This is a genomic window from Polyangium sp. 15x6, from assembly GCF_029960785.1.
Classification (GTDB): domain Bacteria; phylum Myxococcota_A; class Polyangia; order Polyangiales; family Polyangiaceae; genus Polyangium.
The window spans coordinates 1-108,601 of sequence record NZ_JASBQE010000038.1 but is presented as its reverse complement, the minus strand read 5'-3'; the positions used below and the strand labels follow the sequence as shown (position 1 = coordinate 108,601).

The 108,601-nt window shown below is 68.8% G+C and carries 74 protein-coding genes; 33 read left to right on the top strand and 41 right to left on the bottom strand.

Features of this window, described 5'->3' with window-relative positions:
* The coding region (locus tag QHF83_RS26555) for a serine/threonine-protein kinase (RefSeq protein WP_282420742.1) at window positions 1-1,023 on the bottom strand (1,023 nt) is incomplete at its 3' end.
* Window positions 1,024-1,179: 156 nt separating this feature from the next.
* Between QHF83_RS26555 and QHF83_RS26550 the strand changes: the two genes are divergently transcribed.
* Complete coding sequence (locus tag QHF83_RS26550; protein WP_282420741.1) at window positions 1,180-2,598, top strand: YkgJ family cysteine cluster protein; 1,419 nt, start codon at window positions 1,180-1,182, stop codon at window positions 2,596-2,598.
* Between the two features lie 64 nt (window positions 2,599-2,662).
* Complete coding sequence (locus QHF83_RS26545) at window positions 2,663-3,403, top strand: iron-containing redox enzyme family protein (protein WP_282420740.1); 741 nt, start codon at window positions 2,663-2,665, stop codon at window positions 3,401-3,403.
* 303 nt (window positions 3,404-3,706) lie between these two features.
* Here QHF83_RS26545 and QHF83_RS26540 read toward each other — a convergent pair whose 3' ends face one another.
* From QHF83_RS26540 to QHF83_RS26530, 3 genes are all read right to left on the bottom strand, one after another.
* Window positions 3,707-4,852, bottom strand: coding sequence for a serine/threonine-protein kinase (locus QHF83_RS26540; RefSeq protein ID WP_282420739.1), 1,146 nt, complete (start codon window positions 4,850-4,852; stop codon window positions 3,707-3,709).
* 70 nt (window positions 4,853-4,922) lie between these two features.
* Window positions 4,923-6,137 (bottom strand): GDSL-type esterase/lipase family protein, encoded by a 1,215-nt coding sequence (locus tag QHF83_RS26535; RefSeq protein ID WP_282420738.1) that lies wholly within the window; start codon window positions 6,135-6,137, stop codon window positions 4,923-4,925.
* 112 nt (window positions 6,138-6,249) lie between these two features.
* Entirely contained in the window at window positions 6,250-7,383 is a 1,134-nt protein-coding gene (locus QHF83_RS26530; RefSeq protein WP_282420737.1) for an SDR family oxidoreductase, read from the bottom strand.
* Window positions 7,384-7,557: 174 nt separating this feature from the next.
* Between QHF83_RS26530 and QHF83_RS26525 the strand changes: the two genes are divergently transcribed.
* Window positions 7,558-9,282, top strand: coding sequence for a hypothetical protein (locus QHF83_RS26525; RefSeq protein ID WP_282420736.1), 1,725 nt, complete (start codon window positions 7,558-7,560; stop codon window positions 9,280-9,282).
* Between the two features lie 337 nt (window positions 9,283-9,619).
* On the opposite strand, the gene QHF83_RS26520 is transcribed toward QHF83_RS26525, so the two are convergent.
* From QHF83_RS26520 to QHF83_RS26505, 4 genes are all read right to left on the bottom strand, one after another.
* A complete protein-coding gene (locus QHF83_RS26520; protein WP_282420735.1) occupies window positions 9,620-10,732 on the bottom strand; it encodes a formylglycine-generating enzyme family protein in 1,113 nt (370 codons plus the stop codon).
* Window positions 10,733-11,027: 295 nt separating this feature from the next.
* A complete protein-coding gene (locus QHF83_RS26515) occupies window positions 11,028-13,643 on the bottom strand; it encodes a putative metal-binding motif-containing protein (RefSeq protein ID WP_282420734.1) in 2,616 nt (871 codons plus the stop codon).
* Window positions 13,644-13,792: 149 nt separating this feature from the next.
* Entirely contained in the window at window positions 13,793-14,431 is a 639-nt protein-coding gene (gene nth, locus QHF83_RS26510) for an endonuclease III (RefSeq protein ID WP_282420733.1), read from the bottom strand.
* Window positions 14,432-14,519: 88 nt separating this feature from the next.
* Window positions 14,520-15,722, bottom strand: coding sequence for an exonuclease domain-containing protein (locus tag QHF83_RS26505; protein WP_282420732.1), 1,203 nt, complete (start codon window positions 15,720-15,722; stop codon window positions 14,520-14,522).
* Between the two features lie 161 nt (window positions 15,723-15,883).
* On the opposite strand from QHF83_RS26505, the gene QHF83_RS26500 reads away from it, so the two are divergent.
* The 4 genes from QHF83_RS26500 to QHF83_RS26485 are packed head-to-tail and all read left to right on the top strand — an operon-like array spanning window position 15,884 to window position 20,095.
* Window positions 15,884-17,932, top strand: a complete 2,049-nt coding sequence (locus QHF83_RS26500) for a c-type cytochrome (protein WP_282420731.1) — start codon at window positions 15,884-15,886, stop codon at window positions 17,930-17,932.
* Window positions 17,929-18,513, top strand: a complete 585-nt coding sequence (locus tag QHF83_RS26495) for a hypothetical protein (RefSeq protein ID WP_282420730.1) — start codon at window positions 17,929-17,931, stop codon at window positions 18,511-18,513. The genes QHF83_RS26500 and QHF83_RS26495 overlap by 4 nt, the downstream gene beginning before the upstream one ends.
* An 8-nt stretch (window positions 18,514-18,521) precedes the next feature.
* Window positions 18,522-19,760 carry a serine hydrolase gene (locus QHF83_RS26490; RefSeq protein ID WP_282420729.1) on the top strand — a complete coding sequence of 413 codons (1,239 nt, stop codon included), beginning with the start codon at window positions 18,522-18,524 and terminating at the stop codon, window positions 19,758-19,760.
* Window positions 19,757-20,095, top strand: a complete 339-nt coding sequence (locus QHF83_RS26485; RefSeq protein WP_282420728.1) for a hypothetical protein — start codon at window positions 19,757-19,759, stop codon at window positions 20,093-20,095. Before QHF83_RS26490 ends, QHF83_RS26485 begins: the two co-directional genes overlap by 4 nt.
* Window positions 20,096-20,107: 12 nt before the next feature.
* Here the strand turns inward: QHF83_RS26485 and QHF83_RS26480 are convergent, their stop codons facing one another.
* Together QHF83_RS26480 and QHF83_RS26475 are read right to left on the bottom strand one after the other, a co-directional pair.
* Complete coding sequence (locus QHF83_RS26480; RefSeq protein ID WP_282420727.1) at window positions 20,108-21,460, bottom strand: hypothetical protein; 1,353 nt, start codon at window positions 21,458-21,460, stop codon at window positions 20,108-20,110.
* An 11-nt stretch (window positions 21,461-21,471) separates the two neighbouring features.
* Window positions 21,472-22,785 carry a M1 family aminopeptidase gene (locus tag QHF83_RS26475; protein WP_282420726.1) on the bottom strand — a complete coding sequence of 438 codons (1,314 nt, stop codon included), beginning with the start codon at window positions 22,783-22,785 and terminating at the stop codon, window positions 21,472-21,474.
* 204 nt (window positions 22,786-22,989) lie between these two features.
* On the opposite strand from QHF83_RS26475, the gene tssI reads away from it, so the two are divergent.
* Genes tssI through QHF83_RS26440 form a run of 7 tightly spaced genes read left to right on the top strand, consistent with a single transcriptional unit; the run spans window position 22,990 to window position 33,391 of the window.
* Complete coding sequence (tssI, locus tag QHF83_RS26470; protein WP_282420725.1) at window positions 22,990-25,356, top strand: type VI secretion system tip protein TssI/VgrG; 2,367 nt, start codon at window positions 22,990-22,992, stop codon at window positions 25,354-25,356.
* 28 nt (window positions 25,357-25,384) lie between these two features.
* Complete coding sequence (locus QHF83_RS26465) at window positions 25,385-28,033, top strand: DUF2169 domain-containing protein (RefSeq protein WP_282420724.1); 2,649 nt, start codon at window positions 25,385-25,387, stop codon at window positions 28,031-28,033.
* Window positions 28,030-29,082 (top strand): pentapeptide repeat-containing protein, encoded by a 1,053-nt coding sequence (locus tag QHF83_RS26460; protein ID WP_282420723.1) that lies wholly within the window; start codon window positions 28,030-28,032, stop codon window positions 29,080-29,082. The genes QHF83_RS26465 and QHF83_RS26460 overlap by 4 nt, the downstream gene beginning before the upstream one ends.
* A gap of 53 nt (window positions 29,083-29,135) precedes the next feature.
* Entirely contained in the window at window positions 29,136-29,789 is a 654-nt protein-coding gene (locus QHF83_RS26455) for a DUF3540 domain-containing protein (RefSeq protein WP_272428129.1), read from the top strand.
* A gap of 30 nt (window positions 29,790-29,819) precedes the next feature.
* Window positions 29,820-30,212, top strand: coding sequence for a DUF4150 domain-containing protein (locus QHF83_RS26450; protein WP_282420722.1), 393 nt, complete (start codon window positions 29,820-29,822; stop codon window positions 30,210-30,212).
* A 30-nt stretch (window positions 30,213-30,242) separates the two neighbouring features.
* Window positions 30,243-32,510 (top strand): DUF2169 domain-containing protein, encoded by a 2,268-nt coding sequence (locus tag QHF83_RS26445; RefSeq protein WP_282420721.1) that lies wholly within the window; start codon window positions 30,243-30,245, stop codon window positions 32,508-32,510.
* On the top strand, window positions 32,507-33,391 hold the full coding sequence (locus tag QHF83_RS26440) for a hypothetical protein (protein WP_282420720.1): 885 nt from the start codon (window positions 32,507-32,509) through the stop codon (window positions 33,389-33,391). The genes QHF83_RS26445 and QHF83_RS26440 overlap by 4 nt, the downstream gene beginning before the upstream one ends.
* 7 nt (window positions 33,392-33,398) lie before the next feature.
* On the opposite strand, the gene QHF83_RS26435 is transcribed toward QHF83_RS26440, so the two are convergent.
* Window positions 33,399-34,286, bottom strand: a complete 888-nt coding sequence (locus QHF83_RS26435) for a hypothetical protein (protein ID WP_282420719.1) — start codon at window positions 34,284-34,286, stop codon at window positions 33,399-33,401.
* Window positions 34,287-34,598: 312 nt separating this feature from the next.
* Entirely contained in the window at window positions 34,599-35,615 is a 1,017-nt protein-coding gene (locus QHF83_RS26430; protein WP_282420718.1) for a hypothetical protein, read from the bottom strand.
* Window positions 35,616-35,717: 102 nt separating this feature from the next.
* On the opposite strand from QHF83_RS26430, the gene QHF83_RS26425 reads away from it, so the two are divergent.
* Together QHF83_RS26425 and QHF83_RS26420 are read left to right on the top strand one after the other, a co-directional pair.
* Window positions 35,718-36,773: a hypothetical protein gene (locus QHF83_RS26425; protein WP_282420717.1), complete on the top strand. Its 1,056-nt coding sequence runs from the start codon at window positions 35,718-35,720 to the stop codon at window positions 36,771-36,773.
* 2 nt (window positions 36,774-36,775) lie between these two features.
* The gene (locus QHF83_RS26420; protein ID WP_282420716.1) at window positions 36,776-38,314 is read left to right on the top strand and encodes an FGGY family carbohydrate kinase; all 1,539 of its coding nucleotides are present in this window, start codon (window positions 36,776-36,778) and stop codon (window positions 38,312-38,314) included.
* A gap of 1 nt (window position 38,315) precedes the next feature.
* Here QHF83_RS26420 and QHF83_RS26415 read toward each other — a convergent pair whose 3' ends face one another.
* From QHF83_RS26415 to QHF83_RS26400, 4 genes are all read right to left on the bottom strand, one after another.
* Window positions 38,316-39,599 (bottom strand): SUMF1/EgtB/PvdO family nonheme iron enzyme, encoded by a 1,284-nt coding sequence (locus tag QHF83_RS26415; protein WP_282420715.1) that lies wholly within the window; start codon window positions 39,597-39,599, stop codon window positions 38,316-38,318.
* Window positions 39,596-40,591 carry an L-histidine N(alpha)-methyltransferase gene (gene egtD, locus QHF83_RS26410; protein ID WP_282420714.1) on the bottom strand — a complete coding sequence of 332 codons (996 nt, stop codon included), beginning with the start codon at window positions 40,589-40,591 and terminating at the stop codon, window positions 39,596-39,598. Before egtD ends, QHF83_RS26415 begins: the two co-directional genes overlap by 4 nt.
* 63 nt (window positions 40,592-40,654) lie before the next feature.
* Complete coding sequence (locus tag QHF83_RS26405; protein ID WP_282420713.1) at window positions 40,655-44,581, bottom strand: serine/threonine-protein kinase; 3,927 nt, start codon at window positions 44,579-44,581, stop codon at window positions 40,655-40,657.
* The gene (locus QHF83_RS26400; protein WP_282420712.1) at window positions 44,578-47,022 is read right to left on the bottom strand and encodes a serine/threonine-protein kinase; all 2,445 of its coding nucleotides are present in this window, start codon (window positions 47,020-47,022) and stop codon (window positions 44,578-44,580) included. The genes QHF83_RS26405 and QHF83_RS26400 overlap by 4 nt, the downstream gene beginning before the upstream one ends.
* Window positions 47,023-47,360: 338 nt before the next feature.
* Between QHF83_RS26400 and QHF83_RS26395 the strand changes: the two genes are divergently transcribed.
* Both QHF83_RS26395 and QHF83_RS26390 read left to right on the top strand, forming a co-directional pair.
* Window positions 47,361-48,908 (top strand): CocE/NonD family hydrolase, encoded by a 1,548-nt coding sequence (locus QHF83_RS26395; protein WP_282420711.1) that lies wholly within the window; start codon window positions 47,361-47,363, stop codon window positions 48,906-48,908.
* Between the two features lie 434 nt (window positions 48,909-49,342).
* Window positions 49,343-51,700, top strand: coding sequence for a M4 family metallopeptidase (locus QHF83_RS26390; RefSeq protein WP_282420710.1), 2,358 nt, complete (start codon window positions 49,343-49,345; stop codon window positions 51,698-51,700).
* A 231-nt stretch (window positions 51,701-51,931) separates the two neighbouring features.
* Here the strand turns inward: QHF83_RS26390 and QHF83_RS26385 are convergent, their stop codons facing one another.
* Window positions 51,932-53,413, bottom strand: coding sequence for a serine hydrolase (locus tag QHF83_RS26385; protein WP_282420709.1), 1,482 nt, complete (start codon window positions 53,411-53,413; stop codon window positions 51,932-51,934).
* Window positions 53,414-54,221: 808 nt separating this feature from the next.
* Window positions 54,222-54,617, bottom strand: a complete 396-nt coding sequence (locus QHF83_RS26380; protein WP_282420708.1) for a GFA family protein — start codon at window positions 54,615-54,617, stop codon at window positions 54,222-54,224.
* A gap of 35 nt (window positions 54,618-54,652) precedes the next feature.
* On the opposite strand from QHF83_RS26380, the gene QHF83_RS26375 reads away from it, so the two are divergent.
* From QHF83_RS26375 to QHF83_RS26365, 3 genes are all read left to right on the top strand, one after another.
* Entirely contained in the window at window positions 54,653-55,357 is a 705-nt protein-coding gene (locus QHF83_RS26375) for a lysoplasmalogenase (RefSeq protein WP_282420707.1), read from the top strand.
* A 527-nt stretch (window positions 55,358-55,884) separates the two neighbouring features.
* The gene (locus QHF83_RS26370; RefSeq protein WP_282420706.1) at window positions 55,885-56,226 is read left to right on the top strand and encodes a YciI family protein; all 342 of its coding nucleotides are present in this window, start codon (window positions 55,885-55,887) and stop codon (window positions 56,224-56,226) included.
* A gap of 286 nt (window positions 56,227-56,512) precedes the next feature.
* On the top strand, window positions 56,513-57,166 hold the full coding sequence (locus QHF83_RS26365; RefSeq protein ID WP_282420705.1) for a DNA alkylation repair protein: 654 nt from the start codon (window positions 56,513-56,515) through the stop codon (window positions 57,164-57,166).
* Between the two features lie 2,323 nt (window positions 57,167-59,489).
* Here the strand turns inward: QHF83_RS26365 and QHF83_RS26360 are convergent.
* Entirely contained in the window at window positions 59,490-60,368 is an 879-nt protein-coding gene (locus QHF83_RS26360) for a hypothetical protein (protein WP_282420704.1), read from the bottom strand.
* A 911-nt stretch (window positions 60,369-61,279) separates the two neighbouring features.
* On the opposite strand from QHF83_RS26360, the gene QHF83_RS26355 reads away from it, so the two are divergent.
* Window positions 61,280-61,819, top strand: coding sequence for a GNAT family N-acetyltransferase (locus tag QHF83_RS26355; protein ID WP_282420703.1), 540 nt, complete (start codon window positions 61,280-61,282; stop codon window positions 61,817-61,819).
* Window positions 61,820-61,845: 26 nt separating this feature from the next.
* On the opposite strand, the gene QHF83_RS26350 is transcribed toward QHF83_RS26355, so the two are convergent.
* A complete protein-coding gene (locus QHF83_RS26350) occupies window positions 61,846-62,283 on the bottom strand; it encodes an STAS/SEC14 domain-containing protein (protein ID WP_282420702.1) in 438 nt (145 codons plus the stop codon).
* Window positions 62,284-62,346: 63 nt separating this feature from the next.
* Here QHF83_RS26350 and QHF83_RS26345 point away from each other — a divergent pair, with 63 nt between their 5' ends.
* On the top strand, window positions 62,347-63,255 hold the full coding sequence (locus tag QHF83_RS26345) for a hypothetical protein (RefSeq protein ID WP_282420701.1): 909 nt from the start codon (window positions 62,347-62,349) through the stop codon (window positions 63,253-63,255).
* A gap of 18 nt (window positions 63,256-63,273) precedes the next feature.
* On the opposite strand, the gene QHF83_RS26340 is transcribed toward QHF83_RS26345, so the two are convergent.
* On the bottom strand, window positions 63,274-64,161 hold the full coding sequence (locus QHF83_RS26340; protein ID WP_282420700.1) for an archaemetzincin: 888 nt from the start codon (window positions 64,159-64,161) through the stop codon (window positions 63,274-63,276).
* A 103-nt stretch (window positions 64,162-64,264) separates the two neighbouring features.
* Between QHF83_RS26340 and QHF83_RS26335 the strand changes: the two genes are divergently transcribed.
* From QHF83_RS26335 to QHF83_RS26325, 3 genes are read left to right on the top strand one after another with little or no spacing between them, the layout of a single operon-like run.
* Window positions 64,265-65,983 carry a hypothetical protein gene (locus QHF83_RS26335; RefSeq protein WP_282420699.1) on the top strand — a complete coding sequence of 573 codons (1,719 nt, stop codon included), beginning with the start codon at window positions 64,265-64,267 and terminating at the stop codon, window positions 65,981-65,983.
* A 22-nt stretch (window positions 65,984-66,005) separates the two neighbouring features.
* On the top strand, window positions 66,006-66,488 hold the full coding sequence (locus QHF83_RS26330) for a YciI family protein (protein ID WP_282420698.1): 483 nt from the start codon (window positions 66,006-66,008) through the stop codon (window positions 66,486-66,488).
* A gap of 1 nt (window position 66,489) precedes the next feature.
* Window positions 66,490-67,197 carry a hypothetical protein gene (locus QHF83_RS26325; protein ID WP_282420697.1) on the top strand — a complete coding sequence of 236 codons (708 nt, stop codon included), beginning with the start codon at window positions 66,490-66,492 and terminating at the stop codon, window positions 67,195-67,197.
* Here QHF83_RS26325 and QHF83_RS26320 read toward each other — a convergent pair whose 3' ends face one another.
* From QHF83_RS26320 to QHF83_RS26310, 3 genes are read right to left on the bottom strand one after another with little or no spacing between them, the layout of a single operon-like run.
* Window positions 67,198-67,884, bottom strand: coding sequence for a DUF3750 domain-containing protein (locus tag QHF83_RS26320; RefSeq protein WP_282420696.1), 687 nt, complete (start codon window positions 67,882-67,884; stop codon window positions 67,198-67,200). It lies immediately after the preceding gene.
* Window positions 67,881-68,678: a hydroxyethylthiazole kinase gene (thiM, locus tag QHF83_RS26315; RefSeq protein ID WP_282420695.1), complete on the bottom strand. Its 798-nt coding sequence runs from the start codon at window positions 68,676-68,678 to the stop codon at window positions 67,881-67,883. Before thiM ends, QHF83_RS26320 begins: the two co-directional genes overlap by 4 nt.
* Before the next feature lie 56 nt (window positions 68,679-68,734).
* The gene (locus tag QHF83_RS26310) at window positions 68,735-70,159 is read right to left on the bottom strand and encodes an L-serine ammonia-lyase (protein ID WP_282420694.1); all 1,425 of its coding nucleotides are present in this window, start codon (window positions 70,157-70,159) and stop codon (window positions 68,735-68,737) included.
* Window positions 70,160-70,599: 440 nt separating this feature from the next.
* Here QHF83_RS26310 and QHF83_RS26305 point away from each other — a divergent pair, with 440 nt between their 5' ends.
* Window positions 70,600-74,412: an ATP-binding protein gene (locus QHF83_RS26305; protein ID WP_282420693.1), complete on the top strand. Its 3,813-nt coding sequence runs from the start codon at window positions 70,600-70,602 to the stop codon at window positions 74,410-74,412.
* A gap of 11 nt (window positions 74,413-74,423) precedes the next feature.
* Here the strand turns inward: QHF83_RS26305 and QHF83_RS26300 are convergent, their stop codons facing one another.
* The 4 genes from QHF83_RS26300 to QHF83_RS26285 all read right to left on the bottom strand — a co-directional run bounded on the left by QHF83_RS26300 (window position 74,424) and on the right by QHF83_RS26285 (window position 80,999).
* On the bottom strand, window positions 74,424-75,047 hold the full coding sequence (locus tag QHF83_RS26300; protein ID WP_282420692.1) for a hypothetical protein: 624 nt from the start codon (window positions 75,045-75,047) through the stop codon (window positions 74,424-74,426).
* Window positions 75,048-75,230: 183 nt separating this feature from the next.
* The gene (locus QHF83_RS26295; protein ID WP_282420691.1) at window positions 75,231-76,385 is read right to left on the bottom strand and encodes a histidine kinase; all 1,155 of its coding nucleotides are present in this window, start codon (window positions 76,383-76,385) and stop codon (window positions 75,231-75,233) included.
* 64 nt (window positions 76,386-76,449) lie between these two features.
* Window positions 76,450-79,554, bottom strand: coding sequence for a PAS domain S-box protein (locus QHF83_RS26290; RefSeq protein WP_282420690.1), 3,105 nt, complete (start codon window positions 79,552-79,554; stop codon window positions 76,450-76,452).
* 473 nt (window positions 79,555-80,027) lie between these two features.
* Complete coding sequence (locus tag QHF83_RS26285; RefSeq protein WP_282420689.1) at window positions 80,028-80,999, bottom strand: ThuA domain-containing protein; 972 nt, start codon at window positions 80,997-80,999, stop codon at window positions 80,028-80,030.
* 114 nt (window positions 81,000-81,113) lie between these two features.
* Between QHF83_RS26285 and QHF83_RS26280 the strand changes: the two genes are divergently transcribed.
* Entirely contained in the window at window positions 81,114-83,318 is a 2,205-nt protein-coding gene (locus QHF83_RS26280) for a multiheme c-type cytochrome (protein WP_282420688.1), read from the top strand.
* Here QHF83_RS26280 and QHF83_RS26275 read toward each other — a convergent pair.
* From QHF83_RS26275 to QHF83_RS26265, 3 genes are all read right to left on the bottom strand, one after another.
* Window positions 83,315-87,184 carry a protein kinase gene (locus QHF83_RS26275; protein ID WP_282420687.1) on the bottom strand — a complete coding sequence of 1,290 codons (3,870 nt, stop codon included), beginning with the start codon at window positions 87,182-87,184 and terminating at the stop codon, window positions 83,315-83,317. The genes QHF83_RS26280 and QHF83_RS26275 overlap by 4 nt on opposite strands.
* 93 nt (window positions 87,185-87,277) lie before the next feature.
* Entirely contained in the window at window positions 87,278-88,987 is a 1,710-nt protein-coding gene (locus QHF83_RS26270; RefSeq protein WP_282420686.1) for an ATP-binding protein, read from the bottom strand.
* Between the two features lie 184 nt (window positions 88,988-89,171).
* Window positions 89,172-90,779 carry a hypothetical protein gene (locus tag QHF83_RS26265; protein ID WP_282420685.1) on the bottom strand — a complete coding sequence of 536 codons (1,608 nt, stop codon included), beginning with the start codon at window positions 90,777-90,779 and terminating at the stop codon, window positions 89,172-89,174.
* Between the two features lie 56 nt (window positions 90,780-90,835).
* Here QHF83_RS26265 and QHF83_RS26260 point away from each other — a divergent pair, with 56 nt between their 5' ends.
* Entirely contained in the window at window positions 90,836-93,094 is a 2,259-nt protein-coding gene (locus QHF83_RS26260) for a glycosyltransferase family 39 protein (protein ID WP_282420684.1), read from the top strand.
* 3 nt (window positions 93,095-93,097) lie between these two features.
* Here the strand turns inward: QHF83_RS26260 and QHF83_RS26255 are convergent, their stop codons facing one another.
* Window positions 93,098-93,382 (bottom strand): hypothetical protein, encoded by a 285-nt coding sequence (locus QHF83_RS26255; protein ID WP_282420683.1) that lies wholly within the window; start codon window positions 93,380-93,382, stop codon window positions 93,098-93,100.
* 5 nt (window positions 93,383-93,387) lie between these two features.
* A complete protein-coding gene (locus tag QHF83_RS26250; RefSeq protein WP_282420682.1) occupies window positions 93,388-93,771 on the bottom strand; it encodes a hypothetical protein in 384 nt (127 codons plus the stop codon).
* Window positions 93,772-94,114: 343 nt separating this feature from the next.
* Between QHF83_RS26250 and QHF83_RS26245 the strand changes: the two genes are divergently transcribed.
* Window positions 94,115-94,504, top strand: coding sequence for a hypothetical protein (locus QHF83_RS26245; protein ID WP_282420681.1), 390 nt, complete (start codon window positions 94,115-94,117; stop codon window positions 94,502-94,504).
* A 191-nt stretch (window positions 94,505-94,695) separates the two neighbouring features.
* On the opposite strand, the gene QHF83_RS26240 is transcribed toward QHF83_RS26245, so the two are convergent.
* From QHF83_RS26240 to QHF83_RS26230, 3 genes are all read right to left on the bottom strand, one after another.
* Window positions 94,696-96,372, bottom strand: coding sequence for a sensor histidine kinase (locus QHF83_RS26240; protein WP_282420680.1), 1,677 nt, complete (start codon window positions 96,370-96,372; stop codon window positions 94,696-94,698).
* Between the two features lie 86 nt (window positions 96,373-96,458).
* Window positions 96,459-97,694, bottom strand: coding sequence for a hypothetical protein (locus QHF83_RS26235; protein ID WP_282420679.1), 1,236 nt, complete (start codon window positions 97,692-97,694; stop codon window positions 96,459-96,461).
* A gap of 650 nt (window positions 97,695-98,344) precedes the next feature.
* Window positions 98,345-98,548, bottom strand: coding sequence for a hypothetical protein (locus QHF83_RS26230; RefSeq protein WP_282420678.1), 204 nt, complete (start codon window positions 98,546-98,548; stop codon window positions 98,345-98,347).
* Window positions 98,549-98,680: 132 nt separating this feature from the next.
* Between QHF83_RS26230 and QHF83_RS26225 the strand changes: the two genes are divergently transcribed.
* Both QHF83_RS26225 and QHF83_RS26220 read left to right on the top strand, forming a co-directional pair.
* Entirely contained in the window at window positions 98,681-98,938 is a 258-nt protein-coding gene (locus QHF83_RS26225; protein ID WP_282420677.1) for a hypothetical protein, read from the top strand.
* Complete coding sequence (locus QHF83_RS26220) at window positions 98,935-99,156, top strand: hypothetical protein (RefSeq protein ID WP_282420676.1); 222 nt, start codon at window positions 98,935-98,937, stop codon at window positions 99,154-99,156. The genes QHF83_RS26225 and QHF83_RS26220 overlap by 4 nt, the downstream gene beginning before the upstream one ends.
* Before the next feature lie 93 nt (window positions 99,157-99,249).
* On the opposite strand, the gene QHF83_RS26215 is transcribed toward QHF83_RS26220, so the two are convergent.
* From QHF83_RS26215 to QHF83_RS26200, 4 genes are all read right to left on the bottom strand, one after another.
* Entirely contained in the window at window positions 99,250-99,771 is a 522-nt protein-coding gene (locus QHF83_RS26215; protein ID WP_282420675.1) for a sigma-70 family RNA polymerase sigma factor, read from the bottom strand.
* Window positions 99,772-99,967: 196 nt separating this feature from the next.
* Window positions 99,968-100,168, bottom strand: a complete 201-nt coding sequence (locus QHF83_RS26210; protein WP_282420743.1) for a hypothetical protein — start codon at window positions 100,166-100,168, stop codon at window positions 99,968-99,970.
* 424 nt (window positions 100,169-100,592) lie between these two features.
* A complete protein-coding gene (locus QHF83_RS26205) occupies window positions 100,593-105,077 on the bottom strand; it encodes a hypothetical protein (RefSeq protein ID WP_282420674.1) in 4,485 nt (1,494 codons plus the stop codon).
* Window positions 105,078-105,415: 338 nt separating this feature from the next.
* Window positions 105,416-105,664, bottom strand: a complete 249-nt coding sequence (locus QHF83_RS26200; protein WP_282420673.1) for a hypothetical protein — start codon at window positions 105,662-105,664, stop codon at window positions 105,416-105,418.
* A 458-nt stretch (window positions 105,665-106,122) separates the two neighbouring features.
* Here QHF83_RS26200 and QHF83_RS26195 point away from each other — a divergent pair, with 458 nt between their 5' ends.
* Window positions 106,123-107,949 (top strand): recombinase family protein, encoded by a 1,827-nt coding sequence (locus QHF83_RS26195; RefSeq protein ID WP_282420672.1) that lies wholly within the window; start codon window positions 106,123-106,125, stop codon window positions 107,947-107,949.
* 178 nt (window positions 107,950-108,127) lie between these two features.
* Here QHF83_RS26195 and QHF83_RS26190 read toward each other — a convergent pair.
* A partial coding sequence (locus tag QHF83_RS26190; RefSeq protein ID WP_282420671.1) for a transposase occupies window positions 108,128-108,601 on the bottom strand: 474 nt, incomplete at its 5' end.

The window sequence follows — 108,601 nt, the reverse complement described above, 5'->3', positions numbered from 1 at the left end:
GGCGGGCGCCACGGCGGGCGACGCGGCCGGCGCCACAGCGGGCGCCACGGCCGGCGACGCAGCCGGCGCCACGGCCGGCGCGGCTGCGGGCTTCGAGGCGAGCTTCTCCACGAAAGCGCCCACTTCCTCGGGCTTGGCGAGCTCGTCGGCCGGGACGCTGCGGAGCGCCTGGAGCAGGCTGTCGAGCGACGCGCGCTTCGCGGGATCCCGCTCGAGCGCCTTCGGGAGCGCGTCCTCCACCGAGGACGGCAGGCCCTCGATCATCACGGACGACAGCTCCTGGATCGGCCCCGAGAGGACCTTCTGCACGACGGCCGCCTCCATCTTCGAGGCGAAGAGGCGCTGCTTCGCGAGGAGCTCCCACAGGATCACGGCGGCGGCGAACACGTCGCCTTTTGGATCGATCGTGCCCGTCGGCCCGCCGGGCGTCGCGGCGCTCATGGCCTTCACGCGCTCGGGCGGCGCGTAGGCGAGCCGATCTTGCTTCATGATCCCGTGCGGACCGAGCTTCGCGAGGGCCCGCGCCCAGCCGAACCCGCCGACGCGCGTCACGCCGTCCTTGCCCACGAGCACGTGGAACGGGCTCAGCTCGCCGTGCGCGATGGGCTCGCCCTGCGCGTGCGCCGCGGACAGACCTTCGAGCATTTCGAGGCTGATACGCAGCGCGATCGGCAGCGGGATGCCGGCCGTCTTCGCGTTCGCGACCAGCGAGGAGAGCGTCTCGCCTTCGAAGTGCTCCGAGACCACGAAGATCTCGCCGTCGCCGACGCCCGTCTCCACCATCGGCACCACGTTCGCGTGCGTGAGGAGCTTGCCGTTCTTCGCGTCGCGCAGGAACGCCTCGGCGACCTCCGGCTTCTTCGTCACGTGCTTGTGCAGGCGAAGCACGACGTAGCTCTTCGTGCTTCCGTCCGTTCGGGCGAGCCAGGTGGACGCCACGCCACTGCCGGCCATCTCCCGCGTCAACTCGTATTTCCCGAGCTTCGAAGCCGATCCAGTGGCAGTCTGAGTATCGAGCGCCATTGCCGCCGCATGCTATCAGGTTCGTAGAAGCCGGATCCAGCAAGCTTTTCAGGTTGCACGGCCGGCGCCTCTCGCGAGGAGCCTCGCACGCGAAGCGCGTGGCGCGCCGAATCCAGGTAGCGAGGCACACGTTCAGCACTGGGCTCGCAACTGACCATGTCGCCAGCGCCGTTCCCCTCGCGTCCTCGCCTCGCCGATCACGCCGTCGTCCGGCGCCACCGCGTGGGTGACGAGGACTTCTGGGTCCTGCACGATCAGCGCTCGGGCCTCGCATATCGCCTCGGCGCGCGCGAGTGGGGATTGCTCTCGCAGGCCGACGGATCGCGTGATCTCGAAGGGATCGTGGCCGCGGCCTCGCGCGTCGGGACCTTCGCGAAAGTCGAGACCCTGCGCGCGTTCCTCGCCGCTCTGCACGAGGCTGGCCTGCTCGCCGAAGGCGTCGCGCCGCTGCCCGAGTCGAAGGCCCGCGGCGCATCACGACGGCTCGATCCGGTGCCAGGATTTTCCCTCGCGTGTGACGGCCGCGGGAGCTGCTGCCGTCTTTATGCCTCCGTCATTTTCCGGCCCGTCGAGGAAGCCTACGCCCGCGCGCTCTTGCCGCGCGTGCTCGACGCCGGTGATCACCCCGAGCGCGCGTTCACGCCTTTGCAAGGCTCCTCCCCCTGCGGCGCGAGCTCGGTGCCGCTCGTCGACGGCCGCTGCGCGTACCTCGATGGCAGCGGGCTCTGCCGCCTGCACGCGGCGCAGGGCGCGCACGTAAAACCGCTCGGGTGCCAGACGTTTCCTGCGCTCTTCATCGACGATGGGGAGGCGGTGCGCGTCGCGCCCGCGGTGGAGTGCGCATGCGTGCTCGCGAGCGCGCTCGAGCCGCCGCCGAATGGCGCTTCGCTCGTCCCCGAAGGCGCGCGAAGCTCCGCGGATCTCGACGAGGGCATCCTGATCGTCGAGCTCCCGGAGACGCTGCTGCTCGCCCCGGGCAGGCACGGTACGCGCGCCGATCTCGTTCGCTTCATGCATGCCGTCGCGGAGGCTCCCGCGCCGATCGACACGGCGGATGCGCTCGCAGCGCTCGCATCGTCCGTGGAGACATCGGGCCTCGATCCCGCGGCCGCGACACGCGCCCTCGCCGAGCCCGCGCCCCTCGATGCCGAGCTCTTCCGCCCCTTCTTCGCCGCGCTCGCGTCGCGCGCATCCCGTCGCGCACGCATCGACGCGACCTTCCGCGCCGAGCACGACCTCGCGCGCCGCGCCGTCCGCTGGATCGAGGCCGCCTCCCGCGCGCTCGCCGAGGATCCGACCCTCGCCGCGCCCGCTCCTGCCACGCGCGCCCGCGCCGAGGCCTTTTACCTTCGCGCAGGCGCACACGCCTATCAGCTCGTCTCCAGCGACCTCCCCCTCGCGCACGCGCTTCGCGATCGCGCCGCGCGAATCCTCCTCGCGCGCGCCTTGCCGCTCGTGTTCACGCGAGGCGATGCGCAGAGCGAGCCCGCGCTCGCGCATCCGCTCGCCCTCGTGGAGGCGACGCTCCGGGGCCACGGCCTCGACGCGTACGCCCACGACGTGCCAGGCGCGTAGGAACGCGGCGATCGCGTGCACGCGGACGCTTCGACGTCATAACGATCCAAGGAGGATCGAGCCCATGACGATCGCGAGGGGGGACCGCGGGCTGCTCGTCGAGCGCCTGCTTTCCATCATGGATCAGAAGAACCACTGGGCCTGGCCGAAGCTCACGCAGCCAGGCCTCTCGCGCGCCGCGCTCGCCGCGCATTTCCGCCACGAATACCGCACCTACGTGCGCGACTTCCCGGTGCTGCTCGCGCGTGTCCTCGGCCAGGGCCCGCCCGACGACGTGCGCATCGCGCTCGCCGAGAACCTCTACGAAGAGCAGACCGGAAAGCTGAGCCTCGGCGTCCCGCACCCAGCCTTGTTCCTGGAAATGATCGACGGCCTCGGCATCGATCGCGCCTCGATCGAAGCCCCCTCGATCCCCCTCGAACCCGAGGCCCTCACCTACCGCGCGATGCTCGACCGCGTGAGCGCAAGCCCGCCCTGGCAAATCGGCGCCGCAATCCTGACCATCTTCGTCGAAGGCAGCGTGCACGAGCGCGCCGAGCTCGAAGGCAAACGAAAACTCCCGCCCATCGACGAGGTGATCCGCACGCACCCGATGGTCCTCCACTACGGCTGTCCCCCCGAGCGCATGCGCCTCGCCCGCGCCCACCGCGCCGTCGAGGGAGGGCATCGTCGCGACGCATGGAACATGCTCCTCGCCCACGTCCCACCCGAGAGCGACCTCGCAGCCTCCCTCATCGACGCGATGACCGAAGCTCTCACGCTCTGGCAAGCGTATCGCTCGGCCGTGGCGCGCCATCTCGTCTGAGAGCGTGGCTTTGCCCCGCACCCCAGCAGGGGGCTGTCCGCCCCCTGCACCCCGGACCAGCGCAAGCGCTGGACTCGGGGTCGATGAACTGCGCGATGCGCAGTTCATCGAACAGGCCCTGGCAAGACCGCGAGGCCTCGCCCATCGAGACAGCAGCGCTGCCCTCGTTGCTAGCGACGTTTCCCCTGTCGACAGCGCGCATCGCGCGCTGTCGCCCTGGGTCCAGCGCTTGCGCTGGTCCGGGTCCAGGGGTGGACAACCCCTGGTCGGGGTCCGGGGTGAAACCCCGGCGCGACGCGCGCGTCACCGTGGTTCGGCGGGCCTCGCCTCGTACAGCACTGCCTCGCGCGAGCGGCTTGCGGCGGCCTTCACCGCATCTCCGACCGTCGCGCGCAGCAGGTGCGCTGCTGCCCGCCGCGCGACTTCCAAGGAGGGGAGCGAGCCCGCGGCGAAGAGCACGAGCGCCGTTGCGATCGTGAACCCTGCCGTGCGCCCGCGACCTCGCGCGGGCGGCCTCATCGATGAACCCCGGCTCCGCGTGAAGCCCGTCGAGGACGCGCCCATGAAATCGGCGAGCGCCTCCTCCAGCGCGAACCGCAGCGCCCGCGCGCCTGGATACCGTCTGCGTCGATCCTTCTCGAGACACTTCGCCACGAGCCGCCGCGCGCCCTCTGGCACCCAGCCCGGCAGCGGACCCGGCTCCTCCGCGAGCACGGCCTCGATCACCGCGTCCACGTCCGTCCCGTCGAACGGCGCCCGCCCCGCCAGCGCCTCGTACAGCACCGCCCCGAGCGCCCAGAGATCCGCGCGCCCGTCCACGTCCTCATCACCGCTCGCTTGCTCTGGACTCATGTACTGCGGGGTCCCCACGACCCGCGGCGTCCCCTCCGGCGAACACTCGCTCGGCTCGCCGGCCCGGAGCGGCGCCGGGACGAACCCGCTCGGCACAGCGGGCGCACCCATCGGCGCGCTGCACCCGAAATCGAGCAGCTTCGGCACGCGCCCCTCGCCTGGTACGTCCGCGAGGAAGATGTTCTCCGGCTTCACGTCCCGATGCACGATCCCGTGCGCGTGGATCGCCTCGAGCCCTCGACAAACCTCGATCGCGATCGACAACGCCTCCGCCACGGGCAGCGGCTCGCGCGAGCGCAACCTCTCGGCCAGCGTCTCGCCTCGGAGCAGCTCCATCACCAGGAAACGACGCTCGGGCGCGGCCTCTCCGGCGTCGAGCACACCCACGACGTTCGGATGAGAGATCTGCGCGGCGATGTGCGTCTCGCGCACGAAACAGGGAGCTCCGGTGACGTCGCCCTCGGGGGGTGAGAGCTTCAGCGCCACGTCACGCCCGATCCGTTCGTCGCGGGCCCACCACACGGTCCCCATCCCGCCAGCGCCGATCGCCCGGATCAGCCGGTATCGGTCCCCCAACAGCTCGCCCGCTCGGGCCATGCTCCCCCTCCGAAGGGGGCGGGTGAGTGCAGGAAACGCGCCTCCGTTTTTCCGGGGACGAGGACGGGTCTCACGGGGGCAAACCGCGGAGGACGTGCGTCGCGAGCGCCTCGCCGAGATCCCGGTAGCCCCGCTGCGTCAGGTGCACGCCGTCGCCCGCCGCGCGCGCCGGCGACTCCGCCGCCCACGCCCGGATCGAGCCCTCGCCGCCCATGACGGCGTACGTATCCCAGAAGCTGCACCCCGCCTGCCGCGCGCCCTCGCGGATCGCGTCACGAACGAGCGGCGTGCGTGCGCGCGTGTCCGCGCGATCCGTCGGCGCGAGCGCGAGGCAGTCCGTGTCGGGCGCGAAGCGGCGGATCCGCTCCACGAGCCGCACGAGCCTCTGCGTGTACTTCACCGGATCCACCGCCACGTCGCCCGCCTCGTTCGTCCCGTACTCCAGCACCACGAGCGAGGGCTTCCGCCGGGCGAGCTCGGCCCCGAAGCTCGCTTCATCCCACGCGAGCGGCGTCCCGAACCGCGCCCCGTTGATCCCCAGCGTGTCGAGCACCACCCCTGGCCGCTCGGCCGGATCCGTCTCGATCACCACCCCGCAGAGCTCGGGATTGCCGCGCGTGGGCGTCACCTGCAGCGTCTCGCGCCCCTCGCTCACCAGCAAGAGATGCCGCAGCTCGCCCGGCGGCTCGGTCGCGGTCGTGCGGATCTTCGTCTTCGGCCCGCTGCCGAGCGACACCTCGAACTCGTCGTCGGCCGAGCGCAGCCGGTAGCACACGTCCCACGACAGCCGGCTCGCGAGCCCTTCGTCCGTCACGTTCACCCGCGCGCGACCGCTGCCGGCCGGACCCGTCGTCACGAGACCGCCGAGCCCGAACACCCCGTCGCCCGTTCGTGACGACGCGGCCGGCACCTTCGGCCGGATCGTCCACTTGTCTTCGGTCGACAGCCGCACGCCGTCGTGCCTGTACTGCTTCCAGCCGACGTGCACGAACCCCGGCCCCGCCTTGCCGAACCGCTTCTGCAAGACGTCGCGCATCGCCCCCGTCCAGAAGTCCGCCTGCCCGTGCGAATCGCCGAGCCAGAGGATCCGCACGTGCGCCTTCCGACCGCCCCGGCCGAGCTCTCGCAGCGCCCCGTGAAACCGCGAAAGCTCGGGCTCGCCTGTCGGCAGCGCGGGCGTCGGGGCCGCGGATGCCGCTTCGTCCGGGATCGCCGTCTCGATCGGCGCGGCGGCGCTCGCCGAGGCCGCAGGCGCGGGCACGTTGGCCGACGCGGACGCAGACACGGACGCGGACGCGACGGGACGCGACGGAACCGGCCCTGCGTCCGCCGGCTGCCGATGTTCCCCGCCGCAGGCCGCGACGACGAGCGCGAGCAACGCTCCCGCCCAGAAAACCTCACGAGAACGGATCGTACACCTCTGCTTCTCCCCCTGGAGACGACGACGGCGGCCGCGGCGCGCGTCGCGCGCTGACATGTTCTTCCACCTCGCGCACGAGCTCCTCGGCGTAGGCCTCGAACGGCGCGCACGTGATCCCGGTCCCCGCGAGCGCGCTCGTCGCGGCGCGCGCGTCGTACCGCACGCCGCGCGCGATCTGCTCCAGGAACGCCTTGGGGCTGCGCACGAACCGCTCGATCCCCGGCGTACGCAGGAGCATCGCCGCCGCGCTCGCCGGCACCTGCCGGAGGTTGCACCCGCGCGCGGCGCGCCCGAGCACCTCGAAGAAACGCCGCGCCGCGATCGGATGCGGATCCACGAGGTGAAACGTCTTGCCGCGCGCCTCCCGCATCCGCCCGAGCGCGCACGACGCGCGGACCACGTACTCCATCGGCACCACGTGCACCGGCGCCTCGCCTCGTTGCGGCAACGGCAGCGGGATCTCCGCTGGCGTCGTCAGCGCGAGCAGCGCCGCGAGGTGCAGCGCGTCGAGCCGATCCCCCGGCCCCGACGCCCCGACCACCGCCCCGGGCCGCACGATCACGATCGGCAACGTCTTGCTCGCGCGCCGGGCCACCGCCTCGGCTCGCATCCGCGCCCGCGCGGCCTCGTCGTGGAACTCTTGCCCGGCTTCCAGCTCCTCCTCGTACACCACGCCCGTCCGGTCGCCCGACACGGCCGCCGTCGAGTGCACGACCAGCGCTTCGAGCGAGCTCGACGCCCGCGCGAGCTCCAGGATCTCCGCCGTCGTCGCCACGTTCGCCCGCGCCGCGGTCGCCTCGTCCATCCCCACCCACGCCGCGTGCGCCGCGTGGTGGATCCGATCGACCTCCGACGCGAGCTGCCGGTACTCCGCGCCCGAGAGCCCGAGATCCATCGCTGCGGGATCTCCTTCGAGCACGCTCGCTCGCGCCGCGGCGGCCTCCCCGAGCGCGACGAGCGCCCGATCGGCCTCGACCTTCTCCTCGGCCCGCACGACCACGTACACGAACGCGCGGGGGTTCGTGGACAGCACGTGCTCGGTGATCCGCTGCGCGTAGAGCGAAGGGAACCCGTTGATCAGCACGACCTCGTCGTGACCGGGGCGGGGCACGTACCGAGCTTACCGCATGCGAACCCCACAGACCGGGGTGAAACGGGCCCGCGATTCGTACTAGCCTTCCGACGTACGATGAGCGCCCACGCCCCGCCCCTCCGAGCCCGTCCGCGACGTGCCATCACCCGTCTCGCCCGCGGGCTCCTCTTCGCCTTCGCCCTCGCGCTCCCCGTGACCCTCACGGGTTGCAAGGACGAACAGCCCCCGCCGCCGCAGAAAGTCGCGCCCCTCGAGCCGATCCCGGCGCCGGCGGGCCTGCTCGCCGAGGTCTTCGTCCCGAACCCCGACGAAGCCTGGGCCAAGGCGCGCGCGGCCGTCGGCGGACCTGCGCTCTTCCTCCCCTCGAACGCGGGCAACCTCGCGGTCACGCTCCTCGGCTTGCCGCTCGCCGTCTCCGCCGAGATCGACGGCAACCTCCCGCTCGTCGGCGCGCTCGTCGAGCGCACCGGCGGCGGCCGCCCGCGCTCGGCGATGGGCATCCACGTGCGCGACGCCGGCAAGGTCGAGGGCTTGCTCGTGAAGGGCGAGAACGCGCGCTTCCAGATCCGCGTCGACGAGAAGACCTCCATCACCCTCCTCGAACCCAAGGACGGCGGCGCTCGCGCGATGGCGATCGGCCTGCTCGGCAACTACCTCCTCTTCGCGCAGGACGCCGCGGACCTGCTCGACGTCGGCCCGTACGTCGTGCGCACCTTGCCCTCGGCGAAGATGCCGAAGGCCGACGTCTCCTTCGAGCTGCCGCGCGAGGCGCTCGGCGGCCCGATCGAAAAAGGCCTGCGCTCGAGCTGGGAGAGCCTCCGTCCCCGCCCCCGCCCCGGCGCGACCGCCGAGGGCGGCAAAGCGCCCACGCCCGTCCCGAGCCCGCTGAATGGACTCGTGGACGCCTTGCTCGGCATCCTCGTCGAGCTCGACCACGCGCGCATCACCCTCGATTTCGACGACCGCGCGGCGCACCTGCGCCTCCTCGGCACGCCGCGCGAGGGTTCGGTCGGCGCCTCGAACATCGCCGCGATGACCGTCGGCGATCCGCGCCGCCTGCTCGAATTGCCGGCCGACACCGACCTCGCGATCTATCTGCAAGACAGCGCGAAATCACGCACGGCCGACGCCAAGAAATACGCCGACGCCCTCATCGCAGCGATGGGCAAGGACGTCCCCGAGGAAGACCGCGCCGCCCTTTCGGCTGCGCTCGTCGCCCTCGCCGAGGGCCGAGGCGACTCCTTCACGGCCGGCGCCTCGCTCCTCTCCACGGGCCCGGCCATCTACGCGCGCAGCGAAGTCGCCAACGAAGGCAAGCTCGACGAGGCCCTCGGAAACCTCCTCGGTCTCGCCAAACGAAAGAGCTTCTCCTCGTGGCTCGGTCAAAACGAGATCGAAGTCAGCACCGGAAAGACCGTCCTCGAAAACCTTCCAGGCGACATTCGCCGCATCCGCCTCGCGCGCGTCGAGGGCAAGGACGACAAGGGCAAAGCGAGCAAGGACCGGAAAGACAAATCCGGCAAGGACACCCCCGCTCCTTCGCTGGAGGGCGTGCCGAGCACGATTGACGTCCTCTACATGCTCGGCAAGGAAGGCCTCGTCCTCGCAGCCGGCTACGACGCCAAGGCCGCGTTCCGGACCGTCCTCGAGTCGCCCGGCAAGGAAAACCTCTCGGGCCGCGCCGAGGCAAAATCGGCCGTCGCGGCCGTCGGCGACAAGACCGCATTCGTCGCCTTCGTGGATCCCTTGCGCCTCCTGAATCGCCGCGCCGGCAAAGCCGACCTCGGCCCGAGCGCGCCCGTCGTGTTCGCCCTTGGAAAGGGTGGGGAAGGGGTCGGGGCGAACGATCCATGGATGCGCCTCGACGTCGCGAACCTCGCCATTCAAGAGCTCGTCAAGCGCCGCGGCGCACTCTAGGCTGGGGCCGCCGCGCCGGGGCGCCGCCCCGGACCCCGCGGGGGCTATCCGCCCCTCGACCCGGACCAGGGCAAGCCCTGGACCTCAGGGGGAAGAACTGCGCGATGCGCAGTTCTTCCCACAGGCCGGTGAGACGGCGTTGCCGATCGAAATGGCAGCGCCGCTGTCTTGGCTGGCAGGGTCGTCGCTGGTCTTGCCGCGGCTGTTCGATGAACTGCGCGAAGCGCAGTTCATCGACCCCGGGTCCAGCGCTTGCGCTGGTCCGGGTCCAGGGGCGGATAGCCCCTGGTGGGGCCTGGGGCAACGCCCCAGCACAGCGGCTTCGAGAGAGACAAACTCAACGCGTCGCCGCCCGCTCCTTCGCGTTCCGCACGCACCGGAAGCCCAGCCCTGGCACCTTGTACGACACGATGGCCCCGCCGCGGAAGGCTGCGAGGCATCCGCGGCCGCTCCGGTTCCAGCCGCCGCCGCGCACCACGTAGTTCCCGATGTTCGACCGCACGTGCACCGGATCGACCTCGTCCTTGCCCGAATATGGCACGTAGCTGTCGAGCACCCATTCCCACACGTTCCCGGCCAGATCGTGAATGGGCCCGTCGGGCCAGATTTTATCCCCTTTGCGGTGCGTCCCCACCTTCGAGGGCCCGCCTCCGTGGCAACCGCTGTCGCCGCCTGGTGAGATCAGGATCGCCTGCGTGAAATCGGTGTGCTCGCACGTCGGCTCCTCCTCGCCCCAGGGCCATGACCGGCCGTCGCCGCCCGTCGCTGCCCACTCCCATTGCGCCTCGGTCGGCAGGCTCTTCTCGTACTGCTCGCAGTAGTACTTCGACATCGGATAGTCGACCAGGTTCACCGGGTAATCTGGTTTGTCGGGGTATGTCACCCACCGATCGGTCCGCTGCGGCGCCTTGCAGCCCTTCTCCTCGACGCATTTCTTCATCGCGCCGGCCGTCACCTCGGTCTGGTCCATGCAGAACGGCTTCGTCAGCACCACCTTGTGCGGCAGGTCCGCGCGCCCCTTGCCGGTATTGCCCGATTTGCGGTTGCCGAATCCGAACGCCGACAGGTTCTTGCCCATCTTGAACCCCGCGGGCCCCGTCGCCGGCACGTACACCTCCCCCTCGGGACACGCCGGCGCGCACGCGCCTGCCTCGCAACGCTCGATGTCGAGGCACGTCTTCACCGCCTCCGGCGCGCGCCCCGCCCCGACGCAACGCACCACGCTCTCCCCCTCACAGGCGAGCGCGCCCTCCGCTTTCCCCGCGCAAGGCCCCTTCTCCTCGGGCGCGGCCGTCGCCGTCGCCGTCGCCGCTGCGTCCGGCACGTCACCCCCGTCGATGGGCGGGGTCGTACCTGCGTCCTCTGGACCGCTTCCGCCGCTCGGCTGCTTGGCGCAACCGGCGAGGGCGGCGAGGGCAGGGAGCAAAACGAGGACGCGGGGACCTGGCACGCGGCGGAACTTACCAACTCGCCCCGCGAGATCGCAAACCTTCCGCGCCCAAGGTCACTCCCCCGGTCCCGAGGGTGATTCCCCCCCTCCGGAAGGTCGATCCCCGTGTCCGACTTCACATTCCCCCCCTCCCCGGAGGTGATCCCCCTGCTCCGGGAAGTGATCCCCCTGCTCCGGAAGGTGATCCCCCGTGTCCGAGCCTACAGTCCCCTGCTCCGGACGGTGATCCCCCGCGGGGGATCGGCTCTCGGGGCAGGGGACCTCGGTTCGGGGGCCGGGGGCTGCGCGATCGTCGCTACTGGCAGGTGACGCTCGTCATGAACACCTGCTGCGTCCCGGCCACGTTCGCGAGCCAGAAGGCCACGAAGCGCTGACCGTCCCAGAGGAGCGTGCCGTCGGTCGGGGTGTTCCCGCCGCCGATCAGCCCGACGGGCAGCGCCGGCGAGCCGTCGCCGCTACGCGAGAAGAAATAGAAATTCGCGCCGTCCGTCGCGAGCACACCCACGAGCGCGGGCTTCATCCCCACGGCCGGCGCGACGGCCACCTTCACCGGCGAGAGCGACTTCGTCCCCACGGCCGTCGACGACACGACGAGGCCGTTCGACGCGATGCGCTCGTATTGCACCGCGTTCGGCGCCTTCGACACGGCGACGAGCATCTGCCCGTCCCAGGCCGTGTGCGACGACGACTGCTTGTTGACGTACGTCGATTGCGCGGTGACGTAGCCGGGCGAGGTATTGTCGGCCTTGAGGTAGAGCAGCGTGCCGCTCTCGTGCAGGACGACGAACGTATCGCCGTTCACGGCGAGATCGAGCGGCAGCGGCGCGAGCTGTCCGGCGCCCACGGTCGACGCGGCGACCAGGGCGGGATCGGCCTCCGTGACGCCGGACGCCTCCGACACCATGAGGCCCGTGTTCGACGTATAGCAGCCGCCGAAGGGGCACGAGGAATTGCCCGTCTTGATGACGAGATAACTCCCCGCCGTCCACCCGAACGACAAGCCCGTGGGGACCGTGCCGAGCGGGATGCGCGCCGCCGAGAGCGTGCCCGCGGCATGGATCCACGACATCGTGGCGTTCTGCCCGTTCTTCCACGCCACGCCCCACGACGGCTTCTGGTTGCTGTACACGGTGCGGACGAGATCCGCGGGCTCCGACGTCGTCTGGATCGTCCCGCTCCCCATCCCGTCGACGACGAGGTATTGCAGCACGTACGACGCGATCGGCTGCCCCGCGTACGCGACGAGGTACTTCGAGCCGTCGTACGTGACGGCGAGCGACTTCTTGAACGCGAAATCGCTCGTCACCTGGACCGCCGGGGCCAGCGTCGGCTGGTTCTTCCCGTCGCAGTTCCGGTCCACGCCGTCGCATTGTTCGAGTGCGCCCGGGTGGATGCTCGGATCCCCGTCGTTGCAATCGCTCCCGCCGCAGGTGGCCGCCGCGTACCCGTCGCCGTCGATGTCCGAGCAGCAGCCGCTCGGATCGGTCGACGCCGCGCCGAGGCATTTTCCGGAGGCGCCGCAGGCCGCGTTGTTCGGCGGATACGTGCAGACGCCCGCGCTGCACACGTTCGTCGTGCAGGCGATCATGTCGTTGCAATCGGCGTTCGTCGCGCAGGTGAGCACCGTGCAGTCCTGCGGACAGCTCACCTTCGGCGCCGGCGGGTTCGACGACGGCGACTCGAACCCGTCCTGGCACACGAGATCCCCGCAGTAGCCGCAGTCCTTCGGGCAGCTCTGCCGCGTCTCGGCGCCGTCGCAGGTCCCGTCGCCGCAGGTGTTCGGGCAGTCCGCCGCGCACGTCATGGGCGTCTCGGCCCCGTTGCAGGCCCCATCGCCGCATTGCGCCGGGCAATCGGCCGAGCACGTATCGAAGCTCTCGCCCGCGCCGCAGGTCCCGTCCCCGCATTGCGCCATGCAATCGAGGGTGCAAGCGGGCACCTCGCCGGACTCGCACAGGAAGTTGCCGCACACGTCCTTGGGCCGACACTGCCCGCCCCCGCAGACCTGGCCGCTCTGCGAGCAATCGACGGTCGAGAACCCCATCCCGTTCGGCGCGCACACCTTCAGCACGTTGCCGGTGCACGACTTCGATCCCGGCACGCACGAGGGGCAGTCCTGCGGACACGCCACGGGCTCGTTCGGGCCGCAGACCCCGTCGCCGCACGTCGCGCTCGGGCAGTCCATGGGGCAGGACATGGGCGTCTCGCCCCCATTACACGCCCCGTCGCCGCAGCCGCCGCCCACCACGCACGTCCCGCCGCTGCAGACGAGGACCACGGTCGTGCAATCGAACGTCATCCACGACCCGCCGTCGGCCGCGCAGACCTTCGCCACGTTCCCCTCGCACGTCTTCGTGTTCGGCTGGCAGAACGGCTCGCAATCCTGGGGGCAGGACGCGAACGTCTCGCCGCCGCTGCACGTCCCATCCCCGCACGTGCTCGCCGGCGCGCACGCCCCCTCATTGCAGACGAGGCCTACGGTCGCGCAATCGAATCCCTCCTCCGAGCCCCCGTCGGCCGCGCAGACCTTCGCCACGTTCCCGTCGCACCGCTTGCTGCCCGGCTGGCAGAACGGCTCGCAATCCTGGGGGCAGGACGCGAACGTCTCGCCGCCGCTGCATGTCCCATCGCCGCACGTGCTCGCCGGCGCGCACGCCCCCTCATTGCAGACGAGGCCTACGGTCGCGCAGTCGAAGTTCTCTCGCGATTGCCCATCCGCCGAGCACGTCTCCACGACCGTGCCATTGCAGGTCTTGCTGCTCGGCGTGCAGATCGCCGGGCAGTTCGGCGCACACCCCTCCGGCCCGTTGCCCTCGTCGTTGTCGCAGCCGGCGCCGACGAGCGAGAGTGTCGCAAGTACGACCGCACCGAGGCGGCCAGCCCAATGGTTCAAAGATTGGACATTTTGCATGATCGCTGATCATCGGCGGATTTTCTGCCGAGATCAAGCGGATGGAGACGAGCTGGGCCCCCTACCTCGGGGCCCCACGCCGGGCGGCTACCCCGATATGGACACGTGCGCCGGATCGCCGTCCGCGCGAGACATGCGCGGCACCGGGCTCACACGTTTCTCTTCGGGCACACGTCGGAGAACATGCAATCGCCGCATTGGGGTGCCTTCGCCGTGCACGTGTACCTCCCGTGCAGCACCATCGCGGGGCCGAACTTCGTCCAGCGCTCCTCGGGCACCATGTTCATCAGATCCCGCTCGATGGCCTCGGGCTTTTCCTGCGTGGTCAGCCCCATCCGCTGGCTCACGCGCGCCACGTGCGTGTCCACGATGATGCCCGAGGGGATGTCCCACGCATTGTTCAGCACCACGTTCGCCGTCTTTCGCGCGACCCCGCGCAGCGCCGTGAGCTCCTCCATCGTCCGCGGCACCTCGCCCCCGTGCCGCGCCACGAGCGCCCGGCACGTCTCCTGAACGGCCTTCGCCTTCTGCCGATAAGCGCCCGTCGGCTGCAGGATCTGCTCGAGCTCCTCGGTGTTCGCCTCGGCGTACTCCTTGGCCGTGCGGTATTTCGGGAAGAGCGTCTTCGTCACCTTGTTGACCCGCACGTCGGTGCATTGCGCGGCGAGGATGGTGGCGATCAAGAGCTCGAGCGGCGTCGTCCAGTCGAGTTCGTAACGAGCGTCCGGATACTTCCCCTGGAGCCGCTCGAGCACCGTCGACATCGCGACTTCGCCAGACCTTGCCATGCGAATGACCTCCTCCGTCCCCCGCGAGGACGAACCCGACCCTACCCCAATCGAACGACGCTGGCGAGCCCCGAACCTCGCGGCCCGGTCATTGTTTGTCAGGCGATCGCGCGAGCGCCAGAAACACCGGCACCGTCATCACGCGGATCCCGTACGCCCGCGCTTTCTGGCTCTTCGCCGTGAGCGAATGCGGGTCGTCGATCACCAGCACCTCGAGCTTCTTCGTCACGGAGGTCTGGACCTTGAGCCCCGCCGCCACCGCGCGCGCTTCGAGCGCGGCCTTCGAGGGCTCGCCGTCCCCGGAAAAACATATCGACGTCCCCGGCCGGAGCGGCCGCGTCGACCCGGGCCAAGGCGCCGCCGCCCCGGACCGCGCCGCCGCGAGCGCCTGCTCGACCGAATCCGCGGGCAAACCGAGGAGCCGCGAGACCCGCCCGAGATCCGACGCGCCGAGGCCCCCGCCGAGATCTCCCGCGAGCGCCGCCCGCGCCACGCCCGTCAGATAGGCCCGATGCGCCGCGACGATATCCCCGCGCAAAAGCCCCGCGCCCTCCACGTGCCTGCGCGCGGCCTCCGCCTTTTCCTCGGTGACGCGCCGATCTTCGAGGATCTCGTCGAGCACCGTGAAGTACCCCTCCACGCTCCCGCTCGACGTCCCCTCGGGCAAACCCTCCACCATCACGCCGAGCGGCGACGGCTCCGCCGCGGCCTGCGCCTCGCCCCGCGCGGCGATGCGCGACGGCCCTTCGATCACCGGCCACACGACGCTCGCCGCCTCCGCGAGCTCCCTTTCGTACGACGTGCGCCAAAAACCCGTCTTGCTGAGCCGCGCGAACACCCCGGCGGCCGCGCGCGCGTCGTCGAGCGCCCGGTGCTCGTTCCCGCTCTCGACGCCGAGCGCCTTGCAGCACGACGCGAGCCGATAATCCCCGAGCGCCGGCAAGACCCGCATCGCGAGCTCGCGCGTGCACACCCGCGGCGCGTCCGGCAGCACGTGCCCGAGCCGTCCGAGCTCCTCGGCGAGGAACGCGAGATCGAATTTCACGTTGTGCCCGACGAGCACCGCGCCTTCGAGGTACCGCACGAGCTCCGCGAGCACCTCCGGGAACCGCGGCGCGCCCGCGAGATCCTCCGCGCCGAGCCCGTGGATGTGCGTCGCGCCCGGATTCCTCTCGGGGTTCACCAGCGTCGTGAGCTCCGCGAGCACACGACCTTCCGCGTCCGTGCGCACGACGGCGAGCTCCACGACCCGGTCCGTCTTCCATCGCAGCCCGGTCGTCTCGATGTCCACCACCGCGAATCCATGGGGAAACGAGGCTCGTCGTTCGGCGCTTTCCATCGCGATCGGCGCCACCCTAGCACCTCCGGGCGGGCGAGGACAACGCTTGGAATGGCTCCCTTTCCGGGTTCCGTCCCGCGGACCTCCATGATATTCGCTCTCCAATCAGGGACATGCGGACCTCGCGCCTCCTCGCCCTTGCCCTCCTCGCCGCGCCCCTCGCCGCCACCGGGTGCTCTTCCTGCGGGAAAAGCTCCTCCGGCCCCGCGCCCGAGGCCGCGTCCTCCGCGGCGCCCGGCGCGAGCGAATCCGCCGCCGCGCCGCCCCCGAAAGCGAAGACGCCCGCGCCGAGCCGCCAGGGCAACGTCGTCGCGCGGAGCCCCGCCGAGGACCTGCTTTACGTCGTCGACGAGGATGGAAGCGCCCTCCACCTCGTGCAGCTCCCGTTCGACAAGGAAAAACCCGCGTGGACCGTCGCGCTCCCCGGCCGGCCCGCGCAGGTCCTGCCGCTCGACGGCGAGGTCCTCGTCACGATCCGCGATCCGGGCCTCGTCCTCGTGATGAAGCCCGACGGCGCGAAGGGCCTCGTCGAATCCGCGCGGATCGCCCTGCCCGCCGACGCCTGGGGCCTCGCGATCACGAAGGACGAGAAGACCGCGCTCGTCTCGTCCGCGTGGACGCACGAGGTCTCCGCCGTCGACCTCGAAACGAAAAAGGTCCGCTTCACCGTCGACGTCGCCCGCGAGCCGCGCGGCATCGCCATTCTCGGCGACGGCTCGCGCGCGTACGTGAGCCACCTCGTCGGCGCTTCCCTCACGCGCATCGACGGAATCGGCACGGGCAATCCGACGGTCAAGCGCGTGAGCCTCCCGGCCGCGCCGCTCCGGCTGCCGTACGAAACCACGAGCGAAGGCGACGCCTCGCTCGGTTATGCCCTCACGTTCTCACCCGACGAACGCAGGCTTTTCGTCGCGCGCCACGCCTTCGGTGCCGTGGGCGTCGAGGCCTGGTATGGCATGCCCATCGTCGACGTCTTGCTCCCGCGCGACGATTCTCCGCTCGCGCCCCGGCGCAAGCAGCCCGCGGTCTTCGGGGCGCACATCAACGCGATTCCACCCGAGGACCCGACCCTCGACCTTCGCCCCGGCGACATGGTCCAGCCGCGCGCCATGGTTTATCGCGGGACCACGCGCACCTTGCTCGTCCTCGGCGAGGGCAGCCTCATCGTGTCCGAGCTCGACGCGACTTCGATCGACCCCGCGGCGATGGTCCGGACAAAGCACCCCTTGCACGACGAGGGGGCGACCGGCGGTGGCCCCGCGTGCGCCGCGCCGAGTGGCCTTGCGCTCTCCTCCGACGAAGGCAAGGCCTACGTCTTTTGCCGCGCCACGAATGCGCTCGCCGTCCTCACGTTGCCCGACCCCAAGAGCGGCGCGAAATCCAGCGTCGTCCGCATTCCGCTCGGCAAGGGCCCCGACGACGCCCTCGCCGCCGAAGGACGCCGCCTCTTCTACGACGCCCAGGATACCCTCGTGAGCGGCGGCCTCGGTTGCGCGGCTTGCCACCCCGAGGGCCGCGACGACGGTTTTACCTGGACCGAGTTCGCCCCGGTGGAAGACGGCGGGAATGTCACGTTCAGTTCGCATGGCAGCACCATCGTCCCCGGTGCGGCCCGCCAAACGCCCATGCTCGCCGGCCGCGTCGCCGCGCAAGGCCCGTATGGCTGGCATGGCGAGAGCGAGACCCTCGTCGATCGGATCCTCGCGGGCTTCGCCCTTCACCGCTGGGACGAGCGACACGTCGTGGACAAGCAAACGGCCCGCCCGCGGGCGCTCGCGATCGCCGCCTTCCTTCGGGCCGGCCTCGTCCCTCCGCCGCGCGAAAAGGCCGAGCTCTCCGACGTCGCGAAGCGCGGCAAGGCCGTCTTCGAGAGCGCCGAGACCGCCTGCAAAACGTGCCATGCCGGGGCCGAGTACACCGATCGTGTCCCCATGCCGCTGCCCCGCATGACGATCCGCGCGGGCTACGCCGACGAGAAGGAAAACAACAAATACAAGACCCCATCGCTGCTCTTCGTCGGCGGCACGGCACCGTATTTCCACGACGGCAGCTATGCCACGCTCGAAGAGCTCATCGACAAGAACGATGACCGCATGGGCAAGACGAACCAGCTCTCCGCCGAGGACAAGGCCGCCCTCGTCGCCTACCTGAGGACGTTATGAAGCTCCGCTCGCTCCTCCCCGCCTTCGCCGCGATCTCGCTCCTCTCGAGCGTCGCGTCGCCCGAGGACGTGCCCGACGCCTCCCCCGGCGACGCGGGCGCGGATGCGGCGGCGGCCGCGGCGCCCACGGAATCCCTCCCGTTCCTCGGCCCCGTCCCCACCGAGAAGTCGAAGCCTCCGACGTTCGCCGAGTGGACCGCCGCCAAGGACCTCGCCGCGCCGGTGAGCTCCACGTCCTGCGGCGTCCGCCGGGTCCGGGAATGGCTTCGTTTTCGCTGCGAGGTCATGAATTCGAACAGCATCGACCTCGTCACGGGCCATTCGAACGATGTCTTCTTCTCCGTGAAGCAGGGCGGCGGCGAATGCCACGACGAGCCCGGCGAGGGTCAGATTTGCTGGGATGCCGTCGAGGTCGTCTTCCCGCTGCGCCGCGGCGATCGGCGCTTCTTCCAGATCACGCAGCGGACCGGGGGGTATTACATGCCGGGCAGCAGCGGGCCGATGGTCCGGTCGAGCCTCGGCCTCTCCGAGATGTGGGTCGAGGACGAACCCGGCCCGATCGTGACGGTCGTCGCCTGGTGAACACCTTCATGCCCACCCGCCGTGCCGCGCTCTTCGCCGCGCTTTTTGCCCTCGCCGGCTGCTCGTCCCCGGGCCCCGGCGATGCAACCCCCGTCGAGCTGAAGGGCCCGCCCCCGTTCGCGGGAAAACCCCGGACCGAATGGCCCACGCGCGCCTGGTCCACGGCGGATCCCGCGTCCGTGGGCATCGATCCGGCCGCGCTGAAGAAGCTCGACGACTATCTCTTCGCGCGAAACGGCGACGACGTCGATCGCAAGGGACAACGCACGAATGCGTTCGTGCTGGTGAAAGACGGAAAGCTCGTCTTCGAGCATTACGCGCGCGGCACCACGGCCGAGACCTCGCTGCTCACGTGGTCGGTGTCGAAGAGCTTCGTGAACACCCTGATCGGCATCGCGGTAGGGGAGGGGCGCTTCAAGGTCGACGACCCCGCGGGGAAGTATTACGCGGCGCTCGGCCCGGACAAACAGAACGTCCGGCTCACCGATCTGCTCCGCATGAGCTCCGGGATCGACTGGAACGAGACGTACGAGGCGTCGCCGGTCTTCTCCTCGGTCATGGCCATGCTTTACACGCGCGGAACGGACGACATGCCGCGGTTCGTCGCCGGGCACGGCCTCGCCCATGCCCCGGGCACGCACTGGAGTTATTCGAGCGGCGACACGAACCTCCTCCTCGCGTCGCTGCGCGACACGATGTCGGACGCCGAGTACGCCTCGTATCCCTGGAGAGCGCTCTTCGAGCCGCTCGGCATGACGAGCGCACGCTTCGAGCGCGACGGCGCCGGCAATTTCGTCGGCTCCTCGTACCTCTACGCGACCGCGCGCGACCTCGCGAAATGGGGCCTGCTCTACCTCTCCGACGGCGTCTGGGACGGCCAGCGCCTCCTGCCGGAGGGATGGGTCGCCTACACGCTCACGATGGCGCCGGCCTACTTCACGACCGACGTCCCGCCTCCGTTATGGGAGGACAACCCCGGCGCCCAGGTCTACCTGAACGTCGGCGACCCGAAGCGCAACATCCCGCGCCCCTGGCCGGCCGCGCCGCCCGACACCTTCGCGGCCCTCGGCCACTGGGGCAAATCGATCTTCGTGATCCCGTCGCTCGACCTCATCGCCGTGCGCCTGGGCGACGACCGCGAATACGGCTGCTCCGCCCACGTGCAGAAAAACTGCGTGCCCGACCGCGAAAAGGCCTTCACGAAGGGGTATTACTTGGAGCTTCTGTCCGGGCTGGTGAAGCGATGAAGCGGGCCAAGCGCGTCCTGAAAATCATCGGCATCGTCCTCGGCGTGATCCTCGGCCTCGTCGGGATCTTCATCGCGTGGAACTGGAAGGCTCTCTCGGCGTTCCCGTTGCTCCCGTCGGGCTACGAGGCCAAAGAGCTTTGCTCCTGTCTCTTCGTCGAGGGCCGCCCGCAGCCGGATTGCGAGGCCTTCATTCGCCAGAGCGTCGTCCCGATCGACGGCCGCTCCTTCGACATGGAGGGCAAGGCGGTCACCGTCACGGCGCTCTGGAACACGCGCCGCGCGCATTTCGTCTCGGAGCGGTTCGGCTGCGTGATCGACGGCTCCGGCAAGTGATCGCTCACTTCTTCATTTGCCCTTCGGCGCGGCCGGAGCCGTGGCCTTCACCCCGCACCCGAGCCGCATGGCGAACGATTTCGTCCCCGCCGTGTACACCACCCAGATCGTATTCGCGTCCGCCGCCGCCGCGTGCAGCTCCAGCACCTGCCCCGGATACGCCGCCACCTCCTGCGCCTCTATCGCCCCGCTCCCGCCGAGCGTCGCGATCTCCAGCACCTGCGGCGAGCCCGGCTCCTTCGCCTCCGGCCGCGCGTAGACCACGATCGTCTCCCCGCACGCGGACGCCGCCGCCACGGGCGCCGTATCCATCCCGTTCGGGTAATCGAGCGTCTTGATCTTCGCCTTCCCGTTCCAGTCGACGAGAATGTCATGGAGGGCGAAACCCTTGTCCGTGGCGAGCGGCAAGAGCCCCGCCGCGGAGTTGCCCGCGCGTACGCCCACGAGCTCCGGATACCCCTCGGGCGGGCCGCCCACGAACACCACGTCGTCGGCCGCGAGCGCCGTCGTCTTTTCGCGGATCTCGAAGCGCCGCGCGTGCACCGGCGTCATCGCCGAACGCGCGTCGAGCCACATCGCGATCACCTGCCCCTCGCCGACGGACACGAGCGAAATCGACGTCGCCCCCGATCCCTCGGGCGACATGTCCAGCACGCCGCCCCCCTCGACCCACAATCGCCCGTGTCGCTCCGCGTTCCGCGCATTCGGCGCCGCCAGATACGCCACCGCGTCGCGCCCGCCCGTGCGCAGCGCCGAAGGGCTCGTCCCCGGCACCGCGTCGTTCGCCACGACCTCCGGCGCGCCGAGCTTTCCCGCCGCGTCGAGCGCGCTCCGCACGAGCCCCGATCCTTCGACCCAGTACGTGTGCATCACGCCCGAGGCGTCCTCGGCGACCGCGACCCTCCCGCGTGGCCATTTCCGCGCGCGCTCCGGCTCGCTCGGCCCGGCCGCTGGACCGTCGGGCCCGAACGGGCTCACCTGCGCTGCATTGCCCGAGAGCCGCCAGATCACGCCTTTCGAATAAACCGTCGCCGCCCCGCCGATCGCGATCGGCTGCTCCGGCCCGTCGATGAGGAACCGCGCGCCGGTCCTCGGCTTGCGCTTCTTCGTGCTGCCACCGCCCGCGCCCGCGAGCGCGGCCGAACCCGCGGGCGCGGTCGAACCCGCGGGCGCGGCCGAACCCGCGGGCGCCCCGTCCTCGTCCGGCTCCGCGCTCGGCGTCGCCAGGGGCTCGGCGCTCGCCGTGGGCGGCGCCTGTGGCAACGGTTTGTCCTTCTTCGGCGCCGGGCGCCGGCACGCCGCGCCCGAGAGCACGAGCGCCGCGGCCATGCATCCCACGAGCGCTCTCTCTGCGAAAGGCGTCACGACCGCGCGCATCAAGGACAAACCTGCTCCGCCGGCACCGCCTCGCTGCGGAGCCACGCCGCCGCGCAGGCCGAGGGATCGTACCCGGCCACCGATTTCACGATGTCGAGCAGATCCTGGAAATGGGCGGCCTTCCCCTTGTGTTTCAGGAAAAACGCCTTCAGCGACGGGTCGAGCTTCGCCTTGCCCACCTTCGCCTCGAGCGCGCGGAAGAAGAACGCGCCTTTCATGTAGGCGATGTCCCCGAAGAGGTCCTTCAGGATGTCGACCTCGCCGCAGCCTTCGGGCCACGCGATCTTCGACGCCGCCTCCGCCATCGCCTTGTTCAGGCGGGTCTGGTAATGGGACCAGACCTTCGTGCCCTCGTCCGCGCCGAGGACCTCCGTGATCGCCCGCGCTTCGAGGTAACTCACGGTGCCCTCGGAGAGCACGAAATCCTCCCAGCAGGCCGGGCGCACGCCGTCGCCGAACCAGGCGTGCGCCGCCTCGTGCGCCTGGATCCAAGGATCTCCCATGGCGAGCGTCGAGACGTGCCACAGCGGGTGGTGCTCCATGCCTCCGTACGCGGTGGCGCCCCAGTCCACCGCAATGGCGCCCGCCTCGCCGCCGAACGGATACCCGGCGAGCATCGTCTCGTAGAAATTCATGATGTCGACGAGCTTCGCAGTCCCGTTTTGCGCGTCCGTCCCGCCGCCCGGCAGGTAATAGGCCACGAGGTGCGTCCCCTGGAACGTCGTCCCGATGTCGAGCTTCGTGTAACTCCCCGTCGCCCAGGCGATCTGGTAGGACGGCACGTCGATCCCGATCGCGGGCGGGTAGAGCGTCATCATGCCCGCGGGCGTGCCCGTGACGGTGAGCTCGAACGTCGTCCCGTCCGCGGGATCCGAATGGCACGGGAAGAGATTGCCGCAGAAGGTCGGCCAGACGAGCGTCGAGCCCTTCGCCATGAGGCCTTCGAACTGCGCCTGCTCCTTGAACTTGTAATCGATCGTGATCTGCGCGGAGCCCTGCGACTTCGGCACGCCGACGTCGAGCTGCCCCTGCGCGAGCGACCATTTCAGCGGACCTTCGGCGCGCGACACGCCCTGGATCTCGAGCCCCGCCGCCTCGAACGACGCGCCCGTGCCGGTCAGCGAGCCTGCGAGGTCGATCACCGCGGTCCCGGTCATCGTCGAAAGGTCGATGGTGAGACCCGTTTTCTGGATGTTCCGGCTGAGGTCGGCCGACGGTTCGGGCGGCGGCTCGACCGGCGTCCCCGTGGTGCTGGGCTTCTCGTTGCCCTCGTCCTGGGCGCAGCCGAGGGCCGCGAGGATTACAATTCCCATCCCGACGAGCCTCGCGTGTCGACCGATCCGCATGTGTTTCCTCCGTGCGAGCACGTGATCATCCACGCCGCGACGAGAGCCTGTCAAGGCCGCGCTCGTCAGGAATTTTCCGCTGCCTCTGCGAGCGTTCTTTCCGGGCGGTGCCCCTTTACGACCGGCACGGGCCCGTGCTCTACTCTCGCACCACGTGCCGGAGCGTGAGCGATGAGCGAGATCTTCACCTTCTTGTCCACCGCCTTCCCCCCGACGGCGCAGGTCACGGCTTTCAAGGGGCGGGAGGCCATTTCGCGGACCTATGAATTCGACATCGCGTTGAAGCTCACGGGGCTCGACGTCGACGTCGCCGCCGCGGTCGGAGCCCGCGGCACGCTGAACATCGATCGCGGCCTCGGCGCGCCGCCGTTCGTCTTTCACGGAATCCTCGCGTCCGTCGAGCTCGTGAACGATTACGGCGCGTACGGCCTCTACCTCGCGCGTCTCGTGCCGACGTACTGGCAGCTCACGCTCACGCGCCACAGCCGCATCTTCACGGACGCGAGCATCCCCGACATCATCGAGGCCATCCTGAAAGAGGGCGGGCTCGGGTCGAACGATTACCGGATCTCGCTCTGGAACGACTATCCGAAGCTCGAGCACGTCTGCCAGTATCGCGAGAGCAACTACGATTTCATTGCGCGCCTCGCCGAGCGTGAGGGCATCTACTTCTACTTCGAGCAGGGCGAGGATCGCGAGGTCCTGGTGTTCACGGACACGCGCTCGGCGCACAAGAAGCTCGCGCCGAAGCCGGTGAAGTATTTCCCTGCGCCGCCCGGCGACGTCTCCGCGGGCGAGTCGATCCGCTCGTTCCGGTGCCGCTCGAACGCGCTGCCCGGCCGCGTGAAGGTCACGGACTACAACTACCTGAAGCCGAGCCTGGAGGTCAAAGGCACCGCCGAGCTCTCGGGCAAGGGCGACATCGTGCTCTACGGCGAGAACGCGATGACGCCCGGCGAGGGCAAGCGGTACGCCTCGATCCGCGCCGAGGAGATCGCGGCGCGGCAGACGGTGTACACGGGTGTCGGCCCGCAGTTCTACCTCCGGCCGGGCTACGTGTTCCTGCTCGAGGAGCACCCGCGGCTCGCGTTCAACAGCGATTACCTCACGATCGAGATCGATCACCTCGGCAATCAATCGGCGAGCGCCGAGGACATGGAGATGCTCTTCGGCGAGGATGCGCCCACGAAGGAGACGTACCTCGCCACGGTGCACGCGATCCCGCACGCGACGCAGTTCCGCGCCGAGCGCAAGACGCCCTGGCCGCGCATCGACGGCGTGGTCGACGGCGTGGTCGACGGCGTGGCGGCGAGCCCGTACGCGCAGATCGACGGGCACGGCCGCTACAAGGTGAACATCTTCTTCGACGAGGGCGACGCGATCGACGGCTCGCGCTCGACGTGGGTGCGCATGCTCCAGCCGCACGGAGGCACCGTCGAGGGCCAACATTTCCCGCTGCGCAAGGGCACCGAGGTGCACCTCGTCTTCCTCGGCGGCGACCCGGATCGCCCCGTGATCGTGGGCGCCGCGCACAACGCCGAGACGCCGAGCGTGGTGACGCAGAACAATTACACGAAGAACCTGATCCGCACGGGGTCGAACAACTTCATCGAGATGGAGGATCTCCTCGGCTCGACGTACGTGCACATCTACGCGCCGAAGTTCAATTCCTCGCTCCACCTCGGCAACGGTCCCTACAACTTCGACCTCCGCACGGACGGAAGCGGCCACGTTTACACGGGGGTGAACCTCGACGTCGACGTGATGGCGAACAAGACCGAGGACGTCCACGGGACCATCACCGAGACGTACGTGGGGCCGTTCTCGACGACGGTCACGAATCCCGTCACGCAGACGTACAATGCGACGTTCGAAGAGACGGTCGAAGGCGCGGTCACCGTTCGATACAATAGCTCCCTCGATCTGCAAGTCACGGCGTGCGCGATCCAGGTCTACAAGAGCGTCGTCAACCTCCACGTGGTCGGCCCGAATACCGAGCGGTTCGACAGCACGTACACCGAGACCGTGACCGGGAAGATGACCGGCATCTATCTCGCGTCGCGCGAGGACACCGTGACCGGCGAGGACAAACTCACCGTCAACGGCACGCAGGACATCCACGTCACTGGCAATTCGACCGAGAAGATCGACGGCATCTATGACCTCACGGTCAAGGGCAACATGAAGACGTCGATCAACGGCAACCAGAAGATCGAGACGAAGGGGCCGGTCGAGTGGTTCAAGGCGGCGGAGTTCCAGGGCTTCACGGGCGGGGCCAAGTTCGACGGCCACGCCGGCTTCGCCCTCGACTGGTTCGCGGGCATCAAGCTCTCGCTCTTCGGCGGCCTGAAGATCGACATCACCGGAGGCGTCTCGCTCGCGGTCACGGCGGGGCCGACCATCACGATCGCGCCCGCCGAGGTCAAGCTGGAGGGCACGGAGTTGAACGCGCTCGGCCTCAAGCTCCAGGCGCTCGGCAACAAGCTCGAGGCCAAGGGCATGCACCTCAGCGTCGCCGGCCTGCACGTCAAGACCTGAGCACAACGTTTTCGGCGAGAGCCTGCGCGTGAAGATCCTGAAGCCTCTCCGGCTCTCCTTCGTGCACCGCACCTTCGAGCACAAGCGGCGTTGCCTCTTCGTGCCCACGGTGATGGCGCTCTTTCCGTTCGACTCGCCGAAATCGATCGGGACCGAGGTCGACCTCTGGAAGATGGCGGGCAAGGAGCTCGGCCGGTTCGGCGTGCTCGACCATTGCATGTGGAAGCCCCGGGGCGAGCTGCTCGTCACGGGGCATTGCTACCCGCCGGGCCAAAAAGAAGCCCCCTACGCGCACGTAAAGGTGTCGCTCGGGACGATCGACAAGACGCTCTATGTGATCGGCGATCGCACCTGGGGCCTCATGGGTCCGAGTGATCCCGTCCCGTTCGCGCGGATGCCCATCGACTGGCACCACGCGTTCGGCGGCGAGAAGTACCCGCAGAACCCCGTGGGCAAGGGCCTTGCGCCGATCAAGACCGAATCGGGACAAACCATTCATCCGCTGCCGAACGTCGAGGATCCGCGGCACGTCGTGAAATCGAAGGGCGACCGGCCGGAGCCCGCGGGCCTCGGGCCCATCGATCTCACCTGGCCGCACCAGTTCGCGAAGATGGGGACGTACGACAAGAAATGGCAGGAGGAGCAGTTCCCCGGCTTCGCGCTCGACATCGATTTCAGCGTCTTCAACGTCGCGCCGCCGGATCAGCGCGTCGAAGGGTATTTCCGCGGCGACGAGACGTTCCGGATCGAGAACATGCATCCGGACGAGAGCGTGATCGAGTCGCACCTGCCCTCGGTCGTCGCCCGCTGCTTCTTGCAGTTCAAGCCCGATCGAGGCGACGATCTCGTCGAGGTCCCCTTGCACCTCGAGACGGTGCAGCTCTTCCCGCACCTCGGGCGGGGAATCGTGTTCTTCCGCGGCCTCCACGAGATCGAGGAGCCCGACGCCTCCGACATTCGCGTGGCCATGGCGGCGCTCGAAGACCTCGGCGACGAGCCGAAGCCGCGCGCCCATTACGAGGAGGTCTTCGCGCAGCGGATGGACCGCAAGAAGTCGTACCTCTACATGCTGCGCGACTTCGACCTCATGCCGCGAAGCCTCGCCACGGCCCCGAAGGCCGCGCCGGTCCTCGCGGACGAGTACGACCAGGCCATCGAGCAGGAGCAGCTCGCCCTGAAGAACGCGCGTCGAAAGGCCCAGGCCGAGCTCGACCGCGCGCGTGATCGTGCAATCGAGATGGGCGCGCAGCCGGACACGTTGCCGAAGCAAACCCTCCCGCCCGAGGAGAAGGTGCCGGACCTCGACGACCTGCCGGCCTACGTCGATCGGATGAACACCGAGGCGGAGAAGCAAAAGGCCGAGGCCGAGAAGCAGCAGCAGGAGGCCGAGCAGAAGGTGCGCGCCATGTGCGCGGCCAATGGCCTCGATTACGACGAGATCATCACGAAAGCGCGGCGCGAGAAGACGGGCCCGCCCAAGTTCAGCGCCGAGAAGGAAATCGAAAAGCTGCGCGACATGGCGGAGCTTTCGAAGAACGCCGGCGTCCCGCTGCCGGGCGTGACCGAGAAGCTCGCGGATCCCGAGCTTCTGGACAAACTGCGCAAGGCCGAGGAGCAGGTCCACACGGCCTATCGAATCGCGGCGCACCAGGCCGAGGCGCCGGCGCCGATGGAGCCGGAGGAGAGCGAGCGGGCGCGGGCCGACATCCGGCGCGCGTACGCGACGGGCGAGAAACTCGCGCGGCGTGATTTCTCGGGCGCGGATCTTTCGGGGATCGATCTCTCGGGCGCGGATCTCGAAGAGGCCTATCTCGAAGGCGCGAACCTGACGGGCGCGAACCTGACGGGCGCGAAGCTCGATCGCGCGGTGCTCGCGCGGGCGAACCTGACGAATGCGCGCCTCGCGCTCTCCTCGTTGCGGGAGGCGAACCTCGGGCGCGCGCGGCTCGAAGGCGCGGATTTCGAGGGCGCGGACCTCTCCGGCGCGACGCTCCACGAGACCGACGCGGCGGGCGCGAAGCTCCTCGGTGTCTTGCTCGACGGCGCGCTCCTGATCGAGCTGCGGCTCGAAAACGCGGATCTCTCGGGCGCGCGCGGCGAAAAACTGTTTTTCGTCAAGTGCAATCTCCACGGCGTCCGCTGGGCGGGCACGAAGCTCTCGAAATCGAGCTTCATCGAGTCGAATCTGGTCGACGCCGATTTCACGGGCGCCGATCTCAAGTCGTGTACGTTCGTCGGCGTCACGGCCGATGGCGCGCGGTTCGACGGCGCCGACCTCGAGAACATCCGCGTCGTGCACGACTCGACGATGGAGCGGACGAGCTTCAAGGGGGCCAAGCTCCTCGGCTCGAACCTGCGTGGGACGAGGCTGCAATCGTCCGATTTCACGGAGGCCACGATCTCGAAGAGCGACCTCTCCGAGGCGGATCTGCGCGGCGCGAGCCTCGCGCGTGTGATCGCGGTGGACGCGCGGTTCGTCGGGACGGACCTCCGCAATGCGCAGTGCGTTTCGGCGAACCTCATGCTCGGCATCATGCACAAGGCGCGCCTCGCGGGCGCCGATTTCACGGGCGCGAACCTCTTCGCGGCGGATCTGCTCCGCGCCGTCGGCGACGACGAGACGCGCTTCGATCACGCGAACCTGAAGCGCGTCGTGCACCAGAGGTCGGCCCGATGAACCGCGAAGAGCTCGTCGCGCTCGTGAAGAACGGGGAGATCATCACCGAGATCGATCTCTCGGGACTCGATCTCTCTGGCGCGGACCTCTCGGGCGGCATCTTCGAGAAGGTCGTGCTCAAGGGCGCGAACCTTTCGGGGGCGCGGCTCAAGGAGAGCGTGCTTTGCGGCTGTGATCTCTCCGAGGCGAACCTCGAAGGGGCGAACCTGCATCACGCTTCCGTGCTCGAAACGAAGCTCCCCGGCGCGAATTTGAAGAAGCTCTACGCGCCCATCGCCAGGTTTGTCGAGTCGAACCTCGCGGGCGCGGACCTCTCGGGCTCGAACCTGCTCACGGTCTTCTTCGTCGAGTGTGATCTCTCGGGCGCCTCGCTCGCCGAGGTCACGTTCGATCGCGGCGCGCTCGTCGAGGCGAAGGTCGACGGGCTCGATCTGCGGGGGAGCCTGATCAAGCAATCGGTCATCGCGAAGACCGACCTGCGAAAGACCCTGATCACGAAGACCCGCTTCGAGATCGCGGTGCTGCACGAATCGGTGCTCGCGGGGATGGATCTCGCGGGGATGGATCTCGGCTGCTCGCAGTTCGTGGACGCGGACCTCTCCGGCGCGGATCTCTCGGAGGCGAACCTCGAGCAATGCAATTTCAAGGGCGCGGACCTCCGCGGCGCGAAGCTCGAAAAGGCGCGGGCGCCGAAGGCGATGTTCGCCGCGGCGAAGCTCGAAGGGGCGATCCTCTCGGGCGCGGTGCTGCGCGAGACGCTCTTCGTGGAGGCGCTGGCCACGGGCGCGAATTTCGAGAAGGCCGACCTCGAGCTCTCGGTGTTCGCCCGCGCCTCGTGCGTGGGCGCGCGATTCGGCGGGGCGACGCTCTCGTATGCGGATTTCTCGAATGCGGACATCTCGCGCGCCGATTTCGCGGGCGCGAACATGCTGCGGACGCGGCTCCACCGCGTGAAGGACGAGGACGCGACGTTCGGGCTCGCCCGGAAGATCGCGCTCGGCGACGACGCGGAGCTCGCCGAGGCGGAAGGGTTTGTACCAGCCTCCTGAGGGGGCGGGTTTTTCGAGGCGCGGAGCTTTACTGAGAGGGCACGGAGAACGACATGAACGGCAATCTCGCGAGGAAGCTCGATGAGCTCGAGGCATACCAGGTCATGGGCACGGTCGTGCACGCCGAGCCCGGGCTCTTCATCGTCCGCACGGGCCGCGGCGACATGCGGGCGCGGCGCGCGACGAGCTGCCTCGTCGAGCCGCGCCTCGACGATTTCGTCCTCGTCGCGGGCGCCCCGAGCGGCGCGGCGTGGGTCCTCGCCGTGCTCGAGCGCGAAGAGGGCGCGGGCGCGTCGCTCGCTTGCGACGGCGACCTCGAAATCAAGGTGCCCGAGGGCCGCGTGCGCGTGGCCTCGAAGGAGGGCATCGATCTCGTCTCGCAGAAGGACGTCTCGGTCCTCGCCGACGGCGTGCGCGTGCACGCGGCGACGGGCAGCGTGGTGATGGACAGCCTCTCGTACCTCGGCGGGCTCGTGCGGAGCGAGATCGGCAAACTGCGTCACGAGGGCGGCATCGTCGAGCGCGTGGTCGAGCGCGTGAGCGAGCGCGTGAAGCGCTCGTTCCGCAAAGTGGAAGAGGTCGATCAGGTCAAGGCCGAGCGGATCGATTATTCTGCGAAGCAGGTCATGAGCCTTCGCGCGGAGAACGCCATCGTCACGGCGGAGGAGCTCGTGAAGATGGACGGCGAGCAGATTCATCTCGGCTGAGCGAAAACCGGGGCAGGGAGGAGGCGCGTCATGTTCGGGAATTCGCAATTGGGCGGTGTGAACCTCGGGTTTCCGGACGTGTGCCTCACGCCGACGCCCGTTCCGGTGCCGATTCCGTATCCGAACGTCTCCTTCGGTCCGGTCGGCTTCCCGCCCTCGTTCAATGTCCTCTGGATGTGCACGCCGGCGCATCACCTCCTGACGACGCCGCTCATTTCGATCGGAGATACGCCGGGCATCGCGATGGGCGTGGCCTCGGGCATGATCATGGCGCCGACGCGGCCCGTCACCGGGGCGTTCACCGTGCTCGTCAATGGGATCCCCGCGACCCGCATGACGAGCTTCAACATCCAGAACAACACGAACTGTCCGGGCCTCGCGATCGTGCCCGCGCAGGTCAAGGTGCTCCTGCTCGCTCCCTGAGGCCGCGAGCCTCTCATCACCTGGTTCGTCTTGGAGATCCGGTCGTTTTGTCCATTCCCCGCGGCGGCCTTCGTCTGGGAGGCCGCAAAGGGAGTGCATTCGCTCACGATCCTCGTCAAAGCCACGTTCCTGCTCGTGCACGGGGCCGAGGCGACGGTCGCGCCGGCGCAGGACGAGCCCTCGGGCGACGTTCCGTGGGACAACGAGCCGGGCGCGTCGCTCCGCTTTGCCACCGATTTCGCGCCGCTCAAGCCGCGCACGGACGTGCTCGTCGCCGGGCACGCATTCGCCCCGAAAGGCGCGCCGGTCACGGAGCTCTCGTGCCGCATCGAAATGGGCGATTTCGCGAAGGAGCTCCGCCTCGTCGGGGATCGGCGGTACACGCCCGGACCCGACGGGCTTTCGGCGGGACCGCCGGCTGCATTCACGCGGATGCCGCTGCGGTACGAGCGCGCGGCGCGCGGGGAGGGGAATCCGGTCGGAATCGATCTCGCGGCGGCGCCGGTGCGCGACGCGATGGCCGTGCCGAACATCGTGGTATCGACCGGACAAACCCCGGGGCTCGGCCCGCTCGCGCCGGGATGGCCGCAGCGTCGAAAGCTCGTGACCGAAGACGGGCACAGGTGGGCGACGGCCGCGCGTGGCGAGGAGCCGGGCCCGGCGCCCGAAGGGTTCGATTTCGGGTTTTTTCAGGCCGCACCGTCGGATCAGCAGATTCCGCTCCTTCGCCCCGGCGCGACGCTCGTGCTCGAACATCTGCATCCGACGCTGGAGCGGCTCGAAACACGTTTGCCCGCGGCGCGGCCGCAGGCGTTCCGGATCGATCCGAAGACCGGCCGGGTCAGCGAGATCGCGCTGCGTTGTGATACCCTCACGATCGACACGGATCGGGGGCGTATGTCGCTCGTGTTCCGCGGCCTCACGGACGTGCCCGCGAAGGCGCCGATCGCGGTGGGGACGCTCGTCGTGGCGAGCCATCCGCAGGGAAAGCGGGTAAGGCCCGCCGATATCGAGAAGGTCGTGCGGCAAGGGGGCTCGCTGGAGGACGTCGCGGGCGCGCCGGAGCTACATCCCCTCGAAATGAGGCATGATACGCGGCCGATCGGGCAGGCGCGATCGGGCGGCACCACGAGCGGCTCCACGTCCGCGAAGGCCCCGGCCTTGCCATTTCGACCCGCGGCGCCCGGCGCGCCCGCGCCCGCCGCGCCTCCCGCGCCGCCACGCCCGAGCTCTGCGCTACCGTTCGGCAGCGGTACGGTGCACGTGGGCGCGCCCGCGGTGGTCATTCGTCCAGCCACACCCTTCGAACGGACGTCCGTGCCGCCCCCGCCGCCGGCGCCCGTCGCTGCAAAACCCGCGGAGGAGCTCGACATCGAGCCGGATCCGCCGACGCCGGCGCGTCCTTCCGCGCCGCCGCCGTCCGGGCGGGTCCTGCCGTTCGGCAGCATCACCCTCGGGCCTTCGGCCACGCCGCCGAAGGTTTCTCCGGCCACACCATTTCAACCACCGGCGGCGCCGCCGCGCCCGCAGGCCGAGGAGGCGCCGCGGGTCTTGCCGAGCGCGGGATTGCCCTTCGTGCCGGCGGAGGCCGCGCCGCCGTCCTCGCCTGCGCCTGCGTCCGTGCCCGCGCCTGCGTCCGTGCCTGCGCCTGCGTCCGTGCCTCTGCCTCCGCCTGCGCCAGTGCCCGCGGGCGCGGTGCCCATTCCTTTCTCGCCGAAGGATGCCGTCAAGCCCGCGCTCGTCACGCTGCCGACGATTCCGCTCGAACCGAAGCCGCCGGAGCCCGAGCAAGGCGAGCCCGCATTGCCTGGGGCCGCGCTGCTCTTGCCGCTTCCGCTCGAGAAGTACGCCTCGATTGCGGCGGAAATCGCGGGGCCCACGGTGGACGTGGGCATGACGCTCCGCCGGCACGGGCTCGACGAGGAGAAATGGGCGCCCATCGTGGCCGAGAGCACGGCCATCATCGCGGAAGATGCCGGGCGTGGCGAGGGGGCGTTGCTCGAAGCATTCGATAGGATTTACGTCGCGCGAATGGAAGCGCTCGGCCGGACGGTCGACGTGCGGGGGTATGCGCGGCTCTCGGTCGCGGCGGCGCACGGAAAGCTGTCGCGTTGCCTCGAAGAACTCGGCCTCGGGCGGGCGGATCTGCTGCCGCTGCGGCGCTCGCTCGGGCGCAAGGCGACGAAGGATCCGGCTTTCGCGGCGGAGCTACGCGCCGCGATGGAGGCCGAGCGCGCCGCCTCGCCGCCGCCCGAGGTGGGGCTCTTCAAGCCGCCGCGGCGGGCGCGGAATTCGTGAGCGACGACGGCCCGCGGACCTCCGCGCCGCTCTTCTGGTGCGAGGCCGGGCTCGTCGCGCGGATCGCGCCGGATCGCGTGCTCGTGCGCGAGCCCGGCGGGAGGCTCCACGAGCACGGCATTGCGTCGTCGTGGATCGCGGCCGCGCTGGATGCCGCGGGGGATCTCGTGCTCGCGGACGCGGAGCGCGTGCTCCACGGGGATGGGCGAATGGCCGTGCTCGACGAGCGCGCGCATCTCGGAGCGCCGGACGTGCTCGTCTTCGATCGCCGCGCGACGCGCCTCGCGGCCGCTTTCGACGACGTGATCGCCTTCGCGGCGTGGGAGACGCTCCGGGGCAAGCGGATCCGCGACGATCTGTGGTTGCCGGAGGAGCACCTCTACCATACCGCCGCGCTCGCCGACGCGGCGTACGCCGTCGCGTATCGTACGCGGCCTTATGCGTCGGAGTATGGCTCCGCCGGTTGGCATCAGCGCGGGTTCGAGATTCGACCGTTCGACGAGGCAAACAAAGAGCTGGCCCGAGGCGAGTGCTGGTCGACCGATTTCGACGATCGGGGGACCGTGTCGATTGCGATCGACGGCGCCGCGGCGTTTTACGTGGTCGTCCGGCCGGACGGCGAGGGGGATTGCCTCGCGACCGCCACGGACACGTATCGTGGCTTCAGCGGCGGGTGTTGCCTCGGGCCCGGGAGCGTGGACGTGGCGCGCGACGGGACGTTCGCCTGGCTCACGGACGAGGCCGTCGTGGTGCGGTGGGACGAGGAGGAGCGGGAAGAGTTCGACGCGACGAACCCGCAGGCCGTCGCGTTATCGCCCGACGGGGTGGAGGTCGCGTGGCTCGACGCGGCGGGAGAGCTTCAGGTGCGGCGGGTGCGGTAGGCGCGCATCACGGATTGAACACGTAATACGCACCCTCGTTGTCGTCCGTGAAGGAGCCGAGGCTCGATTCCACCACGAAATAGTAGCTGACCTTCGACGTGATATCCGGGAGCGAGAACGTGTGGACCGTCGTGCCGTCGATGGCAGGGTTCGTGCCGTAACGATAGCTTGGGCCGCCCACGAAGCCCGTGCCGCTCACGACGGCGGGATGCTCCGTCGCCGTGGTCCAATCGTCCTTCGAATACACGACGGTGACCGTTGCGTCCGGCGGGAGGCTCTCCAGCACGGCCGCGCCCTGCAGCGTGGTGCCAGAAACGCGGGGGACGCCGTGGTGGAACACCCCGCCCGCGGGCATCGTGGGGCCCGCGGCGTACGAAACGGCGTGGCCGAGCCCGCCGTTGTCGTCCCACAACGTCTGTCCCCAGTTGTCGTCGTGGCGAATCGACACCTTGGCGCTGTTCGGACCGGGATAACAGTACGCATTGTACAATGCGCGCCCGTCACCGCGGACGGTCGCGTATTTCGCAGCGCAACTGGAGATCCCGCTCGGGATCTGGATCTTCACGGCCACGGTTCCCGCGTAGACCGGGTTCGAGACGGCGATCTCGAAGTAATGTCTGTACATGGGGACCGAGATCCCGAGCGGCTCGCCCATGGCGTCGAACGTGAATGCGTCGAGGTCGAGCTCCGCGAGCATGGGAGCGGCGTCGAGCTCGACGGCGTCGGCGAACCCGAACGCGGATCCGAGTGCGGCGATCGGGGTCGTCGGCGGCGGCCTCCAGGTGGTGACCTCCGCATACACGAGCTCCACCTCGCTGACGGCGAGCGCGGGCTCCGCGCCGAGGACGATCATCGAAGCGGCCGCGAGAACGAGGAACGATTTGTTTTTCGACATGAGGACCCCTCCGGCCGGGACGCGGGCGAATGACGCACGAGACCCCGGGGGCAGGAACGAATCTCCGGCGCGCGCGATTCGAACCAGCTCGAAACGCGAAGTGCCCCATCAGGGAATCTCGCCGGAGGACGAAACGGGCCTGAGCAACATGCGGACCAGCGATCGACGCCGGACCGACGGGGCGCAAAATGGGGCTACGGCGGTCGGCGCGAGCCTGCACCTGCAGGCCCGAGCCTGCAGGTCCGAGCCTGCACTGCAGGCCCGAGCCTGCAGTCGGGAGCCAGCGCTGCAGGCCCGAGCCTGCAGCAGGCGTCAGGGTTTTGTCGGCGTGGTCTTCGTGTCGACCCGGCTCCGCACGATGCGCGGGGGCGTGCTGTCGATGTCGAGCCGCGAGACGACGAGGTTCCGCAACGACGGGCGTCCGACGCGCGCGAGGAGGAGTTTTCCGAGGAAGTCACGCAGGGCGGGCTTGCCGCCGAGATCCGCAGTCTCGACGGTCTTCCACGCCGTGGTCGCGCCCTTCACGCACGACTCCTTCGCGCCCGCGGCGTCCGGCTCGCAGACGAGCAGGATGCAGTTCATCGCGAGCCCGAGGCACGTCCGGTGGATCGTGGCGTCGTCGGTCGTGGCGCCGCTCGGCGAGACGAGCGAAATCGTGGTCTTCGTGTCGACCTTTTCGCGTGACGCGTAAAGCAGCCCGACGGGGTTGTGCGCGTCCTGGGTCTCCAGCCAGGCGTATGGATCCGTCTCGGTCGCGGCCGTCTTCGTCGCCCCGGAGGCGAGGGGGAGCAGCGTCGGGCTCGATACGATGTTACGCGCTCGTAGCAAATCGGCCGGGTTGCCCTTTTTGCTGGTCGCGCTCGGCGGAGGCGGAATGTGCACGCCGCCCGTGACGGGCGTTTCGCCTTCGTGGTCGTCGTCTCCGTCGCTCGGGCCCACGTTCGACAGGATTTCCAGGGAGACGTCGACGCCGAGCTCCGCGACGTCGCCCGCGTGGCCTTCGGCCTTGGCACCGGCGTTCATCGCCTCTTCGACGAGGACGCCGCCGCCCTCGGGCTTCGGTCCGTGGAGCCCGGGCAGCGGGCTCTTCGCGCCGGCCCGCATGCCGTCGTCGGCGAGCGAGCCGATCTTTCCGCCGCCGCGCATGCCGTCGTCGGCGAGGGATCCCGCGCGTCCGAGGCCTCGCGCGGCGTCGTCGCCGAGCATCGCGCCTTTCGCGCCGACCCTCGCGCAATCGTCGCCGGCCCGGGCCATGAACATCCCGATCGCCGCGATCACCGCTGCGATGGGCCCCAACTTCTTGCCGTTGCCCTCGTCTTCTCCGCTCACGAAGACCTCCGGGCCGCGATGATACCGAGGGGTCCGCCGCAGACAATCCCCTCGGGCAACTCCTTGCAAATGCGACGGTTCTGGCTACCCTCCGCCGCCACCATGGCCGTCATCACCGTCCTCGGCGCCGGCATGATGGGCAGCGCGTTTTGCGTGCCGCTCGTCGATCGCGGGCACGACGTGCGCCTCGTCGGCACGCACCTCGACGTCGCGATCATCGAGAGCCTGAAAGCACGCGGGTTTCACCCGACGCTCAAGCTCGATTTGCCCCCTTCCATCCGGCCGTTTTTCGTGTCCGAGCTCGAAGAGGCCGCCCGAGGCGCGGACATCCTCGCGTTCGGCGTGAGCTCGGCGGGCATTCGCTGGGCCACGGAGACGATCGCGAAATACGCGCGGCCCGGCGTGCCGCTCGTGATGATCACGAAGGGGCTCGAGCTCGACGGCGAGGCCGGTCGGCTCCTCGTGCTGCCGGACGTCGTGCGGCGAGGTTTGCCCGAGGAGGTGCGCGCGAGCGTATCGCCGGCGGCCGTCGCGGGGCCGTGCATCGCGGGGGAGCTCGCGCGGCGTGTGCCGACGTCGGTCGTGGTGACGGGCAGGGACGGCGAGGCGCTCGACAAACTCGCGTATGCGCTCCGCGGTCCGTATTATCACGTTTTCCGGTGCGCCGACGTCATCGGCGCCGAGGTGTGCGCGGCGCTCAAGAATGCGTACGCGATGGGTGTCGCGCTCGGCGCAGGCCTGCACGAGAAGAATGGCGGCGCGCCCGGGAGCGTGGCGATGCACAACTGGGAAAGCGCCGTGTTCGCGCAGGCCATTCGCGAGATGATGCGGGTCATCGGGATGCTGGGTGGGGATCCGATGACGGCGACGGGTTTGCCCGGCGTGGGGGATCTCGACGTCACCATGAACGGCGGCCGCACGGGGCGCTTCGGGCGGCTGCTCGGGCTCGGAATCGGCGCGCGCGAGGCCGTGGCCCGGATGGAAGGCGCGACGCTCGAATGCCTGGAGATCCTCGACGTGATGCGTCGGGCCCTCCCTGCGTACGAGGCCCGGGGCGAGCTCGGTCCCGGGGAGTTGCCGCTCCTGCGGAAGCTGATTGCCGTCGCGCTCGAGGACGCGCCGGTCGAGATGCCGTTCGATTCGTTTTTCGGGGGCTGACGATGCAAGCGGGGGACGACGCGCTTTTCCTGGGGATCGATTGCAGCACGACGGCGTGCAAGGCCATCGCGTGGGACCGGGAGGGGCGCGCCGTCGCGGAGGGGCGCGCGCCGATCCCGCTCTCGAACCCGGCGCCGGACGCGTGGGAGCAGGACGCGCGGACGTGGTGGGAGGCCCTCGGCACGGCGACACGCGAGGCGGCCCGCGCGCTCGGAGACGTGGGCGCGCGGCGCATCCGGGCGATCACGATCACGCACCAGCGGGAGACGTTCGTCCTGACAGACGAGCAAGGGGAGCCATTGCATCCGGCGCTCGTGTGGATGGACGCGCGCTGCCGGGCGGAGGTCGCGGCGCTCGCGGCGAGGGTGGGGGAGGCGCGCTTGCACGAGATCTCGGGCAAGTTCCCCTGCACCACACCCTCGCTCTACAAGCTGCTCCACCTGCGCAATCGGATCGCGCCGCACCTCGCCGCGCGTCCGGTGCGGATGCTCGATGTGCACGCCTTTCTCGCCCACAGGCTCACGGGCCGCCTCGTCACGTCCGTGGCGAGCGCGGATCCGACGGGCCTCGTCGACATGGCGGCGCGGGGTTTTTCCGCGGAAATCCTCGAATGGGCAGGTTTGTCCGCGTCGGAGGTGCCCGCGCTGGCCGAGCCAGGCGAGCGGATCGGCGAGGTGGGGCGCGAGGCCGCCGCGGCGCTGGGGATCGAGGCGGGGATCCCGGTGTTCGCGGGGGCCGGCGATGGGCAGGCCGCCGCGCTCGGGGCGGGCGTCGTGGGGCCGGGCGTGATGTATCTGAACCTCGGCACGGCCATCGTGTCGGGGGTCATTTCGCGGGAGTACCGCACGGATCGCGCTTTTCGCACGATGATGGCGGCGACCCCGGGCGCGTTTTTGTACGAGACCGATCTGAAAGGCGGGACGTTCACGCTCACGTGGCTCGCGCGCTTGCTCGGCGCGGAGACCGAGGCGTCGTCGGCGACGCTGGCCGCGCTCGAACGGGAAGCGGAGGGCATCACGCCGGGCGCGGACGGGCTCGTGCTCGTGCCGTATTTCCACGGGGTGATGAATCCGTACTGGGACGACGCGGCCACGGGGATCCTGCTCGGGCTGTCCGGTGGGCAGGGGCCGGCGCACGTGTACCGAGCCATCCTCGAAGGAATCGCGCTCGAACAGCGGCTCCACACGGACGGCGTGGAGCGGGCGTCGGGGCCGATCGCGGAGCTGCGGGTGATGGGAGGCGGCTCGCGGAGCGCGCTGTGGTGCCAGATCCTGGCGGATGTCCTCGACAAACCCATCGTGCGGGCGGGGACGAGCGAGGCGACGTCGCTCGGCGCGGGGATCCTGGCGGCGGCCGGGGTGGGGGCGTTTTCGGGGATCGAGGAGGCGGCCGCGGCAATGACCTCGCGGGGCGAGGTGTTCGTCCCGGGGGAGCGGCGTGGGTTTTACGAGCGGCTTTACCGCGAGGTGTACGTGGGGCTGTATCCGGCGCTGGCGGGGGCGATGGGGCAGCTCGCGCGGCTGCGGGAGAGCGCGCGGTAGGTCAATCGTCCCACGCCACGCGGAAGCTCGTGAACGCGTACGGATACGTGCGCCGGTACCAGTTGCGGAAGCTCGGGCGGAGGAGCTTCCGGTCGGTGGCCCACGAGGCGCCGAAGACGACGTCGTGCTCGCCGTCGAAAAAATCCGCCGAATAGCCCGGGTAGGTCCGGGCGTACGGGACGAACCCGGGGAGGGGTGAGAACGGCGTGCTCGTCCATTCCCACCCATTGCCGACGAGCTCTTCCACGCCCCACGCGTTCGCCCCGGCCGGATGCGCGCCCGTGGGGGAGGGGAAAAACCGGGCGAAATCGAAATTGCCGTGGGACGGCGCGGGTTCGGCGTCGCCCCAGGGATAGGGCCGACATGCGCTGCCGTCCGGCGTCCCGTAGGCGGCGCGGCTGAGCTCGGCCTCCGTCGGCAATCGCCCGCCGCGATGAGCGCAATAGGCCCGCGCCTGCTCGCCCGAGACCTGCACGGGCCAGCCCTCCGCGACCTCGAAGGGCACGGGGCCGAACACCGTCTTGACGAACAGGCGAGCGCCTCTATGAATCCAGGAGCGGGGCAGGAGCGACGGGGGATCGCCGTTCGCTCGGAGGAACGTGCGCCAATCGAGGTTTCGGACAGGGAGCGAATCCAGGGAGAAGGCCCCGACGGAGACGGTGGCCCGGCCAAACTCGTTGTCCCAGCCGAACGGGATCTCGTCCCAGGCGGCGCCGATGACGGCGTCGCCCGCGGAAATGCGGATGCGCTCGGCAGCGCGGCCCTGGCCGGAGCCGGGCGGGGCGATGCGCGCGGGGCGCTGGATCAAGCCCGGGCGGCACTCCGCGAACATGTAGAGCAGCGTCTCCTGGTGCATGAGCTCGTGTTCGAGCACGAGGTGCAGGATGCGCGCGTTCTCGCAGAGCGGGTCGTCCGCGCGGCCGAGGACCTCGCCGAGCCGCGCGCAGACGGCGCGGCGCGCCTCGTCGCGATAGGCGCGCACGGCGGAGACGGAGGGCCAGCTCGCAAGGGTCGACCGGCGCGCGCTCTGCTCGTCCTTCGGATCGATGCCCCGTTCGAAGAGGACGTCGTACGCCTCGTCGAGGTGCCCCGCCCCGAGCACGCCCCGGCCTATCTGGTTCCAGGCGAACGCGGGGAGGTGGCCGAGGTAAAACAGGAACGGGTGGCGCAGGCCGATCGGCCGTTCGAGCATGGCATCCCGAGGGAGCAGGCTGAACAGGAGGTCCGTGCGCTGGTAGGCTGTGTCGAGTTTTTCTTTCCAGAACGATTCGAGGGGCCGGGTCACGAACGACGCCTCCGGAGCAGGGCGAGGGCAAAGAGGTCGGCCGGGTCGGTGTACCAGCGGTCGATCGTGAGGCCGGCTTCGGCCGCAGACGCCTCGAGCGAGGCGCGCGTGAATTTGCAGGAGAGCTCGGTGCGGATCTCGGCGCCCGCGTCGAGGTCGAGCCGGAGGTCGAGCGCGCCGAGGCGGACCGTGTTCTTGCGCTTCGCGACGAGGCGCATCTCGATCCAGGCGTTTTCCCGGTCGTAAAAAGCGCGGTGCCGGAAGGCCGTCGGATCGAAATTGCCGGCGAACTTCCGGTTGAGGACGGAGAGGATGTTCAGGTTGAAGGCCGCCGTGACGCCCTCGGGATCGTCGTACGCGGCTTCGAGCCGGGCCGGATCCTTGACGAGATCGACGCCGAGGAGCAGCGCGTCCGAGTCATCCATGCGCTGCGCGAGCTCGCCGAGGAACGAGCGGCGTTCGTCCGGATGGAGGTTGCCCACGGTGCCCGCGAAAAACACGATGAGGCGCCCGCCCGCGGGGCCGAGGCGACCGAGGTCGGTCATGAAATTGCCGACGACGCCGCGGAACACGAATTCCGGATAATCGGCGGAGAGGCGGTCGATCGACTGGAGCAAGAAGAGCTCGTTGATGTCGAGCATGGTGCAGGTGATGTCCTGCCCCTCCGCCCGCAGGGCATCGAGGAGGAGCCGGATTTTCCGGCCCGCGCCGCTGCCGAGCTCGACCAGGTGGTGAGGACGGGCGTGCGCGACGATATCGCTCGCCGCGCGCTCCAGGATCGTGATCTCCGTGCGGGTCTGGTAATAGACGGAGAGCTGGGTGATGCGCTCGAAGAGCTCGCTTCCGGTGTCGTCGTAGAGGTAACGAGCCGGGATCTCCGGGAGCTCCTGGAGGAGGCTCGCGCGGAGCGCCGCGCCCTCGTCGATCGGGCGCGTGGAGGAGCGGGGCGCGAGGTCCTGGGGCGCGTCCTTCCTGAGAGGCGATCCGTCCATTCGCGAAACCCTCCGGCGCCCGCGGGCTCGGAGCCCGAGCGTGGGGCGCGATGCGCCGTTTGCTCAGGACACCAGCGTCGAAGCGGGCGCAGCGGGGGGATGCGAAAGCCATTCCTCGGCCCGCGCGAGGAGGGCCGCGTGGGTCGGGATTCGTTCGAGGAAGGTTTGGCGAAGGAGCGAATCCGGGATTCGAGACGCCCGCAGGAAAAGATCGGAGCGCGCCGAAAGGACGGCCGCGCGCGCCTCCTCGGCCCGGCCGAGGGCGCGGAGGGCATCGACGCGCGAGAGGACGAGGTGCTCGTGGCCAAAATGGTACATGCCACGCCGCGCGCTCTCGGCGAGCGCAGGCTCGGCGAGCGCGAGGGCCTCGGCGGGGCGGCCCTCGGCGAGCGCGATTCCAGCGCGGATGCCCGCGAGGGCCACGCGCGCGAAGGGTAAACTTTGCACGAGCGGCTCGAGGGCGGCGGCGCGTGTCCGGGCCGCTTCGAGGAAGCCCGCGGCGAGCGCCGCCTCGGCGAGCAGGAGCGCGGTGTTGACGGCGACCGTGCGTTCGCCGCGCGCCTCGGCCTCCCGGTAGACGGCCGTGCAGGCCTCGATGGCGTCGGTCGGGCGGCCCCGGAGCACGAGGACGCGGCCGAGGTAGGTGCGCGACGTGAGCGCCATCATGCTGCCCGGCTCGGCGCTTTGCATGGCGCGCGCGAGGGCGGCCTCGGCCTGCTCGAAGGCGCCGAGGTGGGACCAGTCGAGGCCGACGTGCATCTGCACGTACGGGCCATAGCGACGATCGCCCGCGGCCTCGAAATGGGCGAGGGCCTCGCGGTCGAGGGCGAGCGCGGCCGCGAAATCGCGGGGGACGTAGCGCTGCCAGAAGGCGCGGGTCATTTTCACCCAGCCGGCGGCGGAGGGCTCGCGGTCGAGGAAGGGGGCCGTGACCTCTTCGAGGCGCGCGAGGTGCGCCTCGGCGAGCTCGCGCTGGGCGCCGAGGAGGTACGGCATGATCGCCACGCTGTAGGCCCAGGCGAACGCGGGGATCGCAAAAGGCTCGGGGTGCACGCGGGCGAGGTCGCGCACGAAGGCGGCGCGGACGTCGGGTTTGTCCGCAATGACGGGGCTCGTGATGGCGCTGCCGAGCGCGCGGCAATGGCTCGTCGTGCCCGGCGTCGCGAGGGACAACGTGGCCTCGGCCGAGGCGAAGGCGCGGGCCCAGTCGCCATTCCAGGCCCAGGCGTCGGTCTGGATGGCCCGCAATGCGGCTGCCCGATCGCCCGTGGCGCCGAGGGCGAGGCCACGCTCGGCGAGGGCGAGCGCGGCCTCGTCGTCGCCCGCGCCGAGCGCATGCTGCGCGGCGCGCTCGTAATGGCGGATCGCCCGCGCCGCGTCGCTGCCGCGATCGAAATGCGCGGCGAGGATCCTGGGATCCCATTCGCCGTGCGCTTCGAGCCATTCGCCGGCGAGCCGGTGGCCGAGGGCGCGATCCCGATCGGTGAGCATCGCATAGGCGCCCTCGCGGAGGAGCATGTGCCGGAACGCGAGCTGCTCCTCGCCGGCAAGCCGGCTTTCCCGCCGAGCCACGAGGATCTCGCGCTCGACGAGCGAGGCGAGCACGGCCGAGAGCTCCTCCTCGTCCGGCGCGTCGTCGCCGAGCAAGGCCGGGATGCCGCCGCGGAAGAAGGACTCGCCGAAGACGCTCGCCGCGCGGAGGACACGGCGCGCCGGCGGATCGAGGGCGGCGAGGCGAGCCTCGATCATGCCGAGCACGGTCTCGGGCAGCGCGCCGCCGCGGCCCTCGGCGACGGCGCGCACGAGCTCTTCGAGATAAAATGGATTGCCCGCGGCGCGCTCGACGAGGGCGTCGACGAGCTCGGCAGGCGCGGCGTCGCCGAGGGCGTAGCGGGTGAGGCGCGCGCTCGCCTTGCGCGGAAGCTCGGCGAGACGCACCTCGTTCGAGCGGTCCCCGAAGAGGCGCGGGAACAGGGTGAGTGCCTCGGGGCGCGCGGCGGCGAGGACGATGAAGCGGCGATCGCCGAGCTCCCGCATGGCCGCGTCGAGGAGGCGCAAGGAGACGGCGTCCCCCCATTGCACGTCCTCGAGCGCGAGGAGGACGGGGTGGCGACGGGTCATCGCGGCGAGGAGATCCACGACGGCTCCGCGTACGTGGTCCTTCATGAGCGCGGGGCTCTGACGCGCGGCGCGCAGGCGCGGGCTTGCCTCATCGGAGAAGGGCAGGCCGATGAGCTCGGCGACGAGCTCGGAGACGCGCTCGGCCTCCGACGCGGGGAGGTATTCGCGGACGAACGCGGCGAGACGCGCGCGGCCCTCGAAGGGCGCGTCCACGAGCGCGCCGAGGAGCGTGGAGCCGAGGAGCGAGAAGGGTGAGCCCTGGCCGAGCAGATCGCCGTGCCCGCGGGCCACGAGGACGTCGGGGCGATCCTGTCGGATGCGCGTGACGAGCTCGGAGAGGAGGCGCGATTTGCCTGCGCCCGCCGCGCCGATGAGCAGCACGGCGGAGGGGCGCTCTTCCTCGATCGAGGCGTCGACGAGGTCGCGCACCACGCGGAGCTCGCGGTCGCGGCCGACGAAGGGGCTCGGCCTTCCGAGGAGCGTGCGCGCGGCTTCGCCGGAGGCGCGCTCCGCGACGAGGCGGTGGTCGGAAGGCGTGCTCGTGACATCGAAGCGCGCGTCGAGCAGGGCGCGGGTGACCTCGTCGATGCGGATGCCGACGGGAGGTCTGGGGGGTGAGACGTCCTCCCGTTCGAGCAGGGCCGCGACGCGATCGACGACCTCGCCGACGGGCAGGCGCGCGGAGGCCTCGGCGCGGCCCGTGGCGAGCGCGATCGCGGCGTCGGGGAGGATCGCGCGGAGCCGCAAGGCCGCGCGGGCCGCGCGTGCGGCGCGATCCGTGGGCTCGCCCGCGCCGAGGAGCGTGACCACGAGCGCGCCGTTGCGGAGCTCGTCGACACGCGCGCCGAGCGGCGCGACTTCGTGCCGGACGGCCGCGACGACGTCGGCCTGCGAGCGCTCCGTGGAGCCCTTCGGGTCGAGCATGTTGCTCACGGGCTCGCGGTGGAGGGCCAGGATCGAGACGAACCGCGCCTCGACGTCGGTCAGGCCCATCGCCGCGGGTTCGTCCGCGAGCGTCGGGACCTCGTCCGTCTCCTCGATGCCGAGCGCGTCGAGCGCGGCGAGCTCCGCCTCGAGCGCGGGTCCGTTCGCTGGGCGCGACGCGGGGTCCTTCGCGAGCAGGCGCGCCATGAGCACGTCGAGCCGCGGGGGAAGGTCGGGCCGCGCTTCGGCGAGGCGCGGGGCCTCTTCGAGCAGGAGCTTGGCGAAGAGGGCCATGAGGTTGTCGGCCTGGAACGGCGGGCGGCCCGTGAGGCACTCGTAGAGCACGGCGCCGAGCGAGAAGACGTCCGCGCGCGCGTCGAGCGGCGCGCCGTCGCCGCTCGCCTGCTCGGGGGCCATGTACCCCGGCGTGCCGAGGATCACGCCCGACCGCGTGAGCTTGCGCGACGTGACCCCGAGCTGCGCGAGGCCGAAATCCACGAGCTTGACGCCCTCGATCGCGCGGCCCACGAGCACGAGGTTCGTGGGCTTGACGTCCCGGTGCACGATGCCCCGCGCGTGCGCCGCGCCGAGGCCCGCGGCCACGCGGCGCGCGAGGAGCAGGCACTCCTCGAGCGTGAGCGGCCCGCGCGTGAGCCGCGCGGCGAGGTCTTCGCCTTCGAGCCACTCCATCACGAGGTAGGGAAAACCCGCCTCGGAGAGGCCGTGCGTCACGTAGCGGACGACGTGCGGATGCGAGAGCTCGGCGAGCGCGCGGGCCTCGACGTCGAAGCGGCGCGTCGCGTCCGAGGCAGGCTGGTGGATGACCTTGAGTGCGACGGGCGAGCCGGTCGCGCGGTCGTGCGCGCGGTAGACGGCGCCCATGCCGCCGGCGCCCGCGCGAAGCTCGATCTCGAAGCGGCCGGCGATGACGTCGCCGCGCTTCATGTCCTCGTGCCGCCTTGCTTCAGCGCGAGGGCCAGGGCGGCGTCGGCCTCGCCCGCGAGCGCCGTGGCGCGCACGCCCGAGCCCGCGAGCCAACGCTCGGCGAGCGCTTGACCTCGACGGATGTCCGCCTCCGTCGACGTCGCCAGGAACGCCTCGCGCAGCATGGGCTGGCTGAACGCGTACTCGGTGTCGTTCGGGGCGCTGCTCGCGCGCCGCTTCGTGATGATCTCGCGCTTCGCGAGCTCCCCGAGCTGCGTCCGCACCTGCGTGATGTCCGCTTCGCCGCCGAGCAGCGTGACGACCGCGCCCTCCCAGAACGTGACGCCGACGAGGGCCGCCGCGCGGAGGAGCCTGCGCGCGGCGGGCGCGAGCTCGGCGATCGCGGGGCCGTGCACGGCGAGCAGCGCCTCCGGCGTCACGGCCGTCGCGCCACGCGCGAGCTCCTGCAGGAAGAGCGGATGCCCGTCGGCCCGCTGCGCGAGCGCCGCGAGATCCTCGTCCGACATCTCGGGCCCGAGCGCGCGTCGCAAGAGCTCGCGCGAGGCCCGCTGCGAGAGCGTCCCCAGGCGGATCTCCTGCACGCTCCGGCGCGCGAAGAGCCCCGGCGCGCGATCACGCACCTCGGGTCGGGCGAGCGCGAGCACGCCGATCGGGCGATCCGCGAGCTCCCCGAGCGCCTGATCCACGAGCGCGAGCGAAGCCGCGTCCGCCCACTGCACGTCGTCGAGCACGAGCAAGAGCGGCCCCGCCTCCGCGCGCGCGCGGAGGACGCCCTGCGCGCGCTCCTCGAAGGGAGCCGTGTCGTTCGCGGAAGGCGAGGGCGAGAGGGCGCGGATCACGGGCTCGATCACCCCGAAATCGGCGGCGCCGATGCCGGGTCGTCCGTAGCCGACGACGAGATCCGGGCGGCTCGACCGGAGCGCGCGGACCACCTCCTGCGCGAGGCGCGTCTTTCCGAGCCCGGCCGGCGCGACCACGAGCGCGGCCGCCGCGCGCGGCTCGTCGAGGCCTTCTTCGAGCAGATCGAGGATCACCGCGAGCTCGCCCTTGCGGCCCATGAGCGTGCACGGCCGCCCGAGCAGGGGACACGGCTCGCCGAGATCGCTTCGTTCGCTGCGGAGACGCGCGTCGTCGGGCGAGCCTTCGATCTCGAACCGCGCGGGCAGGAGCGCTTGCGTTCGATCGTCGATCCGAACCCCGAAGGCCGGCGTGCGGCACCCGCGCTTGAGCAGGCCGAGCGCGCGCTCGACGACGTCGGGGGCCGGCAGATCACGCCTCGCGTCGGACCGACCCGTGACGAGCGCGACCCGGAAGCCGAGGAGGAGCTCGGCCATCTCCAGGGCGCAACGCGCGGCGCGCACCGGGCCGTCCGCGGCGCCGTCGAGCGAGAGCAAGAGCGTGCCCGAAGCGAGCTCCGTGGGCGAGGCGCCGTGCCGCCGCGCGATGACCCGCACGTCGTCCCAGGACGAACGGGGGAGCTGCGTGCGGAGCGTGGGGCTCGAAGGCCGCACGGCCGCCTCCACGGCGGGCGCGGCGACGACCGCGAAGACGAGGCGATGCTCGCGATCGCTGATCCCCTCGGGCAAGGCCGGGACGACGGAGATCCTTTCACCTCCAACGGTGTCGATGCCCTCGAGGGCGCGCAGCACCTCGGCGCCGTCCGCAGGTCGAGCCTCGGCGACGCGCGAGAGCATGCGCGCGACGAGCGTGTCGAGCGCGCGGGGGACGTCGGGGCGGATCGAACGCACGCGCGGGGCATCTTCGAGGAGGAGGCGCGCGAGGATGGCCATGACGCCTTCGCCCTCGAACGCGGGTTTGCCCGTCAAGCACTCGAAGAGGAGCGCGCCGAGGGAAAACACGTCCGCCCGCGGATTGACGCGAACACGCGAGCCTTGGGCCTGTTCGGGGGCCATGTACCCGGGCGTGCCGAGGACGCTTCCGGTGCGCGTGAGGCGCGCGCCGCCCGCGGCGGCCTGCGCGAGGCCGAAATCCAGGACTTTTGCCGCCTCCGGTGAGCCGCCGACGAGGAAGACGTTGCTCGGCTTGACGTCGCGGTGGACGATGCCGCGCGCGTGCGCCGCCGCGAGGGCGGAGGCGATGCGGATGGCGAGGAGGACGGCCTCGGCCTGCGTGAGGTGGCCTTCGACGAGGCGCGACGCGAGGCTCCTGCCTTCCAGCCATTCCATGACGAGCCACGGCGCGCCGGAGGGCGCGGTGCCGTGCGCGACGTAACGGACGATATGGGGATGGCCGAGCTCGGCGAGGATCTTGGCCTCGTGATCGAAGCGGCGGATGGCCTCGGGGTCGTGCTGCCCGAGGACCTTGATGGCCACGGGCTGCTGCGTGACGTGGTCGAGCCCGCGGAAGACCGAGCCCATGCCCCCCGTGCCGGCGATACGCTCGAGGACGAACCGACCGCCGACGACGTCTCCAGGCTGCACGGCGAGAGGATGCCGATACAGCGCAGGATAGGCAAGCGGGACGGAGAGGGGGCGGGCCGAGGCGGGAAAAGATGCGGAAGCGGTAGCGGAAGCGGAGGCGGAAGCGGGAACGGGAGCGATTCGAGACGCCCAGGAGGCGCTGGCGCGATACGGTCGGCTGCCGGGCGCCTCGTCCAGCTTCTTCCAGCGTGGTCCGCTGGGTAGGACATGGAGTTCTTCCTCGTCTACCCCGAACAGCAGCATCTCGCGGGCCGGCTGCGTGCCCTGCTCCGCGCGAGCCACGTGGGCGCAAGGCGACTTGGCGCAGCCGGTCGATCTCCGCAGGTTTGACCCAAACCATGTCGCCATCCTGGCTGCGTGCAATCGTCGTCTTTGCCACGGTCCTCTCGCTCGGCATGGGGGCCGGCGCTGCACAGGCCGACACGTCCTTGCGCGGCGTCAATATCAGCGCGCGCGACGGAGCGGCCCTCGTTGCAAGCGTCTTCGTGCCGGATACACCGGGACCACGGCCGGGGGTCATTTTCATCACGAGCTGGGCATTTCCAAACATCGAGTATCTGCTGCAAGCCCAAGAGTTCGCCGAAGCCGGGTACGTGGTGCTCCTGTATACCCCGCGCGGTTTTTACGGCTCGGGGGGCACGATCGACATGGGCGGGCCCAAGGACATCAGCGACGTGAGCGTCGTCATCGACTGGCTGCTCACGAACACCCCCACCGACCCGGCGCGTATTGGCGTGGGGGGAATCTCGTACGGCGCGGGCCTCAGCCTGCTCGGCGCGGCGTTCGATGCGCGGATCCGCGCGGTCGCCAGCATGAGCGGCTGGACCGACCTCCCCTCCTCGATGCTCGGGAACCAGACCCGCCACGTACGTGGGGGGGTGCTTGCGTTCACGGCCGCCCTCACAGGGCGGCCGTCGCCGGAGATGCAGGAAATGCTCCGTCATTTCTTCAACAACGAAGACATCCCTGCGGTCGTCTCCTTCATGGAGGCGCGCAGCCCCGCAAGGTATCTCGACCGCATCAACACGAACCGCCCCGCGATCTTCATGGCGAATGCATACAACGATCGCGTGTTCGCGCCGAACCCGATCGCCGACTTCTTCACGCAATTGCGGGGGCCCAAGCGGCTCGAGCTCCGCCCGGGCGGGCACGGCACGGCGGAGACGCCCGGCTTGATCGGCCAGCCCGAGGACCTCTGGCGCAACGTGCACCGCTGGTTCGACCATTTCTTGCAGGGCATGAACACCAGCATCACCGCGGAGGATCCGGTCCAGATCCAGCCCCGGAACCAGGGCGGTTACGAGACGTATCCCACGTGGAGCGCGATTGCGACGGGCTCCACACATTACTTCCTGGGCCAGGTAGAGCGGCCGAGCGGCGAGGGCGCTCTGGTCTCGAGCGCGTGGACAGGCTGGCGCTGGCCGATCGTCACGGGCGTGGACACGGTCGCGAGCGAGGTGTTCATGGGCGAGGCGCAGCCGGTGTCGATCGCCGCCGTGAACCGCAGGAACGCGGGCGTCTGGCAGTCGGATGTGCTGGAGAGCGCGCTGCGCCTGCGCGGGGCCGCGCATCTGCACGTGACGATCGCGCCGGGGAGCTCCGGGCCGACGACGGTGATCGCATACCTCTACGATACGGACACGCTGGGGATGGGGCACCTCGTGACGCACGTGCCCTTCACGATTCCCGAGGCGGTGGCCGGCTGGATTTATCCCGTGGACACGGACTTCTTCGTCACGGCCTACGACGTGCCGAAAGGCAATCGCCTCACGCTCGTCCTCGACACCGTCGACCCGCTCTACGTCGATATGGAGGACCGATCCACCGAGCTGACGTTCGTCTCGCCGCCGGGCGACCCGTCCTATGTGTCGTTGCCGCGGAGGTGATGCGCCGATGTTCCAACCATGGAGAAATCGGCGCGCGTGCCGGCAGCGCCGTGGAGATCATCGTCGACGACCGCCACGCCAAGAACAGCCGACTGGCGGCTGAGCGGGTGGTGCCCCGCACAGGCGGGGCCTCTGACACCTTGGCGCGCCCGTAAGGCTTGCCGCCTTCGCGTGCGTGTGACGTAACCGCTCGTAACCGGCGGCGCTCCTCTCCTCGACGCATACTGCCTCCGCCAGCTCGATGCGCTCGTGGGACAGCGCTCGAGACCCGGCCCAGTGCATGACTGCGCGGAGGCCACGGCAATCATGTGTCAATCGAGCGCGGCTCGACGGATACAAAGGAGACGGCATTGCTTCGCAATAAACTCATTCGGGGTCTTGGTGTGGCTACGGTGATCCTTGCCGCGGCGGCATGCCAAGGTACGGACGCGGGGGTGGACGATTTGCGCGACAGGCACGGCTCGGACATCCCAGCGCATCTGGCAGCGCTGCCAGATGCGGAGGTGGTGCAGCTCGACGACGACGCGATCCCGCGGTTCGTCACAGGGAACCTGGGCCTACTCGCGACGGCGGATCACGTCGAAAAGACAGATTTCGGCGCGGTTCTCTCGGACATCGCCCCGGTGTTCCGCGCGGACGCGAGCGAGCTCTCGCTCCGGCGTGCCCGGACCGACGAGCAGGGGGACCACCACTTCCGCTTCTCGCAGACCAAGAACGGCTTGCCCGTCATCGGCGCGGAGCTCGTGCTTCATGTGCGGGACGGGGTGATCATCGCGGCAAACGGCGGCGCGCGGAGCGACCTACCGGCGGACGAGGTGCCCACCATCGAGCTTTCGGACGCGCTCGGCGCGGCCCGGGACGGTACCGAGGCGGCGGACGTCTCCGTGGAGGGCGAGGCGCCGCTCGCCTATTACGCTGCCGGAAAGCGGCTCGCGCTCGTGTATCGAGTCGACGTCCGCGGCCGGCTCGAGGACGGGACTCCGGTGCGGGACACCGTGCTCGTGGACGCGGCGGACGGCTCGATCGCGCTCCGGATACCGCACATCCACACCGCCAAGAATCGGCAGGTGTATACGGCCGGCAATTTACCCGAGCTCCCGGGTTTCCCCGTCCTCCCGGGCACGCTGGTGCGGAGCGAGGGTCAGGCAGCGAGCAGCGACACCACCGTCAACGTCAACTATGACTGGCTCGGCAAGACGTACGATTGCTACAAGAATTTGTTCGGCCGCGACTCCTACAACAACGCGGGCGCTGCGCTCGTCAGCTCCGTTCATTACAGCATCGACTACGTCAACGCGTTCTGGGACGGGACGCAGATGGTGTATGGCGACGGGGACGGCGTGACCTCCTCGAGCCTGGCTCACTCCATGGATGTGACGGCCCACGAGCTCACCCACGCTGTCACTGGCAGCGAATCGAACCTCACCTACTCGGGCGAGTCCGGCGGCCTGAACGAGGCGATGAGCGACATCTTCGGCGCGGTCTGCGAATGGTACCGCGATGGCCAGGTGGTGAATGGCAAGACGTGGATCGTGGGCGATGAGGTATGGACGCCGGCGATCCCGGGCGACGGCCTGCGCTACATGGCCAACCCCGCCCAGGACGGCGAATCCCTCGATTTCTACAACAGTAGCGCCGGCTCCGCCGACGTCCACCTCAGCTCGGGCATCGCCAATCTGGCGTTTTACCTCCTCTCGCAGGGCGGCACCCACCCGCAGGGCAAGTCCTCCGTCAACGTGACTGGGATCGGCATCCTCAAGGCCGCCCGCGTCTTCTACAAGGCGAACGTCGACATCCTGACCTCGAGCTCCAGCTTCCTCGACGCCAAGAACGCGACGGTGCAGGCGGCGACGCAGCTCGGGTTCACCCAGGCGGAGATCGACTCGGTCACCAAGGCCTGGGACGCCGTCGGCGTCGTCCCGCCGCCTCCGCCCCCTGCAACGCCGCTCCAGAACAACGTGCCGCTCAGCAACCTCAGCGGCGGCATTGGCGAGACGAAGTATTATTCGCTCGACGTCCCGGCGGGCGCCACGAACCTGGCCTTCCAGATCAGCGGCGGCGCCAGCAACGGCTACTTGATGTCCGTCTTTTTCGGCTCGTCGGCGTCGCCCAATGATTGCTTCCTGATCGGCAACGGAAGCGCGCAGAGCTGCACGGTCTCGAACATCCAGGCTGGGACCTATTATGTAGAGCTCAACACCTTCTTCCTCCCCTACTCGGGCGTCACCCTGAAAGGCTCGTTCACCGCGCCGCTGGCCACCACCGCCGACCTCGTGATCAACGAGATCGACTATGACACCGTCGGCACGGATAGCGCCGAATACGTCGAGATCTACAACCCGGCCGGCGGCGCCGTCAGCCTCTCCGGGTGCTCGCTGCTCCTCGTCAACGGCTCGAATGGCGCTGCCTATGGCACGTTCGATCTGAGCCCGGCCGGCTCCCTCGCCGCCGGGCAATACCTCGTGGTCGGGTCGAGCGCGGTGGCGGTGCCCGCCGGCGCGAAGAGAATCAATTTCGCGACGTCGGCGAATGTCATTCAGAACGATACGGAGGGCGTGGCGCTGGTGTGCGGCTCGAGCGTCGTCGACAAGCTCTCCTACGAGGGCAACGTCACCGCGGCGAGCATTCCGGGCGTGGGCACCGTGAGCCTGGTGGAGGGGACGGCGTTCGCCACCGCGGATAGCAACACCGTGACCCGCTCGCTTTGCCGCTTGCCGAACGGCGCCGATACGGACAACGCCTCGGTCGACTGGAGCACCTGCTCGAACCTCACCCCGGGCGCTCCCAACTGAAGCCTCGAGCGCCGGTCCTTTCTACCTCCTGTCCCAATCATCGACCCCGCCCAGGTTGGTCATCTGCGTAGAGCCCGCCGAGGTGAGAATGCCTTGGGCCCGGGATGCGCGATCGGGTTCCCAGAAGAAGGCCAACACCAGCGTCGGGCTGGTCCGCGAGCGGCGTGACGAGCGCCATCCGCGAGCAGGAGGCGGCCGCTTCACCTCGAGCGCGCCGCCCCCGTCCGCTTGCTACGGCTTCCTCGTCGCCTCGACGACCATCCCCCCCCCGTCCACGGTCATCCCGGTCGCCTTGCCGCCTGCCTCGCGCTTGAACGTCACGCGCCAGCCCATCGTCCCCATCACGAACTCGGTCTCCGACAGCGGGATGAGCTCCTCCTTGGGGAGCCTCGGCGCGTGCAGCACGAGGCGCCCGCCCTCTTGCTTCACCTCCGCCGTTTCGCCCAGACCGAACGGCAGCGCGTAGCTGCCCGCGACGCCGGCCGCCGACGCCGTACTGAGCTCGATGGCCGTCACGCGCATCGGCTCGCTATCCGGCCAGCCGTACTCCGCGGCCAGCGCGAGCTGGATCTCGGGGAGCAGGGCCTGCCCGCCTTCTTCGTTGTTCGTCATCACCACCGCGCCCACGCCGATCTCCGGGTACATCGTGAAGCTGCAGAGGAACCCCGTGGTGGTGCCGCCGTGCCCGAACTGCAGCGAGCGACCGCTCCCGCTGATATAGGGCCCGAGCCCGATGCCGTCCTTCACCGGCGTGAGCATCTGCTCGGCCGTCGCCTGCGAGAGCAGCGCCTTGGACCGCCCGGCGTGCGCGTCGGCGATCGCGATCGCCAACCGGGCGAGATCGCTCGCCGTCGTCCAGAGCCCGGCCGGGGCCATCTCCGGATACACGTGCCACCCGCCGGGGATCGTCTCGCCCTCGCCGAGGTGGGCGCTGGCCGCCTCGCCCGCGCGCGCGGCGGGCAGAGGCTGCTCGAAGGTGCTGTGGGTCATCCCGGCCGGCCCGAACACGAGCTCCTGCATGAGGGCAGGGAAGGGCTTGCCGATGACGTCCATCATGAGGAGCTGCATCACGAGCGTCCCGCCGCCGGAGTAGCGCGAGATCGAGCCCGGGACGGCGTCGACGCGCACCGACCCGGTGTTCGCCGGAGCCGTCCCGTTCAGGATCTGCACGAGCGTCGGGATCGGCTGGTTCCGCTCGTAGCCCGGGAAGCCGTGGTTGGTGAGCCCGGCGGTGTGGCTGGCGAGCCGGCGGAGGGTGACCTTCTCCTTCTCGGTGTGCTCGTTGTCGGGCACCTTCCACGTGGTGAGGTAGCGGTTGACGTCGGTGTCGAGCTCGAGCGTCCCGCGCTCGACGAGGCGGAGCATCGCCGTGGCGGTGACGGGTTTGCTGATGGACCCGGCCTGGAAGAGCGTGTCGGGCGTGACCGCGTCCTTCGGGTCGGCCGAGCCGGCCGTCTTCACGCCGAAGCCGCGGGCCCACGCGATGCGCCCGCCCTCGATGACGGCGATGCTGACGCCGGGCACGTGGTGGTGGGCCATGCGCTCTTCGAGGGTCCAGCGGACGGGCGGCCGGCCGGCGATCTCGACGTGCGGGCGCAGGCCGCGGAGCACGTTTGCGACGTGCGGCTCCTCGGCGGCGCTCGTCGGGCCGGTGGCGGAGCTTGCGGTCGACGTGGTTGCGGGCGGAGCGGTGTGCGTGACAACGGGCCGCACGCAGGCAGAAAACGTGACCGCTGTGCAGCACAAAAGGGAGAGAGAACGCAGCAAGGGGCCCATCGTACGGCGAACGACACCGCGCACGGCGCGTCGGTTCCTGCGCGGAGATTTTTTCCCGTGCAGCACGCCTTCGAAAGAGTTTCGGGGTCGTGGTGGTAGGTGCACGACGCGCTCGAACGCAGTACGTCAAGAACCGTGCCCAAGCCCGGTCGACCCTGCACCTCGATGGTGCCGAAGTCCTGCGCGAGCTTCGGGCGAGTCTTCGGTGAATCGGTTCTTTTTCCACCCGGCGGCCCGCAAAGAGCTGCGAGATGCAATCCGCTTTCATGCGTCGCGAGCCGAGGGTCGGGCGAGGAATTCCTCGACGAGGTCGAGACGACCATCTCGCGTATTTGCGATATGCCGGCAGCATGGCCAAAACGCTCGGAGCGTGTGCGCTGCTCTGTCAGACCCGGCGTTTTCCTTATGGCATCCTTTACCATGAAACCCGTGGTAGAATAGAAATCATCGCGGTCATGCCCATGCGGCGTCATCCGGACACGTGGAAGATCCGCTGAACAGCGTGACCCTCATGCGATAGGAGCGCAAGCGGGGGCGGAAACGGGTTTGGAGGCGGAAGCGGCAAGCGGGATTTGTTCGTATACCGCTGTTGAGGAAGGTGGGTAGGTCGAGTGCCGAATAGACCATGGACCTTGCCAGGTTCGCGCATTCCTTTCCCTATCCCGAGTGCCACCGACATCGCGACGGGGCGTCCGGGCGCATGCGCCCACGCACGCGCTCGGGCGTGCTCGTAGCGGCGACTCGATCAAGCCATGTGCTCGGCGCCTTCGGGCACGACGACCCACGCGTGCTTTCGATCTTCGTACACGGAAAAGACGGGCGCGGGAAACGTCGAATCGGCGAATGCTCCGACGGTGACCGCGGTGAGCTCCGGAGCGCTTTCGAACCGGTAGTAGACCGTCGAGCCGCAGTCCGGACAGAAGTGGAAGTGGATGCGATTGCCTTCATCGCCGATGCGAAGGTAGTCGGTGGACCGTCCTTCGACGGTGACCTCCTCCGTCTTGAAGCGGGCCTGGGCACCGAAGACGCTTCCCGTGCGCTTCTGGCAGGCGAAGCAGTGGCACATCGAAACGCGAACGGGATCACCTTTGCAGGTGACGACGAGCTGACCACAGCAGCAAGAAGCGCGACGGATGTTCATGCCGCGCATTCTAGGATCAGTGGTAGGCTCGCGCCATGGATCGGGCTTTGTCACGGCGCCGCGAGGCGCTCTTTTTCGCGGCGTTCCTCGCGAGCGCGGTGGCTGCGTGTCTGCTCGCCGCGCTCGCGCCGGGCGCGATCGCGACGCGCCTCGTGAAGCTCGTACCCCTTGTTCTGCTTTGCGCCGCTCGTCTGCGCGAGCGGCAGGGGCGGCTCGCGGGGCTCGTCGGGCTTGGGCTCTTCGCGTCGCTCATCGCGGACGCCCTCATCGATAGCGTATTCGTGGCCGGGCTCGGGGCGTTCTTCGTCGCGCACCTCTTTTATCTTGCCGGGATGGGTTTGCCTAAGCGCGCGGCAGGCGCCGGGCTCCCCATGCTCCCGGCCCTCGTCTTCGGCGGGTTCATGTGGTGGATCCTCGTCGGATCTGGCCGCGCGCCGGAGGCCCTGCACGTGCCGATCACGGCTTATGCGATCGCCATCTCGTCCATGCTCGGCCGGGCGAGCGAGCGCGCCTTCGTCGAGCCGAAGGACCACGCTTCGCGCGTCCTCTGTGCCGGCGCGCTCTTCTTCGTGATATCGGACTCGCTTATCGGCGTGAATCGCTGGGTCTGCCCCGTGCCCCTTGGGCGGGTCTGGATTCTTTCGACGTACTACGTGGGACAATACCTGATTTTTCGAGGCTCCGCGCCGCCCCAGAGCGAGGCAGAGGCGCCGAAGGCCGCGCAAGTGTGCCGAGCGTAGGCTGAGCGGAGGCGGAAGCGGAAGCGGCAAGAGGGATCTGATTGTGTACCGCTCGGGCGGCTAGAAGCAGGATCAAACGAGCGATCTTACAGGATATATTTGCATGGGGTCCTCCAAGAGGGGGCGCAGCCTTCGGGGCCCCCTGCGTCAACATCCCTGTTGACGTGCGTCCCAGCACAGTCTTTGATGTCCCCGACCGGACCCCAAGGACTAAGCATGACCGTCACCAAACGCGATCTCCTCCCAACGCTGATGGGTGATCGTAAGCTCGTCAGCATCGGCCGTCGCTGGGAGCCCGTGGTGACCGTCCTTGAAGATGACTACGGACGACCAGCTCGATGTCGTCGTAGCCGTGGAACTCGCGAGGATCCTAACGGGCGTCACATGCGAATCGCTGAAGGCAGCGCCCGTTCCGTGGTTAGGCCGCGACGGCCTAACCAGCGCACTGAAAGGTTCTGCAGCGGCGGCCTAATTACACAGTTGGGCCTCACACCCAATTCCGAAACTCACACCCGGAGGACCGAACGATGACGAAGTACCTTATCTCCTTCCCCGGATCGGCGATGGACGTCTCCGACGAAGACATGGCTGCCGTCGGCGAAGCGGCACACGCGGTCATACGCGAGGCGAAGGATGCCGGCGTCTATGTGTTCGGCGGTGGTATCAACGAGGACGTCGCGCCGCTGATGGTCGCCGCCGACGGCACCGTCACGAACGAGACCTACCCGCAGACCAAGGAGTTCGACGGCGGCTTCTGTGTCCTGGAACTCCCGTCGCGCGAAGCCGCCGTCCAATGGGCCGCGAAGATCGCCAAAGCCTGCCGCTGCTCGCAGGAACTCCGCGAGTTCGGGTACGACCCCGAGAGCTGACCGGCGAGGTCGCAGCCCGATGCGAACGAGGAGGTCCTTTCTGCATCTACTTTCTTCATTGCCATGAACTTCGGACAGGCAACACGCCCAAGCGCCTCGCTACATCCGTGAGGCCTAACCCTTCGTTGCACCCGACTCGCGGAAGCGGGCGAAGCCCGCTTCCGCGAGCGGGTGAACTCAAACGTTCGGCGGCGGAGGCGTGGGGCGGGTGAACCTGTAAGGGACTGTCGAGGAACGGTGCAGGGGGCCAGCTACTGCGCTGAGTCGTCATCTGGCAAGCAGAGGGGTGACAGATAAAATGGCTTTATCGGCTAGAGCAAAGAAACTTGTCGCTGAGATCACTAACGGAAACCTGAAGCTGGGCGACCTAAAAAAGCGTGGCAACGAGATCAAGAAGGACCACGGTCTGGCAATGGAGCTTTGGTCAACGGGCCAATACTACCCTCGACTTCTCTCGACCCTCATCTTCGATAAGAAGCTCCTCGCAGAAAATGTCATCGATCAGCTTGCATCTGATGTGCTTCGGCATGACGCGGAAGAACGCAACCAATTGGCGGACTGGCTGTTGGCAAACCAGCTAGCCAAAGACAAGAAACTTGTCTCCCTTATCGCGACATGGGAGAAGAATCCTTCCCCTATTCTGCGTCGCTTGTTCTGGTATCACCAAGCTCGCTTGCGCTGGACAGGGCAAGTTCCTCCCGACAATAGTGCAGACCTGCTTGATTCCCTGGAAAACGATATGGCTCATGCTGAACCCGAAGTTCAGTGGGCAATGAATTTCTGCGCTGGCCAAATTGGTGTTCACGAGCCGCGATTTCGATCCAGATGTATCAAACTTGGGGAAGCATTAGGGCTCTACAAGGACGAGCGTGTCGCCAAAAACTGTACACCGTCGTACCTTCCAGAATTTATCAGGATCGAAGTAGCCAAGCGTGAATGACACCGAATGGGACAAATCTGTTCGTGGGCCGCCGAACGCACCGGCCGCATGTAGGTTTTCCCAGATACATCGCTCACCGAGCGGCCGGTGCAGGTGAGCTTGGGTCGTTGGGCGGGCTGATAGGAGCAGCCCACCGAGCTCGGACACCAACCGCTGCGGGCGGTGCCGTATGTGGCCCACGACGGAAAGTGGGCGGAGCGAATGCGGGGCGCCTTTCCGCATTTTGCACATTTCCCCACGGAGAAGAGACCGAGCGTCATGAACCCGGCGGCGCCCGTGGACGACAGGGCCAAGGTGGAGCCGCAGCAAGAGTGCAACCGGGCGTTCGGGGAGTGCCGCGCCTCGTGCGTGAACACCGAAGGGGCTCGCGTTGCTGGGAGAATGCAGAAACAGGCGGGATCAGTGCCGGAGAGCCAATCCCGATTCGTCGCACCTTACCGGCGGCTGGTCCGCGCGCCCTCGAAGGTTGGCGTTCGTCGTGGCCACCGTCAGGTTCAGCATGCGGGTCAAGATTGACCGTTCGGGGATCAGCAACATGTCCGCCAGCGGAAGCGAAAGCGGAAGCGGAGGCGGAAGCGGAAGCGGCAAGCGAAATCCGATTGTGTACCGCTCTCGAGAGAGGGGGGCTCATCCACCTGGATGTTCTCATCCCCGGTTTTTCTCTGGCATTATGCCATCTATGGCAGAGACCGCAGAGACCGTTGTCCCCTCGCGAGCGCGAGCGTCACGAACGTGGCCCGGCAGTCATGCAGCCGTATCGGAAGCCTCACGCTCGTGCGCGTGAACAACTCCGGCCGATCGATGCCGGCCACTCCAGGTGTCGCCGAAACCGGGTAGCCGATTCCCGGTCCGTGAGGCGCTTTCCCTTGCGCGCTCCCTCATCATCCACGAATGCGGGCGCATTCCCCGTCACGCGCAAGCCTCTCTCCGCGCAGTGATCGCGCCACGCAATGAAAGCAGCCGCGACCCCCGGCGATAGCACCCATGCCCGAGGTTCGTCCGTCTTGTTTTCATCGAGGATGACCTTGCCAAGATCGAGGTTGAACTAGGCCCACGTGAGGTTGAGGGCTTCCGAGCGCCGCATCCCTTCGCGGTGCAGGAACCCATGAAGGAGCCGGCAAACCAAGGGCACCTTCTGGCACGCGGACCGCATCGCGTCTTCTCGAGGGTAAAGCCATCCTTTCGCTTTCCCCATCTCGAAGCGCGGCACGAATCCAGGCGGCATTGGATTGACCGCGATATGGTCGAGCGTGAATGCATCGACGGCGATGAACCAATTTTGTACGAGGCGTAACGACAAGCTTGTACGACCCTGCTTTAGCCGTGGCTCCTGGCACCCATCAGATGGCGACAAGAAAAAAACATGGCAAGGTCGCCCTCCCGACTGGGCGACGAATCGCGACAGTCCGCTTTTTCGAGGATATGTGCTCGACGGTCTTCGCGGGAGAGAACCATGAATATGATGAAGCGCCGCTGTCCTGGATGGCCCTCGGCGACGCACGGTTGCGTTGCTGCGCTGCTCGTCGCCGTCGCGGGGGGATGCATCGGAGTGCCGGAAGACTCCACGACCCCGGAAGACGACACCGAGCACTCGGCGATGAGCCGCGAAGCTCTCCAGACACTCGGCCCCGCCGGTCCCAGCGGCAATGCGAAACCCGTCGGTGCTACGGGCCCCACCGGTCCTACAGGCCCTACCGGTCCTACCGGTCCTACGGGCCCCACCGGTCCCACGGGGCCGACCGGCGCGACGGGTGCGACAGGCGCAGTCGGTCCCACGGGTGCGACCGGCGCGACGGGTGCGACAGGCGCGCTCGGCGCCGTAGGCCATGTCTCGCCGCCCCTTCGCCGCTCCCCAAGGACGTCGTCGACACATTCGCCCACATGACCGCTGATTGCGAGGTCTCCGGCCCGGCGCGCCCGCCGCCGCCCGCGCGCTGCCCTGGGCCGGGAACTCGCAATCCGCCGATGCGCGCTCGCCGCGAGTTTGTCGTTACCTTGGCGGACCTGCGCTTACTTGGGTCGCCTGCGCCGACGGGGGCTACCTCGGCGCGTGGCCACCATCATCGCGTCGAGGAGCTTCCCTACCGCGCTATGGGCCGCGCGCGGGGCGTCGATCGATGGGTCGCCCACGGGGTGCATCGTGAGGATGCTTGCCTGCGGCGTCGTGCGAAATGGCTACGAGCTCGACATCCCCCGCCGCAGCGGCCGTGATCTCGCTCTGGATGAGCACCGCGAGCAGCGCCGTACGCGTCGGGTCACGACGGGTGAGGGTCTCCGGAATCCGAAGCGGAAGCGGCAGCGGCAGCGGAAGCGCCCCTGCCCTCTACCGCTTCAGCTTGGCCTTGATCTCCGCCGTCTTCTTCTCCAGCTCGGCGCGCGCCTGCTCGGCGGCAGCAAGCTCCGCCTCCAGCCCTTTCCGCGCCTGCTCGGCCTCCTCCGCGCCCTTGGCCTTCGCCTCCAGCGCTGCCAGTGCGGCCGTCTCCTTCTCCAGCTCGGCCATCAGCGCTGCGATCCTCGCGCGCACGGCCTCGACCGTTTGCTTCTTGTTCCGTCGCGGCTCGTGGCGGAAAAACTGATCCGCGAAATCCGCAGGCAGCCCCTTTCCTTCGGGCTGATGCCGCAGCTTTCCGAGCTCGGCGTACACCGTTTTCCGGCCTGTGTTCACGGCGTCGATGAATTGGCTGTATCCACCCGTGAGACGGAACGTCCGAAACTCCTGCTGCGCGAGCCCGAGCGCGGTGACCGCTTGATCCGCATTCGCCACCAAAACTTCCCCTCGTGCGCCGAGCTCCACGAGCAGCGGCTTCGGCGAATTCTTCAGCGCCGAGATCCACGCGCGCACGGTTTCCAGCTCTTCGCCCAGGATGGGCCGCTTGATCTCGTGGGGTTGCTTCGAGCCGAAGAAGGACCGGAACTCGGCCGACGTGCGATCGTTGTTGCCGTACAGCAGCGCGTCCGCGACGTCGTCCACGAACACGTCGAGCGTGTCGTCACAGGCATCGATGCGGGCCTCCGCCCGGGAGATCTTGTCCTGCAGCGCCAAGAATTGCGCGAACGTGGCCTGCCAATGGTCGAGCAGCGTCGAGAACACGACGACGTGTTGCTTTGCGAGAACGTGGTTCTCGCACATCCCCAGCGAGTAAATGAGGTGCTCCCGAACGGGGAGCGGCGCGATGTCGGTATCGAATGTCCTGAGCCGCATGGTGGGACGCTACACGAAGCGGCGGCACGGATGCAAGATCCTATGTTGACGTACAAAACCGCAGCGCAGCGCTTCACCCGCGCAGCGGCACGTACAGGCGCGTCAACGCGCCGCCGAGGAGGCTTCGTGTACGCGCGCATCGCGGAGAAGGGCGGCCGCGCCACGGAGTTGTACGGCGGGGAGACGGACGCCGGCCGGTCATGCGTCGATCGGTACGGGCCTTTGCGGCTCCTCGGCCGCCGCCGTCCCCTTTTGTACGGCCCGAGCGCCGCGCATGCCGCTGGCGAGCTTTCTTGTACGCGAGCGTAACGCGCGACGGCGGCTGACGCGGCGACCTGTACGCGGCTCGTTTCGCCGCGCCGGGTGGCGCGTGGTTCGGTACGGGGCACCAGCCTTCGTGAGCCGCTGACGCGCGCGGAACGGCTGGCTTTGGCGTGGACGACGTGGGTCCGAGTGTCCCGGCGACGCTCTCGCCAGCTCGTCGGCCTCCGTGGCACGAGGCGCCCCAGGGAAGAACGCAGGGCCGCTCACCGCCGCGGGAGTGGTGTGGCGTGACCTGAGACCACCGAGGGGCTGCCGATGCTTCGTCGTGTCTTCGCCTGGTGCTTGCCGTTGCACACTCTTGCGCTCCACTCCGACCGAGTGCCGGTCCCTTGCTCTCCTCCATGCGTGACGGTGATTTGAACCCCCGCATCAACGTCACGGAAACGTGGTGCGGAGAGCATCCGTTCCATCGGCCCCGTCGCGTTGCGGCTCATCAGGCTCAACGGGCCAAAGCCGCCGATCTCGAACGCGTTCAACCTCCACGTTCTACACGACACCTCGCCCGCGGCCCGCTCCCGAGCCACCGGCCCCCCGCCCCGGCACGTCCAGGCCGCTCGACGCCCCTGGCTGGGGTAAACTCCCCGCCCATGCCTCCGCCCATCACCTTCCGCCCCCTCACCGAGGCCGAGCTCCCCTTGATGCACGCCTGGCTCACGCGCCCGCACGTCGCGGAATGGTGGCAACCCACGCCGACCCTCGACGAGCTGCGCGACGAGTACCTCCCGTGCCTCGCGGAGGCCGGTACCTTGCCGCTCGACGCTCCGGGCGGCGCCATTCCGTACCTCGCGTGCGAGGACGGAAAGCCTTTCGCGTACATCCAGGCGTATCGGGTCATGGCGAGCCAGGCCGACGGCTGGTGGCTCGACGAGACGGACCCGTGCGCGCTCGGCATCGACCAGTTCATCGCCGACGCCGAGCGTATCGGCAAAGGCCTCGGCACCCGCATGGTCCGCGCGTTTCTCGATTTTCTGTTCGCCGATCCGCGCGTGACCAAGATCCAGACCGATCCGGATCCGACGAATGGCCGCGCGGTGGCTTGTTATCGCAAGGCGGGCTTTCGCGACGTTTCGGTGGTCGAGACGCCGGATGGTCGGTTGCTCTTGATGATCATTCACCGCGGCGCCTGATTTGGCCCCTCTCGATGGGTCGCCGATCAGGGGTTCGATGGGGCTCTCGCGCGGGCGCCGGTGTGAGCGCGCCGTTCCGCCTCGATCCACGCGCGCGCCTCGCGCTCGTCCGCGAGGAAGACGAACGGCACGTGGGTCTTGTGGCGCCAGAAGAGCCGCACGGCCTTGATGGCCAGCGTGGCGAGGACGCGCTGCGAGAATCCGCCGCCGATGAGCACGATCCCACGCAGGAACGCGCGGGCGTCGCGCTCCGAGAGCAGCCGCCGGGCCTCCGGCGCGATGCCGTCGAGGTGCGTGAGGTCGACGAGCCAGAAGATCGGGCCCTGCTTTGCGTGGTGCTCGATCACGTCGAGCGCGGTCGCGAACTCGTCACGGGAGATGGGGCCGATGGCACGCGTGTGGAGCAGATCGGGCGGCTCGAAACGGTTCCAGTGCGTTCCGACGCGCTCCCAGGTATCGTCCATGCGGCCCCACGTCCATCCATCGTTCCCGGCACGACGCAAGTCCATCCGGGATGAGCACCAAAAATGGCACGATTTGCCTTCGTTTTCGCGCGCCACCTCGTCCCGGTCGCTGCCGCACTCGCCTCCGTGCCCCCGACGCGAGCCTCGTGGCTCCTCGCCGGCGCGGCGCTCGTGAGCGCCTGGATTCCCGGCAACGCGGGCCAGGTCGTGAGCGCCGTTTCGGGAAACAAGCCCGTCGATCGTGGCGCCCTCTACCGCTTGCTCGGCGCCTCCGCCGTGACGCTCGCGCTCGGCGCCGCGGGCTTTTTCAAGGTGCCCGATGCTTCGGCCGTGGCCGTTCCCACGGCGCTCTTGGGGCTCGTCGCCCTCGGCGCCTCCGTGCTCGGGTTGAGCGGCGGACCGTCGCTCGCCGAGACGGCCGCGGAGGCGTCGGCCACGCCGGAAGAGCAGGCGATCCTGTACCCGCACGGCGGCGTCCCCATCGGCGAGCCGACGAACCTCAGCGGGCACCAGCAATGGGAGCGGGACCGGGTCGTCGAGCAGGTGAATACACGCGGCCAGATGGCCGCCGCCGGGTACGTCGTAGGGCTCGTGATCGAGTCGTCCGCGGCGCTCTTCGCGGCGATGGTGTTCGCCGCGATCATGGTCGCCTCCGAGGCGCCGTCTTTTTGGGCCTGGGAAGGGGCCGGCGCGTTTGCGCTCGCGTTCGGCGCTGCGGGCGCCGCCGTCGCGCGGATTTCTTCTCCCGACGAGGGGGAGCCTTTCACAGCGTTCGGCGGCGTGCTGCTCATCGCCTTCGTGGCGATCGCAATCGCGGTGGCGAACGGGTGGACCGTCATGCTCGCGGGCGCCCCGATGGTCGTGCTCTCGATGCTCGTCACCATCATCCGGCCCGCGCGCCATCGCCGCGCCGTGGACGTGATCCTCTGCCTCGTCGCGATTGCGACGGGCGTGGGGGTCGCCTTTTTCTGAGGCATCCCTCCGCTTGCGTCAGGCCCGGATTTCCCCGAGCCGTTCGGCGATCCAGGCCGCCTCGTCGTCGAGGCCCGCGCCCTCGTAAAACCGCTCGAGCGCTTCGTACCGCGATATCACGTCGAACCCGATCGCGCGCTGGAGCTTCCGCAGGCACACCGGGCAGATGTGTTGCGGGCGCGCGTCGGCCTCCTCGATGTGGTTCGACCCATTCATGAGGCACGAGAAATAAATGCAGTGACGCAGGCCGAACATGTGCCCGACCTCGTGGACGAGCACCTTGATCATGCGGCGCAGCACGAGCTTTTCGTCGCCGGGGCGGAGGGGCTCCTCGTGGAAGGCCGGGTCGTACCGCGCGAAGCTGAAGACGCCGACGCGGTGGCGCAGTGTGGCGATGCCGAACACGAAGTTCCAGGACTCGTCGGGATAGAGATCCTCGCCGGTGATGGCCGCGAGCGCAAACACGTCCGGGGGCAATCGCTGCTTCAGGAAGGCGAGGATGTGCGGCGTGTAGAGCTGGACCTTCCCCGTGTGCGCGTTGATGCGCGTCCGCATGCCGACCTCCGCGAGCGGGACGCGCGGGAGCAGGCGCGCCGGCAGAGCATAAAAAGCCTCGAGGGCGTCGCGGAGGAGCCCAGGCCGCGGAATGCCCGGTCGCGCCGGCACGCCGAGCGGGAGGAGCGCGAGCGTGCGGCGAGCTTCGTCGGGGACGAGCCGCTTTTCCGCGACGAATTCGGCATACTTCTGGCCGCGCTCGGGGTGGCACGCGAGCCAGTCGCCCTCGGCCGGCTGCGGCATGGGCTCGAAGCCCGCCCCCGAGAGCGCGCGGCGAAGCTCGGGCGAGACGCGTCCGAGGGGGCCGAGCGCGACGATCTGGGCGGGCAGGAGGCGAGGAGGTGCGGTCATCGAGCGCCGACAGGATGCTACACGAGGCACGTCTATCGACAACCCTCGGGTCGCGCGCTGCTTCGGGCTTGCTTCGAACTCGAAGGTTCAGGAACATGTCTCCATGCGCATCCTCGCTTTCACGGGATTGCTCTTCGTCTCGTCCTCGCTCCTCGCCTGCGGCGGGGGCGGCTCCTCCGGCAGCGGCGCGGGCCCCGGAGATCCGCCGACGGATCCCGCGCTCGACGCGGTGATCCAGGAAGGCCTGAAGGCGTTCCGCAAGCCGGGCGTGCGAGGTCCTTGCGCCGGTTGCCATGCTCCGGACGGAATCGATATCGCGGCGATCGACTACGACGAGGCCACGATTCGCCGCAGGGCCGAGGCGGATCAGGTCGGCGCCGAGGAGACGGACGCCATCGTGGCCATGATCGAGGCGCTGCGGAAGAAGCACGCGATCGTCCCGGTCTCCTCGACGGCGTTTCGGCCGTACCAGCCGGGCGGCGAGGTCCTCGGCGAATTGCCGCCCGAGGGGGTCATGGATTCGTACGAGCGCCGCGAGGCGCGGGATCGGGTGTTTCTCGCGTCCCTCGAGGAGCAGAAGCTAAAGGTCCTCGACGGCACCGTCGACAGCATCGAAAAAGCCGAGGCCGTGGCGGACGAGCTCGACGCGATCGACCTCCGCGAGCTCCGCGTGGGCATTCCGTTCGATCGCTGGTCGGAGGATCCGTTCAACACGCCGGCCGGCCTTCCGCCCTTCGAAAGCGTGGCCGAGTGGATCCCCTGGCACGCGCAGCGGCCGATCATGGGGCTCGAGGAGGACTGGTACGCGATCGTCGACGAATACCTCGCCGATCCGGGCGACGAGGCGAAGTTCTGGCGGTTCTACGACGCCATCGACGAGATGACCGCGCCCGATCCCTGGAACGGCGGCGCCGACGAGCCCGGCATCGCCTGGATGCGCGAGAAATGGAAGAGCGTGCAGATCGCGCAGCACATGCTCTTCCGCATGAAGACGGACGAATACCCGGATGTCTGGCACGGGGCCGAGCCGCCGAGCGCGACCACGGGGCCCACGGAGGCGGCGCGCAATCGCGCGATCGATCGCAACCCGATCTGGCACGTGGGCGACATCATCCGGGTGAACCCTTTGCATTGCACGGGCGCGAGCACCTGCATCGAGATGCCCGATTTCGCCGACGTGCCCGAGGACGAGGACATCCGCGAGCTGCAGACCGACGTGATCCAGCAATCGTGGTTCTGGACCGCGTGGGAATACGACGCGCCCCTGCTCATCGCTGGCAACGGCATCCCCTCGATCGACGGCGATTATTTCCTCTCGACGCTGATGAACCGGTACGCGATCCATCACGGCTTCTTGATGGCGAAGGGGATGGTCGCGAAGGCGCGCGCGCCGCTCGGATGGCTGAACGCGAAGGCGCCGGATCGTGATCGGAACAAGGAGGACTACAACGCCGCCGGCCACGGCAAATGGGCAAGCCCGCGGCCGTTCTTGCTGACGCGCCAGCTCGAAGGGACGCGGCACGTCGTGGCCGATCCGGCGCGGCAGCCGGCGCATACACGGATGGTGACGAACGCGATCCGGATGGGGCTCTACCTGATGAAGAAGGAGCTCGACGCGCCGAACCCGACGGTCTTCGACAAGGAGAGCACGATCAAGAAGCTCGAGATCCTGAAGAGCTGGTTCCACGACGGCGAGTGGGACGATCCGCTCTACAACACCGGCATCGATCCGCTCATCGACGAGCTCGTGGGCAAGGTCGCGGCCGCGACGGAAATCAAGGACCCGAGCATTCAGTTCCCCGACGCGAGTGACATCCGGTAGGCCGTCCCGTATCCTGCCCAGGATGCCTCCGCGCCAAACCCTCTCCTCGCTCGTCGTCGCGCTCCTCCTCGCAGGATGCGCCGCTTCCGGTCCCTCCTCGCCGGCCGAGCGTTGCCCCGAGGCACCCGTACAGCCCGCGCCCGCGGCGCCCGCGGCCGATGGGCCCATGGAATTCGAGAAGTATCAGCTCGTCCTGCTTCGCCGGGGGCCGCGGGCGAACGAGATTCCGGAGGCCGAGCTCGCGGCGATCCAGAAGGCCCACATCGCGCACCTCGACAAGATGGCCGAGGAGGGCGCGATCGTCGCGGCCGGGCCGTTCGATGATCAATCCGACGACTCGCTTCGCGGCCTCGCCCTCTATCGCGTGGGCTCCGTGGAGGAGGCGCGGGCGCTCGCCGAGCAGGATCCGGCGGTGAAGGCCGGTCGATTGCGCGTCGAGGTCATGACCTGGATGACGGCGAAGGGATACGTGACGTTCCCCAAGGCGAAGCCGCGGAAACCCTGAAATGAGCGCTGGACGAGCAAGAAAGACGGCCCTCGTCGGGTGCGCGGCGGCCATCACGCTGGTGAGCGCTTCGGTCTCGGCGCAGGAGGAAGAGCTCCCCGGTGTCGAAGAGCGCCGGTACGGCCTCGGCAGCGTGAACATGTTCCTGCGGTACGCGCAGGTCCGCGACCCCGAGGCGATGCGCCATCTGTCGAGCCTCTTCATGGGCGGGCTCTCCGCGCGTGCCCTGTACGGGAAGCGGTTCGCTTATGCGTTTGGCCTGGGGCTCGAATTCGGCGCCGGCGAGGCGCCGGGGTTCGGGTTCGGGTTCGAGCTGTATCCGGCCGGCGTCGCGGTCGCGATCGGGCCGTCGGGATACTTCGGCATCTTCGGCGGGATCGGCGTGAATGGCGTGACGGCGCGCGTGCCGATGACGCTCGTGATCCCGGCCGAGGTGCGGCTGGAGCTCGACGTGACGAAGCGCGCGCGGGTCGGAGCGCTCTTCGCGGTGGGCTGGACGCCGGCGGACGACGTGCGGCAGACCCGCGCGGGGATGATCCCGTTCGTCGACGAGAACACGATGGCCCTCACGGCGCGGTTCGGGAAAACGTTCGAGAAATACGGCAACTTGATGGGCCGCGGCTATTTCTTTCGCCTCGAGCGGCGCGAGCAGATGCGGACGGTCTCTCTCGGGCTCGTGTTCGGCTGGGAGCTCGAGGCGGCGAATTGATCATCGATCGTCGAAGCCGAGCCGGCCGGGGTTGACGGGCAGGATGAGCGCCGGCGGCCACCAATCCACGCCGATCGTCAAGCCGAGGACGTGCAGCTCCACGCCCTCCGTGAGGCCGAGCTTCACGCCCGCGATCCACGTGTCGAATTGCACGCCCGTGCCGCCGCTCGTGAGCGATGCGCCGATCGGCCCGCGATAATCCTTGCCGATGGCCGTCGACGGCAGATCGACCGGGATGTCGCAGCGCCGGAGCATCTGATCGACGTAGGTATTGCTGTTCGGGCCGGGTATCGGCCAGTAATCGGGGTGCTCCTCGTTGTACCGCGGCGTCTCCTCGTCGAGGCATTCGACGATCTTCTGGATCGAGCCTCGATCCTTCTCGACGATGCCATGGAGCGCCACGTCCCCCTCGCCGAAATAGTCGAGCGGGCGCGTCGTCGGCTCCTTGAATGCGCGCGAGAGGAGCTCGTACCGGAGCAGCGGGCCCCGGTCCGCGACGTTCGCCACGATCCAGGCGTGCCGCGCCACCATCGTGATGGGCTCGGGCATCTCGCCGCTGAGCACGGCGACGTAAGGTTTGTCCGCAGGCGGCAAGGTGGTCGGGCGTCGCAGGACGACACAACCGGCGCTCGACGTGAGCGCGGCCGCGGCGAGCGCGATGTGGGCGAGGAGGCGGGCTTGGTTCACACGAACCTCACGCGCGCGAGGGCGGCTTCGTCGAGCTGGTAGAGGGCGTCGAGCAGGTTCATTTGCAGGCTGCCGGGGCCTTGGCTGCGCGTCGCGGCGATCTCGCCCGCGACGCCGAGCACGGCCATGGCGTGCGCGGAGGCGACGAGCGGATCGGGCTCCACCGCGAGGAAGGCTCCGACGAGCGCGCTCGCCGTGCATCCGAGGCCCGTCACCCGTGTCATCATGGGGTGGCCGTTGCGTACGCCGAGCAGCCGGTCGCCGTCGGTCACGTAATCGACGGCGCCGCTCACCACGACCACGCATTTGTAGGTCTGCGCGATCTGCCGCGCTGGCTCGATCGCGGTTTGCGAAGGCTCGGTGCTGTCGACGCCGCGCGTGACCTTGGAGCTCACGGCCGCGAGGGCGAGGACCTCGGAGGCGTTCGCCCGGATGACCGTGGGCCCGATCTGGGCGAGCTGATCCGAGACGCGCGTGCGGAGCGGCGTGGCGCCGACCCCGACGGGATCGAGCACCCAGGGTTTGTCGAGCTCGTTCGCGCGTGTGGCGCAGAGCCGCATCGCCGTGATCCACGGCGACGAGAGCGTTCCGATGTTGATCACGAGCGACGAGGCGATGGCCACGAATTCCTCGACCTCCTCGGCGGCGTGCACCATCGCGGGCGCGGCGCCGAGCGCCAGGAGGGCGTTCGCCGTGGTGTTCATCACGACGTAATTGGTGATGTTGTGCACGAGCGGTTTGCCCGCCCGGACCTTCTGCACCGATTCCCAGACTGCGCGCGCCTCATTCCCCATGGCCTGCTCTCTGCTCGAAGGGCCGATATTCTGGACAACCCGGGACGTCTGTCAACCTAGCATTCGGGAATGCCGACGCTCACGTCGCCGCTCGTGTCGATGGGCGCTTCGAGGACGTGCACGGCGAGGCCGCCACGCGCGGTCTCCTTGTACTTCTCCTTCATGTCGGCGCCCGTGTCCCGCATCGTCTTGATGACCTTGTCGAGGGCCACGAAATGGCGGCCGTCGCCGCGGAGCGAGAGGCGCGCGGCCTGGATGGCCTTGATCGCGGCCATCGCATTGCGCTCGATGCACGGCACCTGCACGAGGCCGCCGATCGGATCGCAGGTGAGGCCGAGGTTGTGCTCCATCGCGATCTCGGCCGCATTCTCCACGTGCGCAGGGCTGCCGCCGAGGACCTCGCAGAGCGCGCCCGCCGCCATCGAGCAGGCCGAGCCCACCTCGCCCTGACAACCGACGTCCGCGCCGCTGATCGAGGCGTTCTCCTTGTAAAGCACCCCGATCGCCCCCGCCGTGAGCAAGAACCTGACGACGCCGTCGTCCGTCGAGTGGGGGATGAACCGCCGATAATAATGGAGCACGGCCGGGATGATGCCCGCGGCGCCGTTCGTCGGGGCCGTGACGACGCGCCCGCCGGCGGCGTTCTCCTCGCTCACGGCGAGCGCGTAGAGGCTCACCCAATCCATCGCCGTCAAGGGATCACGCAGGCCCGCCTCGGGGTTTTCGAGCAGGTTCCGGTAAAGCCCCGGCGCGCGCCTTTGCACGTGCAGGCCCCCGGGGAGCGTGCCCTCCGTGCGCAGGCCGCGCTGCACGCAGGCCTGCATGACCTGCCAGATTCGCAAGAGCCCCGCCCGCGTCTCGGCCTCGGGCCGGAAGATCGACTCGTTCGCGAGCATCAAGTCGCTGATCGAGAGTCCGCGCGCGGCGCACGCGGCGAGCAGGTCCGCGGCCGTGCGGAACGGGTAGGGAAAAACGGCTTTCGGGGCCTCTTTCGGCGCGTCCGCGCCCGTCTCGGGGTCGTCGACCACGAAGCCGCCGCCGACCGAATAATAGACGCGCGTGTCGAGGATCTCGCCTTCCGCGTTCGTCGCGGTGAATCGCATGCCGTTCGGATGGAACGGCAAGGTTTTCCGAGAGAAGAGGATCTGGGAGGGCAGCGCGAATTCGATGTCCTTGCGGCCGAGCAGGGCGAGCCGGCCCGCTCCCCGCACGGCGCCCACGTACGCCTCGACGCGCTCGACGTCGACGCCGTCCGGCGTCTCGCCAAGGAGGCCGAGGATCACGGCCTTGTCGCTGCCGTGGCCCTTGCCCGTCGCGCCGAGCGAGCCGAAGAGCTCGGCCTTCACCTTGGCCGTTCGTTCGAACAACCCTCGCTGCTCGAGGCCCAGGGCAAACGTGCGCGCGGCCCGCATCGGCCCCACGGTGTGCGAGCTCGACGGTCCGATGCCGATCTTGAACAGATCGAAGGTGCTGATGGTCATCGCGGGCGGAGTGTACTCCGTGCGAGGGCGCGTGGTGTGCCGAAGCGCGGGGAGGCGAGACCTTCGCCGCCGCCGCGCGCGGGCAGGCTGTTCGTCCGGGCCCCTGCCGTGGCGCTCCCGTCCGAGGAGCGCCGGCAGGAGGACCCCGTCGCGGCGCCGTATATCCGCGCCAAACCCTTGCACGCGGACGCGGCGCGCGTGTCCCCAAAAACGAGGGCGGCAAACAGCGCCGAGAACGTGAACATCAAGGCATGCGAGATCGACCCGGACGGGACCGTACGAATTCTCGGGAAAACTCGATAAATCGTCCAGAACAGTTCGTTTTTCCGCCCTAGCATCGTGTGTGTACGTCCATTAAAGCTGGATTGATGGCTCCCGGTGGTGTCCAGGACTCAGCGGTCGAGCGCTGCCTCGCCGGTGGCGGGGAGATGGGCGCCCTGATGCGCTCGTTCGATTGGTCGCGGACGTCGCTCGGTCCGGTCTCGGGCTGGCCGACGAGCCTGAGGACGATGGCCGGCGTCGTGCTCAACACGCGCTTTCCGATGGTGGTCTGGTGGGGGCCGGAGCTCATCCAGGCGGTCTATAACGACGCCTTCCGGCCTATCCTGGGCAACAAGCACCCCGCGCTGGGGGCCCCCGGGTCCGAGGTCTGGGCCGAGGTCTGGGACGTCGCGGGTCCGATGGCGCAAAGCGTGCTCACGGGCGGGCCCGCGACCTGGCACAGACATCTTCTGCTCTGGATGCAGCGGCGCGGGTTCGTCGAGGAGACGTACTTCACGTTCTCCTACAGCCCCGTCCCCGACGACGACGGGCGCGTGGGCGGCGTGCTCAACACGGTGCAGGAGACGACCGAGCAGATCCAGGACAACCGGCAGCTCCGCATGCTGCGCGATCTCGCGGCGCGCGCCGCGGACGCGAAATCGGCCGAGGTGGCATGCCGCACGGCCGCCGAGATCTTCGCGACGAACGAGGCGGATCTGCCGTTCACGTTGCTCTACCTGGCCGACGGGCGCGAAGGCGAAGCGCGGCTCGTCGGCGAGAGCGGGCTCGCCCGATACGAGGGCCCGGGCAAACCCGCGAGCGTGCCGATCCGGGGCGATACTTCGCGAGCCGCGTGGCCGCTCGCCGAAGCGGCGCGCGCGGGGCGCGAGGTCGTCGTGGACGACCTCGCCGGAAGGTTCGGCGCGCTTCCCGGCAGCCGCTGGGGCAGCCCGCCGGCGCGCGCGATCGTTCTGCCTCTCGTGCGCACCGGGCAACCCGAGCCGTATGGCTTTCTCGTGGCGGGCGTGAGCCCGCATCGCCTGCTCGACGATCGGTACTGCGGTCTCTTCCGGCTCTCGGCCGATCAGGTCGTCACGACGATCGGCAACGCCCGCGCCCACGAGGAGGCGCGCGCGCACGCCGAGGCGCTCGCCGCGATCGATCGCGCGAAGACGACCTTTTTCAGCAACGCGAGCCACGAGCTGCGCACGCCGCTCACGTTGATCCTCGGGCCGGTCGAGGACGCGCTCGCCTCGGGCGCGGGGACGCTCGGCGGCGAGGCCCTGCGGTGGGTGCATCGGAGCACGATGCGGCTCGCGAAGCTCGTGAACGCGCTGCTCGATTTCTCGCGGATCGAGGCCGGTCGCGTGCACGCCGCCTACGAGCCGACCGATCTCGCGGCGCTGACGATCGATCTCACGAGCGCGTTTCGTTCGGCCTTCGAACGCGCAGAGCTCGCGTTCGAGGTCGATTGTCCGGCGCTCTCCGAGCCGGTCTTCGTCGACCGCGACATGTGGGAGAAGATCGTGCTGAATCTGCTCTCGAACGCGCTCAAGTTCACGTTCGAGGGGAAGGTGCGCGTGGCGCTGCGGGCGGCGACGAGCCACGTGGAGCTCACGGTCGAGGACACGGGCACGGGCATCGCCGAGGAGGAGCTGCCGCGCCTCTTCGATCGGTTCCACCGCATCCAGGGCGCGCGAGCGCGCACGCACGAGGGCTCGGGTATCGGGCTCGCGCTGGTGCAGGAGCTCGTGCGGCTGCACGGAGGGCGCATCCAGGTCGCGAGCGAGCTCGGCAAGGGTACGAGGTTTTTGGTGGTGATCCCGCTCGGCGCGGCGCACCTGCCCGCCGATCGCGTGCGCGCCGAGCCCGCGCCGGCCTCGAGCCGGTCCGGCGCGGTGGCGCCGTACGTGGAAGAGGCGCTGCGGTGGCTGCCGGGCGCGGACGCGGGAGGTGTCGACGAGGCGCCGAGCTCGCAGTGTTTCCTGCCGGAGCCTTCGATCGGCGCGCTCGCTCCGAAACCGAATGCGCGCATTCTGCTCGTGGACGACAACGCGGACATGCGCGCGTACGTCGGGCGCATCCTCGGCGAGCACTGGAAGGTGGAGGCGGTCGCGGACGGCGCGGCGGCGCTCGAGGCCGCGCGCGCGTCGCGGCCGGACCTCGTGCTCACGGACGTGATGATGCCGAACCTCGACGGCTTCGGGCTGTTGCGCGCGCTGCGCGACGACGCGGCGCTCTGCGACGTGCCGGTGATCATGCTCTCGGCGCGCGCGGGCGAAGAATCACGCGTCGAGGGGCTCCAGGCGGGCGCGGACGATTACCTGCCGAAGCCGTTCTCGGCGCGCGAGCTCGTGGCGCGGGTCGCGGTCCATCTGCAGCTCGCGGAGCTGCGGATGAGCGCGGTGCGCGAGCGGGCGAAGATGCAAGCGCTCTTCATGCAAGCGCCGGTGGCGATCGCGTCGCTGCGCGGGCCGCGGTACGTCTTCGAGCTGGCGAATCCGCGCTACGAGGCGATGGTGGGCAAGGAGCACCTGGTGGGTCGGGCGTACGTCGAGGTGTTTCCCGAGCTCGCGGATCACGAGATCATGGACACCATCGCTCGGGTCTACACGACCGGTACGCCGTACGTGACGGACGAGCAACGGCTCGACATCAATCGCGGCAGCGGCCACGTGGAGGAGTCGTACTTCAGCTTCAACCTGTGCCCGGTGCGCGGCGCGTTCGGGGAGCCGGACGGGCTCTTGTGCGTGGCCGTCGACGTGACGGAGCGAGTGCGAGCCCGCAAGCGCCTGGAAGAGGCGATGAAGGAGCGGGGAGAGCTGCTCGTGCGAGAGCAGGAGGCGCGGCGGCAGGCGGAGTCGGCGAACCGTTCGAAGGACGAGTTTTTGGCGATGCTGGGGCACGAGCTGCGCAATCCGCTCGCGCCGATCACGACGGCGCTGCACTTGATGCGGATGCGCGCCGGCGACGCGGCCGCGCGGGAGCGAGCGGTGATCGAGCGGCAGGTGAAGCACCTGGCGCAGCTCGTGGACGATCTCCTGGACGTCTCGCGCATCACGCGGGGCAAGGTGGAGCTGAAGATGGAGCGGATCGAGATCGCGGAGGTGGTGGCGAAGGCGATCGAGATGGCGAGCCCGCTCCTCGAGCAGAGGCGGCACCACCTGACGGTCGAGGTGCCGTCGCGGGGTCTCGTGGTGGACGGGGATGGGACGCGCCTCGCGCAGGTGATGTCGAATCTGCTGACGAATGCCGCGAAGTACACGGAGTCGGGCGGGCAGATCGCGGTGGAAGCAGAGCGGTGGGGGCGCGACGTGGAGATCCGGGTGCGCGACAATGGAATCGGGATCGACCCGGACGTGCTGCCGACGGTGTTCGATTTCTTCGTGCAGGACAGGCAGGCGCTCGATCGGGCGCAGGGGGGACTCGGGCTCGGTCTGGCAATCGTGCGGAATCTGGTGACGATGCACGGGGGGACGGTGTCGGCGCGGAGCGAAGGGAAGGGGAGGGGGAGCGAATTCACGGTGCGGCTACCGGGGGCGGCGGGGCTCGCGGAGGTGGAGGCGACGAGCGCGCGGGTGAGGGCGCCGATGAAGGCCGGAGCCGGGGACGGGCATCGAATTCTGGTGGTGGACGACAACGAGGATGCGGCGGCGCTATTGGCGGAGTCGCTGGGGAGCTTGGGGCATCAGACGCGGGTGGCGTCGGATGGGCCGTCGGCCTTGCGGGTGGCGGAGAAGTTTCGGCCGGACATTGCGCTGCTCGATATCGGGTTGCCGGTGATGGATGGGTACGAGCTGGCGCATCGATTGCGGGAGCGGCCGGAGCTCACGAGGTTGCGGTTGATCGCGGTGACGGGATATGGGCAGGAGTCGGATCGGTCGCTCTCGCGCGAGGCAGGGTTCGACGCGCATCTGGTGAAGCCGGTGCAGTTCGACCGGCTGGCGAGGCTTTTCGAGGAGCTGTTCGGGCAGGAGGGGGAGGCGGAGTAGCCAAAAAGCGGCTAGAATGCCGTCCAGAACCGGCTTCGCTTCGTCTGCGCGCTCCCTCGCGCGTCCTGTCCTTCCTTCTTGTCCGGCCCGAACGCGACGCCGAGGACGAACGAGCCGCGGAAGAAGTATTCGTCTTCTTCCAGCCGCTTTCCCGTCGAGGTCTGCTCCCAGGTGACCCCGTGGGGCGTGAAATCGAACTGGAGGCCAATCACGAAGAAGTCGAGGATGAACGCCGTGCGGAGCCCGGTGGTGAACGCGACGTCGTGGTTGTCGACGATCTTGTAATCGGGCACGTTCACCGTCTGGAGATCGAGCGGGAAACGCGCGCCGAAGAAGGGCCGGAGCTCGAAGATGTCCGCGAACTTGATGGACCAGCTCCCGTGCACGGCCGGCCCGAGGTACCGATACGTGCCGTAGGTGCCCGCATAATTGACGCCATAATCGAACGTGCCGCCCAGGCAGATGGCGTCGAGGAGCCGGAGCTCCAGCGTGCCGCCGACCCCGGCCTCGGTCCCGGCGCCGCCGTGGACCGTCGCGACGAACCGATGGCCCTTGTCACGGGCCGAAGCCGCAGGCAAGAGCGCGAAGAAGCCGAGCAGCGCGGACGCGATTTGCGCAAATCGAAGTCGAGTCATGGGAACACCTCCATCGGGCCGTTCGTTCCGGGATGCGGAAAGGAAGCTCGTCCCAAGAATGGAGGTGAGCGCGACCCCAGCGACGCTCATCCGACGAGCCGTGGAATCCCGCCGACGAGAGGCGCCCTGGGGGCGACGAGGCGCGGCGGCCCGGAGGCCAGCCGGAGAGGTCATTTCATCACGTCACCTCGAGGTGGGTCTCGGGCCGGGCTGCTTTTCCGCCGGAATGCACGGGAGCTCGACGATGGATCGGGTTCCATCGGGGGAGGATTCGAGCCGCAAGGCGGCGCCCTCGTATTTGAGCGCGAGGCGCCTCCGGACCGCGTGCAGGCCGAACGCGCCGGAGCGCGGGGGCGCCTCGGGGACGCCGGGGCCGTTGTCCTCGATCGTGCAGACGAGGCGTGCGGCGGCCTGGTTTTCGGCGGGAGTCACGGAGGCGCGGACGAGCACGGTGCCGCCGCCGCCGCGTCTCCGCAGGGCCCCGTGCTTGACGGCATTTTCGACGAGCGGCTGGAGGAGGAGTCGCGGGAGGAGGACGTCCTCGGCGGGGCTCTCGATGTTCCACTGGAAGCGGAGGGAGCCGGCGTGGCGCGATTCGAGGATGTCGGCATAACGGCGGAGCCACGCGATCTCCTCGTCGAGCGTTTGCATTTCGTCGACGTCGTGGAGGGCGTCGCGGAGGAGATCCCCGAGGCAAGCGAGGAGGCGGCGGGCTTCGCGGGGATCCTGCGTGACGAGGCCGGCGATGGCGTTGAGGGTGTTCAGGAGGAAATGGGGCTCGAGCTGGGCGCGGAGATGCGCGAGCTCGGCCGCCGCGCGGAGCTGTTCGGCCTCGAGCTTGAGCTTTTCGGTTTCGAGGGCGCGGAGGCGCGCGTCCTCGGCCGCGAAAGGATACACGAACGCGAGGGCCCAGACGGCGCACATGATGAGGCCATAGATAACACCGAAGGCCGCGAGGATGCTGTAGGGGGCCCTGCGCTCGGGCTGCATGCCGAGGCTCGGGAAGCTCAGGGCCACGCAGACGATGGCCAAGGTGGACGTCGCGCCGACGACGGCGGCGACGAGGAGGCTGACGAGGAGGGTTCGCCCCGAGGCGAGTCGTCTCCGCGTGGCCCAATGGAAGCTGGCGGAGAGGGCAAACATGAGGAGAGGGACGGTGACGAGGAGGAAGGTAATGCGGAGGGCGATGTCGCTGGCGGGCTGGCGGCTGACGGCGGAGGGGAGGATCTGGAGGACCATGACGCCGAAGACGACGGCGGTGCCGACGGCCCAGCGTCTCCAGCCGAAGAATTGGGTGTAGAGCGGGGAGGTGCTCACCACGTTGTCGGGCTCGCGCATGACGGGAGAGTAGACGGATGCCCGCGCGCCCGGAAGGCGAAAGACCGAGGCCCAGCGAAACGGCTCAAGCGCTGGCGCTCAATCTTGCAGACTCGGCCGTCGGCACGGTGAAATGGAACGCGCTGCCATGTCCAGGCTCGCTCTCGACCCAGATCCTCCCGCCATGCGCCTCGACGATGCCCTTGGCGATCGCCAGGCCCAACCCTGACCCGAGCCTCGCGGTCTCCTTGGCCTGCCAGTAACGCTCGAAGAGGTGGGGCATCTGCGCTTCGGGGATGCCAGGGCCGGTATCCGAGACGCAGACCTCGATGTAGCGCCCCGAATGACGGGCGTGGACCGTGACGATCCCCCCCTCCGGCGTGAACTTGATCGCATTGCCCAGGAGATTCGAGAAGACCTGCAAGATCCGATCGTGATCCGCGAGGATTCGCGGGAGGTCGGGCTCGAGCTCCTGCACGACGTGAATCGATCTCGCCGCGCTGAGGGCTTCGATGGACTCGCAGCAGATGTCGATGATCGCCCGAACATCGTGGACGTCGGGCTCGACGGTGAAGGTCCCCGACTGGATCTTGGCGAAGTCCAGGATGCTCATGATCAACCGTTGCATGACCATGGCCGAGCGGTCGACGCTGTCCGCTATCTTCGGTAGCCGTGCCTTCACGTCCGGATCGATGGTGCGTAGTTTCTTCAGCAAACGCGCGTTCATGAGGATGGCCGAGAGCGGATTCTTCAGATCGTGCGACACGATGGCGACGACGTCCTCCCGCGTTCGAATCGCTTCGCGGAGCTGCATTTCGATGTTCTTTCGCGCCGTGACGTCGCGGATGATCGCGGTGACCTGCAGCTCGCCGTCGACGATCACCGGGCTCAGGGAAACGTCGATGGGAAACTCGCTGCCGTCTCTTCGTGCCGCGTAAAGATCGAGGCCCGCGCCCATCGGACGAGCGTGAGGGGACGCGACGTATTCGGTCCTGTGACCGACGTGCCGTTCCCGGTACCGCTCGGGGAGCAACATCTCCACCGGCCGATCGATCATCTCTCCGGGCTCGTAACCGAACAGGGACTCGATCTGCTTGTTCACGAGCTTGATGCGCCCCCGAGCGTCGACCACCACGATCGCGTCGTGCGCGCTCTCCACGAGGCTTCGATAGCGCCTCTCGGCGACCTCACGCGCGCGCTCCGCCCGTTTTCGTCCGCTGATGTCGCGAACGAAGCTCAAGAGCCTCCCGTCGGGAGAGAATTTCGCGCTGACCTCGACCGGCAGGTAACTGCCGTCTTTCTTCCGCAGCTCCCATTCGGCGACGTCGACGGTTCCAGGCTCCGAGAGGCGCTGCGTGGCTGCCTCGAAACGCGACGTGGCGTCGGGCGGAATCATGTCGAGGAGCGCCGTCCCGACGAGCTCGTCCCTGGAGAAACCGAGCATCCCGCACCCTGCGCCATTCACGTCGATGCAGCGCCCCGCCGTGTCGGCGACGAAGATCCCGTCGGCGGCGAGCTCGACGAGATCACGATACCTCTGCTCGCTGCGTCGAAGAGCCTCCTCGCTCGTTCTCTTTGCGGTGATATCCTCGTGCACCGCGACGAGGACGAGCCCGTGCTCGGGGTGGTGGAACTGCGACGCCGTGGCCCGACACCAGAACGGCGTTCCGTCCTTCCGAACATTCTGGATTTCGTAGGTCACGACGGTTTGCGCGAGAATGATCGACACGAGCCGGCGCGCGGCCTCCTGCGAGTCTCCGGGGACGTCCTCGAAATTCAGGATCGAGACGTGCCTCCCGATGAGCTCTCCGTGAGCATATCCGAACATGGCTTCGAATTTCGGATTGGTGTGGACGATCGATCCATCGGAGGCCTTCACGAGGCACGTTCCTTCGGCCATGTTGTGCAGGATCTCCGCTTGAAGAGCCACCTGCTGCGTGCGCTGCTCGACCCGCCTCTCGAGCTCGGCGTTGGCCTCTTTCAGCGCCTCTTCCGCGAGCTTCCTCTGCGTGATGTCCTCGACGAACATCAGAATTCCGCCGATCACGTCGCCGTCCTCGTGCCAGGGGCGAACCTCCCACCGGATCCACGTGATGGTGCCATTGGCTCGCTCGAAACGATCCTCTTCGCAGCGCTCGACCGCGCCGGCGAGACAGCGACGGTGCACCTCTTTCCAGTGGTCTGGTATCTCGGGGAAGACCTCGTAATGAGTCTTGCCGACGCATTCCACCTTCTCCAGGCGAAAGTCGGAGATCCATCGACGGCTCACCCAGAGGTACCTCATGTCCCGATCGAACATCGCGACGGCCCCGGAGGCGTGGTCGATCATGAGCTTCAGGTGATAGGCGGCCTTCTCCCGCGCGTCGTCCAGTCGATTGAGCTTCTCCGAGGTCCGCCATATGATGGCGGACAGGATCGTCGTTCCGAACGCGACGACGACCGCGAGCGAGAAGCTCAGATCGAAGATCTCCCGGGTACCCCCGAATTGAACGAGGAGGCCGAGCATCACCAGCGTCAGGATGGACGCTGGCAGGAGTCGTTTTGCCAGGAGGCCCCCGGACTTGCCGCTCACGAAAACGGACATGACGCCGACGCGCGGTCGGGCGAAGAGCAGGCCAAGCGAGAGCAGCGTGAACGCGAATTCGGTGTGAATGGCCACGGAGGAGTGGCGAAAAAAACTGGCCATTGCGCGGGCGTCATAGAGATATATCAGCAGGCCCAGCATGGAGAGGAACAGGCACGGGAGCACGGGGATTTGCCACAGCCAGCTCCAGCGCTTGGAGACCTGCATGGCGATGAGCGCCAGGCCCAGCAAAACGAATCGCAGCGCCGTGATCGGGGCCATTCGCCCCGGCGGGTTCGGGAAATGGGTGGAGTCCCGATCGACGACGAGCGCCTCGTCGATACGAAGATCGACCGCCCACAGGTACTGTGCGAGCGTCGCGCCGGCCAAGCAGAGCACGAAGCCCCCGCAGAACAAGAGGAGGATGGTTTTCTCTTTCGAGCGAACGCCGGCCCTTTCTTTGGCATGGAGCAGGAGGAGGGCGAGCCCCATCGACGCGAACGAAGCCGCCGTGTTCACCTTCATCGACGGGTAGCGCATGACGATGCGCTTCAGCACCTCCACGTCGAAGACCCAGCCCACGATCACGGACACCGCGATCACGAGCACGGCCCCCCCGAATGCCATCGACGCTTTCTGGTACGAAGCGATGAGCCGTCTGCGAGATTCGGTGTCGTCCTTCGTGCACATCGCCTCCCCCCAATGAACTGCGGCTCCAGCTAGTCTGGAACACGGCTGTCGTCCGCGGGGCAGCGATGCGACGATCGCTGCCGCCCGAACGACACGCAGAACTCGCCTGTCTCCTCAGCGTGACCGATCCGGACCCCTGGAGACCGGCGCTCGAGCACCGCAGGCCGCTCGTGTCTCGTACGGAGGTTCTGGGGTCGCTTCGACATGACCGGTACGGTATGTCGTAGCACGTCGGTCGTTGTCGTATCGTCGATTTGCCCGCTTCTCGGGCGCAGATTCGCTCGCGGGCGACGGCGCGACGGTTCAGGTCGCTCTGGAATTCGACGCTGGGGAGGACGATCCCGCTCGCTTGGCAGGCAACGGAGCAGGCGAGGCGGCTCGGGGAGGAGCGATGACGCCCAGGACCGACGTCATTTCGGCGTTGGAATGGTCACCTGACAGTTTTTCGCGGGCGTCAACCACTTGATCGCATTCAGCCAGAACAGCTCGAGCTGGTATTCCGGGTGCTCCGTCCACTCACTGTCGTACGTGATCCACTCGTCGCCCCACATGAGCACGTGACCGCTACCCACTTCCTGGGCCTTGAGCAAGTCGTGCCCTTGCTCCGTGGCGAGCGTCTGCCCCGTCCCCTCGACCGGATACCCATTGTCGACGCCGATCCTCGTCACGCCGTTCGTCACGGGATGGGTCACCCAGTTCGTGACGGGGATGGTCGCTCCGCCGTTCTTCGGGAGAATTTGCTGCGCGCCATAGCTCATGCCGAAGGCTCCGAGCAACGTATTCACGTTCGTCCGCTCGGCGGGGTCGGCATACCCGATGAGCGTCATGAAGCCGCCTCCTGCCTTGACCCACTCGCTCAAGGCCTCGACCTCGGCGGTCGAATACGTCCGGCCGAGCTCGCTCAAATTCTGCGCCACGATGACCTGATATTTGTCGAGCAGGTCCTTCGTGAGCACCTGATCGTTCAGGGAGACGGCCCCGTTGTCGCTCCGGGTGTCGAGCCACGTGGCGAACACGTCGCCATTGCCCCAGACGCCGGCCAGCCCGAGCGTCGCGATGCGCAGACAATCGCAGATGCCGTCGTTGCCCACGTCGACGTTGTCGATCGTCCCGTCGTTGTCGTTGTCGATGCCGTCGCAAACCTCGGGCCCGCCGGCACCACCACCCCCCGTGCCATTCCCCGCGCCGCCACTTCCGACGAAAGCTCCCCCGACGTTCTCGCCGCCTTGTCCTGCGCCGCCTTGTCCCGCGCCGCCTTGTCCCGAACCGGTCGAGCTCGAGCCGGCGCCGGATCCGCCGGTCGAAGTACCGCTGCCTTGTCCGCAGCCAGAGGCGAGCACGAAAATGACGGTGGCGAGCTGGAGAGCATAAGAACGTTGCATTCCGCCAGTATAATCGGTGATAGGTACGGCGCGCAATCCCGATACGTGGGGGGCTCGCACCTTCCGCCCCCTGCTCTCTTGCCCCCGCGCGAAAACTCGGCGAGCATGCCTCCCATGCGCAGGAAGAGCGCCGTCCTCGGCACCGTCCTCCTCTCGTCGCTCGCCCTGGCGATTTCCTGCGCTCCTTCCAGCGGCACCCCCGATCCGCCCCCGAAGACCGCCGCCCCCGCGGACGATCCCGCCCGCGACCGCACCTTCGCCACCTTGCCTCAATCCAAGCTCGACCTCGCTCCGGCCGAGACCGTCCTGAAAGGAAAACACCGCGGCAAGGAGCTCGCGGATGGCAGCGAGTGCGAGGGGTGCCACGCCGACGTCGCCGCGGCCTTCCGCGGCAGCGCGCATGCGTTCGCCTCGTTCAACAACCCGGTTTACCGGGCCGCCGTCGATCGGTTCCGCGCCGACGTCGACCACGCGAAGAGCAAGTTCTGCGGCGGTTGTCACGACATCTCCCTCCTCGTCGACGGCGCCATGGACAAGGCCGTCGAGCCCTCGGATACCCGCGCCCACGCCGGGATCGGGTGCCGCACGTGCCACGGCATCGAGGAGGCGCGCATCGACGGAAACGGGAGTTATACGCTCACCGCCGAGCCGTTCCCCATGCCCACGCAGAGCGATCCGAGGAGCATCGCGGCGCATAAAGCCCGCGCCGCGAGCCCCGCGCTTCGGACGACAGCGCTCTGCGCGAGCTGCCATCGGGCCTTCTTGAACGAGGGGACTGGAAACGCGCATCACCTCATCGGGCAGGACGACATGACGCCGTGGCAACAATCGGTGTTCGCCGGCTCGCGCGTGCACGTGCTCGACGAGGAGGTGCCCGAGCAGGATTGCCGGGGCTGCCACATGCCGCGGATCCGCGCCGACAGGGGCGATCCTGTGGCGAAGGACGGGAAGATCGCGTCGCACGCATTTCTCGGCGGGCATACGTGGCTCGCGGCGATGCGAAGGGATCCGGACGTCCTCGCGAAGACGCGCGCTTTCCTCGAAGGATCCGTCTCCATCGATATCGCCGCCGTCATCGGCGCGGATGGGCATCGGACGTTGCCCGCCGACGGGGCGCCCCTCGCGGCGGGCGAGCGGGTCGTGCTCGCGGTGACGCTGCGCAATGAGCGTGTGGGGCACAGGTTCCCGGGCGGGACGATGGACGCGGCGGATGCGTGGGTCGAGGTCGAGGTGCGCGACGCGAGCGGCGCGCTCGTGGCCGAAGCGGGGCTCGACCACGAGGCGACGGGCGACGATCCGACGGCGCATCGGCTGCGCGCATTGCAGGTCGGCGACGATGGAAAACCGCGGCTCGAACGGCAGACGGAGCAATTTCGGGCGCCGGTCTTCAATCACACGATCCCGCCGCGGGGCGCGCAGGTCGTCGAATACGGGCTCGAGACACCCGCCGGCGTGGCGTTCCCGCTCCGGGTGATCGCGCGATTGCGGCACCGGACGCGCAGCTTGCCGGTGTTTCACGCGGCGTGCGAGGCGTCGAAGAGCCAGCGCGGGAAGGCGTTTCGCGGCGCGGGATTCGATCTCGACGGCTGCACGCCCGAGCCCGTGACGAAGGTGGCCGAGACCGAAGCATGGATCGGGCCGGGATCGGCCGGGCGGAAGCCGGAGAAGGCGGGCAAGCCGACGTGGCGGAGGCTTCACGATCACGGGCTCGGGATGATCGGGGCGCTCCAGGAGCGGCGTGACGAGGCCGGGCCGAGCCTGGTCGCGGCGCTCGCGGAGGCAGAGGCCGCGGGCGAGGCGAGGCCGAAGGCGGTGGTGATGGCGGCGCTCGCCTTGCTCGCGAGCCGGCAAGGGCGCGTGGACGAGGCGATGGTTTGGCTCGACAAGCTCACGCCGCTCGCGCCGGATCACCCGGCGATTCCGTATCTGCGCGGCGAGGCGCTCTCGCAGGTGTGGCGATTCGAGAAGGCGGCGCCGCCGCTCGCCGAGGCGGCCGAGCGCGCGCCGGGCGACGACGCGGCGTGGGTGATGCTCGCCGTCGCGCGGGGGAGCGCGGCCGATGCGCGGGGCGCGCTTTCGGCGGCGCGGCGAGGGCTCGTGGTCCAGCCGCGGGATCACGATCTTTTGCGCGTGCAGGCGCTCTCGCTGTCGGCGCTGTCGGCGCCCGAGGCCGAGGTCTCGGCGGCGTGGGAGGCGTGGCAGAAGGTGCGGCCCGCGGACGTGATCCCGCGGGTGAAGGCGAAATGCAGCCGCGACGTGCCTGGATGCGCGCTCGAGCGGAGCCCGGTGCACGTGCATCCGCTTCGAATGCGGCGTTAGGCGGGCAAAGATTCGAGCAGCGCCCACATCCGCGCATGCACCGGCACGCGGAAAAGATAACTCTCGCGGAGCCCCCGATCGGCGATCTTCTCGGCCCGCGCCTCGGTCTCTCGTCGCATGCGGAGGAGCAAGGCGCGGGCCTCGTCCCGCCGCCCGAGCGTGTCGAGCGCCTGCGCCAGGACGACCGCGAGCGCGACGCGCCGGCGGTGATCCATCCCCTCGGGCACCTCGCCGCGCGAAAGCGCCTCCACGCAGAGGCCCCGCGCCTCGTCGGCCCTTTCTGCGGCCAGGCGTACCGCGGCGCGGACGTTCGCGTGCCAGAGCTCCGCGACGGGTATGCCCTTCACGGCCGGCTCGTACGCCGCGAGCGCCGCCTCGACGCCGTCGAGATCCCCGCCCGCGACGCGCGCTTCGAGGATCGAAAGGCGCGCATGCAGGCCCATCACGCCCTCGTCGAGCGCGTCCGCCTCGTTCACCACGGCCTCGCCGAGGCGAATGCCCTCCGCGAGCGCGCCCTGATCGAGGGCGATCCACGCGAGCACGCACCGGCCCATCAAGGTCGCTTGGCTCCCGGGCGACGACGCGGCGAGCGCGCGCTCGACGATCGCTCTCGCCTCCTCGAATGCGCCGAGCGCGAGGAGAATCGAGCCCACGTGCATCTCGGCGTTGGGAAAGTAGCGCAGATCGCCGGCCTCGCGGAAGCCGATCACGCTCAGGCGGTGGAGTTCGAGCGCGTTCCACAAGTCCTGCTCGACGTGGTGCGCCCAGTACCCTTGCGCGTGCGCGAGCCACGCCATGACCGAAGGATTCTCGATCGCGAGGCCGATCGAGAAGTGCTCCATGCGGCGCAGGTAAAGCTCGGCCGCGCCGTGCTGGCCCGTGAGGAGCAGCGTGTTCACGGCCATCGCGAAGGCCCAGGCGAGCGCGGGGATCGCCTCGGGATGGGGCTCGACGCGGAGGAGGTCGTCCATGGCCTCGCCGATGACGTCGAAGCGGCGGAGCATGAGGCCATTGCTGATGACGCCGCCGAGCGCGCGCGCGTGGCTGAGGCTGCCGGGCTCGGCGAGGAAGAGCGCGACCTGCGCCGCCTCGTGCGCCCGGACGTACTGGCAGCTCCAGGTCCAGGCCTCGCTCTGGATGGCCCGGAGCACGGCCGCGTCCGTGCCGGTGGCGCCGAGCCCGAGCGCCGCGTCGGCGAGCGAGACCGCGGCCTCGGTGTCGCCCGCGGCGAGGGATTGCTCTGCCGCCCGCACGTAATACCCGATGGCCCGACCCGCGTCGCCGGCGCGGCCGAAATGCTCGGCGAGGACCTTGGGATCGTTCTCCCCGGCCGAGAGGAGCCACGCGCCGGCCCGCGCGTGCGCGAGGGCGCGATCGCGCTCCGTCAACGTCGCATAAGATCCCTCCTGGATGAGGGAGTGCCGGAACGCGTATTCGGTGCGCCCCGAAAAACGGCTCGTTTTCCGGCGGAACGCGAGCTCGCGTGCTTCGAGCGAGGCGAGCACGGTGGTGACGGATTCGACGGGTTCGTCGGCGACCGCGGCGAGGCCGTCCGCCCAGAAAGCCTCGCCGAAGACGCTGGCGACGCGCAGGAGGCGCCGTTCTTCGGGGACGAGCGCGGCGAGGCGCGATTCGACGAGGCCGAGCGCGGTCTCGGGCACCTCGCCGCCGCGGCCCTCGGCCACGGCGCGCACGAGCTCCTCCAGGTAAAACGCATTGCCGCCGGCCCGCGCGACGACGCGGTCGAGCTCCTCGGACGAGATGCGCTCGCCCACGTAATGCCGTACGAGCTCGGCCGCCGCGCGGCCCGCGAGCGCGCCGAGGCGAATCTCCTGCAGCTCTCGTTGCTCCCACAGCCGCGGAAAACTCTGCCGCACCTCGGGCCGCCCGAGCGCGAGCACCGCGAAAGGGCGATGTTCCAGGGCGCGGAGCGCGGCGTCGACGAGCTTGATCGAGGCTGCGTCCCCCCATTGCAAGTCCTCGAGCACGAGGAGGCGCGGCCGGGCCGAGAGCTCGGCCGCGAGGAGGTCGAGGTACGCCTCGCGAATGCGATCGGCCATGAGCGCCGCGCTCTGCCGCGCGGCCCGGAGCTTGGGGCTCTGGTCGTCGGGGTAGGGAATGCCCACCATCTCGCCGAGGAATTCGAGGACGTGCCTCTGCCGATCGGGCGCGAGGTGCTCGCCGAACGTGTCTTCGAGCTTCTGGCGGCGCACGGCGAAGGGCTCGCCGGACGTGATGCGGGCCGTGCGTTGCAATGCCGCGGCGATGACCGCGAACGGCGAACCCCGCCCGAGGAGGTCGCCTTGGCCAATCTCGACGATGGCGTCCGGCCAGGCGGCGGCAATGCGCATTTCGATCTCGCGGCGCAGGCGTGATTTCCCCATGCCCGCCGCGCCGACCACGAGCACGGCCCGCGCGCTGCCCTCCTCGAAGCTCGCGTGCACGAGCTCCTCGACCATCCGGAGCTCGCGATCGCGGCCGATGTAAGGGCTCGGGCGCCCGAGGAGCGTGCGCGCGTCCTCCGGGGCCTCGCGTTCGCCTTCGAGGACGAAATCACCCGACGAGAGCGCCACGGCGAACCGGCCGTCGAGCAGCGCCGCCGTCACCTCGTCCATGAGCACCGAGCCATGCGGATGGCGCTCGCCGTCCTTCAGGAGCACGACGGCGCGATCGGCGACCATGCCGATCGGGGCTCTCCCGTCGGCCTCGCCGAGGCCCGTGACGAGGGCGATCGCGCTCGGGGGCAAGAGCGGACGGAGCGCCAGGGCGGCGCGCGCGGCGCGTATGGCGAGGTCGCTCGCGCTTCCTTCGCCGGAGAGGGTGACGAAGAGCGCGCCGTTCGCGAGCGCCGAAGCATGCGCGCCGAATGGGCGCACGGCGTGCTCGATCGCGGTGACGCGAATGTGCGCCCGCTCCTCGGTCTCGACGTACGGGACCACCTCCGGCGCGTGGGGCAGGGCCGCGACGATGGAGAAGAGCCGCCTCTCCGTGTGCCCGAGATCCGCGCGTCCGGGCGGCGGGCGCAGCGAGGCGCGCCCCGCGTCCATCGATTCGAGGGCGCGCGCCACGGCGCCCGCGTCGTGGGGCCTCTCGTCCGGGTCCTTGGCGAGCAGGCTCGCGACGAGCTCGTCGAGCGCGCGGGGCGCCTCGGGCCGGAGGTCCTTGAGGCGCGGCGCCTCCTCGAAGAGCAGCCTCGCGAGCAAGGCCATCACGTGCGTGCCCTCGAACGCGGGCCGCCCCGTCACGCACTCGAACAGCACGGCGCCGAGCGAGAACAGATCGGCGCGACCATCGACCCGGGCCCGGTCGCCGCGCGCCTGCTCGGGGGCCATGTACCCCGGCGTGCCGATCGCCGCCCCGGAATCCGTGACCCGCCGCGACGTGGTCACCCTCTGCGCAATGCCGAAATCGATCAATCGGACTTCCTCGACCGAGGAGCCGAGGAGCAGCAGGTTGCTCGGCTTGATGTCGCGGTGGATGACGCCGTGGTGGTGCGCGGCCTCGAGCGCCCGCGCCACGCGCGCGCCGAGCGTGATGGCATCCGCGAGCGGCAGCGGCCCGCGGGTGAGGCGCGCCGCGAGGTCCTCGCCTTCGAGCCATTCCATGGCGAGCCAGCGCCCGCCGAGGCCCATCGAGCCATGCGAGACGTAGCGGACCACGTGCGGGTGGCGGAGCCCGGCGAGGCTCCGCGCCTCGTGATCGATGCGCCGCGCCATCTCGGCGTCCTCGTCGTGCACCAGCTTGAGCGCGACCCGGAGCCCTGTGTGTCGATCGAGCGCCCGGTAGACCGTGCCCATGCCCCCGGAGCCTGCGACCCGCTCGATCACGAACCTATCGTCGACCAGGTCCCCCGCGGAGAGCCGCATTCCGCGGCACATGTACCGCTCTCGGGACAAGACGACAAGATCAAGAAAGGAGCGGTATGCGCACCGCTTTTCGTTCTGAAAAAACGGAATCGGTCAGGACGCGCGCGCGGTCACGGCGGCGCGGCTCTTCGGGAGCGTGACGGTGAAGGTCGATCCCTCGCCGGGCAGGCTCGCGAGCGAGATGGCGCCGCCGTGGGCCTCGACGATCTGGCGCACGATGTAGAGGCCGAGGCCGAGGCCGCCGTAATGGCGGGACGAGACCGCGCGCTCGAATCGGTCGAAGATGTGCGCCTGCCGGTCCTCGGGGATGCCGATCCCGCGATCCTCGACGCAGAGCCACGCCTGCGAATCGTCGCCCGAGGCCCGCACGCGGACGGGCTTGCCGGCGCCGTACTTGAGCGCATTGCCGAGCAGGTTCGTCACGACCTGGCGCAGCCTCGCCCGATCCCACATGCCCCGCACCGGGCGCTCCGCCTCGACGACGAGCGAGCCGCCCGTGCGCGCGATCTCCTCGCGCAGCTCGCCGGCCGCCTCGCGCGTCAGGGCCGCGAGATCCACCTCTTCGAGCTCCAGATCGAGGTGGCCGGCTTCGAGGCGCGAGACGTCGAGCAGCCGGTCGATGAGGTGCAGCAGGTGCTTGCTTTGTCGATCGCTCGTCTCGAGCAGGCGCTCGATCAGCGGCGCGGGCATTCGATCGAGCTTGCCCGCGCGCGCATGCCGGAGGAGCGCCTCGATGCCGAGCCGGAGCGAGGTGCAAGGCGTGCGTAGCTCGTGCGAGGCGATCGACAAGAACTCGTCGCGCGCGCGGATGGCCTCCTGCGACTCCTCGTAAAGGCGCGCATTCGCGAGCGCGAGCGCCGCGTGGTGGCCGAGGTCCTCGGCGAGCGTGAGGTCGGCCGCGCAGGCCGGCGAGGAGCCGGGCATGCGGGCCAGGGTGATCGCGCCGAGCGTGCGGCCGCGCGCGACGAGCGGCACGGCGACGTACGAGGAGAGGCCGAGCGCGCGGACGAGCGCCTCGCAGCTCGGATCCCGCGTCCCGAGCGCGGCGAGACGCGCGTCCGTGGTGTCGGGGACCGCGGGGCAGAGCAGCGGCTGGCCGAAGCGGACGACGTGGGAGACGCCGCCCGGCAAATCGGGCTCGACGCGGATGGAGCCGGGTTTGGCGAGGGCCTCGCGCGCCGGATCGACGTGGGCGAGGGCGCCGAGGTGCACGCCGCCCTGGCCGTCGACGGTCCACACGGCGCACCAATCGGCGGCGAACGGGACACAAAGATGCGCGAGCCGGGTCGCCGTATCCTCGTAATCGAGCGTGCCCGAGAGGATACGCGTCGTCTCGGCGAGGAATGCGCTCCTTCGCTCGGCGCGCTCGGCGGCCGCGCGGGCGGCCTGCTCTTTTTCGAGGAGCCGATCGCGCTCTTCCTCGGCGCGCCGCCTGTCCGTGATGTCGCGGCCGAGCACGACGAGTCCGCGGCGCCGGCCGTCCGGATAAAAGAGCGGGACCTTGTAGACATCGTACGTCCGGATCGACCCATCGGGCCGCGGCACGTTCTCCTCGACGCGGGAGAGCTTGCCCGCGTCCCAGGCGACGCTGTCGGTATCCGGGCAGACGAGCAAGGCTTCGCGATAGAAGGGCGTGAACGCCGAGAGCTCGGCCTCGCTCTTGTTCTGGTAATCGACGCCTTCGAGGCCGAAGACTTCGAGCCCGGCGCGATTGACCTGCAGCCAGCGGCCCTCGCCATCCTTCATGAAAATGGGATCGGGCGAGGCCTCGATGAGCGTCCGAAGCTGCTCGGCGTTGGACATCCCTTGCTCCGGAGATGCCGCCGACTCCTCCGGCGTGTACCTGGTCAGCTCGGCGCGTGCCCCGGAAGCCGGCGCGTGCTCCTGCCGGGCCTCGCGATCCCTCGGGGCACTTCGCATCATTGCCGCCATGATCGCGCAGCCTAGCCCCTGGCGTCAGAGACGCAAGGAAGCGATGGCGGCCGGATCACGGGCGATCGAGCGGGCCCTGGGCGGATTTCCGTCGGTAGAGCCACCACGTGCCGACGTGATTCACCGGGACAATCGTGGGATCCTCGCGAAACATGCCGTCCGGCGAAGTTCGGCTGCGAACGAGGAACCAATCGAAAAACCTACCATTCTGGAGAGGCCGAAACTTGTGCGGCGTCCATTCCCATCGCGTGGGGACGTGCGGCGGGATGACGGCCGAGGGCTCGGCGCGGCTCCGATACACGAACGGCGAGGCGCCGAAGACGGCGAAATGGAAGCTGAGCCAGCCGCCCTTCTCCGCCTGCACGTAGGCCGGCAAATGGATGAAAGGGGTGTTTTTCTTGGTCGAGCCCCCGTGATCGAAGACGAGATACATGAGGCGCGGGGCGCGCGGGATGTCTTCGACGATGCGGTGGAAGTCCTCGGTCGCCCGATCGAAGACGCGGTAATTCGTGGCGATGGCGCGCGAGAGGCCGATCGGCGCGAGGGCGAGCGCGAGGACGAGCGGGGCGCGGAGCAGGGGCGCGCGGGGCAGATCGGGCAGGACGGCGAGCGCGAGGAACGCGAGCGCCGTGGCCTCGCGCGGGTAGACGTACCACCAGACGCCCTGCTGCATCGGCAGCACCAGGAACGACAGGAGGAACGCGCCCGCGCAGCCGAGGGCGAGGACGTGGCTGCCGAGGGCGAAGGACCAGGCGCGGCGGTTCCAGGTGTTCGCGCGGCCCGAGAGCGCGAACGCGACGAGCGAGATGAGCGCGACGAGCCCCACGGTGCGGTAATTCGTGACGATCGCCGCGGCCTCGTTCGCATCGTGGAAGCCGCCTTCGAAGAGGAGCGGGCGGATCTCGTCGAGACGGTGGGTATCGAAGTGCGAGAGGTCGATGGGCCCGCCGATGGCCGCGGGCCGGACGCGTGTCCACACGGCGAAGAGCGCGAGCGGCAGAGCCAGCGGCGCGAGGATCGGCCGGAAGCGCCGCGTCGCCGGGTACATCACGACGGCCGCGGCGACGACGCCAAGGGCGGCGAACGGGAAGCGGAAGACGTGCGTGAAGAAGAGCAGGACGAGGACGGCCGAGAGCGTGATCTGCCGGCGCCGCGAGGGCGCGTCGAGCAGGAGGAGCGTCACGCCGACTGCCATCGCGAAGAGGCCGAGCGCGCCGACGAAGTTGAGGAAGCCCCAGTGCGTGAGGTGGCTCCACGCGAACGGCAGGCCTGCGAGGCCGAGGAGCGGGCTCTTCTTCATGCCGTGAAAGAGCACGGCGAGGCCCGCGGGCAGGAGCGCGAGCATGGCCACGGCCGCGATCTTCACGGCCACGTACGCGGGCACGAGGAACATGAAGAGCGCGCCGAGCACGTACGAGGACATGTACGGGACCGCGAGCGGGTGCAGCTCGAACTGATCCCGCAGGTGGTAGCTCGGATCGAAGAAATGCCGCAGCGCGCCGGTCTGCGCGGCGTGGAACGGGAGATCCGTCATCGGCGCGTACCGCGCGGCCGTGAACGGGTAGGCGATCACGTAGAGGGACGCGGCCAGCGCGACGATCGCCAGAGCGGAACCGAGGGGATTCTTGTGTACGGCGGCCTCTAGCCGCTTTCCGAGACGCACGGGGGCGGCAAGTTACCACGCCCTTCGCGCTTGCCATCCGCTACCCTCCCGCGCGCATGATCCCGAGGCTCTCGCTCCGCTTGCCCCAAGGCTCGGACGGGCTGCCCGTGGCGAGCGCGCGCGAGGCGCGGATCGCCCGGGCGCTCGCCATCGTGGCCACGGCGTGGTTTTTCCTCGTCGCCGCGTGGGAGATGCTCGGGCCCGTGCTCAACGGGCACTGGGCCTCGACCGCGAGCATGGGGATCATCGCGGAGAACATGCTGCGCTGGGGGATCCCGGGCCCCGTCTGGGAGTACACCGAGGCGCGGCCCGGACCGGAGCTCTACTACTGCCACCACCCGTGGGGCATCTTTTGGGTGACGGCGTTCGTCATGAAGATCGTGGGCCGGCACGACGTCGTCTGCCGCCTCGCCGCGATCCTCCTCTCGGCCGCCACGCCGCCCTTGCTCTACGCGATCGGCCGCTCGATCTGGCGACCCGCGGCGGGCGCGGCGGCGGCCGTCGCGTTCGTCGTCCTGCCGATCACGCTGGCCTTCGCGAGCTTCAACGCGCTCGAAGTGCCGCTCATGTTCTGGTCGCTCCTCGCGATCTACGGCTGGGTGCGGCTCGTCCAGACATGGCGCAGGCGCTTCCTCTTCGTGAGCGCGGCAGGCCTCTTCATGGCGCTGCACTCGGACTGGCCGGCGTTCGTCCTCGCGGGGCAGTGGCTCGGCTTCGGGCTCCTCCGCGCCTACCTCGGCGGCCGTCGCTTCTTCGGACCGCTCCACGAGCGCCGGTATGCCGAGCTCTGGATCACCTGGGCCGTGCTGTCCGTGCTCACCGGGGTCCTCTACCTCGCGATCTTCCAGAAGGCCGGCAAGCTCGGCGATCTGCTCTCGGTCTACGGATCCCGCTCGGCGGGCAACGCGATCCCGCTCTCGGCCGTGCTCGCGAGCCGGCGGTACTGGATCGAGCTCTCGTTCACGCCGATCGCGATCCTGCTCGGCAAGATCGCGGCCGCCCTCTGCGTGCTGCGCCTGCTCCTCACGCGCGCCGAGGTCGAGCTCGCGCCGCTCCTCGTGCTCGGCATGGCGACGTTCCAGTACATCGTCTTCAAGCAAGGCGCCGACATCCACGTGTTCTGGCCACAGACGTTCGGCGCGTACTTCGCGCTCGCGATGGGCGCGCTCGTGGCCACGCTCGCGCCCGTGTTCGAGCGCCTCGCCGCCCTCGCGCGTCGCGCGCGGCGGTTGCCCGCGGGTAGCGCGCTCGAGGGCGGGCTCATCGCGCTGGGGATCCTGCTCGTGCCGCTCGTGTTCATCCTGCGCGACGGCGCGCCTGCGCTCCTCTACGCGCGGCAAACGGGCGGGCGCTTCAACGAGAAGGGAAACCTCATCGACTCGGACGGCGACAAGACCGTGTTCCTGCGATGGCTCGCTTCGCGCATCCCGCGCGACGCCACGGCCCTCCTGCACGAGAGCATGCACGCGACGTGGGCGCAGGTCTGGTCGCTCGGCGGGCGCGTGGTGAAGGTCAACCTGCCGGTGCCGACGGGGCCGCTGCCGGGGCGCGCCGGCGTGTTCGTGATGGACAGCCGTTACGTGCCGGAGGCGCAGCTCGCGGCCGTGACGAAGCGGTTTCACGTGACGGCCGTGGGCCCGTTCTGGGCCGTGTTCCCGGGCGAGGCGTTCGCGCCGATCGACGCGTACGTCTTCGAGGAGCGCGAGCCGAGCACGTTCGAGTGGCTGTTCGTGAGCGCGACGGAGCCCGCGCGTACGATCGTGCCGGACGCGCATGCGACATGGGAGCAGCGTGTGCACTGGGAGCAGGAGGCGACGCCGCCCGCGGAGCCGCCGCGGACGTTCGAACAGAAACGAATCGCGCACAACGTCGCCGTGACGCAGGGCGACGCGGCGCGGGCGGAGGCGCTCTTCGCGGAGATCACGCGCGAGCTCCGGCCGATCGGCGCGGCGTACGAGGACGGGCCCGAGATCGTGGGCGCGTCGTACCGGACGGGCGCGCGTTCGCGCCTCGACCTGTTCGTCCGGGCGTCGGGCCCGCTCGCGCCGGGGACGACGCTCACCGTGCGCTCGAAGGTCCTTGCGGGTGCAAGGTTCTCCACGACGATGCCGGATCCGACGACACGCGAGGTGGGAATGCCGCTCGTGGTGCCGGTCGAGCGGATGCGGAAGGGGTTTCTTTACGTGGATCCGGTGACGATCGTGAAGAGGCCCGGCGTGGAGGTCTTCCACGCGGCGCTGCTCGGGCGGGGGAAGTCGATGAAGCTCGCGCGGCCCGCGGGGACGAATGCGATCGAGGTGCTGCGGCTCGACTAGACGTTACTGGCAGCCCTTGCCCATGAGCGGGCCCATGCTGCCGTCTTTCTCGATGAAACGCACGTCCTCGCAGGCCTGGTTCGGCTCGCAGTCGGCATCGGCCGCGCATTCCTCGAGGCACTGCCCCTCGTTGTTCGCGAACGTGCCTGCCGGGCACGAGGGCGCGGGCGCGGCCTTTTGAGCCGACGCGGCGCCGCTGTCGACCGGCGCGGGCGTCGTGTTGCTACACCCGAGGGCGGCGCCAAAAACGAGGGCGACGAGGCCCGCGGCAAAGACGTGTTTTTTCATGGCGCTCACATGCAGCTCCAGGAGAAGTAGACCTGTTCGCCGCCCGCAAAGAGCTTCTCGTACTTGGCCGGCACCGGGGGCACGGCTTTTCCGGCGAGCTGCGGGGTGAGATCAACCGCGTTGTCGGGGGAGCCGTCCTCGAGGCCCGCTTTCACGACCTTCCCGTCCTGAATCGTGATCCATGCATCCCCGCTGCGGCCTTGCCGGTCCGCGCAGACGACCGGATGCACGAAGGTCTGCAGCTTCCACTTGTAGGCGTCCTCGGCCTCTTCTTGCCGGAACTGCCGCGCGAGCTCCTCCCGCTCCGCCGGCGTGAGCGCTGCCGCCGCGGGTTTGTCCGCCTCGGCCGACGTCTTGTCCGGCGGCGTGCTCGATGCGCAAGCCGCCAAGAGAAGCGCAAGGGTTCCTGTTCTCCAGATCATGGCGCGGTAAGAAGACAAAGCCCGTCGCGGGTGTCAAGGGTTCGCGGGGGCGACGTGCAGAGCAAGGCTGCATATCCCCCGGAGCACGACCCGCTGTGGCCGGGACGGTCGTTTCTCCTCCTTCGCGTTTGGATGATCAAACCGGCCACGCGCGGGCATTCCCTGCTAGAGACTGCCGGCGGCGGGCGCCCGCGTCTGTCGCCTGCGCGTGGAGGGGAATGCCATGAACGCTTGCGTGAAGAAGGTTTGGGGGCTTGGTGTCGGCTTCGTTTGCGCATTCGCGATGGGAGGGATCGGGTGTGTCGCTCCGATGACGACGGAGGGCACGCCCGAGGCGCTCGAAAGCGCGCCCGGCGCGGAGATCGCGTCGCTCGGCGGCGGGATGGAGCAGGTCCAGATCGAGCACGAGGATCTCGAGGTCGGCCTGCAATCGTCCGTGGAAGACGAACCCGCCGAGGAGACGGGGGAGCCGACGCTCTCGGGGGCCGAGGAGAGTGGCGCGGAGGACCCGAGCTCGGCGATGTGTTACTCGACGAGCGGCAGCTCGTTCGGCATGTCGTTCGTGTGCAATGCCCTGTGGACCAAGCTCAAGGCGTATTGCGGCATCGACGGCGTGGCCCAGTACGGCGTTTGTGATTGCTCGTGCAACAGCCTCACGAAATGGTGCTCGTGCAGCACCTACGTTTGTTGCAACGGCTAGCAGGCTGTCGATGAACTTGCTGCGCGCCCTGGATCGTCGGTCGTCGTCCTCGGAATACGCCTGTATTCCTGCGTCCTCCTCCCTAGCTCCAGGGCGCTCGCGGCGTTTCTCGCCAGCCTGCTAGGCGAGCCGGTTTCCGCGCGGCGGGAGGCCTCCGTGAGGGGGATGGTCGCACCGGGGAGGCGGGAGCGTCAACGACCGGGCGTGACAGGTGCGCGGCCCTCGGCGTTTTCCGGAGGTCCCTCGTCGCCCACCGGCAGCCGCATCGTGAACGAGGTCCCGCGCCCGGGGGTGCTGTCGACGTCGACGCTCCCGCCGTGAGCCTCCGCGACGCCGCGGACGACGGCGAGCCCGAGCCCCCAGCCGCCCGGCGACGCGCGCTCGTGGCGCGCGCGGGTGAAGGGCTCGAACAGCGTGGCCTGCTCGTCCGCGGGGATCGGCGGGCCCTCGTTGTGGACCTCCACCTCGACGAGGTCCGGCCGCGAGCGCACGGTGAAACGCACCGGGTCGGCCGACCCGTATTTGAGCGCGTTCGACGCGAGGTTCCACAAGGCTCGCCGGAGCTCCTCGCGACCGAAGTTCCCCGTCGTGGGCCCTTCGGGCGCGACGACGACGAAACGATCGCCGTGCTGCTGGGAAAGCTCGGCCACGACGTCTCGCACGATATCGAGGATGTCGCAGCGCTCGCGTGAGAGCGGGAGGCGGTCGCCCGCCTTGACGCGCTGCGCGTCGAGCAGGTCGCTCACCATGCGCTCGGAGCGGTCCAGGCTCCGGAGGACGGTCGACATCCAGCGGTTGGACCTGGGGTCGTCGATCGAGCGGTTCACCAGTTGCGCGGCCACGCGCGCCGCAGAGAGGGGGCCGCGGAGGTCGTGCACGAGGATCGACGAGAAGACCTCCCGCATCCGCTGCTCTTCCTGCAGCGCCTCGATTTGATCATGCAGCATGCCGTAGAGCTCCACGTTCTCGATGAGGAGCGCGAGGTGGTGGGCGATCGCCTCGAAACGCTGCTTCTCCCGCGCCGAGAAAGGCCGCTGCTCGCGCAGGCCGACGTACATCACGCCGAGGAGCCTGCGCTGGAGGGGGATACGGACCCCGAGGAGCGCATGGATGCCGCTGTGGCGGAGCGTGTCGGTGACGTCGAGCTCGGTCGTCTCCGCGTCGAGGAGGGACGTCGGCACATCGCGCGATGCGATCGTCCCGGCAAACGAGGAGGGCGAGAGCGAGCGGACGTAATGCGTGAGGCTTTCGTCGGCGATCCCCGCCGACGCGGTCATCACGAGCTTTTCGGTCGTGGGCTCGTGCAGCAAGATGGCCGCCGTCGCGGCGCCGAGCGCCTCCATGACGATCGGCATGGCGGCGTGGAGCCGGTCGGCCAGGGTCGGGAACCTGCGGAGCGCGTCGGACGGCTCGCCCGTGAACGCCTGTCGTATGAGCCGAAAAAAACGCTTCTCCGACTGCGCGTCGTCGAGGAGGTGCCGGACGAACCTGTCGGATACCAGCACCGTCGACGCGTGCACGATTTCGAGGATCCTGTCGACCTCCAGCGGGTCGCACCTCTGCTCGGGCGGCACGGCCGCCCACGCCTGGAAGATGCAGCGGCTGAGAAGCGCAAACTCGCTCTGGAGCTCGGGGAGATCGAAGCCCTGGCGGAGGCGGGAAGCCAGGTGGCTCTCCACGAGCTCGACCTGGCGGCCGCTCGGCTGACGCACGTTCACCTCGACCAGGGACGCGAGGAACGTCGGCATGATGTTCATCAGCTCGGGCTGCGAGAGCCCACGCGCCGATGCCGTTTTCTGCGCCTCCTCGGCCCAGCGTTCGAGGATACGGCCGCCATGCGTCTCGATGATGTGCTTGATCGTCGGCACGAACCCCTCCCTCGACACAGGTAGCACATGTCGTGCAAAGACGGACGCTGCCGAGCCCGCTTTCACGGTTTTTCGCACCGTGACGATCAATCAAAGATACTTCGGATCGGGCGCGGAGGTTTCCCGTTGATGCCGGAGCCTCTCTGGACAAACCCAGCGAGGCGTATGGCTCGTCCTCTCCTCCCGAAGGCGGCGACGTGGGGTGTGCTCGAAGTGGCCTTCGGCGGCGGCGAACCCCTGCTCTTCAAGGACATCGTGCCCCTTCTGCGGAAGCTCCGCGACACGACGCCGCTCGGGCTCGGGTTCACGACCCACGGCATGTACGTGACCGACGCCCTCCTCGATACAAGGGGCCCGATCCGTCGCTTCATCTCGCGGAGGCCGATCTCGCGCTCCTGCGCCGCGCGCTCCGCCGGCTCGAAGGCCGGAGACGAGGCGCACGGACATCGAGGCGTCGGTGCATGCCGAGTGGAAGACGATGGCCGGAATCCTGCAACGGGAAGCGGAAGCGGAGGCGAGGGCCCAGCGCACGGGATCCGAGGTACAACCGCGTTCTTGCGCGCCTGGGGGCTGGTGAAGGACGCCTTGGGGGTGACGAGGAAATCGGGTTGCGAGACTACGGCTGTCTTCAGGTCGCCGTTCCACCGCGCGATACCGAAACGCTCCCACATCCGGTTGACGTCTTGCGCTCCGACGAGATCACGGGCGTGGTACGCGAGGCGCAAGGGTTCTTCTGTGGACTGGTTGTATTTGCTCCGTCCGCAGGATTTGCACACCTTGCCGCGTTCGACGCCAGTCGAGCGTGAGGACATCGGGGGCAACGTGGAAGGCGCCCACATCTGCATCCATGGCAGCTGGGTCTGCCGCATGTCCTTCTGCTTTGCGTACACGCTGCGAAAGGAGAGCCCCGAGAGCCCTGCGTTCTCGAGCGTCTCGGCGAGCCGCTCGTCGACGAGGATCTCGCCGTAGGTGCTCACGGCGCGAAACTGCCTGAGCTTGCCCATGCTCTCTGCGTCCGAGCCATCGAGCACGTACGCCGCGGTCTGCCGCATCCCTGCGCCACAGGCCGGGCACGCGGTCGAGATGTCGTAGTCGGTGCCGAACCGAGGGCCTCCGAAGACGAAGATTTCCGAGGTGCCGATCGCAACGATGAGGGGGGCCGCTTCGAACTCCTCGTCCGTGTATTCGTCCCAGCGATCCTCTTGCCATTCGACCTCATAGGCAAAGAGAAGCTTCTGCAGGGTGAGGCGGCGAGAGTCGCCGAAATCGAGCGTAACATAAGCGAAAAGCTTCAGGAATTTGTTATCGCTGACCTCGGCCACATCGGGACCACACCCCGCGGATCCCAAGACGGTCTGTTCGCGTCCCGGAACGTCATTCCCGTCAAACTTTACCCGTACCTTGGTCTTCATCGTGCCACTCCTTCGCCCCCGGCGAATAGGCCCATTCGTTCACGTTCGGCGCGACATCAGGCGGCCTGACGCAGACGCGGATCTGCGCGCGGACGAGAGACGGCACACACAGGACGAGAAGGACCGCGAGGAGGAGGACCCCATGGCGACGCATGCGAGCCAGGACACTGGAGGCGTGTGCGCGGGGCAACTTTTTACCGAAACCACACTCCGACCCGTCTCGCGCCGATCCTGAAAGGCTGAACCGCCCGCCGACCCTTCCTTGCCGAAAAAACGGCTCCGTTTTTTGTCGCCCGACCCTTCCTTCACAAAAAACGGAAGGCTCGGCGGCGCCGCGACCCTTCCTTGCCGGACCGCGCCTCTCCTCGACGCGCCGCGGACGGGTCGGAAGGAGATTTGGAAGACCATCGTTTCACAGACGACCCTTCCGTGGCGAATTTGGGAGAAGCCTTCCGCGCGAAAGACGCGTCGCGAGGCGATTCAGGGAGCCGTTTTTTCGTCGAGGAAGGGTCGAACGCCGGTTCGGGAAACCGATATCGGGCGGAGACGGGTCGAAACGCTTATTTTTCCCCGGTTCCGCTGCTGCCGCGCTTCTTGGCGGCGCTCGCGTCGGGGATGATCTCGTGGATCTGCGCCTCGGTGAGGCCGAGGTTCTTCAGGTCGCGCTTGAAGTTCTTGAGGCGCGTGTGCGCGCCCCGCACGGCGGCGCGATAACCGGCCTCGGCGACGACGCGGGCCGCCTCGACGGGTCGATACGCTTTCACGGCGACGTCGTACGCCTCGCGCTTCGCCTCGATGGCAGAGGCCCAGGCATTCCGCTCGTTCTCGGGCCATTCGAGCAGCTCCGCCTCTCGGCCTCTGCGGTGACCGGCGGCCCGGACGACGTGCGCGGTGCCGTGTTAGGGCTCCCCGCCGAGCTCGAATCCGCCTTCGTGATGGCCGTCGGTTGGCTCTACGTGGGGGACGAGCATGGGGAGAGGCGGGCGGGCGTGGGCTTCTGGCTTCACGGCGATCGCGTGGGAGGCTTGCTCTTCGACAAGCCGACGGCCCACGGCGCCGTCCGACTGGCCGCGTGGGGCTTGCTCCACGACGGGCGGCTCTTGCCGCTGTCTTGTGAGTCGTATTATCCACGCCCCGGGTGGATCGGATCGTGACGTACCACGACCGCCCGCAAGACGCCCCCGCACACGCGATCATCGACGCGGTGGTCGATCGGAGGCTGAAAGGCCCCACGGAGTTCACGGTCGCCGAGCTCGAGACGCTCCTTCTCCCCGCGCCCGACCCGAAGCGCGTGCATGGCGCCCAGTACAGGCTTCAAAAGGTCGGCATCACCTGGCCCGGCTCGCCCGAGATCCCCGAGGAGCCGGCATGACGGGACAACCCTTTTTTGCGGTGACTCGTCTCCCCAAATGAAGGCTCGAGCTCCCACCGATGGACCTACCTCGTCGCAAAGCGGGAGCGGGACTTACGCGGGCGCGAGCATCTCCAACCGCTTTCGGGCGAGATGCAGGCGACCATCGACGGCCTTCGGCTTGATGCCGAGCGAGGCTGCAATCTCCGGTATTGATTGGCCCTCCAGGAAGGGGAGGACCGCAGCGCGCAGGCGGGAGCTGAGCTTTTCCAGGAATCGCTTCAGCCGGAACATGCCGTACATCGCGTGTAGCAGGGTCTCCGCCGAGGTCAGATCCTCCGCGAATCCAACGAGCACCTCACGCTCGCGTCGCACGAGCCGGCGGTGATTGCGCGCATGGTTGAGCCCGATCAGCGCGAGCCACGGGCGAGCCTGCTCCGGCGTGATCAGGCACGAGAGGCGACGCCATACCGTGATGAAGACCTCTTGCAGGACATCCTCCACGTCGCAGAGAGGGACGGCCTGGACAAGAAGAAGGCGGCGCAGGAAAGCGCGGTGTTCGAGGTAGAGGCGGCCGAGCAAGGCGTGCGATGCCGAAAAGTTTGCCGGCGGCGGATGGACGAGTAGCGTTGTCATTAGCTCATGACTCCGGTCAGTGCGGGGTTGTGGGTCAGACGCTGGTCGGTGTTGCTTCACCGGCCGGCGTCGCTTGTTTTGTCCCACGAATCGGGGCGGAACTCAACGATAAAAAGTGAGATTGGTTCGTCCCGGGGGAATTCCCTCACCCCCAACCCCTCTCCCGTCCCGGGAGAGGGGCGAGGGAGGCTTTCCCTTACGATGCGCGGCGGTAGACGAGGCGGGTGAGGGTGGCGATGACGTGGTCCATTCGGTCGAGGACCTTTGCATCGACGGTGCCGATATAGCGCATGGCCTGGGCGACCTGGACGCAGGCCAGCACCTCCCTGGCCGACCCGAGGGCGGAGGAGTAGCGCTGCCGCTTGTTTCCGGCGTGGTTGCCCATGCCTTCGGCAATGTTAACCTTTCACCAAACGGCGACACCGCCCCTGGTGATGGCAGGAACCGTGAAATTGCCCATGCGCCGGACCCCCGCGGGCGCGGCAGAGGCGTGGGCGGCGGCCGAGAACGTGAAAGGGCACACGTGCGCCTGCGGGTGCGGAGGGCGGGTCGTGGTGAAGCCGTGGCACCACTGCGTCGGGATCCCGCGGTTCATCCGGTGGCATCAGCCGGAGGTGTGTTCAGCGTGGGCAGCAGCGGAGAACGCGAAAGGGCGGCATGTGTGCCGGTGCGGATGCGGGAAGCGGATCCGCGTGCTGCCGCGGCACCACACTACCGGGATCCCGCCGTATCTTCGGGGGCATTATGAGAGGCGTCGTAGCAGGAAGGATTGACCGAGCATCAGAACGCCAGCCGAGCTGGACGTGAGGGGGACGTGAGAGTTACCGAAGAGCGGTGTCCGTGCCGGCCTTGGATGAACCCGCGCGTGACCCACGGGAACGACGGCGCAAAGCGATGCCCAGTGCCAATGCAATCAGCGCTCTCGACGCGAAGGACGTAACGCGAAGCGTACCTGCGACCCGGCATCCGCAACCTTCATCGCCTGCGGAATCGCTCCCACCGGAGCCAGGAGAGACGCCGCCGACGCCCCCGGAGCCGCCTGCACCAGGATCGGAGCCGCCGGCACCGGAGCCACTCCCCGAGCCGCTCTGGACCGAAGACTCACACCACTTCATCGAGACATTGCATACGTAGCTGGGGGCGCAAGCCGTGTCGTCCGTGCAGCTCGTGGCACACTTGCCCGCGACGCACGCGTATCCTTCCACGCAGTTCACCTGCGTACCCTCGACGCACGTGCCGCTCCCGTCGCATTTCGAAGCGTTCACCTGAGTGGTGTCCGTACAGGATGCTGCCGCGCACTCCGTACCCGCCGCATACAACGAACACTCCCCGGACCCGTTGCATTGACCGTCGAGCCCGCAGGTCGAAGGCGGCTGCGCCGCGCACTCGTCGTCGGGATCCGTGCCCATCTTGATGGGCTCGCACTGCCCGTCTGCCCCCTGGCCTTTCTTGGCGGCCGAGCAGGCCTCGCAGGATCCAGTGCAGGCCGTCTCGCAGCAGACGTCGTCGACACAGAAGCCCGAACTGCATTCGAATCCGGACGAGCAAGCAATTCCGGGCATCCCCGGGGGCTTGCATACTCCGTTGATGCAAATATTGCCGGACAGGCACTCGTTGTCGTTCGTGCACGGATTCTTGCACGACCCCGCCGAGCAGACGTATGGCGCGCAATCCATTCCTGCGGGATCGGTCACGCATTGACCCGTGCCATCGCAAATCTGACCCTTTACGACGGTCCCCTGGCAAAGCGAGGCCCCACAGGACGTCCCCTGCTGATGGAGCTGGCAGGCCCCTGCGCCGTTGCATTGGCCGTTCTGCCCGCAGCTCTCGGCTGCTTCGAACGCGCATTCGTTCTCGGGATCCGTCCCGCTCGCGATGGGCCCGCACACGCCGTCGGCGCCGGCGCCCTTCTTAGCTGCGGTGCAGGCCTCGCAGAGGCCGGCGCAGGCCGTGTCGCAGCAGACACCGTCGACGCAAGCGTCCGACTGGCACCAGACGTCGCTCGCGCACGCGGCGCCGTTCGCTCCGAGCTTCCCGCATACGCCTCCGATGCACACGTTGCCCGCCGCGCAATCGGCATCCGCAGCGCAGGTCGTGTTGCATGCTCCGTCCACGCAGGCGTACGGCGCGCAGTTCGCGGACGCACCCGCGGCCACGCACGTGCCTATACCGTTGCACGCATTCGGCTGCGCTGCGCCACTCACGCAGACCGCTCCGCAAGACGTGCCCTGGGCGTACATCTGGCACGCGCCCGCGCCATTGCAGCTCCCGGTCGTCCCGCAGGTGCTCGCTCCCTGATCCGCGCACTCGTCGTCCGGATCGCCGCCCATCGCGACGGGACCACATTCGCCGTCGACGCCCGCGCCCTTCTTCGCCGCCGTGCAGGCCACGCAGGAGCCGCTGCAGGCCGTGTCGCAGCAGACGCCGTCGACGCACGAGCCGCTCGCGCACAGGGCGCCCGATTGGCAGGGGTCCCCATTCACGCTGAGCGTCGGATCCGTGACGAAGCGGGCGAATGTCCGGGTGGTTCCGATGGGCTGTGCGGGCTCGAAGCGCTGGTAGACGAGGAGCGTCTCTTTGAACGGCCCCGCGGCGATGGAGGGACTCAGCTCATTTCGATTCTGAGCATTGGCGATGACGAGGCCTGTCGGATCCATCACCACGCCGCCGGGCGTGATCCGCGCGCCATAAAGATCCTGCCGCCCGCTCACGGCGCGCTCGTCTTGCCAGACGACCCAGTATTGCGCGCCGTCCCAGGCTGCGCGGGACGCCGCTTGCCGGTTCGCCGCGGTCGAGATGTCGATCCCCGTCGGATCGAGCATCGTGCCGTCGTTGTTCACGCGCGCGCCGCGGACGTTGGCGTCGTAGCCGTTCTCCCAGGTGACGAGCCAATCCGTGCCGTTCGAGGCGACGGAAGGGGTCGTCTCCCGTGTCGCCGTGACCCCGAGAGGGACGACGAGGTTTCCCGTGTCGAGCACCGTCCCGGCGGGCGTCATCCGCGCAGCGACGACGTCGTCGCCCGCCCCGGGCCTCGTCCACGCGATAAGGTAGTTCGTGCCGTTGTACGCGACAGCGGGCGTCGTCCCGCCGCTCGACGAGATCTGAATGCCCGACGGATCGAGCACCGCCCCGGCCTGGGAGACGCGGCTCGCCCAGATCTGGAGGGTGACGGTGTCCTGCCAGGCGACGAGCCAGTTCGTGCCGTCGGACGAGACGACGGGGGCCCGCTGAAAGCCCGCGCCGGTGACGATCGGGATCCCCTGCGGGTCCGACACGGTCCCGGATCCGCTGACCCGCGCGGCGTAGACGTCGTCGGTCCCGAGATTGCGACTGTCTTGCCAGGCGACCAGCCAATCGGTACCGAGCGCGGCGACGCTGGGTGCGCCCTGTTGGCTTGCGGCCATCGCAATTTCAATGCCATTCGGATCGAGCACCGCCCCGTCGGAGTTCAGCCGCGCCCCGAAGACGTCGCGCGAGCTCGACGAATGGCGCATGTCCTCCCAGACGGCGAGGTAGTCCGTCCCGTTGTAGGCGACGGCGGGGCGCATCTGCGTGTGCGCCGTCTGGGTGATGCGCTGGCTCGCCGGATCGAGCTTGGCGAGCGCGTTCGAGAGGCGCAGCCCGAAGATATCGTTGCCCGAGGACTCGCTCGAGCCGCGGGTGTCCTCGAAGACGAGGAAGATGTTCGTCCCGTCGTGCGCCGCGGAGGCGGCGTGCCTCGAGCCTCCGGCCTCCCCGATGAGCGCGGCCCACGGGGTCGTCATGTTCCCGAGCGAGTCGAATTGCGCGCCACGAACATCGAAGCCGAAAATGGCGAAGACGTTGTACACGCCGCCTGCGTAGACGACGCTGCCGACGGCTCCCGTGAGCCCAAGGGATTTGCCATCCATACCGTCGAGCAGCACGCCGGAGTTGGTGACACGCTGACCCATCATGCCTTTGCCCGACCACACGGCGAACCAGTTCGTGCCGTCGGAGGAGACTTCCATACGATCGGCATTGCACGGTTCGGTGGACTGGAAGTCCGAGCAGAGGTCTTCCGTCCCGAGCACGGCCCCCGCGGGCGTCACTCGGTGGCCGCGGACGTAGTAGCCGCCGTTGTTGGTCTTCGAGTCGCTGACGACGAGGTAGTTCAACCCGTTGAATGCGACGTCGACATCGCTGTCGGCCAGGTACACCCCGGAGTTCTGGATGGTGACCTCAGGCTGTAGCGTACCTGCGGGCGACGCGAAGCGCCCGTAGACGCCGGTGTTTTTCTTGTATACGATGAAGTACTTCGTTCCGTCGAACGAGATGGCCGACGGTCCATGCGTGGCGCCGCCAGATGAGATTTGCCTCCCATTGGGTTCGAGCACGGTGCCGCTGCCGCTGACACGCGCGGCATAGATGTCGCCGCTCGAGAAGATCCGCTTGTCGGTCCACGTCACCATCCAGTTGGTGCCGTCGAAAGCGAGATCGGGTGCTTCCTGCTCGTTGGCCCCCGCCGAGATCAGGATGCCCGTCTGATCGAGGACGACTCCCGCGCTCGTGACGCGCGCGCCATAAATGTCACGCTCCGCGGAGCCGGCCGTGCGTCCGTCTTCCCAGACGACTAGATACTGCCCATTGCCATAGGCGACGGCCGGGTCCGTCTGCCCGTAGTACGCGGGCACGTAGATCGGCTGGTCGATGCCGAACTCGGGCCCGATCACGGGATCCAGGACGGCCGGGAAAGCGCTCTCCTCGAGCGCGCGCTCCGGCACACGCAAGACGATGTGCCCCTCCTCGAAGTCGACGGGCACCGCGGTCTTCTGCCCGCGCCCGTCGATCCACGTCGCGACGCCATAACGTACGCCGAGGCCCGTCGCCGGATCCACGAAGTGAAGCCCGGCCTCGTTCTCCTTCGTAAAGATCTCCCCGGAGACCGCAATCCGAACCACGAGATCCCCGCGGCCCTCGGGCTTCGCAGCGAACGAAAAGCTCTGCTCGACGCCCTGCTCGGTATTTTCGAGGTGCTCGACCACGTCGCCGTGCATGATGGCGACGCGCGAGCTCGGATCAAGGTCCGCCCGCGTGTCGCCTCCGCCTAACGCAGAGACGCCGCCGCGATCGATCGACGCCAGCGTGGCAACGAAGGCGGCGCCTTTCACCGCATCGCGCCCCGGCTCCTCCCCCGCGGGTTGGTACGGCGCGACCTCGAACGAGCGCGCATCCGCGCGTACGGCATACGTCGTGTGGCCCCCACGAAACGAATCGCCTTCGGGGCGAAACGCGAAGTGCACGCGCCGCATGACGTCGCCGAGCCCGAGCTGCCCCGCGGCGGGCACCGGGGCAGGAGCGTGGCTCGGGGGCGTCGAAGCCCTCTGTGCGCCGTTCTCGGGCTGCTGCTCGTTCGTACACCCGAGCAAGGCGCCTATCAGTGCGGAGCACAAGGCCGCGCGTCCTGTGCGCGGCCGCGAACGAACCCTGGACCCGTGGGAGCAGGGTGTTCGCCTTGAAGCCTTGGACATGAAGACTCCCTCGCAGAATGTTGGCCAGCCAGGTTGCTGGCGTCAGATCTTGCCGAGATCTGGATACATGTAAGTTCTGCTGTCAATCAAAATTACGGTTCTGGACAGCCGCGCGCGGCGTGGAGCTTGATGGTGTCAAGCGGGCAGTGCCCCAGTCAGTGCGTTTGGCGAAAGGTCAACGATGATGCCATTCGTGACGTCAACGCAGACGGAAACGTGAGCTGTTTCGAAACGTTGGCGTTCTTTAGGCGAGAGCTTCCCACCGCTTCTGCCGCGTTCAACGCGACGCTGTGCATGGCCCTGCGCATCTGCCGCGCCAGATCCGAATCCTTTCGCTCAATCCGCTCTGCAATACTTGCCGCGTCCCCCGCCATGGCCAAAACGACTTCGTAGATCTTCAGCATGATGACTCCTCCGCCCGACGACCCTTTCGCCGGGACCCCCGTCCCACAGCGTCGCGCGGAGGCCTCTTCAAGGCTGCGCAGCACCGCGCGGAGCCACCCGGAGCCACGCGAAGCGTGGCGAGGATGGCGAGCACGGCTTGGCCTTGAAGAGGCCGAGCACGACGGTACGATCGCCGTCCCCGAGCGGAACCCCTGCATACCGTTCCCCAAACGCACGCGCACGCGCACGCCCAAACGCACGCGCACGCGCCTCCGCCTCCGCCTCCGCCTCCGCCTCCGCCTCCGCCTCCGATCAGGGATCCATTTGCTACGTACGTACCAGGCCGCTACTTCAATGATTACAACAACTTGTGCGACTCTGAGAGCGACGCGCGGCCCGGCACTTTAGCTGATCGCTTGTTCAGTAGTCGAGCCTGTCCGTTAGAGAGGTCTCGACCATGGATCCCAGGAACGGCATCATGCCCGGCATGGGCGGCAAGGGTAGCAAGGGCGGCAAGGCGCGCGGCACGGCGCAGAAGGGCGCGCATGTGAGCCCCCCGGGCGAAGTCTCTTTCTTCGATGCCGCGCCCCATGCGCCCGCGGTCGTCGTGAACGCAGGGCCCACGATCGAAGATCCTTCCGCGGTCAAGCGTGTTTTCGCGGTCAACGGTCCGCACGCAGGGACGTCGCGAGTCCTTGCCTATCGGCGCGTGTCCACCATGGAGCAGATGCGATCCGGCACGTCGCTCGACGCGCAGGACGAAGAGATCCGGCGTTACTGCCAGTATGCGCGCCTCCCCGATCCGATTGACTTTGAGGAAACGGAATCGGGCGGCGTCGAGTCACAAGAGAAGCGAGAGAAGATCGCCACCCTGCTAAAGGCAGTCCGCCCGGGGGATCTCGTGATCGTGGCCAAGCTCGATCGGTTCTCCCGTGACATCGTCTTCACGATCTCCGCCGTGCGCGACATCATCAAGCGGGGGGCGCGCTTCCTGTCTCTCGCCGAACGCTTCGACGCCTCTACCCCCGAGGGGGAAACGCAGATGGCCCTGTGGGCGTCGATCGCACAGATGGAGCGGGCCCGCATCCGTGATCGCACGGAAGGCAATCGAAAGCGGCTCCGGTCCCTCGGGAAATTCGTAGAGGGACAGCCCCCGTTCGGGTACGTGCGGGCCAAGGGAGCGGACGTTCACGACAAGCCGCGCCGATTGGAGATCGATCCGGTCAAGGCGCCGATCGTGCGCCAAATGTTCGACATGTGCATTGCAGGGCATAGCGCGAATGACATAGCGCGACACTGTCAGACCACCTATCCGGGCCTCTCCGCCTTCCGCTCCCGGTGGATCCTGGCGTTGCTCAAAAACCGCATGTACGCCGGGCAGATTGCGACGACTCCGGTAAGGCCCGACAAAAACCGTCAACTGACGCAGAAGCCCGCGGAATGGGTCGATGCACACGAGCCGATCGTTACGCTGCAAATGTGGCACGCGGCGCAGCATGCACTGTCGGGGCGCCGTAACTACGGACGCAAGGCGAGCACGACGACGATCACGGCGCAATGGTTGATCCGAGGGCTCGCCCGGTGCTCCCTTTGCGGATCGATGATCACGTCGCACCCTGCTAGCGAGAAAAACAAGCATGCGGGCTACTACGTGTGCCGGAAGCGATACGCTCCCGAGTTGAAACACGGGACACGGGAGCGTTGCCAGGGAGCGCCCTGGAATCGGCAGGGCGAGATCGACCCGAAGATCGAAAAACTCGCGGCGCGTCACTTCAAAGCGCTAGACGGTCAACTGTCGAAAGCCCCTCCGCCGTCCCCCCACGCGCCGAATTTTAGGGCGCAGCGGGCCAAGCTCGTGACGGCGCGCAGCAATCTCGTTTCCATGGTCTCCTCGGGTCAATGGTCCATGGAGGTGATCCGGGCGGAAGCGGCGCGCATCGAGCGAGAGCTTGCCGCGATCGATGCGGAAGAGCGGGCGCTATCCGCGGAAGCTTCGGCCGATACGGTCGAGAATCGAAAGGGGGCGCTCTCGTGGTTGCGCTCGATCGTGGCGCAATGGGAGACGATGGGCGTCCCTGCTCGGCGCGCTACGCTCGCGGCGATGCTCGACGGGATCAAGATCGGTCCGGAGGGGATCGCAATCGAATGGAGCGATGCCGCGACGATGGCCGTCCGGTGTGCGGAGGGACGCCTACCCGATCCCGCAACGCTCGACCATGCGAGCGACGATCCGCGCCGCCCTGCTCGCCCGATGCTCCCGGGAGGCGCCGAGCACGCGCGCGCGCTTCCGCCCGGTGACGCCTAGCAGGCGTCCTAGGTGGCTGGTGTCGATCGCGAGCCCGTCGAAGAGGTCGTGGCCGCTCGTGTTCCCATGGCCGCCAGGGTGCATATCGGACAGGTCGCCTGACGGCTGATAATGGTTTGGATCGTCTTCTGGTCTTCCGTGGCGGGGGGCGGGTGTGCGGGGCGCCCCCCGCCCCCGGTCACACTGCCCAACGCGTTCTCGACCGCTTGTCGTGCCGCAGCCCCAGCGCGGCGAGCCGTCGGAGGTTCTCCGCGGCGCAGAGCATCGTGAAGTCGCGCGTGACTCGCTCGGTGCCGCGTACGCGTACTCGACGTCCGCCGTGCCTTCGCCTCATCAGATGTGCGAGCTTGCGCTCGACCTTCGGGCGCGTGGCTTTATAGCCAGCGCGCCACGCGGGGCTCTTCTGCTCCGTGCGCGCGTGCTGCAGCAGATGCTCTCGCTGATTCACCGCGACGTTGCGGCCTTGCTTGGATTTCGTGCATGAAGCCGCGAGCGGGCACTTCCCGCAGCGCGCACCGAAAGACGCTACTCCTGAGCCATCCTTTCGGCGGCGTATTTGGACGAGCTGCCCAGCCGGACAGGTGACCGTATCGCTCGCAAGATCCATGTGAAACGCGTCCTTGGTGAATTGGCCATCAGGCGATGTAGGGGC

Bases quoted from the DNA above. Each gene is read 5' to 3' on its own strand.
- QHF83_RS26550 (WP_282420741.1), top strand. From the start codon at position 1,180: ATGTCGCCAGCGCCGTTCCCCTCGCGTCCTCGCCTCGCCGATCACGCC.
- QHF83_RS26545 (WP_282420740.1), top strand. From the start codon at position 2,663: ATGACGATCGCGAGGGGGGACCGCGGGCTGCTCGTCGAGCGCCTGCTT.
- QHF83_RS26540 (WP_282420739.1), bottom strand. From the start codon at position 4,852: ATGGCCCGAGCGGGCGAGCTGTTGGGGGACCGATACCGGCTGATCCGG.
- QHF83_RS26515 (WP_282420734.1), bottom strand. From the start codon at position 13,643: ATGCAAAATGTCCAATCTTTGAACCATTGGGCTGGCCGCCTCGGTGCG.
- nth (WP_282420733.1), bottom strand. From the start codon at position 14,431: ATGGCAAGGTCTGGCGAAGTCGCGATGTCGACGGTGCTCGAGCGGCTC.
- QHF83_RS26500 (WP_282420731.1), top strand. From the start codon at position 15,884: ATGCGGACCTCGCGCCTCCTCGCCCTTGCCCTCCTCGCCGCGCCCCTC.
- QHF83_RS26495 (WP_282420730.1), top strand. From the start codon at position 17,929: ATGAAGCTCCGCTCGCTCCTCCCCGCCTTCGCCGCGATCTCGCTCCTC.
- QHF83_RS26490 (WP_282420729.1), top strand. From the start codon at position 18,522: ATGCCCACCCGCCGTGCCGCGCTCTTCGCCGCGCTTTTTGCCCTCGCC.
- QHF83_RS26485 (WP_282420728.1), top strand. From the start codon at position 19,757: ATGAAGCGGGCCAAGCGCGTCCTGAAAATCATCGGCATCGTCCTCGGC.
- QHF83_RS26475 (WP_282420726.1), bottom strand. From the start codon at position 22,785: ATGGGAATTGTAATCCTCGCGGCCCTCGGCTGCGCCCAGGACGAGGGC.
- tssI (WP_282420725.1), top strand. From the start codon at position 22,990: ATGAGCGAGATCTTCACCTTCTTGTCCACCGCCTTCCCCCCGACGGCG.
- QHF83_RS26460 (WP_282420723.1), top strand. From the start codon at position 28,030: ATGAACCGCGAAGAGCTCGTCGCGCTCGTGAAGAACGGGGAGATCATC.
- QHF83_RS26455 (WP_272428129.1), top strand. From the start codon at position 29,136: ATGAACGGCAATCTCGCGAGGAAGCTCGATGAGCTCGAGGCATACCAG.
- QHF83_RS26450 (WP_282420722.1), top strand. From the start codon at position 29,820: ATGTTCGGGAATTCGCAATTGGGCGGTGTGAACCTCGGGTTTCCGGAC.
- QHF83_RS26435 (WP_282420719.1), bottom strand. From the start codon at position 34,286: ATGTCGAAAAACAAATCGTTCCTCGTTCTCGCGGCCGCTTCGATGATC.
- QHF83_RS26425 (WP_282420717.1), top strand. From the start codon at position 35,718: ATGGCCGTCATCACCGTCCTCGGCGCCGGCATGATGGGCAGCGCGTTT.
- QHF83_RS26420 (WP_282420716.1), top strand. From the start codon at position 36,776: ATGCAAGCGGGGGACGACGCGCTTTTCCTGGGGATCGATTGCAGCACG.
- egtD (WP_282420714.1), bottom strand. From the start codon at position 40,591: ATGGACGGATCGCCTCTCAGGAAGGACGCGCCCCAGGACCTCGCGCCC.
- QHF83_RS26405 (WP_282420713.1), bottom strand. From the start codon at position 44,581: ATGAAGCGCGGCGACGTCATCGCCGGCCGCTTCGAGATCGAGCTTCGC.
- QHF83_RS26395 (WP_282420711.1), top strand. From the start codon at position 47,361: ATGTCGCCATCCTGGCTGCGTGCAATCGTCGTCTTTGCCACGGTCCTC.
- QHF83_RS26380 (WP_282420708.1), bottom strand. From the start codon at position 54,617: ATGAACATCCGTCGCGCTTCTTGCTGCTGTGGTCAGCTCGTCGTCACC.
- QHF83_RS26375 (WP_282420707.1), top strand. From the start codon at position 54,653: ATGGATCGGGCTTTGTCACGGCGCCGCGAGGCGCTCTTTTTCGCGGCG.
- QHF83_RS26370 (WP_282420706.1), top strand. From the start codon at position 55,885: ATGACGAAGTACCTTATCTCCTTCCCCGGATCGGCGATGGACGTCTCC.
- QHF83_RS26360 (WP_282420704.1), bottom strand. From the start codon at position 60,368: ATGCGGCTCAGGACATTCGATACCGACATCGCGCCGCTCCCCGTTCGG.
- QHF83_RS26355 (WP_282420703.1), top strand. From the start codon at position 61,280: ATGCCTCCGCCCATCACCTTCCGCCCCCTCACCGAGGCCGAGCTCCCC.
- QHF83_RS26350 (WP_282420702.1), bottom strand. From the start codon at position 62,283: ATGGACGATACCTGGGAGCGCGTCGGAACGCACTGGAACCGTTTCGAG.
- QHF83_RS26345 (WP_282420701.1), top strand. From the start codon at position 62,347: ATGGCACGATTTGCCTTCGTTTTCGCGCGCCACCTCGTCCCGGTCGCT.
- QHF83_RS26340 (WP_282420700.1), bottom strand. From the start codon at position 64,161: ATGACCGCACCTCCTCGCCTCCTGCCCGCCCAGATCGTCGCGCTCGGC.
- QHF83_RS26335 (WP_282420699.1), top strand. From the start codon at position 64,265: ATGCGCATCCTCGCTTTCACGGGATTGCTCTTCGTCTCGTCCTCGCTC.
- QHF83_RS26330 (WP_282420698.1), top strand. From the start codon at position 66,006: ATGCCTCCGCGCCAAACCCTCTCCTCGCTCGTCGTCGCGCTCCTCCTC.
- QHF83_RS26325 (WP_282420697.1), top strand. From the start codon at position 66,490: ATGAGCGCTGGACGAGCAAGAAAGACGGCCCTCGTCGGGTGCGCGGCG.
- thiM (WP_282420695.1), bottom strand. From the start codon at position 68,678: ATGGGGAATGAGGCGCGCGCAGTCTGGGAATCGGTGCAGAAGGTCCGG.
- QHF83_RS26310 (WP_282420694.1), bottom strand. From the start codon at position 70,159: ATGACCATCAGCACCTTCGATCTGTTCAAGATCGGCATCGGACCGTCG.
- QHF83_RS26305 (WP_282420693.1), top strand. From the start codon at position 70,600: ATGCGCTCGTTCGATTGGTCGCGGACGTCGCTCGGTCCGGTCTCGGGC.
- QHF83_RS26300 (WP_282420692.1), bottom strand. From the start codon at position 75,047: ATGACTCGACTTCGATTTGCGCAAATCGCGTCCGCGCTGCTCGGCTTC.
- QHF83_RS26295 (WP_282420691.1), bottom strand. From the start codon at position 76,385: ATGCGCGAGCCCGACAACGTGGTGAGCACCTCCCCGCTCTACACCCAA.
- QHF83_RS26290 (WP_282420690.1), bottom strand. From the start codon at position 79,554: ATGGCATTCGGGGGGGCCGTGCTCGTGATCGCGGTGTCCGTGATCGTG.
- QHF83_RS26285 (WP_282420689.1), bottom strand. From the start codon at position 80,999: ATGCAACGTTCTTATGCTCTCCAGCTCGCCACCGTCATTTTCGTGCTC.
- QHF83_RS26280 (WP_282420688.1), top strand. From the start codon at position 81,114: ATGCGCAGGAAGAGCGCCGTCCTCGGCACCGTCCTCCTCTCGTCGCTC.
- QHF83_RS26275 (WP_282420687.1), bottom strand. From the start codon at position 87,184: ATGCGGCTCTCCGCGGGGGACCTGGTCGACGATAGGTTCGTGATCGAG.
- QHF83_RS26270 (WP_282420686.1), bottom strand. From the start codon at position 88,987: ATGTCCAACGCCGAGCAGCTTCGGACGCTCATCGAGGCCTCGCCCGAT.
- QHF83_RS26260 (WP_282420684.1), top strand. From the start codon at position 90,836: ATGATCCCGAGGCTCTCGCTCCGCTTGCCCCAAGGCTCGGACGGGCTG.
- QHF83_RS26255 (WP_282420683.1), bottom strand. From the start codon at position 93,382: ATGAAAAAACACGTCTTTGCCGCGGGCCTCGTCGCCCTCGTTTTTGGC.
- QHF83_RS26245 (WP_282420681.1), top strand. From the start codon at position 94,115: ATGACGACGGAGGGCACGCCCGAGGCGCTCGAAAGCGCGCCCGGCGCG.
- QHF83_RS26215 (WP_282420675.1), bottom strand. From the start codon at position 99,771: ATGACAACGCTACTCGTCCATCCGCCGCCGGCAAACTTTTCGGCATCG.
- QHF83_RS26200 (WP_282420673.1), bottom strand. From the start codon at position 105,664: ATGCTGAAGATCTACGAAGTCGTTTTGGCCATGGCGGGGGACGCGGCA.
- QHF83_RS26195 (WP_282420672.1), top strand. From the start codon at position 106,123: ATGCCCGGCATGGGCGGCAAGGGTAGCAAGGGCGGCAAGGCGCGCGGC.